The organism is Pseudomonas sp. ME-P-057, assembly GCF_030208975.1.
GTDB lineage: Bacteria > Pseudomonadota > Gammaproteobacteria > Pseudomonadales > Pseudomonadaceae > Aquipseudomonas > Aquipseudomonas lutea.
In genome coordinates, this window is sequence record NZ_JARVSX010000033.1 from 115,343 (window position 1) to 226,762 (window position 111,420).

120 protein-coding genes, 1 tRNA gene and 2 pseudogenes (2 of these 123 only partly in view) are annotated in these 111,420 nt (G+C 59.1%); 62 read left to right on the plus strand and 61 right to left on the minus strand.

Annotated elements, in window-relative coordinates:
* Both QRN48_RS17035 and QRN48_RS17040 read right to left on the minus strand, forming a co-directional pair.
* Nucleotides 1-1,017, minus strand: the start of a protein-coding gene (locus tag QRN48_RS17035; protein ID WP_285351850.1) for a multidrug efflux RND transporter permease subunit. It extends 2,124 nt beyond the left edge of the window; 1,017 of the gene's 3,141 nt are visible here — the first part of the coding sequence; the start codon lies at nt 1,015-1,017; its stop codon lies beyond the left edge, outside the window.
* A complete protein-coding gene (locus QRN48_RS17040) occupies nt 1,014-2,174 on the minus strand; it encodes an efflux RND transporter periplasmic adaptor subunit (protein WP_191944352.1) in 1,161 nt (386 codons plus the stop codon). Before QRN48_RS17040 ends, QRN48_RS17035 begins: the two co-directional genes overlap by 4 nt.
* A 314-nt stretch (nt 2,175-2,488) precedes the next feature.
* Between QRN48_RS17040 and QRN48_RS17045 the strand changes: the two genes are divergently transcribed.
* The 7 genes from QRN48_RS17045 (at nt 2,489) to QRN48_RS17075 (ending at nt 9,361) form a co-directional block, all read left to right on the plus strand.
* Nucleotides 2,489-2,818 (plus strand): hypothetical protein, encoded by a 330-nt coding sequence (locus QRN48_RS17045; protein WP_191944353.1) that lies wholly within the window; start codon nt 2,489-2,491, stop codon nt 2,816-2,818.
* A gap of 330 nt (nt 2,819-3,148) precedes the next feature.
* Nucleotides 3,149-3,733: a fimbrial protein gene (locus QRN48_RS17050; RefSeq protein WP_037012573.1), complete on the plus strand. Its 585-nt coding sequence runs from the start codon at nt 3,149-3,151 to the stop codon at nt 3,731-3,733.
* Between the two features lie 78 nt (nt 3,734-3,811).
* Nucleotides 3,812-4,555, plus strand: a complete 744-nt coding sequence (locus QRN48_RS17055; protein ID WP_191944354.1) for a fimbrial biogenesis chaperone — start codon at nt 3,812-3,814, stop codon at nt 4,553-4,555.
* 286 nt (nt 4,556-4,841) lie between these two features.
* The gene (locus QRN48_RS17060; RefSeq protein WP_191944355.1) at nt 4,842-7,268 is read left to right on the plus strand and encodes a fimbria/pilus outer membrane usher protein; all 2,427 of its coding nucleotides are present in this window, start codon (nt 4,842-4,844) and stop codon (nt 7,266-7,268) included.
* On the plus strand, nt 7,265-8,035 hold the full coding sequence (locus QRN48_RS17065) for a fimbrial biogenesis chaperone (RefSeq protein WP_191944356.1): 771 nt from the start codon (nt 7,265-7,267) through the stop codon (nt 8,033-8,035). Before QRN48_RS17060 ends, QRN48_RS17065 begins: the two co-directional genes overlap by 4 nt.
* A 1-nt stretch (nt 8,036) precedes the next feature.
* Nucleotides 8,037-9,017 (plus strand): fimbrial protein, encoded by a 981-nt coding sequence (locus QRN48_RS17070; protein ID WP_191944357.1) that lies wholly within the window; start codon nt 8,037-8,039, stop codon nt 9,015-9,017.
* A 110-nt stretch (nt 9,018-9,127) separates the two neighbouring features.
* Nucleotides 9,128-9,361, plus strand: a complete 234-nt coding sequence (locus QRN48_RS17075) for a hypothetical protein (protein WP_191944358.1) — start codon at nt 9,128-9,130, stop codon at nt 9,359-9,361.
* Between the two features lie 48 nt (nt 9,362-9,409).
* Here QRN48_RS17075 and QRN48_RS17080 read toward each other — a convergent pair whose 3' ends face one another.
* The 4 genes from QRN48_RS17080 to QRN48_RS17095 are packed head-to-tail and all read right to left on the minus strand — an operon-like array spanning nt 9,410 to nt 12,157.
* A complete protein-coding gene (locus QRN48_RS17080; protein ID WP_285351854.1) occupies nt 9,410-10,372 on the minus strand; it encodes a GlxA family transcriptional regulator in 963 nt (320 codons plus the stop codon).
* Between the two features lie 13 nt (nt 10,373-10,385).
* Nucleotides 10,386-10,709 carry a hypothetical protein gene (locus QRN48_RS17085; RefSeq protein ID WP_502944621.1) on the minus strand — a complete coding sequence of 108 codons (324 nt, stop codon included), beginning with the start codon at nt 10,707-10,709 and terminating at the stop codon, nt 10,386-10,388.
* A gap of 48 nt (nt 10,710-10,757) precedes the next feature.
* Nucleotides 10,758-11,219, minus strand: a complete 462-nt coding sequence (locus QRN48_RS17090; protein WP_285351856.1) for a GNAT family N-acetyltransferase — start codon at nt 11,217-11,219, stop codon at nt 10,758-10,760.
* Between the two features lie 41 nt (nt 11,220-11,260).
* Nucleotides 11,261-12,157, minus strand: coding sequence for a chemotaxis protein CheV (locus QRN48_RS17095; RefSeq protein WP_037012552.1), 897 nt, complete (start codon nt 12,155-12,157; stop codon nt 11,261-11,263).
* Between the two features lie 298 nt (nt 12,158-12,455).
* Here QRN48_RS17095 and hmpA point away from each other — a divergent pair, with 298 nt between their 5' ends.
* The 7 genes from hmpA to cyoE all read left to right on the plus strand — a co-directional run bounded on the left by hmpA (nt 12,456) and on the right by cyoE (nt 19,792).
* The gene (gene hmpA / locus QRN48_RS17100; RefSeq protein WP_285351858.1) at nt 12,456-13,637 is read left to right on the plus strand and encodes an NO-inducible flavohemoprotein; all 1,182 of its coding nucleotides are present in this window, start codon (nt 12,456-12,458) and stop codon (nt 13,635-13,637) included.
* Between the two features lie 332 nt (nt 13,638-13,969).
* On the plus strand, nt 13,970-14,479 hold the full coding sequence (locus tag QRN48_RS17105) for a disulfide bond formation protein B (RefSeq protein ID WP_285351860.1): 510 nt from the start codon (nt 13,970-13,972) through the stop codon (nt 14,477-14,479).
* 470 nt (nt 14,480-14,949) lie between these two features.
* Complete coding sequence (cyoA, locus tag QRN48_RS17110) at nt 14,950-15,885, plus strand: ubiquinol oxidase subunit II (RefSeq protein WP_037012546.1); 936 nt, start codon at nt 14,950-14,952, stop codon at nt 15,883-15,885.
* 3 nt (nt 15,886-15,888) lie between these two features.
* The gene (gene cyoB, locus QRN48_RS17115) at nt 15,889-17,907 is read left to right on the plus strand and encodes a cytochrome o ubiquinol oxidase subunit I (protein WP_037012544.1); all 2,019 of its coding nucleotides are present in this window, start codon (nt 15,889-15,891) and stop codon (nt 17,905-17,907) included.
* Nucleotides 17,908-17,910: 3 nt separating this feature from the next.
* The gene (locus QRN48_RS17120; RefSeq protein ID WP_037012541.1) at nt 17,911-18,543 is read left to right on the plus strand and encodes a cytochrome o ubiquinol oxidase subunit III; all 633 of its coding nucleotides are present in this window, start codon (nt 17,911-17,913) and stop codon (nt 18,541-18,543) included.
* The gene (gene cyoD, locus QRN48_RS17125) at nt 18,544-18,891 is read left to right on the plus strand and encodes a cytochrome o ubiquinol oxidase subunit IV (protein WP_285351863.1); all 348 of its coding nucleotides are present in this window, start codon (nt 18,544-18,546) and stop codon (nt 18,889-18,891) included.
* A 10-nt stretch (nt 18,892-18,901) separates the two neighbouring features.
* The gene (gene cyoE / locus QRN48_RS17130; protein ID WP_037012536.1) at nt 18,902-19,792 is read left to right on the plus strand and encodes a heme o synthase; all 891 of its coding nucleotides are present in this window, start codon (nt 18,902-18,904) and stop codon (nt 19,790-19,792) included.
* Nucleotides 19,793-19,870: 78 nt separating this feature from the next.
* Here the strand turns inward: cyoE and QRN48_RS17135 are convergent, their stop codons facing one another.
* The 4 genes from QRN48_RS17135 to QRN48_RS17150 form a co-directional block, all read right to left on the minus strand.
* Nucleotides 19,871-20,851 (minus strand): ATPase, encoded by a 981-nt coding sequence (locus tag QRN48_RS17135; protein WP_285351865.1) that lies wholly within the window; start codon nt 20,849-20,851, stop codon nt 19,871-19,873.
* Between the two features lie 50 nt (nt 20,852-20,901).
* Complete coding sequence (locus QRN48_RS17140) at nt 20,902-21,687, minus strand: transporter substrate-binding domain-containing protein (protein WP_285351867.1); 786 nt, start codon at nt 21,685-21,687, stop codon at nt 20,902-20,904.
* 66 nt (nt 21,688-21,753) lie between these two features.
* Nucleotides 21,754-22,377 carry a DedA family protein gene (locus QRN48_RS17145; protein ID WP_052075230.1) on the minus strand — a complete coding sequence of 208 codons (624 nt, stop codon included), beginning with the start codon at nt 22,375-22,377 and terminating at the stop codon, nt 21,754-21,756.
* A 183-nt stretch (nt 22,378-22,560) separates the two neighbouring features.
* Nucleotides 22,561-23,448, minus strand: coding sequence for a LysR family transcriptional regulator (locus QRN48_RS17150; protein ID WP_285351870.1), 888 nt, complete (start codon nt 23,446-23,448; stop codon nt 22,561-22,563).
* A 133-nt stretch (nt 23,449-23,581) separates the two neighbouring features.
* On the opposite strand from QRN48_RS17150, the gene QRN48_RS17155 reads away from it, so the two are divergent.
* Nucleotides 23,582-24,325, plus strand: a complete 744-nt coding sequence (locus QRN48_RS17155) for an SDR family oxidoreductase (RefSeq protein ID WP_285351872.1) — start codon at nt 23,582-23,584, stop codon at nt 24,323-24,325.
* Between the two features lie 451 nt (nt 24,326-24,776).
* Entirely contained in the window at nt 24,777-25,775 is a 999-nt protein-coding gene (locus QRN48_RS17160; protein WP_285351876.1) for a tyrosine-type recombinase/integrase, read from the plus strand.
* A gap of 32 nt (nt 25,776-25,807) precedes the next feature.
* Here QRN48_RS17160 and QRN48_RS17165 read toward each other — a convergent pair whose 3' ends face one another.
* The 10 genes from QRN48_RS17165 to QRN48_RS17210 form a co-directional block, all read right to left on the minus strand.
* Nucleotides 25,808-26,122 (minus strand): hypothetical protein, encoded by a 315-nt coding sequence (locus QRN48_RS17165; protein WP_285351878.1) that lies wholly within the window; start codon nt 26,120-26,122, stop codon nt 25,808-25,810.
* Between the two features lie 95 nt (nt 26,123-26,217).
* On the minus strand, nt 26,218-26,538 hold the full coding sequence (locus QRN48_RS17170) for an Arc family DNA-binding protein (protein WP_285351881.1): 321 nt from the start codon (nt 26,536-26,538) through the stop codon (nt 26,218-26,220).
* Nucleotides 26,539-26,596: 58 nt separating this feature from the next.
* Nucleotides 26,597-26,908, minus strand: a complete 312-nt coding sequence (locus tag QRN48_RS17175; protein ID WP_285351882.1) for a hypothetical protein — start codon at nt 26,906-26,908, stop codon at nt 26,597-26,599.
* A gap of 53 nt (nt 26,909-26,961) precedes the next feature.
* Entirely contained in the window at nt 26,962-29,760 is a 2,799-nt protein-coding gene (locus tag QRN48_RS17180) for a toprim domain-containing protein (protein ID WP_285352124.1), read from the minus strand.
* 11 nt (nt 29,761-29,771) lie between these two features.
* Nucleotides 29,772-30,011, minus strand: a complete 240-nt coding sequence (locus QRN48_RS17185; protein WP_285351884.1) for a hypothetical protein — start codon at nt 30,009-30,011, stop codon at nt 29,772-29,774.
* A 67-nt stretch (nt 30,012-30,078) separates the two neighbouring features.
* Nucleotides 30,079-30,456: a hypothetical protein gene (locus tag QRN48_RS17190; protein ID WP_285351885.1), complete on the minus strand. Its 378-nt coding sequence runs from the start codon at nt 30,454-30,456 to the stop codon at nt 30,079-30,081.
* Entirely contained in the window at nt 30,453-30,746 is a 294-nt protein-coding gene (locus QRN48_RS17195) for an Ogr/Delta-like zinc finger protein (RefSeq protein ID WP_285351886.1), read from the minus strand. The genes QRN48_RS17190 and QRN48_RS17195 overlap by 4 nt, the downstream gene beginning before the upstream one ends.
* A gap of 100 nt (nt 30,747-30,846) precedes the next feature.
* Nucleotides 30,847-31,035, minus strand: coding sequence for a hypothetical protein (locus QRN48_RS17200; protein WP_285351887.1), 189 nt, complete (start codon nt 31,033-31,035; stop codon nt 30,847-30,849).
* Nucleotides 31,036-31,066: 31 nt separating this feature from the next.
* A complete protein-coding gene (locus QRN48_RS17205; protein WP_285351888.1) occupies nt 31,067-31,543 on the minus strand; it encodes a YmfL family putative regulatory protein in 477 nt (158 codons plus the stop codon).
* A gap of 39 nt (nt 31,544-31,582) precedes the next feature.
* On the minus strand, nt 31,583-31,834 hold the full coding sequence (locus tag QRN48_RS17210; RefSeq protein WP_285352126.1) for a helix-turn-helix domain-containing protein: 252 nt from the start codon (nt 31,832-31,834) through the stop codon (nt 31,583-31,585).
* Between the two features lie 127 nt (nt 31,835-31,961).
* On the opposite strand from QRN48_RS17210, the gene QRN48_RS17215 reads away from it, so the two are divergent.
* From QRN48_RS17215 to QRN48_RS17230, 4 genes are all read left to right on the plus strand, one after another.
* Nucleotides 31,962-32,351: a helix-turn-helix domain-containing protein gene (locus QRN48_RS17215; RefSeq protein WP_285352128.1), complete on the plus strand. Its 390-nt coding sequence runs from the start codon at nt 31,962-31,964 to the stop codon at nt 32,349-32,351.
* A gap of 320 nt (nt 32,352-32,671) precedes the next feature.
* On the plus strand, nt 32,672-33,730 hold the full coding sequence (locus QRN48_RS17220; protein WP_285351889.1) for a hypothetical protein: 1,059 nt from the start codon (nt 32,672-32,674) through the stop codon (nt 33,728-33,730).
* 12 nt (nt 33,731-33,742) lie between these two features.
* Nucleotides 33,743-34,141, plus strand: a complete 399-nt coding sequence (locus QRN48_RS17225) for a hypothetical protein (RefSeq protein ID WP_285351891.1) — start codon at nt 33,743-33,745, stop codon at nt 34,139-34,141.
* A complete protein-coding gene (locus QRN48_RS17230; protein ID WP_285351893.1) occupies nt 34,138-34,836 on the plus strand; it encodes a hypothetical protein in 699 nt (232 codons plus the stop codon). The genes QRN48_RS17225 and QRN48_RS17230 overlap by 4 nt, the downstream gene beginning before the upstream one ends.
* 3 nt (nt 34,837-34,839) lie before the next feature.
* On the opposite strand, the gene QRN48_RS17235 is transcribed toward QRN48_RS17230, so the two are convergent.
* From QRN48_RS17235 to QRN48_RS17370, 28 genes are all read right to left on the minus strand, one after another.
* Nucleotides 34,840-36,099 carry a phage late control D family protein gene (locus tag QRN48_RS17235; protein WP_285351895.1) on the minus strand — a complete coding sequence of 420 codons (1,260 nt, stop codon included), beginning with the start codon at nt 36,097-36,099 and terminating at the stop codon, nt 34,840-34,842.
* Nucleotides 36,096-36,536, minus strand: coding sequence for a phage tail protein (locus QRN48_RS17240; protein WP_285351896.1), 441 nt, complete (start codon nt 36,534-36,536; stop codon nt 36,096-36,098). Before QRN48_RS17240 ends, QRN48_RS17235 begins: the two co-directional genes overlap by 4 nt.
* A 5-nt stretch (nt 36,537-36,541) precedes the next feature.
* Nucleotides 36,542-39,106 carry a phage tail tape measure protein gene (locus QRN48_RS17245; protein ID WP_285351897.1) on the minus strand — a complete coding sequence of 855 codons (2,565 nt, stop codon included), beginning with the start codon at nt 39,104-39,106 and terminating at the stop codon, nt 36,542-36,544.
* Nucleotides 39,096-39,215 (minus strand): GpE family phage tail protein, encoded by a 120-nt coding sequence (locus tag QRN48_RS17250; protein WP_285351898.1) that lies wholly within the window; start codon nt 39,213-39,215, stop codon nt 39,096-39,098. The genes QRN48_RS17245 and QRN48_RS17250 overlap by 11 nt, the downstream gene beginning before the upstream one ends.
* Before the next feature lie 8 nt (nt 39,216-39,223).
* Entirely contained in the window at nt 39,224-39,553 is a 330-nt protein-coding gene (locus tag QRN48_RS17255; RefSeq protein WP_285351900.1) for a phage tail assembly protein, read from the minus strand.
* Nucleotides 39,554-39,604: 51 nt separating this feature from the next.
* The gene (locus QRN48_RS17260) at nt 39,605-40,120 is read right to left on the minus strand and encodes a phage major tail tube protein (RefSeq protein WP_285351902.1); all 516 of its coding nucleotides are present in this window, start codon (nt 40,118-40,120) and stop codon (nt 39,605-39,607) included.
* Nucleotides 40,121-40,176: 56 nt separating this feature from the next.
* Nucleotides 40,177-41,346, minus strand: coding sequence for a phage tail sheath protein (locus QRN48_RS17265; protein ID WP_285351904.1), 1,170 nt, complete (start codon nt 41,344-41,346; stop codon nt 40,177-40,179).
* Nucleotides 41,347-41,464: 118 nt separating this feature from the next.
* Nucleotides 41,465-42,316, minus strand: a complete 852-nt coding sequence (locus QRN48_RS17270) for a DNA cytosine methyltransferase (RefSeq protein ID WP_285351906.1) — start codon at nt 42,314-42,316, stop codon at nt 41,465-41,467.
* On the minus strand, nt 42,283-42,477 hold the full coding sequence (locus tag QRN48_RS17275; protein ID WP_285351908.1) for a Com family DNA-binding transcriptional regulator: 195 nt from the start codon (nt 42,475-42,477) through the stop codon (nt 42,283-42,285). Before QRN48_RS17275 ends, QRN48_RS17270 begins: the two co-directional genes overlap by 34 nt.
* Before the next feature lie 137 nt (nt 42,478-42,614).
* Nucleotides 42,615-43,181 carry a tail fiber assembly protein gene (locus QRN48_RS17280; RefSeq protein WP_285351910.1) on the minus strand — a complete coding sequence of 189 codons (567 nt, stop codon included), beginning with the start codon at nt 43,179-43,181 and terminating at the stop codon, nt 42,615-42,617.
* 9 nt (nt 43,182-43,190) lie between these two features.
* The gene (locus QRN48_RS17285; protein ID WP_285351912.1) at nt 43,191-44,600 is read right to left on the minus strand and encodes a phage tail protein; all 1,410 of its coding nucleotides are present in this window, start codon (nt 44,598-44,600) and stop codon (nt 43,191-43,193) included.
* Nucleotides 44,597-45,214 (minus strand): phage tail protein I, encoded by a 618-nt coding sequence (locus QRN48_RS17290; RefSeq protein WP_285351914.1) that lies wholly within the window; start codon nt 45,212-45,214, stop codon nt 44,597-44,599. The genes QRN48_RS17285 and QRN48_RS17290 overlap by 4 nt, the downstream gene beginning before the upstream one ends.
* Nucleotides 45,214-46,125 carry a baseplate J/gp47 family protein gene (locus QRN48_RS17295; protein ID WP_285351915.1) on the minus strand — a complete coding sequence of 304 codons (912 nt, stop codon included), beginning with the start codon at nt 46,123-46,125 and terminating at the stop codon, nt 45,214-45,216. The genes QRN48_RS17290 and QRN48_RS17295 overlap by 1 nt, the downstream gene beginning before the upstream one ends.
* Entirely contained in the window at nt 46,122-46,466 is a 345-nt protein-coding gene (locus QRN48_RS17300) for a GPW/gp25 family protein (RefSeq protein WP_285351917.1), read from the minus strand. The genes QRN48_RS17295 and QRN48_RS17300 overlap by 4 nt, the downstream gene beginning before the upstream one ends.
* Complete coding sequence (locus QRN48_RS17305) at nt 46,463-47,065, minus strand: phage baseplate assembly protein V (RefSeq protein ID WP_285351919.1); 603 nt, start codon at nt 47,063-47,065, stop codon at nt 46,463-46,465. Before QRN48_RS17305 ends, QRN48_RS17300 begins: the two co-directional genes overlap by 4 nt.
* Before the next feature lie 61 nt (nt 47,066-47,126).
* A complete protein-coding gene (locus QRN48_RS17310; protein WP_285351921.1) occupies nt 47,127-47,999 on the minus strand; it encodes a hypothetical protein in 873 nt (290 codons plus the stop codon).
* A 74-nt stretch (nt 48,000-48,073) separates the two neighbouring features.
* Nucleotides 48,074-48,532: a phage virion morphogenesis protein gene (locus QRN48_RS17315; protein ID WP_285351922.1), complete on the minus strand. Its 459-nt coding sequence runs from the start codon at nt 48,530-48,532 to the stop codon at nt 48,074-48,076.
* Nucleotides 48,529-49,005: a phage tail protein gene (locus QRN48_RS17320; RefSeq protein WP_285351923.1), complete on the minus strand. Its 477-nt coding sequence runs from the start codon at nt 49,003-49,005 to the stop codon at nt 48,529-48,531. Before QRN48_RS17320 ends, QRN48_RS17315 begins: the two co-directional genes overlap by 4 nt.
* Complete coding sequence (gene lysC, locus QRN48_RS17325) at nt 49,002-49,193, minus strand: Rz1-like lysis system protein LysC (RefSeq protein WP_285352131.1); 192 nt, start codon at nt 49,191-49,193, stop codon at nt 49,002-49,004. The genes QRN48_RS17320 and lysC overlap by 4 nt, the downstream gene beginning before the upstream one ends.
* Nucleotides 49,102-49,545, minus strand: a complete 444-nt coding sequence (gene lysB, locus QRN48_RS17330; RefSeq protein ID WP_285351924.1) for an Rz-like lysis system protein LysB — start codon at nt 49,543-49,545, stop codon at nt 49,102-49,104. The genes lysC and lysB overlap by 92 nt, the downstream gene beginning before the upstream one ends.
* The gene (locus QRN48_RS17335; protein WP_285351926.1) at nt 49,542-49,748 is read right to left on the minus strand and encodes a hypothetical protein; all 207 of its coding nucleotides are present in this window, start codon (nt 49,746-49,748) and stop codon (nt 49,542-49,544) included. Before QRN48_RS17335 ends, lysB begins: the two co-directional genes overlap by 4 nt.
* Nucleotides 49,745-50,587, minus strand: a complete 843-nt coding sequence (locus tag QRN48_RS17340; protein ID WP_285351928.1) for an N-acetylmuramidase domain-containing protein — start codon at nt 50,585-50,587, stop codon at nt 49,745-49,747. The genes QRN48_RS17335 and QRN48_RS17340 overlap by 4 nt, the downstream gene beginning before the upstream one ends.
* Nucleotides 50,584-50,907: a phage holin, lambda family gene (locus tag QRN48_RS17345; protein WP_285351930.1), complete on the minus strand. Its 324-nt coding sequence runs from the start codon at nt 50,905-50,907 to the stop codon at nt 50,584-50,586. Before QRN48_RS17345 ends, QRN48_RS17340 begins: the two co-directional genes overlap by 4 nt.
* 45 nt (nt 50,908-50,952) lie before the next feature.
* Nucleotides 50,953-51,165 (minus strand): tail protein X, encoded by a 213-nt coding sequence (locus QRN48_RS17350; protein WP_285351932.1) that lies wholly within the window; start codon nt 51,163-51,165, stop codon nt 50,953-50,955.
* Nucleotides 51,165-51,626 carry a head completion/stabilization protein gene (locus QRN48_RS17355; protein ID WP_285351934.1) on the minus strand — a complete coding sequence of 154 codons (462 nt, stop codon included), beginning with the start codon at nt 51,624-51,626 and terminating at the stop codon, nt 51,165-51,167. The genes QRN48_RS17350 and QRN48_RS17355 overlap by 1 nt, the downstream gene beginning before the upstream one ends.
* A 117-nt stretch (nt 51,627-51,743) precedes the next feature.
* Nucleotides 51,744-52,445, minus strand: a complete 702-nt coding sequence (locus QRN48_RS17360) for a phage terminase small subunit (RefSeq protein ID WP_285351936.1) — start codon at nt 52,443-52,445, stop codon at nt 51,744-51,746.
* Between the two features lie 3 nt (nt 52,446-52,448).
* A complete protein-coding gene (locus tag QRN48_RS17365) occupies nt 52,449-53,483 on the minus strand; it encodes a phage major capsid protein, P2 family (protein WP_285351937.1) in 1,035 nt (344 codons plus the stop codon).
* A 39-nt stretch (nt 53,484-53,522) separates the two neighbouring features.
* Nucleotides 53,523-54,356, minus strand: a complete 834-nt coding sequence (locus QRN48_RS17370) for a GPO family capsid scaffolding protein (RefSeq protein WP_285351938.1) — start codon at nt 54,354-54,356, stop codon at nt 53,523-53,525.
* A gap of 175 nt (nt 54,357-54,531) precedes the next feature.
* Between QRN48_RS17370 and QRN48_RS17375 the strand changes: the two genes are divergently transcribed.
* Nucleotides 54,532-56,289, plus strand: coding sequence for a terminase ATPase subunit family protein (locus QRN48_RS17375; RefSeq protein WP_285351940.1), 1,758 nt, complete (start codon nt 54,532-54,534; stop codon nt 56,287-56,289).
* Nucleotides 56,289-57,338 carry a phage portal protein gene (locus QRN48_RS17380; protein ID WP_285351942.1) on the plus strand — a complete coding sequence of 350 codons (1,050 nt, stop codon included), beginning with the start codon at nt 56,289-56,291 and terminating at the stop codon, nt 57,336-57,338. The genes QRN48_RS17375 and QRN48_RS17380 overlap by 1 nt, the downstream gene beginning before the upstream one ends.
* A 101-nt stretch (nt 57,339-57,439) precedes the next feature.
* Here QRN48_RS17380 and QRN48_RS17385 read toward each other — a convergent pair whose 3' ends face one another.
* From QRN48_RS17385 to QRN48_RS17405, 5 genes are all read right to left on the minus strand, one after another.
* Nucleotides 57,440-58,186 (minus strand): hypothetical protein, encoded by a 747-nt coding sequence (locus QRN48_RS17385; protein ID WP_285351943.1) that lies wholly within the window; start codon nt 58,184-58,186, stop codon nt 57,440-57,442.
* On the minus strand, nt 58,186-58,578 hold the full coding sequence (locus QRN48_RS17390; protein WP_285351945.1) for a hypothetical protein: 393 nt from the start codon (nt 58,576-58,578) through the stop codon (nt 58,186-58,188). The genes QRN48_RS17385 and QRN48_RS17390 overlap by 1 nt, the downstream gene beginning before the upstream one ends.
* On the minus strand, nt 58,578-59,390 hold the full coding sequence (locus QRN48_RS17395; RefSeq protein ID WP_285351947.1) for a ParA family protein: 813 nt from the start codon (nt 59,388-59,390) through the stop codon (nt 58,578-58,580). The genes QRN48_RS17390 and QRN48_RS17395 overlap by 1 nt, the downstream gene beginning before the upstream one ends.
* Before the next feature lie 889 nt (nt 59,391-60,279).
* Nucleotides 60,280-60,723 (minus strand): DUF4145 domain-containing protein, encoded by a 444-nt coding sequence (locus tag QRN48_RS17400; protein WP_285351949.1) that lies wholly within the window; start codon nt 60,721-60,723, stop codon nt 60,280-60,282.
* A 239-nt stretch (nt 60,724-60,962) separates the two neighbouring features.
* Nucleotides 60,963-61,047, minus strand: a tRNA-Leu gene (locus QRN48_RS17405).
* 108 nt (nt 61,048-61,155) lie between these two features.
* Here QRN48_RS17405 and queA point away from each other — a divergent pair.
* From queA to QRN48_RS17435, 6 genes are all read left to right on the plus strand, one after another.
* Nucleotides 61,156-62,235: a tRNA preQ1(34) S-adenosylmethionine ribosyltransferase-isomerase QueA gene (gene queA / locus QRN48_RS17410; RefSeq protein ID WP_285351951.1), complete on the plus strand. Its 1,080-nt coding sequence runs from the start codon at nt 61,156-61,158 to the stop codon at nt 62,233-62,235.
* Nucleotides 62,236-62,249: 14 nt separating this feature from the next.
* Entirely contained in the window at nt 62,250-63,365 is a 1,116-nt protein-coding gene (gene tgt, locus QRN48_RS17415) for a tRNA guanosine(34) transglycosylase Tgt (RefSeq protein WP_191944513.1), read from the plus strand.
* 54 nt (nt 63,366-63,419) lie between these two features.
* Nucleotides 63,420-63,758, plus strand: a complete 339-nt coding sequence (gene yajC, locus QRN48_RS17420; protein WP_037012510.1) for a preprotein translocase subunit YajC — start codon at nt 63,420-63,422, stop codon at nt 63,756-63,758.
* 62 nt (nt 63,759-63,820) lie between these two features.
* Nucleotides 63,821-65,689, plus strand: a complete 1,869-nt coding sequence (gene secD, locus QRN48_RS17425) for a protein translocase subunit SecD (protein WP_037012507.1) — start codon at nt 63,821-63,823, stop codon at nt 65,687-65,689.
* A gap of 9 nt (nt 65,690-65,698) precedes the next feature.
* On the plus strand, nt 65,699-66,610 hold the full coding sequence (gene secF, locus QRN48_RS17430) for a protein translocase subunit SecF (RefSeq protein WP_191944367.1): 912 nt from the start codon (nt 65,699-65,701) through the stop codon (nt 66,608-66,610).
* Nucleotides 66,611-66,728: 118 nt separating this feature from the next.
* Nucleotides 66,729-67,274 carry a glycine zipper 2TM domain-containing protein gene (locus tag QRN48_RS17435; protein WP_285351955.1) on the plus strand — a complete coding sequence of 182 codons (546 nt, stop codon included), beginning with the start codon at nt 66,729-66,731 and terminating at the stop codon, nt 67,272-67,274.
* A gap of 110 nt (nt 67,275-67,384) precedes the next feature.
* Here the strand turns inward: QRN48_RS17435 and suhB are convergent, their stop codons facing one another.
* Nucleotides 67,385-68,200 (minus strand): type III secretion system regulator SuhB, encoded by an 816-nt coding sequence (gene suhB / locus QRN48_RS17440; RefSeq protein ID WP_074886357.1) that lies wholly within the window; start codon nt 68,198-68,200, stop codon nt 67,385-67,387.
* Nucleotides 68,201-68,435: 235 nt separating this feature from the next.
* Here suhB and trmJ point away from each other — a divergent pair, with 235 nt between their 5' ends.
* The 23 genes and pseudogenes from trmJ to QRN48_RS17550 all read left to right on the plus strand — a co-directional run bounded on the left by trmJ (nt 68,436) and on the right by QRN48_RS17550 (nt 87,822).
* Complete coding sequence (gene trmJ, locus QRN48_RS17445) at nt 68,436-69,209, plus strand: tRNA (cytosine(32)/uridine(32)-2'-O)-methyltransferase TrmJ (RefSeq protein WP_285351957.1); 774 nt, start codon at nt 68,436-68,438, stop codon at nt 69,207-69,209.
* Complete coding sequence (gene cysE, locus QRN48_RS17450) at nt 69,209-69,991, plus strand: serine O-acetyltransferase (protein ID WP_037012500.1); 783 nt, start codon at nt 69,209-69,211, stop codon at nt 69,989-69,991. Before trmJ ends, cysE begins: the two co-directional genes overlap by 1 nt.
* A 169-nt stretch (nt 69,992-70,160) precedes the next feature.
* Nucleotides 70,161-70,652: a Fe-S cluster assembly transcriptional regulator IscR gene (gene iscR / locus QRN48_RS17455; RefSeq protein WP_037012498.1), complete on the plus strand. Its 492-nt coding sequence runs from the start codon at nt 70,161-70,163 to the stop codon at nt 70,650-70,652.
* A gap of 44 nt (nt 70,653-70,696) precedes the next feature.
* The gene (locus QRN48_RS17460; protein ID WP_285351959.1) at nt 70,697-71,911 is read left to right on the plus strand and encodes an IscS subfamily cysteine desulfurase; all 1,215 of its coding nucleotides are present in this window, start codon (nt 70,697-70,699) and stop codon (nt 71,909-71,911) included.
* Between the two features lie 87 nt (nt 71,912-71,998).
* On the plus strand, nt 71,999-72,385 hold the full coding sequence (gene iscU / locus QRN48_RS17465; protein ID WP_037012495.1) for a Fe-S cluster assembly scaffold IscU: 387 nt from the start codon (nt 71,999-72,001) through the stop codon (nt 72,383-72,385).
* A gap of 51 nt (nt 72,386-72,436) precedes the next feature.
* The gene (iscA, locus tag QRN48_RS17470; RefSeq protein ID WP_037012494.1) at nt 72,437-72,760 is read left to right on the plus strand and encodes an iron-sulfur cluster assembly protein IscA; all 324 of its coding nucleotides are present in this window, start codon (nt 72,437-72,439) and stop codon (nt 72,758-72,760) included.
* A gap of 8 nt (nt 72,761-72,768) precedes the next feature.
* Nucleotides 72,769-73,287, plus strand: a complete 519-nt coding sequence (gene hscB, locus QRN48_RS17475; protein ID WP_285351961.1) for a co-chaperone HscB — start codon at nt 72,769-72,771, stop codon at nt 73,285-73,287.
* Nucleotides 73,288-73,335: 48 nt separating this feature from the next.
* Nucleotides 73,336-75,198, plus strand: a complete 1,863-nt coding sequence (gene hscA, locus QRN48_RS17480; RefSeq protein WP_191944372.1) for a Fe-S protein assembly chaperone HscA — start codon at nt 73,336-73,338, stop codon at nt 75,196-75,198.
* 3 nt (nt 75,199-75,201) lie between these two features.
* Nucleotides 75,202-75,543, plus strand: a complete 342-nt coding sequence (gene fdx / locus QRN48_RS17485) for an ISC system 2Fe-2S type ferredoxin (RefSeq protein WP_037012490.1) — start codon at nt 75,202-75,204, stop codon at nt 75,541-75,543.
* A 13-nt stretch (nt 75,544-75,556) separates the two neighbouring features.
* On the plus strand, nt 75,557-75,757 hold the full coding sequence (gene iscX / locus QRN48_RS17490) for a Fe-S cluster assembly protein IscX (RefSeq protein ID WP_037012488.1): 201 nt from the start codon (nt 75,557-75,559) through the stop codon (nt 75,755-75,757).
* A gap of 90 nt (nt 75,758-75,847) precedes the next feature.
* Nucleotides 75,848-76,273, plus strand: coding sequence for a nucleoside-diphosphate kinase (gene ndk / locus QRN48_RS17495; RefSeq protein ID WP_007916882.1), 426 nt, complete (start codon nt 75,848-75,850; stop codon nt 76,271-76,273).
* 27 nt (nt 76,274-76,300) lie between these two features.
* A complete protein-coding gene (gene rlmN / locus QRN48_RS17500) occupies nt 76,301-77,449 on the plus strand; it encodes a dual-specificity RNA methyltransferase RlmN (RefSeq protein WP_037012487.1) in 1,149 nt (382 codons plus the stop codon).
* A gap of 26 nt (nt 77,450-77,475) precedes the next feature.
* Nucleotides 77,476-78,234, plus strand: coding sequence for a type IV pilus biogenesis/stability protein PilW (gene pilW, locus QRN48_RS17505; protein ID WP_037012485.1), 759 nt, complete (start codon nt 77,476-77,478; stop codon nt 78,232-78,234).
* Nucleotides 78,234-78,831 (plus strand): annotated as a pseudogene (locus QRN48_RS25440) (helix-turn-helix domain-containing protein); the annotation flags it as partial. The gene pilW and the pseudogene QRN48_RS25440, both read left to right, overlap by 1 nt.
* A 170-nt stretch (nt 78,832-79,001) precedes the next feature.
* Nucleotides 79,002-79,265, plus strand: a pseudogene (locus QRN48_RS25445) (DUF4115 domain-containing protein); the annotation flags it as partial.
* Nucleotides 79,266-79,268: 3 nt separating this feature from the next.
* Nucleotides 79,269-80,378 (plus strand): flavodoxin-dependent (E)-4-hydroxy-3-methylbut-2-enyl-diphosphate synthase, encoded by a 1,110-nt coding sequence (gene ispG / locus QRN48_RS17515; protein WP_037012483.1) that lies wholly within the window; start codon nt 79,269-79,271, stop codon nt 80,376-80,378.
* Nucleotides 80,379-80,399: 21 nt separating this feature from the next.
* Complete coding sequence (gene hisS / locus QRN48_RS17520) at nt 80,400-81,689, plus strand: histidine--tRNA ligase (RefSeq protein ID WP_037012482.1); 1,290 nt, start codon at nt 80,400-80,402, stop codon at nt 81,687-81,689.
* Nucleotides 81,690-81,727: 38 nt separating this feature from the next.
* Nucleotides 81,728-82,369, plus strand: coding sequence for a tetratricopeptide repeat protein (locus QRN48_RS17525; protein WP_037012480.1), 642 nt, complete (start codon nt 81,728-81,730; stop codon nt 82,367-82,369).
* Nucleotides 82,362-83,513: an outer membrane protein assembly factor BamB gene (gene bamB, locus QRN48_RS17530; RefSeq protein WP_191944375.1), complete on the plus strand. Its 1,152-nt coding sequence runs from the start codon at nt 82,362-82,364 to the stop codon at nt 83,511-83,513. The genes QRN48_RS17525 and bamB overlap by 8 nt, the downstream gene beginning before the upstream one ends.
* A 149-nt stretch (nt 83,514-83,662) precedes the next feature.
* Complete coding sequence (der, locus tag QRN48_RS17535; protein ID WP_037012476.1) at nt 83,663-85,135, plus strand: ribosome biogenesis GTPase Der; 1,473 nt, start codon at nt 83,663-83,665, stop codon at nt 85,133-85,135.
* Between the two features lie 117 nt (nt 85,136-85,252).
* Nucleotides 85,253-86,401 (plus strand): pyridoxal phosphate-dependent aminotransferase, encoded by a 1,149-nt coding sequence (locus QRN48_RS17540; protein ID WP_285351974.1) that lies wholly within the window; start codon nt 85,253-85,255, stop codon nt 86,399-86,401.
* Entirely contained in the window at nt 86,389-87,180 is a 792-nt protein-coding gene (locus tag QRN48_RS17545) for an amidohydrolase (RefSeq protein ID WP_191944377.1), read from the plus strand. The genes QRN48_RS17540 and QRN48_RS17545 overlap by 13 nt, the downstream gene beginning before the upstream one ends.
* 234 nt (nt 87,181-87,414) lie before the next feature.
* The gene (locus QRN48_RS17550) at nt 87,415-87,822 is read left to right on the plus strand and encodes a hypothetical protein (RefSeq protein WP_037012471.1); all 408 of its coding nucleotides are present in this window, start codon (nt 87,415-87,417) and stop codon (nt 87,820-87,822) included.
* A 79-nt stretch (nt 87,823-87,901) separates the two neighbouring features.
* Here the strand turns inward: QRN48_RS17550 and leuA are convergent, their stop codons facing one another.
* The 3 genes from leuA to xseA all read right to left on the minus strand — a co-directional run bounded on the left by leuA (nt 87,902) and on the right by xseA (nt 92,313).
* The gene (gene leuA, locus QRN48_RS17555) at nt 87,902-89,584 is read right to left on the minus strand and encodes a 2-isopropylmalate synthase (protein ID WP_037012470.1); all 1,683 of its coding nucleotides are present in this window, start codon (nt 89,582-89,584) and stop codon (nt 87,902-87,904) included.
* A gap of 491 nt (nt 89,585-90,075) precedes the next feature.
* Nucleotides 90,076-90,873, minus strand: a complete 798-nt coding sequence (locus QRN48_RS17560; protein ID WP_285352133.1) for a peptidoglycan DD-metalloendopeptidase family protein — start codon at nt 90,871-90,873, stop codon at nt 90,076-90,078.
* 60 nt (nt 90,874-90,933) lie between these two features.
* Nucleotides 90,934-92,313, minus strand: coding sequence for an exodeoxyribonuclease VII large subunit (gene xseA / locus QRN48_RS17565; RefSeq protein WP_037012467.1), 1,380 nt, complete (start codon nt 92,311-92,313; stop codon nt 90,934-90,936).
* Between the two features lie 136 nt (nt 92,314-92,449).
* Here xseA and QRN48_RS17570 point away from each other — a divergent pair, with 136 nt between their 5' ends.
* The 3 genes from QRN48_RS17570 (at nt 92,450) to guaA (ending at nt 96,323) form a co-directional block, all read left to right on the plus strand.
* Nucleotides 92,450-92,998 carry a sugar ABC transporter ATPase gene (locus tag QRN48_RS17570; protein ID WP_285351979.1) on the plus strand — a complete coding sequence of 183 codons (549 nt, stop codon included), beginning with the start codon at nt 92,450-92,452 and terminating at the stop codon, nt 92,996-92,998.
* A gap of 126 nt (nt 92,999-93,124) precedes the next feature.
* Nucleotides 93,125-94,594, plus strand: a complete 1,470-nt coding sequence (gene guaB, locus QRN48_RS17575) for an IMP dehydrogenase (RefSeq protein ID WP_037012465.1) — start codon at nt 93,125-93,127, stop codon at nt 94,592-94,594.
* A gap of 151 nt (nt 94,595-94,745) precedes the next feature.
* Nucleotides 94,746-96,323, plus strand: a complete 1,578-nt coding sequence (gene guaA, locus QRN48_RS17580) for a glutamine-hydrolyzing GMP synthase (protein ID WP_285351980.1) — start codon at nt 94,746-94,748, stop codon at nt 96,321-96,323.
* 87 nt (nt 96,324-96,410) lie between these two features.
* On the opposite strand, the gene QRN48_RS17585 is transcribed toward guaA, so the two are convergent.
* Nucleotides 96,411-99,362 (minus strand): dermonecrotic toxin domain-containing protein, encoded by a 2,952-nt coding sequence (locus QRN48_RS17585; protein ID WP_285351982.1) that lies wholly within the window; start codon nt 99,360-99,362, stop codon nt 96,411-96,413.
* Between the two features lie 172 nt (nt 99,363-99,534).
* Here QRN48_RS17585 and QRN48_RS17590 point away from each other — a divergent pair, with 172 nt between their 5' ends.
* Nucleotides 99,535-100,908 carry a multicopper oxidase family protein gene (locus QRN48_RS17590; RefSeq protein ID WP_285351984.1) on the plus strand — a complete coding sequence of 458 codons (1,374 nt, stop codon included), beginning with the start codon at nt 99,535-99,537 and terminating at the stop codon, nt 100,906-100,908.
* Nucleotides 100,908-101,390, plus strand: a complete 483-nt coding sequence (gene tadA, locus QRN48_RS17595; RefSeq protein WP_191944516.1) for a tRNA adenosine(34) deaminase TadA — start codon at nt 100,908-100,910, stop codon at nt 101,388-101,390. Before QRN48_RS17590 ends, tadA begins: the two co-directional genes overlap by 1 nt.
* A 6-nt stretch (nt 101,391-101,396) precedes the next feature.
* Here tadA and mltF read toward each other — a convergent pair whose 3' ends face one another.
* Nucleotides 101,397-102,857: a membrane-bound lytic murein transglycosylase MltF gene (mltF, locus tag QRN48_RS17600; protein ID WP_285351985.1), complete on the minus strand. Its 1,461-nt coding sequence runs from the start codon at nt 102,855-102,857 to the stop codon at nt 101,397-101,399.
* A gap of 212 nt (nt 102,858-103,069) precedes the next feature.
* Between mltF and purL the strand changes: the two genes are divergently transcribed.
* A complete protein-coding gene (gene purL / locus QRN48_RS17605; protein WP_285351986.1) occupies nt 103,070-106,969 on the plus strand; it encodes a phosphoribosylformylglycinamidine synthase in 3,900 nt (1,299 codons plus the stop codon).
* A gap of 5 nt (nt 106,970-106,974) precedes the next feature.
* Nucleotides 106,975-107,286, plus strand: coding sequence for a YqfO family protein (locus tag QRN48_RS17610; RefSeq protein WP_191944399.1), 312 nt, complete (start codon nt 106,975-106,977; stop codon nt 107,284-107,286).
* Between the two features lie 181 nt (nt 107,287-107,467).
* On the opposite strand, the gene QRN48_RS17615 is transcribed toward QRN48_RS17610, so the two are convergent.
* Nucleotides 107,468-108,031 carry a L,D-transpeptidase family protein gene (locus tag QRN48_RS17615; RefSeq protein WP_037013266.1) on the minus strand — a complete coding sequence of 188 codons (564 nt, stop codon included), beginning with the start codon at nt 108,029-108,031 and terminating at the stop codon, nt 107,468-107,470.
* Nucleotides 108,032-108,081: 50 nt separating this feature from the next.
* Complete coding sequence (locus QRN48_RS17620; protein ID WP_037012453.1) at nt 108,082-108,633, minus strand: NUDIX hydrolase; 552 nt, start codon at nt 108,631-108,633, stop codon at nt 108,082-108,084.
* 144 nt (nt 108,634-108,777) lie between these two features.
* Between QRN48_RS17620 and QRN48_RS17625 the strand changes: the two genes are divergently transcribed.
* The 4 genes from QRN48_RS17625 to purT all read left to right on the plus strand — a co-directional run.
* Nucleotides 108,778-109,389: a CoA pyrophosphatase gene (locus QRN48_RS17625; RefSeq protein ID WP_037012452.1), complete on the plus strand. Its 612-nt coding sequence runs from the start codon at nt 108,778-108,780 to the stop codon at nt 109,387-109,389.
* A 35-nt stretch (nt 109,390-109,424) separates the two neighbouring features.
* Complete coding sequence (locus QRN48_RS17630) at nt 109,425-109,949, plus strand: gamma carbonic anhydrase family protein (protein WP_037012451.1); 525 nt, start codon at nt 109,425-109,427, stop codon at nt 109,947-109,949.
* A 50-nt stretch (nt 109,950-109,999) separates the two neighbouring features.
* Nucleotides 110,000-110,227, plus strand: coding sequence for a DUF1289 domain-containing protein (locus tag QRN48_RS17635; protein WP_037013264.1), 228 nt, complete (start codon nt 110,000-110,002; stop codon nt 110,225-110,227).
* A 118-nt stretch (nt 110,228-110,345) separates the two neighbouring features.
* Nucleotides 110,346-111,420 carry the 5' portion of a formate-dependent phosphoribosylglycinamide formyltransferase gene (gene purT, locus QRN48_RS17640; protein ID WP_285351989.1) on the plus strand. 107 nt of this gene lie beyond the right edge of the window, so the window shows 1,075 of its 1,182 coding nt (coding positions 1-1,075); the start codon lies at nt 110,346-110,348; the stop codon falls past the right edge of the window.

Consider the following 111,420-nt stretch of genomic DNA (forward strand, 5'->3'; position numbering starts at 1 on the left):
CTCCACTTCATGCAATGACGCCCGAATGGTTTTGGTGCGGTCGCTGAGCACGGAGACGTCCACGGACGCCGGGAGCATTTCCTGCAGCCTCGGCAACTGTCCCAGTACGCGATCGACCGTCTCGACGATATTCGCACCGGGCTGACGGAACACCGCGATGTTCACCCCTTGTTGATCCCCGGACCATGCCCGCACGTAGGCATTCTCCGAGCCGTTGATCACCCGGGCGACATCGCGCAAATGGACCGGTGCGCCGTCCTTGTAGGAAACGATGAGTTGCTCGTAATCCCTGGCCTGAAACAGCTGGTCGTTGGAAGCGAGGGTAGAGATGCTGTCTTTGCCGTACAGCGCGCCCTTGGCAAGGTTGAGGCTGGTCTGCTGCAAGGATGCGCGCAAATCGGCGAGCGTCAGGCCGATCGACGCAAGCTTTTCAGGCGCCGCCTGGACCCGGATCGCCGGACGTTGCTGACCGCTGATGCTGACTTGTCCGACGCCGTCGATCTGACTCAACTGGCGTGCCAGCAGTGACTCCGTCACGTCGCTGAGTTCGGTGCCCGGCATGAGGTTGGAGCTGACGCTGAGGATCAGCACCGCGCTGTCTGCCGGATTGACCTTGCGCCAGGTGGGCAGCGTCGGCAGATCGGCGGGCAGGCGGCCGGCGGCGGTGTTGATGGCCGCCTGGACTTCCTGCGCGGCGGTGTCGATGCTTTTGTTCAGCGTGAACTGCAGCGTCAGGTTGGTGGAGCCCAGCGCGCTGCTTGACGTCATCTGGGTCATGCCGGGAATGGCGCTGAACTGCACCTCAAGCGGCGTCGCAACCGAAGAGGCCATGGTTTCGGGGCTGGCGCCGGGCAACTGGGCCGAGACCTGAATCGTCGGGAATTCAGCTTCCGGCAGCGGCGCTACCGGCAGGCGAGGGAAGGCGATGCAACCCAGCAGCACCAGCGCGAAGGTCAGCAGCACCGTGGCGATCGGGTGGTTGACGCACCAGGCGGAGATCGAACCGCGGCTGTTCATTTAGCGGCCCCCGTTGAATCAGCCAAGGCGCTGGCGGGCTCTTCGGTGACCACTTCAATGCGCGTTCCGTTTTTCAGGCGTGACTGACCGTCGCTCACCAGCACGTCGTTGGCGTTGACGCCATTGATGAGCATCAGGTCGCTGTCCTGGTACAGCACTTTGACAGGCACCACTTCGACGCTGTCGCCCTTGACCCTGTACACGTAATGCTGATCGATTCCGCGCCGCACCACTTGCGGCGGAACCTTCAAGGCGTCGCGGTCGACGGCGGTCTGGATCCGCACAGTGACCAGCTGCCCTGGCCAGAGTTTTTCGGCGGCATTGTCGAACGTCGCTTTGGCGCGAATGGTGCCCGTGGTGGCTGCGACCTGATTGTCGATCAACGACAGCGTGCCGCGACCCAGCAGCGTTCCGGTCGCGCCTTCGCCGAGATAGGCGTCAACTGGCGCTGGTTTTTTAGCCGCAATCAGCTCATGCAGCGTGGGCAACATCTGCTGCGGCAGGGAAAACTCGACGGCCACCGGGTCGATCTGGGTCACCGAAAACAGGCCAGTCGCATCACTCACGCGCAGGAAGTTACCCTCATCGACATTGCGGATGCCCACCCGGCCCGTCACCGGGGAACGAATCTGCGTGTAGGACAGCTGCACTTGCGCGGCGTTGATCGACGCCTGATTACCCAACGCCGTTGCTTTGAGCTGCTCGACCAGCGCCTGTTGCTGATCGTATTGCTGCTTCGGGATGCTGTTGTCCACCGTCAGCAGTTTGTAGCGTTTTAGGTCCACGTTGGCCTGGTTCAGTTGCGCCTGACTCTGGCTGAGTTGGGCTTTCGCCTGTTCGAGGGCTGCACGGATCGAGCGGTCATCGATGGTCGCCAACAGATCCCCGGCCTTGACCTGCTGCCCTTCCTTCACCAGCACTTTGGTCAGGATCCCGTCCACCTGAGGGCGGATGACTACACTTTGCAATGACAGCACCGAGCCGATACCGGTGACAAAGCGCGGCACGTCCTCCTGGGTCACGCTGATCACCCGAACCGGCACCGCAACGGGGCCACTGGCCTTTTTTGCGGCGGGGCGGGTCATTGCCCACACACCTGTCACTACGAGCACAATCAGGACGATCGCGAGCATCACAACCTTGTTCTTCTTTCGCATACAGGGACAGGGCCAACCAGTGAATGAAGGGCGGGTAAACAGGAGCCTCCTTTATAACCTTTCGACCCGGTCAGCAAAATGACTGCTACCTGTCAATATTGTCAGCTGGAGAAGGGGCGACGATGAAGCCGGCCAGAAAGAACCCGAGTAAAGAAACCACGCCGCGAGGCGATACCCAAGTAGAAGCCACGAGTTTCGATGAATGAGTTCTACCGTGACGGGGATAATTCCTTACATGCGACTTCGTGAGATCTGAATGCAGGTTCACAGGACCTTGCTTGCCACAGCAAGCGGTCCCACTCCGGAGTGTTGCGATGAAAAGCCAAAAGGCTGTTTCGCTGTTGTTCTCGGTCGTGGTCGTCGGCGCCTGCGCCAGCCCTGGCAGTAGCGCCTGGGCGGGGGAGGGCTCTCTCATGTTTCATGGAAGCCTGGTCAATGCCGGATGCAATGGGCAAGTGCTGAACGCCTCTGCCCCGGTGGGCCATGTGAAAACCCTGCGAGCCGGGCCAGACGTCGTCGTGGGCCTGATGCCCGGTAATGACGCCTGCCGCACGCTCGTCGCCCCGCTTCGGGCGAGCTACACGCGTTTGTATGCCTCGCAACCCGATGCCCAGGCTGGCGTCGTGACGCTGACCTACGACTAGCAGCAGCGCCGCCACTTTCCAGAAAACTTTCAAGAGTCCCGGTTCAATTGAGCCGGGATTTTTTTGCGTGGCGTAAGCGCTCGGCTGTCTTCGCTTTCGTGGCGTGTGGCCAAGGTTGTGTCACTCTTTTTTCCGGTGGCGCCCGTGCAGGGCCCGGTTTACCGGGGCGGGAAGTAAAGGAGGACTCGTCCTACTGAAGGGTCTGACGCCCGCCACTGTCGTTTCTGTCTGTTCGATGTAGAAGGCCTGACAGCCGCCACCGGGGACGGTGCTTATAGTTCGCCTCGTCCTTTTGGGCACACACGAATCGACACAAGGAACGTCGTTATCATGAAAAAGGTTTCTCTTTCACTGGCCATCGTGGCTGCAATGGGGCTCGGCATGAGCGCCACCGCGAACGCCGCCAACAACGGCAAGCTAGTTTTCAACGGTACGCTCACCAACATAACGTGTGACATCGGCGCTGGCACTGGCGCAAGCCCTGGCACCACGCCTGGCGACATCAACGTCGACCTGGGCAACGTCTCTTTCTCCGACATCGGCCTTTTCGCCGATAACAAAACCGAAACCGCCACGCCGATTCAGTTATTGGTCAATTGCACCGGCGGCGTTGCGCAATACGACACGGTAAAGATGCGCTTCCTCGCATCAAAGGGAAGTGGCCAGGACGACTCTGACAAGAAACTGCTGCGCACCACGGGTGCGGCCAATGGTGTGGGCATCGGCCTGCTGAACGCCTCCAGTCAGTTGATGGATCTGGGTGGCGATGAAACCATCGATGCGGACCTGATCAAGGACACTGCTGATGGCGCTACCGCCGAGCTTAACTTCGGTGCGGTTTATGTGCTCAACGGCACACCGACCAATCCAGGTAATGCCGACGGGTTCCTGCCATTCGTGATGGATTACGAGTGATGTAGCGGGGCGAGCGGGCATTGCTCGCTCGCCCTCATCACTTTAATTCGTCACTTCGAAACCCAAGACGGGCTCAGCATGCTTCCTACCCTCATTCGCTGCTCTGCCGTCTGGCTGGGGTTGCTTCTGGCTGCCCCGGCGCAGGCAGGCATTGTGCTTAACGCCACGCGTGTCATCTATCAGGCCAAGGACAAAGAGGTCAGCTTCGTTGTGAGTAACAGCGGCACCACGGACATCCTCGCGCAGTCCTGGCTGGAAACGGGCAAGGACATTACCGAGGCTGAAAACCTGCCCTTCGTCGTCACTCCGCCGTTGGCGCGAATGTCGGGCAATGCCCGACAGATGATTCGCATCATTTATGCCGGCGAAGGCTTGCCCGACGACCGTGAGTCAGTGTTCTGGCTCAACGTTCAGGAGATCCCGCAAACGGCAAAGGATAACCAGCTGCAGATCGCGATTCGGCAGCGCATCAAGCTCTTCTATCGACCCGCTGCGCTGAATGGCGATCCGCTGGAAGCAGCAAAAAAGCTCGAGTGGCGGCTGCATGACGGCCGGCTGGAAGTCAGCAATCCCACGCCTTTTCACGTGTCGATGATTCAGATCGCGGCGCGTCAGCAGGGCAAAGCGCTGTTTACCGCGGACAGCCGCATGCTTGCACCCCGGGAAACCGTGCGGTTTGCGCTCAAATCGCTCGGCAGGGGTCAAGCGATGGATATCGATTTCATCAGCATCAATGACTTTGGCGCCCAAGAGCCCCTCACGGCCAAGGTATCCGAAGGCCAGACGATCCGCGCGATGAGCGCAACCACCGGGTCGCAATAGCTTCTTTCGCAGGACAACACTTTCTTCAGGGCCTTTTCAGTCGCAGTGATGCGGCGTTAGCGCCCTGCGCCTGACAAACAGTCATTTGCCAGTGCGTCGGAATCGAGAACACGAGTGAACCAAGCCAATGGAATGCCGACAGAAAAACAAAGCGTACGCACGGATCGCGATGTGCGCATCACGCACGGAGCGTAGGCACAAAGGCCATGAGCCTTTCAAAAACCGCCCGTTGGCAGTGATTGTCTTTGCATCGTCGTGGTTGGCCCTCACCTCACCGGCAGCGGCCATGACCGACCAGACCGGCGATGTACCCAACGTGAAATTCAATACCTCCTTTATCCAGGGCACAGACCAGCCCGCCGACCTTGCGACGTTTCTGCAAGGCAATAGCGTGGTGCCCGGAAGCTACCGAGTGGACGTGTACATCAACCGTGTGCTGAGCGGACGGCGTGACATCAACTTTGTCGCCAACGCGGCAAAGGGCACCGTTGACGCGTGTCTCACCCTGGACATGCTACGCCAGCTAGGGATGAACCCCGCTGCGACGGACGCTGGCGATACGGCTCCGACAGAGTGCTTTGATCTGCCGGGACGCGTGGAATTTGCACGGGTCGATTACCAGCCCGCCAGCCTGCGCCTGAACATCAGCATCCCTCAGGCCATGATGTCACGCAGCGCCCGCGGCTATGTGCCTCCCGAATTGTGGGACGAAGGCGAGACGGTCGGGTTCGTTAACTACAACTTCAGCGGCGTGCGCCGTACCCTCAGCGGCCGGGCGGGGTCCCAAAATCAGGACCGCTACTACCTGAGCCTGCGCAACGGCGTGAACCTCGGCGCGTGGCGATTGCGCAACGAGTCCTCGCTCACCTACGGCAACGACCAGCCTTATCGCTTTCGCAGCAATCGAACGTTCGTGCAGCGCGACATCACCTCGCTGAAAAGCCAACTGACGCTGGGCGAGACGTTCACCGATTCGCAGGTGTTCGACAGCGTCCGGTTTATGGGCGCAACGTTGATGTCCGATGAAGGAATGTTGCCCGACAGCGAGCGAGTATTCGCGCCGGTTGTTCGCGGCATCGCTAATAGCAATGCACTGGTGGAGGTGCGGCAGAACGGCTTCATGCTCTACAGCGGCAATGTCTCACCAGGGCCATTCGAGATCAGCGACATTTACCCCAGCGGCTCCAACGGCGATCTTGAGATAACGGTCGTCGAAGCCGATGGCAGCAAGCATGTGTTCGTCCAGGCATACGCATCCTTGCCCATCATGGTGCCAAAGGGCGCGTTGCGCTACAGCCTGGCGGCCGGGCAATACGACAGCAATACGCAAGCGGGCGTCTCTCCGGGGTTTGCCGCCGGCACCCTGGTGTACGGGCTGACGGAGCGGTTGACGGCGGCGGGCGGCGTACAGTTTGCCGAGGACTACCAGGCGACCAACATAGGCGCCGGCGTCAATACAGGCTTTGGCGCGCTGTCTCTGGATATCACTCAGTCGCTCAGCCGTCAGCGCGAGCAACGCTACAGCGGACAGAGCCTGCGAGTGCGTTATGCCAATACGCTTGACCTCACCGACACGACCCTTGCCGTGGCCGGTTATCGCTATGCGTCGGATCGGTACTTCACGTTCAACGACCATGTCGAGGCGTTGGAGTCGCAGTCCGGATCGTCCACGGGTCGAGCCAAAGACCGCATTGAACTCACGGTGACGCAGGCATTCCCTGAGCAGCTCGCCTCCTTGAGCCTGACCGGATCCGAGCAACGCTATTGGGATCGCGGCAGCAAGACACGGCAGCTTTATCTGTCGTGGAACTCGGCGTGGCGCAGCCTCAGTTACAGCGTCTCACTGGAGCGCAACCAGACTTTCGACCGCCGTGCCGAGAGCCAGTCGGATAACCGGATTGCGCTGACGCTGAGCTTGCCGCTAGGAAACAGCGCTGGTGCGTCTCGGGCTTTCGCCAACGCAGTGCGCAGCAGCGACGGCGCCTACACCCTTCAGTCAGGCCTGAACGGGCAACTGTTCGACGACCGCAGCAGCTTTTATTCGCTGCAAGCCGGGCACGACAGCCGTTCAGGGTCGTCGGGGTTCGGCAAACTCAGCACGACAACGTCTTTCGGCCGCTTCGATGCGGGTTACGGGCAGGGGAGCGACTATCAGACGGTCAGTCTGGGGGCTTCCGGCTCATTGGTCGCGCATGCAGGCGGGATCAATCTCGGCCAGCCCTTGGGCGAAACGTTTGCGTTGGTGCAGGTGCAAGGGGTCAGTGGTGCGCGCCTGAGCAACTTCAGCAATGTCGAAACCGCCGACAATGGCTACGCAATCCTGCCCTATGCCCAGCCGTATCGAACCAACTGGGTCAATCTCGACACGCGGCAGTTAGGTGCCGACGTCGAGCTCGATAATGCGGTGAATCAGGTTGTGCCCCGGCGCGGCGCGGCGGCTCTGGTCAGCTTTCCTACCGCGGTCGGTCGCCGCGTTCAATTTGAGCTGGTGCGCAGCGACGGCAGCCGATTGCCTGTGGGCGCGGCAGTCGAAGACGAAACCGGCAAGCCGCTGGCCACCGTGGACCCGAGCGGGCGAGCACTGGTCCTCACCGAGCAAGACAGCGGCCAGCTTGTAGTCAAGTGGACGGATCAGACGTGCCGCGCCACGTTCTTACTGCCGCCCAAGGAAGCTCATCGCAGCTTCGATCGCCTGAAGGTGCAGTGCCGATGAACTCTATGCATTTGGCAGGAGCGCTGGTGTTGATCAGCGGCATGAGCGAGGGCGCGGTGTCCTTGTCGGGCACGCGCTTGATCTTCGAAGGTCGCTACGACGAGGCGACCCTGGACGTTATCAACCGCGGCGATTCCGAGACGCTGATTCAGGCGTGGCTCGACACCCCCACGGCTGATGACGGGAACGGCCATATCAAGGCAGCTGAATTGCCGTTTGCGGTGACGCCCCATCTGGCGCGCATGCCAGCGCGTGGCAGACAAACCCTGCGTCTGCTCTATGAAGGCGTCGGCGTGCCCAGGGACCGGGAATCCCTGCTGCATTTGTTCGTGCTGGAAATACCCCGGCGCAGCCCGGCGGCTCAGCAAATGAGCATTGCCATACGCCAGCGTATCAACGTGTTTTATAGGCCCGTCGGGTTGTCCGGCGACCCTGCGGATGCGCCGCAACAGCTGACCTGGGAGCGCGTCCCGTCAGCAGGCCCTGCTCTGACCGTGCGTAATCCGACGCCCTATCACGTCTCGCTGCTCGAGCTGCGCATCAATGGCATCGACGTCGCCGAATATCGGCTGCTGGCGCCCTTTTCCAATGCAGCGCTCAGTTTGCCAGCGACGTACGCCCCGCACGTCGGGCATCAGACGCTCACCTTCAAGGCGCTGACCGATTACGGCGGGCAGCGTGAATATTGCGCGTCTTTTCAGGGAACAGAGTCTTTCGTCGTGCCGCTGAAACAGCCCGGTTCCTCTTCAATCATAGGGAAATGCTGACATGAACATACTTTCCATCCGCAGGTGGCCAGTCATGCTGCTGACGCTGGTGCTGCCTGGCTGCGCCCTGGCAATGACCTGCAAGACCCAGGGCGCTGGCGAATCGGTGGTCCGCGCCGACTTGAGCAGCACCGTCGCGATTCCGGCAACCCTTCCTGATGGCAGTGCCGTGTGGCGCTCCGAGCGACTGAACCTGGGCGTGGCGTGTGCGAAGGAGGAAGTCGGCGGGCCGGAAGAGGTGTTTCTGTACCTGAACCCTGACAACCTGCAGGTCGGGCAGGGCATCCGTGCCGGGCTTACTTTGCGGGGCATTGATTACGTCCAGCCCAATGGGCGCATCCCTACGCAACAGCAGGCACCCGCTTGCACCGACGCGAGCGCTGGGTGCCCGAGTGTCACCTTCGCCCTGCCGTTTTCGGTGTTCATCCAAAAGTACGGTCCGACACCGCCCTCGGGCATCGCCAGCGACTTGCTCGACTACCGGATGTTCCAGCTGGATGGCGGCGCGCTTAGCCCTGACCCGGAAGGCAGGCTCAGCTACGTGATCAACAACCTCGGCGGGTTGCGCTTTGTCGCGTGCAACGCTGAACTGCGGGTCATGCCCGAGACCGTAGACTTCGGCGATGTGGCCATTCGCAATGTGCGCGTAGGGGAGCCGGTGGATGCACCCCCTCCACGTTTTGCGCTGGCCACAAGCCGCATCTGTGACTCACCGTTCAGTCTCAACGCACGGATTACACCCGTCTCGGGATTGTTGAAACAGGATGTGCTGGTGCCCGCCAACAACGGCAGCATCGGCATCCGCATTCGAAAAGCGGATGACTCGTTGGTGCCCTACAACGAACCCTTTCACCTGACCGATCAGCTGCAGGATAACTACTCGGCCACCACGGATTTTGTTGCCGAACTCGTGTGGCAGACCGACAAGCCAACAGCAGGCCCGTTTTCGGCTGAGGTGATGGTCGATCTGTTCTACAAATAGCCCGGCGCACCCTGTCTGTTGGCAGAAGCGATCGGGTGACGATTCAGGTATGCTGCGCGGCCCTCGGGCCTTGCCCGTATTCCTCGACCGTTTGCCGTTACGGAGCTTCCATGACCACCCCCGAACACACGCCCGCTCCTGATCTGGACGATTCGGTCGACAGCAATGCGACCTCTGGCGATCCCAAGCCGGCCATCCCGGCGTTCAGCTTCCCGTTCAAACCGGGCGAGCTGTTGCAGGCCAAAAAGGACCAGCAACATTACAAAGGTTCGGGCAAATCCAACCATGACAAACGCCCGGGTGTCGCGCCATCAGGCACGCGTCGTTCGATGGGCAAACGCTAATTTACTTCGCAGCGCCCAGGCTACCGGGCAGGCTTGGGCCCGGCTCCCTTAGTTTTCCTTGCGGAAGCTGTCCCGGTACTGAGTCGGCGTCACGCCCAGACGCTGGCTGAAACACAGCCGCATTCTTGCGGCGCTGCCAAATCCACAGTGATACGCCACCGCCTTGATGGCCATCTCACTGCCTTCCAGTAAATGCCGGGCAGCATCGATGCGCGCGCGCAGTACAAATTCTGCGGGAGTAACGTTGGCCTCGCGCGCGAACACCCGGGCGAAGGTGCGCGGGCTCATCGCTACCACCTCAGCCAGTCGTTCCACCGAAAACGGTTCACCGATGTGCTCCATCACATGGCGTTGCACCTTTGCCACCGGCGAATCGTCGTCCGCCGACGCCGTGAGGTAGGGGCTGAATTGCGACTGGCCGCCTTGACGCTGGGCGACCACCAGTAGCCGCTTGGCGACCGCCAGCGAAACCGCCGCGCCATGGTCTTCAGTGACCAGCGCGAGGGCCATGTCGATACCCGCCGTGACACCGGCCGAGGTCATCAGCGCGCCGTCACGGACATAAATGCGGTCGGGCTCGACTCGCGCGCGAGGGAACCGGTCGGCCAGTTGCTGCGCGTGGCTCCAGTGAGTCGCAGCCCGTTTGCCATCGAGCAATCCGGCATGTCCGAGAATGAAAGCACCGGTACAGATCGAGCCGTAGCGCCCCGCGTGGGGCACGGCGTCCTGCAGCCATCGGGTGATGGCAAGTACCTCATCGCTGTCCGGCAAGAGCGGGCCCCCGGGCACCAGCAAAATATCAACGTCCTGCGGTGCTTGAGCCAGAGAATACTGCGCACCGAGCGGCATGCCATTGGAGGCGACGATCGGGTAGGGCGCCACGCCGATGGTGACGATTTCGTAGCCATCCGCCTGCGGCAGGAAGCGATTGGCTTCGGCGAATACGTCCAGAGGGCCGGCCACATCCAGTGACTGGACGTGAGGGAAGAGCATGATCGCGACACGCCTCATCCGGACGCTTGCCTTATTTCCTGGGCAACGTGGTGACGTTGTCCCACTCGGTGATCAGCGCTTTTTTGTTCTTGCGGTCGTACAGGCACAGCTCGGTGCCGGTCTTGTTTTTCATGAACGCCTGTTTGTACTGGCCTTTGATCAACAGCGCGGTGAACCCGACGCTGTCGTCGAAGGCGGCGTCGGCCCCGGCGGGCTTGGCATTTTTGAGCGAACTGGCGCTGACACAACTGTCGACCAGGGTTTTGTTGAAGGCTGCCCAGGCGTCAGGGCTGGAAGCGCTGGCTTGAGCAGCGGCGGCGATTAGAACGAGCAACAGCGCAGTGTGCATCTTCACAGGCAGGCGTCTCCATGTCGCGAGTGAGCAATCGGCCCCGGCGCAGGTTCAGCGCGGGTCGAGTTCGTGGCGCTGAATATATTGCATACCGGCGCGCTCATACAGCCGGCGTGCTCGCAGATTGCTTTCCATCACCTTGAGATCGACATGCCCTTCACCGCGGTGACGGTAGGTGGCGAATACCCGGTTCAGCAACGCCAGCCCCAGACCGCGACGGTGCGCGCGGGGGTGTACCACCAGATTGCGGATAAACGCGCTGGTCCAGCAGTGCGCCACCGCGACCACGCCCTGTGCATCTTCAAGGATCAAGCACAAGCTCCGGTCAGATTCGGGATCAGTGTCGAAAGCATCCCGCCATACGGGGAAGTCCGCGACGCGGCCGCCGCCGTGCTCGCGCCCCGCTACCAGCAACTGGTGCACAGCAGCGGCATTCTGTGGGGTGAGTGGCATCTGACGCACGTCGGCGGGCCAGACCCCATCGGCCGTGGCAGCGCCGAGGTCCCGACGCATCAGCCAGTAATGCCCGGCTGAGGCGTCGTCTGCGCAAGGGCTCAGATTCCCTGAGCTTCGACCGTGCGTGCGGCTTCGATCAAGCATCGTGTCAGCTCGGGCGAGGAAAACTTGGTCAGCACGGCGTTGGCACCTGCGGCGTTGGCCTTTTCTGCGTTCATCGCGCTGTCCAGTGAGGTATGCAGCAACACGTACAGCTCCTGGAAGTCAGGCGTCTCCCTAAGCGTCCGGGTGAGCGCGTAGCCGTCCATCTCCGACATCTCGATGTCCGACACGACGACGTTGATCTGTTGCGCGGTACCTTGCAGTTCCAGCAATTGATCGATGGCTTCACGGGCACTGCGGGCTGTGTGGCATTCGATGCCCAGGTTGCGCAGGGTGATAACTGATTGTTGCAGCGCCACCTGACTGTCATCAACCACCAGTATGCGAGCCTTGGCCAGCACGGCAGCGTCCTCGCTGCGCAACTCGGCCGGTTCTGCGACGATGCGCGCCGGGGCGATACCGTGGATCACCTTCTCGATATCGAGCACTTGAACCAGCGTCCCGTCCACCTGCGTAACGCCTGTGATGAATGACTTGTTCCCGGAGCCGAAGGGTGGTGGGCGAATGTCGGTGGTCAGGCAGTGAACGATCTTGCTGACCGCCTGCACGTGCAGCCCCTGCTTCGAGCGGCTGACGTCCGTGACAATCAGGCAGCCGCCGGCAGGATCCTCCAGGGGACGCTCGCCAATGGCACGACTGAGGTCGATCACCGACAGCGGGTTGCCGCGCAACGTGGCAACGCCTTTGACGTGAGGGTGCGATTCCGGCAGCCGCGTGAGGGGAGGGCAGGGGATGATCTCGCTGACCTTGAGCAGGTTGATCGCCATCAGTTTTCCGCTGCGCAACGTGAACAGCAGAAGCGAGAGTGAATCTGCGCGGACGTTCTTGGACATATAAACCTTCTGTGATGCGTTGCCTGGCCGCGTGGAATCGGCCAAAAGCTTTCGATGACGGTTTATCGACCCGCTCAACCCAGGCTTTAACGGTTTTGCCGCCAGAGGCCGTTCGGCCCGTCTCTCGGTCCTTGACGCTAAGTGTCAAAATGACACTGACGGAGTCATTTTGACCACAGATGCTAGCAGGTCAAATTGACTGGTAAGCCCCGAAACCGCTGATTTTATGGCTCGCCGCCAATGGCACGATTCGTGAAATACCGAGGTATCCCTTACACATCACCCTCAGGAGTTTTCAATGTTGACCGCATCGGATCGTGCCATCGTCAAATCGACCGTACCACTGCTGGAAAGCGGGGGAGAAGCATTGATCACTCATTTTTACCAGACGCTGCTCAATGAGTATCCGCAAGTGCGTCCCTTGTTCAATCAGGCTCACCAGGCCAATGGCGACCAGCCCCGTGCGCTCGCCAATGGCGTGCTGATGTACGCCCGTCACATTGATCAGCTGGACGAACTCGGCGATCTGGTTGCCAAAATCATCAACAAGCATGTCGCGCTGCAGATTCTTCCTGAACATTACCCCCTCGTCGGCACATGTCTGCTCAGGGCGATACGCGAAGTACTGGGCGCGGAAATCGCCACGGATGAAGTGATAAGCGCCTGGGGCAAAGCCTACGGCCAATTGGCTGACATCCTGATCGGTGCAGAAAAAGCGATCTATGACGAGAAAGCCCAGGCGGTCGGCGGCTGGCGTGGCGCACGTGCGTTCAAGGTGGTCGGCAAAACCACGGAAAGCGCAGAGATCACCTCGTTCTATTTCGCCCCGGCAGACGGTCAGCCCATTCTGCAGTTCACGGCCGGCCAGTACATCGGCATGCAGCTTCATGTAAACGGCGAGGAAATACGCCGCAATTACTCGCTGTCGGCGCTGGCTGGCAACAATCAGTACCGCATCAGCGTGAAGCGCGAACCCGGCGGCGTCGCGTCGAATTACCTGCACGATCATTTGCAGGTAGGCGACAACATCAACCTGTTCCCGCCGTCGGGAGAGTTCACGCTGGCCGACAGCGACAAGCCGCTGGTTTTGATCAGCGGAGGGGTCGGCATCACGCCGACGCTGGCGATGCTTGAAGCGGCGTTGCAAACGGGGCGCCCTGTCCATTTCATCCACTGCGCCCGCAACGGCTCGGTACACGCGTTCAGGGACTGGATTGAAACTCTGGCAAGCCAGCATCCGCAGCTCAAGCGTTTCTACTGCTATGCCGAGGATGACGGCGTGAGCTCGGCGGCGCATGCCACAGGCTTGCTTGATCAGTCGCGACTCGAGAGCTGGCTACCGGAGAGCCGCGACGTCGATGCCTACTTTCTGGGTCCGAAAGGCTTCATGGCTGCTATGAAGCGGCAATTGAAAGCAGCCGGCGTCCCCGACGCACAGGTGCATTATGAGTTCTTTGGTCCTGCGGCAGCTTTGGAATAGTCGCTGCGACAATTAGACGCATCCTACATATATATAGATAGGCAGGGCGTTGTGTCGGGAGTGCGACAAAAGGCCGCACGCTTCTATATATAAGAAGGGGGCTCAAAGGCGCACGATGGCTTTTGAATTGAAGTGTTAACGCCTGGGTAATGCATGCGTGTTCACCATCGCCAGGTAATGGCGGTGGCGAGCAAGCCGGCCGGATTGCTGCATCGCCTGCCGCTCGATGAGCGAGATGTCGGGACGGTGCTAGAATCGCTGCCTTTGCGGCGGGCCCGCCCCGCGCACTCTGCACCGCCGATCCGGGTGACTCCAATTCAAAGGGTATGTGAATGACTGACGAGATATTGAACCTGCGGCGTGAAAAGCGGTTCCTGGTATTGCTGGGTATCATCTGCCTGGCCTTGATCGGCGGAGCGTTGTACATGCAGGTGGTGCTGGGTGAGGCCCCTTGCCCGCTGTGTATTCTGCAGCGGTATGCGCTGCTGTTCATCGCCGTGTTTGCCTTCATCGGTGTTGCAATGCCGGGGCGCGTAAGCCTGACGATTTGTGAGGCGCTGGTGATTCTGAGCGCGGTGGGCGGGCTTTTGGCTGCCGGGCGCCACGTCTACATCCAGACCCACCCGACCGAAAGCTGCGGCATCGATGTGCTGCAGCCGATCGTCGACGGTCTGCCCCTGGCATCGTTGTTTCCGCTCGGTTTTCAGGTCGGCGGTTTCTGTGAGACGCCATATCCGCCAGTTCTGGGTTTGTCTCTGGCGCAGTGGGCATTGGTGGCTTTTGTGCTCACCGTTGTGTTGGTCCCGGTGGGAATTATTCGCAACCGGATGAAAGCGCGCTGATTACAAAGCGTTGCGTAACAAAGCCTCCGTTTCGCTTCAACAAAACAGGGGCTTTGCGATGATTCAGGGTGCGACATAACACCGCATTTTTACTGAATACGAAATTAACTGTTGCGCAGAAACTTATAGTCAATAAAACTTTACGTATCTACAATCGCCCCCAATTCACGCCACCCCCTCATTTGCGGGACGGTGTAAATCGAGGTCATGGAGCGTCTTTTCGCTTCGGTAGACGCGGTTCGAATGGCCTCCCGAGTTACGTTTTGAATGTCTGCGCCAAGGGATTTGGTCCGCCTAGGCGGGTGCCACCATTCGAATAAGAATCCACAGTTAAATCCGGAAATGTTGCGAGGCCACATGCTTCCTGACAGGCCCCTTTTCAATCCAAGCATTTGCCAGCACCTGGCAGGGTGAAGTGTTGGCGGTCGAAACCCAACTGCGATGCGAAAGCTGCTTTTAGAGGTCGTGAGATGAGTAAAAAAAGGTACCCCAGGTTTTTTGGCTTCTTGGCCCTTTTCAGCATGCTCCTGCTCAGCGGGTGCGACTACACCTTGCTGGATCCAAAAGGCCATGTCGGCATTCAAGAGCGTGATCTGATCATCACTGCCACCTTGCTCATGCTGCTGGTGGTGGTGCCGGTCATTTTCATGACCATCATCTTCGCCTGGAAGTATCGCGCTACCAACAAGAGCGCGACGTATACGCCTGACTGGGCGCATTCAACCCGGATTGAACTGGTGGTCTGGCTGGTTCCATTGGCCATCATCATCGTTCTCGGCTATGTCACGTACAAGTCGACCCACGCGCTGGACCCTTACCGTCCGCTCGAATCCGACGTCAAGCCAGTGACCATCGAAGTGGTCGCCCTGGACTGGAAATGGCTGTTCATTTACCCGGAACAAGGCATTGCCACCGTCAACAAGATCGTGTTCCCGGCCAACACGCCGATCAATTTCCGAATCACCTCTGATTCGGTCATGAACTCGTTCTTTATCCCTGCATTGGGTGGCCAGATCTACGCGATGGCCGGGATGCAGACTAAGCTTCACCTTATCGCCAACGAAAATGGCGAGTTCGACGGCATCTCCGCCAACTACAGTGGCGCAGGTTTCACCGGCATGAAATTCAAGGCGACTGCCACCTCGCAGGCTGACTTCGAAGCCTGGGTTGCCGACGTCAAGAATTCACCGAAGCAACTGGCAACGGCTGAATACTCTGCGCTGGCCAAGCCCAGCGAGCGTAATCCCGTTGAACTCTACTCCTCGGTCACTCCGAACCTGTTCCAGATCATCATCGACAAGTATGAAGGTATGAAGCCGGGCAAGATTGTCCACGAGAAGAAAGAAGTGGCGGGTACGGAAGGGATGGAAATGGGTAAGCATTCAGCTGCGCAGGCAGAGGAGTAAACGATGTTTGGTAAATTAAGTCTGGACGCGGTTCCGTTCCACGAACCGATAGTCATGATCACGCTTGCCATGATCGCTATCGGCGGCGTGGCGGTTTTGGGGCTGGTCACGTACTTCAAAAAGTGGACCTACCTGTGGACCGAGTGGCTGACATCTGTCGACCACAAAAAAATCGGCGTCATGTACATCATCATCGCGATGGTCATGCTGCTGCGTGGTTTCTCCGACGCCATCATGATGCGTTCCCAGCAGGCGCTCGCCGTCGAGGGATCGCCTGGCTACCTGCCGCCTGAACACTATGACCAGATCTTCACCGCTCACGGTGTGATCATGATCATCTTCATGGCGATGCCGTTCTTCACCGGTCTGATGAACATCGTTCTGCCTCTGCAGATCGGCGCTCGTGACGTGGCTTTCCCGTTCCTGAACTCCTTGAGCCTGTACCTGCTGATCTCCGGCGTGGTTCTGATCAACGTGTCTCTGGGTGTTGGCGAATTCGCACGTACCGGTTGGGTTGCCTATCCGCCGCTGTCCGAACTGGGCTATAGCCCGGGCGTGGGTGTGGACTACTACATCTGGGCACTACAGCTTTCAGGACTGGGGACAACGTTAACCGGGGTCAACTTCCTGGTGACGGTCCTGAAGATGCGTACGCCTGGCATGAAACTCATGGACATGCCGATCTTCACCTGGACCTGCACCTGGGCCAACGTCCTGATCGTGGCTTCGTTCCCGATCCTGACCGGCACCCTGGCATTCCTGACGCTTGACCGTTACCTGGACTTCCACATCTTCACGAACGAGTTGGGTGGTAACCCGATGATGTACGTGAACCTGTTCTGGGCATGGGGTCACCCTGAGGTATACATCCTGATTCTGCCGGCGTTCGGTGTCTTCTCCGAAGTCATCTCGACGTTCACCGGCAAGCGTCTGTTCGGCCACCACTCGATGATCTACGCCTCTGGTGCGATCTCGATTCTGGGCTTCATGGTCTGGCTGCACCACTTCTTCACCATGGGTTCGGGTGCAAGCGTCAACGCCTTCTTCGGTCTGGCAACGATGCTGATCTCCATCCCGACGGGTGTGAAACTGTTCAACTGGCTGTTCACGATTTATCAGGGTCGTCTGCGCTTCACCGCGCCCGTGTTGTGGACCCTGGGCTTCATGGTGACGTTCTCCATCGGCGGTATGACTGGCGTTCTGCTGGCCATCCCGGGTGCTGACTTCGTACTGCACAACAGCCTGTTCGTGATCGCGCACTTCCATAACGTGATCATCGGTGGTGCCGTATTCGGTTACATCGCAGGCTTCGCGTTCTGGTTCCCTAAAGCGTTCGGCTTCAAGCTGAACGAGAAGTGGGGCAAGGCAGCGTTCGGTTTCTGGATCAGCGGTTTCTATGTCGCCTTCATGCCGCTCTACGCATTGGGCTTCATGGGCATGACTCGTCGTCTGAACACCACTGAAAACCCGGAGTGGACGCCATATCTGTATGTGGCTTTCGTAGGTGCCGTCCTGGTTGCAATGGGTATTGCCTGCCAGCTGATCCAGATCTACGTGAGTATTCGTGACCGCGAGCAGAACCGCGATCTGACCGGTGACCCATGGAATGGCCACACCCTGGAATGGTCCACTTCGTCGCCACCGCCGTTCTACAACTTTGCAGAGCTGCCAAAAGCGAACGAGATCGACCCGTTCTACGCCGCCAAGCGTGATGGCGAGGCGTACAAGGTTCCGGCCAAGTACTCCGACATCCACATGCCTAACAACACGGCAACAGGTCTGGTGATGGGCGCGCTGTTGACGGTCTTCGGTTTCGCGATGATCTGGCACATCTTCTGGCTGGCCGCTGTCAGTCTGATCGGTACCATCGTCTACTTCGTGATTCACGCTGCACGCGACGATCAGGGCTTCATGGTGCCTGCATCCGAAGTGGCACGTATCGAAGGCGAGCAGCACGCGATCCTGGCCAAGGTTCGCAACGACCAGACAAACACTCCTGTCAACAAGCTGGAGCAGGCATAAACAATGTCGAACTTAGTATTTGATGGTGCGAAGGGTCACGACCACGGTCATGACCACGAGCACGACCATGGTCACCACGACGCCGGCGAGATGAAAATCTACGGCTTCTGGATCTACCTGATGACCGACTGCATTCTGTTTGCGTCGATCTTCGCCATTTACGCCGTACTGGTTAACAACGTTGCAGGCGGTCCTGCGGGCCACGACATTTTCGAACTGCCTTACGTGCTTGGCGAAACCGCCTGCCTGTTGCTCAGCTCGATCACCTATGGCTTCGCCATGCTGGCGATGCACAAGGGCAACAAGTCGGGCGTGTTGGGCTGGTTGTTCGTGACCTTCCTGTTCGGCCTCGGCTTCATCGGTATGGAGGTCAACGAGTTCCACCTGCTGATCTCCGAAGGTTACGGTCCTAACCGCAGTGGCTTCCTGTCGGCGTTCTTCACGCTGGTCGGCACCCACGGCCTGCACGTGACCAGTGGTCTGATCTGGATGGCGATCATGATGTATCAGGTCTCCAAGCACGGTCTAACCAATACCAACCAGACTCGCCTGAGCATGCTCAGCCTGTTCTGGCACTTCCTGGACGTTGTCTGGATCTGCGTGTTCACCGTTGTCTATCTGATGGGGACCATTTAAATGGCGAATTCACATCATTCTCACGACGCTGCCAGCCACGAACCTGCAAGCCACGGTAGCTTCAAGTCGTACATGGTCGGTTTCGTACTGTCGATCATCCTGACCGCGATTCCTTTCGGCCTGGTGATGTTCCCGACCATTTCGAAAGTAGCCACGCTTTGGATCGTTCTGATCTTTGCAGTCGTTCAGGTGATTGTTCACCTGGTGTACTTCCTGCACCTCGACCGCTCGGCAGCACAGCGCAACAACGTGATCGCGTTTGCCTTCGCTGGCCTTGTGATTGTGTTGTTGGTTGGCTTGAGCACCTGGATCATGTTCAGCATTCACACCGCCATGATGGCGAAGTGAGGAAAACCTGATGTCACTGAAGCACTTTATCCAAATCACCAAACCGGGGATCATTTTCGGTAACGTGCTTTCGGTGGCAGGTGGCTTTTTTCTGGCGTCCAAGGGGCATGTCGACATCGGCCTGTTCCTGGCCGCGGTGATCGGGACTTCGCTGGTAGTGGCTTCTGGCTGCGTCTTCAACAACTGCATCGATCGAGACATCGATGTAAAGATGGAACGCACCAAAAACCGTGTGTTGGTGCAGGGCTTGGTGTCGGTGAAGCTGGCGTTGATTTACGCCACGGTGCTGGGCATTCTCGGTGTCGGCTTGCTGTACACCCAGGCCAATGCCCTGGCGGCGCTGTTTGCCGTCATCGGTTTCGTGATCTACGTCGGCTTCTACAGCCTGTACCTGAAGCGCAAGTCGGTGCATGGCACGTTGGTGGGCAGCCTTTCAGGCGCAATGCCGCCGGTGATTGGTTACGTCGCGGTCAGCAACACCTTTGACCTTGCGGCGCTGACATTGCTGGTGATGTTCAGTCTGTGGCAGATGCCTCATTCGTACGCAATTGCGATCTTCCGCTTCAACGACTATCGCGCCGCTTCGATTCCGGTACTGCCGGTCAAGCGCGGGATTCGGGTTGCCAAGCGGCATATCCTGATCTACATCCTGGCGTTTCTGCTGGCGACCTTGATGCTGACCTTCGGCGGCTACGCCGGGCTCAACTACCTGGCCGTTGCGGCGGCGATGGGCATGTACTGGTTGTACATGGCCTGGACCGGCTACAAAGCCAAGGACGATACCGTTTGGGCACGTAAGCTGTTCGTGTTCTCCATCTTCACGATCACTGCATTGAGCGTGGCGATGTCGCTGGATTTTCAGGTAACTAAGGAGTTGCTGGTCACTTACGCAGCGCCTTAGTCCTCCGGAATGAAGTCAAAAAAACCCGGTTGCTCGCGAGAGCAACCGGGTTTTTTTCGACCTGAATCAAGCGTCGGTTTAGCTTTCCAGAACTGGTTTAGCGGGATCTGCGCCATCCCTGGCCGGCCCGAGCACGATGGCCAGGTGGCGCAAGTCTTCAATCTCCACGCTGACGCTTTTCCCGGATGGGCTGGCCACGAGTGTGCCCAGCGCAAAGACCGTAAAGAAACGTACCTCATCAGCATGGCTCAGCAGCTCACTGAGGTAGCGACTGGAGCGATAAGCCTGCATTTGCGCGGGTGAGACGTAGAGCGTCACCAGCTTGCCTTGCAGGCGGTCGAAGAATTTAAATTTGAAGCCGATGCCGTACCGCTCGACCAACCCACCGCCGTACAGGACGCGACGGTCGTCATTCAGCTGCGCGAACTTGATGTGGCGAAAATAAGCCCGCAATGACACCTCGCCCTGGCCCGGGACGCGCAAGGTGAGCAGCGCGAGCTCTTCTTTGCTCAAAGACGCCTGAGCCTGACGAAAGCTGTCGACCAGACGCTCCAGATTGCTCGTGCGGTTCTGCTTGTCCTGTTTAGCCTTCAGGATGTCCGTCGAGGACGAAGGGTCCTTGGCTGACTCAGGAGGCTTAGTGTCCGGCTTGTCTGCGGTTGCAGTCTGCTTTGGACGCTCTTTGACTGTGGGGTCAAACACGTCAATGTAATCGTCCAGCTTGCGCTTGACCCTCCGTAGCTCGCTCTCGGCCTCGGTCTCGTCTGCAGCCGGCAGCGTCACTTCGGGATCGACCCACTCGCAATCGGGGTGATGTTCGTAGTTCGGATTGGCCCGGTAGTGCGCGGCGACAAAAGTCGGATGTTCCTGAGGTTTCACGTCATAGCGAACGCCGGTGATCTTGACGCCCGAGGCGCGGCAAGGCTCAGACGAGCACAGAAAACTGAAGCGCGCCCGAGGCAGCTCTTGAGAAAAGTATTCTCGCCTCGCCGCCACGATGGACAGCTCCTGCTGCAGTTCGACGCAAAACGCGCGGGTGATGGTTCGGGTCGTTTTCATGTACGCGCTGGGGTCCTGCGCCGAGTTTTCACGGGCGTCATCTTCATTCCTTACTCCGACGGCACTGCCAGCCATTCACCCACGACTTTCTTGTAGGCGCCGGTTGCCTTGGTCAGGTGCAGCCATTGATCAACGTAGGCTTTCCAGGCGATGTCGTCTCGCGGCAGCAGGTAGGCTTTTTCACCGTATTGCATGTAGTGCGACGGATTGACCGTGCACAGCCCGGGCATGCGTTTCTGTTGGTAAAGGGCTTCGGACGCGTCGGTGATCATCACGTCCGCCTTCTTGTCCAGCAGCTGCTGAAAGATGGTCTTGTTGTCATGGAATGACAGGCTGGCATTGGGCAGGTAAGCGTGGGCGAAGGCTTCGTTGGTGCCGCCCTGAGGTTCGATCAGTCGCACGCCTGGCTGGTTGATCTGCTCCACGGTCTGGTACCTGGATTCGTCTTCGCAACGGACCAGCGGCACCTTGCCGTCGATGTCCAGCGTGTCGCTGAACGCAGCCTTCTTCTGCCGCTCCAGCGTGACCGAAATTCCGCCCACCGCCATGTCGCATTTGCCCGCAGTGAAGTCGGGCATCAGCGTTTTCCAGGTCGTCGGGACCCACTCGATCGTCACACCCAGACTCTTCGCCAGCGACTGCGCCAGCTCAATGTCGATGCCCTCATATTGGCCGTCGGGCTTGAGAAACGTGTACGGCTTGTAATCGCCCGTGGTGCAAACGGCCAATTGGCCTTTTTGCATCACGGTGTCCAGACGCGACGGCGTCTCCGCCGCCTGGACCTGCGCAACGCTAACCATGCTCAACAGCAAACCGGCGGTGATGCGTGTGTTCATCGAGTACCCCCTCTGCGACATATGCTTGTCTGCCGTTATAGAGGTGGGCGACGCAGATGGGAAGCGTTATGCCGCGGAGGAGGGCGGCTTGTCTTTCGCCCGCTTGGCCGCTTGCCGGGCAGGTCGGGTTTTAGCACGACGATGCCGATACAGCGCAACGCCTGCGCCCACTACAATCACGCCAATGAAAATCGGCAGGCGATAAGGTTTCAGGTTGCCCAGCATCTCCTCCAGAAAACCCCCGGCCCAATACCCGGCGGCCAGAAAGAGACTCGCCCAGACTGCGGCGCCGAGCAGGTTGATCAGCGCAAAGCGCACAGGGGACAAGCGACTCGCCCCGATGACCAGCGGGCCGATCAGGCGCATGCCGTAAAGGAATCGGACCCCAAAAATCGAGGCAGTGGGATACCGCTTGATCAGGTCTGAAACGCGGTCGATCGTCGCTTGCTGGCGGTGTAAGCGTGGCAGCAGGCGCGGTCCGAAGTGGCGGCCCGTCCAGAAAAGAATCTGGTCGCCAAGCATCCCGCCCAGGGTGGCGTAGATCAGCACTTGCTGCCATTCCAGCACGTGCTGGTGCGCCGCCAGGCCGCCCAGAATCAGGATGGTTTCGCCTTCCAGCAGGCAACCGATGAAGATGGCCCAATATCCGTAATTGGCGAGCAGATAGTTGAAGTCAATGTGTTCGAACATGGAAGACCGGTGGTTTTCGGTAAGGGGGCCCGCTGGGGGTAATCAGCGAATGCCCGAGGGAGTGCCGCAGCGTTCGACCGGGCGGTGTCGTCTTCGGTTCGTTTGTTATACGGAGAATGTGAGGCCACGACCCACGCATCTGCTGCGGCGGGTACAGCGTGACCCGTCGTGGTCGAGGGATTGTCAGGGAAACGTCTGTGGGTCACTCAGGCACTGGATGAGGTGATCGTAGACGAGCCTTACCCTGGGCGGCACCGGTCCTGACTGCGTTCGGTAAACGGAGAGGTCCATGGGCGGGGGCGCCTGATCGGGTAATACCTCGATCAGACGGCCGTCGCGCAGATACGCCTCCGCCAGAAAGTGCGGCATCTGTGCGAATGTCACGCCTGCGAGGACGAATTCGAGTTCGGTTTCCGGGTCATCGCAACTGAAAGCGGGCGAAGGCGGCAGATAGCTTTGACCATCCAAGAGAAACCACGGCCACGGCCTTCCGTTATTGCGATCAATGAGCGTCGACAGAGGCAGACGCTTGAGTTCCTCGAGCGTGGAAGGCCCGCCAACCTTCGCGATCAACAAGGGCGACGCCACAATCTTGAGTGGCACACTCCCCACGGCGCGCGCGATATAGCGTCGGTCCCGAACGGTGCCGATGCGTATGCCGATGTCGATCCGCGACGCTACGGCGTCCGTCAATTGGTCATCCAGGCTCAACTCGATTCGAAGTCCGGGATGGTCCTGCAGCAACGGTTTGAGAAACCGTGCCAGATAGAGCTTGCCGATCGAGTGTGGCGCTGTGATGCCCACTCGGCCGACGATATCGGTGACTTGATCCTTTGCATGGGCGGCGAACAGTTGATCGAACTGATCGAGGGTCGCACGCGCCTGTCGTGCGACATCTGCTCCGTACGCCGTGACTTGAGCCTGCCGTGTACTTCGATGGAACAAGGGCTCGGCAAAGGTGCGCTCCAGTTCCTTGATCGCACGGGTGACCTTTTGCGGCGAAGTGCCAATGCGCGTGGCGGCCTCCCTGAACGTCGGCGAGTCCACGGCCACCAGAAAAATCCTCAGCATTTCCATTCGGTTAAGCATCGTTCGCTCGCGTTCCAGAAAGTGGAATTGTCAAATCCGAACACTTCCATTTCCTGATCAGAATATCCACCGCAAACTGGCCTCCATCAACTTCCTGCACTTCTGGAGAAACGAAATGAGCAACGGCATTCAAGGCAAAGTCGTCGTCATCACCGGCGCAAGCAGCGGCCTGGGCGAAGCCACTGCGCGGCATCTGGCAAAACTCGGCGCCAAGGTAGTACTCGGCGCGCGTCGGCAGGAACGCATGGACGCCATCGTCCAAGACATCAAGGCTGTGGGCGGCGACGCATCGGCTTACACCGTTGATGTCACCCGCCGAGAAGAGGTAGCGGCGCTGGTGGATAACGCAGTCCGCGACTTCGGCCGTGTGGACGTCATGATCAACAACGCCGGCCTCATGGCCATCGCGCCCATGTCCGAGCTGCGCGTCGATGAATGGGACCGCATGATCGACATCAACGTCAAAGGCGTCCTCTATGGCATCGCCGCTGCACTGCCGAAGTTCGAGGCTCAGGGCTCCGGCCACTTCATCAATATCTCGTCGGTAGCGGGCATCAAAGTCTTCAGCCCGGGCGGCTCCGTCTACAGCGGCACCAAGTATGCTGTCCGCGCCATCTCCGACGGTGTGCGTCACGAAGTCGGCGGCAAGATCCGCACCACGACCATCGAGCCCGGCGCGGTGGACTCCGAGCTGAAACTGGGCAGCGGCCATCAGCCGAGCGCGGACGTGGTCAAAGAATTCTACAAGCAAGCGATCCCGGCCGAATCCGTGGCCCGCGCAATTGCCTACGCGATTGAGCAGCCGGGTGATGTGGACATTAACGAGATTGTGCTGCGCCCGACTTCGCAGGACTTTTGAGGGGAGGGTATTGCGGCTGGGGTTGTTAGGTCGCGATACCGCTTGATCATGTGGTTGGCGCTGCATGAATCTGGAATGTTGACTGTCCCACTAAGTGCTAGGTCGCAGTAGGACCGGCTTTAGCCGGGAAGGGGTCAGTCCGTATGCCAATGGTTTTCACCGTGTGAAGCACCCGGTCGAATGATAGCACCCACCAAATCCCGCCCACAAAAAAACCGGCTCAAACATGGCCGGTTTTTTTGTGCTTCAAGTGAGGTAACCACTTGAAGGTGTTGCTGTTTGGTGCCCCGAGGGGGCAACGCGAGCCCTCCGACAGTAAATGTCCATCTCGGTAATTTCCGTTCAACCCCCGTATTCAATGGCCCCGATAGGTATTCAGTGCGGACAGCCTCCGGCAGCATTTGGCGTCTACGTGATAGCCTTTACGCCATTTTTACGCCAGGAGGGTGTTATGGCCTCGTATCGGAAGCGAAGCGGTGGATGGCGTGCAGAGGTGGCCAAGCTGGGCGTGCGGGACTCCCAGACGTTCGACACCAAAGCCGCTGCGGTGGCTTGGGCGACTGCGCGAGAGGTTGAAATTGCCTCTCAGAACGGGAAATCCCGCTCGACTGTGGCGATGACTCTATCGGAAGCCTTGCGCCGTTATAAGCGCGACGTGTCCCCAACCAAAGCTGGCCAGCGCTGGGAGGCGTTGCGGCTGGACAACTTCGACAAATCGCTTGAGTGGGTAGGCGAGCTGATGAGCTCGATCACATCCGATCAGATCGCCCAGTGGCGAGACTCGAGGCTGAAGACCGTTCAGACGTCGACCGTCCGGCGAGAGATGACGCTGCTGTCGTCAGTGTTTGAAATTGCCAGGACAGAATGGAAAGCCTGCCTCGTCAATCCCGTTAGAGACACCAGGCGCCCAAGCAACATGCCTCACCGCGAACGCCGTGTCGCGCAATCCGAAATCACCGCTTTGATAAACCGGCTTGGGTTCGTCGAAGGCCAACCACCGACCACAATGCTCCAGGAGCTTGCATACGCATTCCTCATCGCCATCGAAACCGCGATGCGACAGGGCGAGATCCTGGGCATGACCGCGAAGTGGGTGAAGCTGCCAGAGCGGTTCGTACGTCTGCCGAAGACGAAGAACGGTTCCAGCCGCAACGTTCCGCTGAGCAGGCGGGCGGGCGAGCTTTTAGAGCCGCTCTACAGGGGTAAGGGGCCCGACGATCGTCTTTTCAGACTCGAGTCTGGATCTGCCGACACGTTGTTTCGTCGGATCAGAGACGAGCTCAAAATCGATGGACTCACCTTCCACGACACTCGTCACGAGGCCATTACCAGGCTTGCCCGCAAAGTCGATGTGCTGGATCTGGCCCGCATCACCGGCCATAAGGATTTGAAGTCGCTGATGGTCTACTACAACGCCACCGCTGCAGAACTGGCGGAACGTTTGGGGTAATAGAAAGCCTGCGGAGTACGCAGGCTTTTACCTCAAGGTCTTTGCTTTGATCGTCTCTGGAGCGGCAGCTTTGCACGGTGCTGACGTAACCAGATTATGACCTCGCCGGCGAACCATCTTTTAGCCGCTTTGGCGCCTGTGGCGCAGGGCTGCACGCTGGCCGGGAATCCCGGCTGAACAACGACACGTCGTTCGATTGTGCAGGCCGACAGCTTCAGGTAGGCCGCGATGTCTTGTGCTGTCCACAGTTCATTCTCTGAGGAAACTGCCGGCCGCCGTAGCTGCTCAATCAGTTGCTGGATTGACAGCATCAGGTCCGACGGCGCTCGATGTAAATCAGCAGACATACTCACGCTCCTTGCATCCCCGATCGGCCCGAGCTGAAGCCTCCGTTTGCCCTACGTCGGTGAAGCTGACCGAGCTGCAGCACAAATGGAAGAGCTCAACCATGAGCCACCTCCCGCTGCTGCTCCAGCTCATGGATCCGGGCGCTGAGCTGCCGGATCAGCAGCGCCTGCTCTGCTACCACATCGGTAACAACGAAAGAGCGCTCAAGACGTACGATCATTTCTGCGTTCATGCTGCGACGGTGCTCACATGCCAAGGTTTCGATGCGAGAGCGCAGGCCCTCGGGCATCCGTAGAACGAACTTGTCGGCCGTCCGTGAGGCGTAGTTGCTCGCTCTGGTCTGGCCTTGGCCGGCCGAGAGCTTGAGGGCTGTGATAGCCTCTGCGTTGCCGCCTTGGGGTTGATTCACTTGCATGGTGCTTCTCCTTTGGGTGGTCGGTGTCGAGGGGTTGCAGCCCCTCGACACCACCTTCTTACTGGCTTTCGCCCGTTGTGTTTTGCTTGCGCACCATGTGCAGCAGCACGTCTTCAAGCTCGACAACCTCCTCAGTCGCTGACTGCCACTCCAGCACTGCCTGAATCTGTGCCCGGCTGCATTCCAGCACCAGGATTTCCCGTTCGGTTGAAGCTCGAACCTCAAGAATCTCGATCAGGCTCGCGGCGCAATAGGCGTCCGCATGGACTGCTTGCCAGCTTTGGCCAAGCCAGTCTCCCAGCCCTTTCAGAAGCTTGAGCCGGACTGTCTCCCCGTTCTTCCCGTCACCGTTGATGATTTGTACGTGCATGGTGCTTCTCCTTTGGGTGGTGTCAGACGTTGCAGCGCCCGGCGGTTGATCGGTCAGGCCTGGAAGTGCCAGCACTTCACAATCGGCTGTTTGGCGGTAACTGCGCTGGTGGTCCGGGCTTGGTAAGCACGCACCGCGCTGTCGGTTGCCTTGTTGACGTCGAGCAGCTTGCGAGAGCGGGAGTCCCTCAAACGCTCGCGCAGGTCACCGACATCGGCCACTTTCTGACGATGCTCGATGGCGCACTTCACGAAGTCGTTGAGGTTGATGGCGATGACGTTGGCTTTCTTGCTGTGATTGACCACAGGACCGTTTGCGTCGAGGCCTTCCAGGTACTCGTAAACCTCCCAAAATTCCGCCACGACCGGATGATCCGAGCTGATCGAGGCCTGGCGCTCGATCGCCATGCGAATGATCTGAGTCCGGGTATGGCTGATCTGAGTTTCGGTGAGCGGTACCACCATGCGAAGGCAATCGAGCAGGGCGAGCATCTGTGCGTGATTCTTGTTGATCCGCTCAACGCGGATATAACCGCGAAGCTTGTTTCCGCAATGAGCACAGTCGCTTTGCTCATCCTTGAACGGCGACTCGCATGCGAAACAGTGGGAATGCAGGTTGCGAAGCCGTGCCTCGTAACCCGGCAGCCGCTGCGCAAACAGCTCCATCACCTCCTGCTCCTTGCGCACCGCCTGCAGCACGAAGTTGCTCAGCGTGCAGCCTTCAAGTGAGTTGAGCAGGTCTGCAGCCGCACGGCTTTCCGGTGTTACGTTCGGCCGCACGAAATGCAGCTTCACGATTCGGGTCATGATTGCCTCAGAGGCCACCACTGGGGCGTTCTGGCTGATAGCGATCGTGCCGCGAAAGGGTGGCTCATAGGTCTCGTTGCCGGCGGTTTTGACGCCCTTGGTTGCAAGCGTGCCACCGCCGTAATAATCCTTGAGTTCATCCCATTCGAAGGTTTTGGCATGGGCCTTATCTTCGCCGCTTCGGTCCGACTCCAGCAGCACGATCGGCATCCCGGAGACCTGGCCCATCAACCGACTGCGGCCGGCCTTGGTCGATTTGGAGGGGTCGAAGCCCTCGTAACCATCACGCCCGAAGAGCTTCCACAGCAACGTGAGCAAGGTCGTCTTGCCCGCGCCGGCCTCGCCCGTGGCCTCAAGGAAAGGGTATGACTGGTAACGGCTCCGGATCTGCTCGGCGAACAGCGACCCGAACCAGAACGTCAGCGCGACGATGCCTTGGCCACCGAAGCATTGCCACAGCAGATCCAGCCATTGCGGGTCGTACTTCTTGCCGTCTTTCTCCAGGTCGATTTTCACCCCCTTCTGCAAGGTCTTGAGCTTCAACTTGCCCATTTCGAAGAACTCTTCCTCGTTGATCTTGATCACCTGGCCCTCGCGGACCGCCACATCGTTGAACACGTAACAGCCGTATTCCTTGCTGTAGCCCACGTAGTCGATGGTCGATACGGTTTTGATGCCAAAGAGCTGATCTTTCATGAGTTTGTCCAACTGTTGTCCACTGCCGGTGAACACGGCCCCGGCACCCATGCCGAGAAGTCGTTTCTTAAACTCGCTGGCGGCCGCCACCTGGCCGCCGGTGAAGGTGTTTTTGACCGAGCCGCCGTCGTGGGGGAAGTCGACGCGGAAGAAGTACCAGGACTCGTCCGTGATCTCGTTGCGTTGGAAATAGAGGGCTTTGGGGTAGCAGTTGGCGATCTCGACGACGCAGCCGGACATGCGCAACGCCTTCTCTCTGATTGCCTTTTCATTCAGCAACTGGTCTTCCTGGCGATCGCTGCCATCCAGCGCCTGCTTCGCGCTGTTGAATTTCGCGAGATCCAATTTCCACCAGTACAGCCGCGAGTCGAAGCAGAAGTGGAACTCCTCCCGTTCGCGCCACTGGTACATCAGCAGGGCCTTGTCGCTGGCGCTCTCGGCAATCAGCAGCGCGCCCTGGTGCCGAGCTTCTTTCAGGTCTTTGTCGATCCGATCGGCCCGCGCCTGTTCGTCATCCATAAACGCCCAGCGCTGATGCAGGTCGTTCCAGTCCACCTTGCGGGCGTCCGGCTGCGGGATCTGCGCGGCTTCGCAGGTGTAGCCGAGCTCACGGGCGCGTTTTACCCAGGTGCGTGTGTATTTGTGAGCGCCTGGCTCGTTATCCAGTGCCCACACCAACTTGGGTGTCTTGCCGCCCCGGGCGGTGCTCAGCGCCTTGAGGGATTCCTCCGGAAAAGCATTCGAGGACAAAGCGGCGACGGCAGCGATACCGTTCTGAGTAAGTGCGATCGCGTCGAAGATGCCCTCGACGATCCACAGCTCAGTGACTTCCAGAAGGTCGAGGCAAGGCGGGCACCACCAGTGCCCGCGGTAGCTTTTGAGTGGCTGAAAACGAGCTTTCTTCTTGCCGAAGCGTGAAGGCTGATCGATCAGGCGCTCCCAGTAACCGCCGTGCTCAAGCGGAAACCGAACCGTGGCCGAGCCGATATTCAAGTCCCGGTCAAAGTAGCTTTCCTGGGTGTACCACCCCTCAATCAGCTCTACGCGAAAGCCACGGGCGAACGTCAGATACGCCTTCGCGCTAGCGGTGGGCTGCTCGTTGGTCGCTGGCGCGCGCTTGCTCCAGTCGTCAAACAAGTCGGGGTACAGCTCTTTGACGGGAGCCACATAACGGCACTTTTCTTCGCGGCCGCAGCGGATGAACCATGGTTCGTCATGCCGCGAGAACAGGCGTTTCTGGTTGCACTGGGGGCAGGTCCCCTTGCGCATGTACTTCGTGCCGGCCATGTGCTGAAGGCCGTAATCGAATTCGATGCGCTGCAGCACGTCAGCGCGGATTTGATGCTCCATGGGTCTGCGGATCACTGGCACTGCTCCACAACCACGAGCTGCTTTTTCAGCTCGGTGCGCGTCCTGCAGATGCCTGCCAGGTGAGGAAGGTCCTCAAGTACCCGTGGCGCGCGCTCTCCACTCGGCACGTTCCTGTAGCGGTCTGAGTACCAAACGTCCGCCATGGTGACTTCGTACTGACTGGTCAGCCACAGCAGGTAATGCTTGGCCTGCTGTTCGTCCAGCTCAAGTTTTATGGTGATCTTGCTCATGTCGGCTGCCAGTCAGATGCAATTTCCCCCTACCCATACAAAACGGGCATCGATCAGGGCGGTTTGGTTAGTGCGAGAGGGTGGTGGGAGTGGAAAGCAAGCGTGTGGGTAAAACGCGCGCTGGTACTAAATGCTGCTGCTGTGTGCAGGTGTCCAGCAGCCAGACGGTTTGTTTGTCCGGGCTGCTGGCCCGGTCCACGCCAAGTGATGTGATTCGATTGCACGTCATGCTCTCGAACTCCATCACAGCCAGCTCGGCGATGCGCTGCACAAGAAAGTGAGGCACCTCCAGTGACAGCGTCAGGTACCGAACGCAGTTGCTCATGAGCTGGGCGTCGCCGGCCAGGTGCTCGCAGCGGTGGCGGTACAAATAGGCCACGGCAGCCTGTTGCATCGCGCTGCGGTAGTCACTGGTCGGGTTCATCGTGAGGGGTAGGGTGTTCATACGTGTGCCATCTCCATATCCATCTGGTCTAACAAGTCCGGTTGATCATTAGCGGTTCGCATCGCCGCCCGCCGCAGGGCCACGTCGGCGATCGGCAGCTTGACGGTAGGGTTTGCCATACCGCTCGGGCTCATCTCGTGAGTCATCTCGAACTCGGCACGCACTGACCAGCCGCACGCCTCGTTTGTGCATTGCAGGTAGGCCACCCGCAGGAAAATGTGCGTGCCTTCGCTGGTGCGGATACGCATGCGGCCGTGGCAATGTGGGCAAACGAGTTTGTAGGTGCTCATGATCAGCCCTTCGGGAACAAGTCCAGGTTCTCTGTCGCGCTGCTGCCCGCGGAATCGTTGGGCAGAGCGGCTACTGCAGTTATGTTCACTGGACGGTTCATCATTGTTTTAGCGCCTCGTGAGCCAAATTGAGGGGGAACACCGATTGCCCAATGGCGAAACGGACGTTGGCTAAATCCTCATCGTTCTGCGCGATTTCTAGAGCTTGCTTGAGATCCCCAAAAGCGTTCTCGGCAACTGAGATCAAATCGCTGATAACTTCGCGGCGTTCGTTTAAAAGACTCGTCATGAGATATGGCTCCAAGGGTGTGTTGAGTGGATTAATTCTGGTCACTAGTGCGACTGTGCAACTGGATGGTCGCGAGCACTTCTGACTGGCGCGCCGCTATGTAGCGGGTGAGTGCCGCGAGAATCACGTCAGCTTCGCCTCGGTCAATCGCTCCATCCTCCAGAGCCTTGGCAATAAACTGATCGACGACTCCACGTTTCGCTGCGGCATTAACCGAGAGGCTGTACAGCTCGACGTTGTCGAGTTCTTCGGCTTTGGCTAACGGTACGTACATGCCGCCGTACATCGCCGCGACGTATTCAGGGAAGTAGGTCGTGCCAGCGTCTTGCTCCAACAGGTGCACCTGGTCGTCACTCAACGGACGGCCGCCTGCGTTTTCATAGACGTGGTTATCGAATTTTTTGAGCGGATAGCCGAGACGGGCGGCGGCGCATTCCCGTCCACCGGGATAGCTGCAAATCACAGCGCTCATTACCTGCCTTTTGCTGGTTAGAATGGATCGCTTCATTTTCTGTTACCTCCTTGGCGTCACCGCCTCTACAGTTATTCAAGCAGTCTCGGCTGGCGGCTGAGCATCGGCGTTCTCCGTAAGGATTCCTGGGAGGACTTCGGTACCGATCAACCTCGACAGATCCCTCAAGATGCGAAACGACAGTCGCCCACGCGGCAACGTGTCGTGACCTGCCCAGCGCTGCACCACCTGAGTAACCGTGCGCGGTTCATAGCCATGACTGATGGCGAACTGACGAAAATTGCTGCCGTGTTCGATCAGTCGAGCTTGGATGTGGCGCTTTTCCATGGCTTGACTCATGGTTGCAGTGTTCCTACTTGGTTAAGATGTACTCATTGCGTGTAGCGTAGTTACCCAAAATGGGTAAGTCAATAGGAGTTTCCCCAAATTGGGTAAAAAAAGTGCAGCTGAAGTTTTGGATCGTCTCCAAATAGCGTTGGGCGTAACGAACGATTCGCAGCTGTGTGAGCGTACTGGGACCAATCGCCAGACGATGGGTAATTGGCGATCTAGGAACTCCGTGCCTTACTCATTATGTGTAGACGTCGCGGAGGAAAACGGGATCTCCCTTGACTGGCTGCTGACGGGTGCGGGCTCAATTCATCGGGCAGGAGAGGAAATATCCTTCGGTGACGCCGGAAAAAGCTCGCGAGAAAAATCGGTTTTATCTGTGTTTCGAGAGCTGGGTGAGGACGATCAGCGAGACGTGCAACGCGTTGCTGAGGAGAAGAAGCGGGTACGGGATATTGAGCAGCGCGTCGCAGAGTTGACTGCGGCCCTTGCCGATATCAATCCGCCAGCTTAATCTGTGCCTATTGGGAACTCAGGGTGAGGAACGCCGTAAAAAATCCTTCGTCTCTCGCTCTCAGACCGGCGCCTGCGACCGCACTCTATTTGCTTACATAAGGATATTAGGCATGACGAGTTCTATTCTAAAGCACTGTGGCTGTATACACGCCCCGTTAGAGACGAATGTTTCGGTCTGGCGATGTACGGATTTTTCCCATTTCCTTGGTCTAAGAACTCTCGGCATAAAAATAGTGTTGTATCTATACCTGAAGAAATATAGATAGGAAGATCTTGGTTACGTAAGAAAAACTGCCTATTAAGAATAATGAGGATCTAATGAAAAATCCGCTATCTTATATCGACGCTCTTCAGGTTCGAGATGTTTCTTTTAAAAGTTTTCGTAATGCTCTAAAAAATCTTAACTTGCCAGTTTCAACAGGTTGGCAGCAAACTATAGCAAAAATCGCCCCGCATTTAAAAAATAAGCTTACGAAAGTTTCATATTCCGATGCGCTCGCTCTTGCTCATGACGACATAACTCTGTACTGCGATAAAGTGGTCAAGGTTTATGAAGTTGATGAGGCTGATGTCAGCTCATTGCTAAACGCTATGAGTAACGGTTTTGTAGTGCAGGCGACAGTTTATTCGAGCGATTTTCCTCTTCCCCTTTCCCCTACCGATCTTTTAAAGGCGCCGTTGAAAGTACAATGTGTTGCGCAATGGGATGAGAAAGATCGGGCGAACTTCATGCTGTGCTCTAGGCAATACGTCACCGAGCGAGAACAAATTCCTGGTGACTCATTGGGTGACGATGCGATGAAAGACTTTGGGAGATTTGACGAGCTAATCGGTATTCGGCGTAAGCCCATTCAATTATATGATGTGGTTGCTTTGCTGCCGGAGCAAGGTCGAATTGAAATAAGAATCGACGGTCTGAAAAAATTTAACTCCGATGAGATCGCCAAACGTCTGCGTTGGATTGAACGTATGGTTTCCCAATTCGCGGTTAAAAAGATCGGCGTCGTAGATATTTTAGCCTCGCCTGTTAATTTCTACCCTGCGATTAAAAAGTTGTATGACAGCGGTGATGGTGTTGTGGGAGAACTCGGGCACGTGACAGATGCAGCAGGGATCTATAGAGAGAAAATGCGACACAAAAGTCGTGATGTAAGGCAGGATCCTTATCATCACGGTGGCACTGTAGCAGTAGTTGATTTGAATGCGTACTCTATCTCCAAGCATTGGCCATCTCCGGCCGGTAATGGTGAGCCGGAGATAAGCATCCCGGCACACTTTTCAATTGCAAATTCAAATAATCCAATTGTGGATGTATTGCATGTGCTAAACTGCTCATCTGTTGAAGATTATGATTTTGTAATGGGGAAAGTTCTTTAGAGTTTATTTTTCATGAAAAAAGACGTGGTCATAAGTCGGATAACTGGCGATCACCCTTCAGAGCCTCTGCGGGGTGCATGCCTGCGTCTGGTTGATTACGTCTACTCTCACAATGATATAGCGCATTTGACATTTACTAAGCTGGCCAAAATAGTTGGAAGTGACGACTCTTTACTTGTGCTGCAAATGACGCAGTATTTGGCTGGTGCTGCAGTCTCGTTGCTTGATGTTAGATTTGAGTTGATTATTGACGACGAAGTGTTTGAGCTTGACCCTGGATATTTAGAGGAAGCGCAGCGAACCAATAGACTGATGCATCCTGAGGATGGGGTTGAAGTCACTAATTATGAGCAAAAGGTTTATCCTTATTTTGTACCCAGCCGAGCGGTGATGGAAGGTAGGCACGAATGACCGACATTGCTCTTGAGGATTTCACGGTTGCGCAGTTAAGGGCTTTAGGTTCTCTTGTCCCTGGCGTTAGCATTTTTTTTGACCGCTTACTCGCTAGAACTTATGAGGATTTTATTAGTGTTTTATATAGAGATATCGATTCAGTCTTGTCTGGGTTTCAGGAGAGTCCGGAACTTTTAAAGTTGGATGGTGAAGATAGGCTGACCTCAGAAATAAAGCGAGGCTTGAAGCTTATAGGCTACGCCGCCACTCACGATGAGAAAATTGGGGGGCACTCTGATTTAGTTGTGCGAGGTAAGAAAGAAGGTTTCTTGTGGATTGGTGAGGCTAAAATCCATTCAGGTTATGACTATCTTTATCAAGGGTTTCAGCAGCTAACAACACGTTATACAACAGGTGACGTTAATCAAGATTGTGGTGGTATGCTCATATATATCAAGACAAATGATGCTGCAAGTGTTATTTCTGCTTGGAGGGCACATTTAGCTTCTAAAGGTCTTGAGGAGTACGCTGAATTCGATTGCATCGATAGGCCACGCTTTGTTTTTTATAGTGTCCATAAGCATGAAAGATCTGGTGCTTCTTTCAAGGTAAAGCATATTGGGGTCATACTTGGGTTCGATCCTAAGGACCGGAGACCTGCTAAGAAGGCAAAGATATCCAAGATTGCGAAGGCTAAATCTGCACCTGCGTAAGAACTAATGCCTCATTTTTTGAAACTCTCGACCCACGGATCGTTTCGCAGTTAATTCTCCCGCATATAGATAGCGCAGCCGCTTCGGCTTCGCCTGATCCCCCGCAGTCACTGACTTTTCCTTCCCGGTTTTCTGATCGCGGTAGTACGCAATGACCCCCGTGTAATCACCTGGCGTTTCTTCGACCAGATCCTCAAGCGTGTTCTCGGGCAGTTTACTTTCCAGCTCCAGGCTAACGGTGTAGCCACTGTCAGCGCTGAGGCTATGCTGCACGTTGCCCCCGTACCAGATGATGTCGTCGATCTCTGGCTTCACGCCCTGCAGCGTGTAAGTCAGTTCGGGGATCAGCTCCGGTCTGCCCAGGGCGAGGGTGTAACTCAACGTCGCACTGCCGCGTTGTAACCGGTTGAATTCGGCCCGTGCCGCGCGTAAGGCGGATTGGCGATCGCTGTAGGTGTGGCGCAGGTCTTTCAGGTTATCGCCGGCGCCGGCAATGGCCTCTTGCTTCTTCGCGCTGTTGACGTCGTAGAAGTAAGCCCGCACGCCGTCGTACGCGTCACGGTCTGCCTGAAGGTAGCGGTGCTGATCGCCGTCCGCTCGTGTAAGGGTGATGTGTGGCAGCGCCAGGCCGCTGGCGGTCTTGCCGCCGCCTGCCGGCAGACACAGCAAGCACCCGGCCTTGACGCTCGTTACGGCGTCGAACTCCTCGCCCAGGCGGCTAAGCAGGTTGGCGTCCGACTCGTTGGCCTGGTCGAGCTGCAGGATGGGGGCGCTGGCGAGCGCTGCCGCGATGTTGGCGGTTAGCTTGTTGCCATTGGCGATTTCGCCAAGTATTTCCCCCAACGTCGTATTGCTCCAGCTGCGCTCACGTTTGGTCTTCAAGCCGGCGCGCAGATCTGCCGATCGCGCTCGGATGCTCAGCACGTCGGGCGGTCCGCTGTGTTCGGTTTCATCGACCGTGTAGGTGCCCTTGTCCACCAAGCCTGTATCACTCCAGCCCAGCCAAAGCCGGAGCACCGCGCCCTTGGGTGGGATGGTCAATAGGCCGTCGTGATCGCTCAGAGTGATGCTCAACTGGTCGGCCTCCACTCCGCGGTTGTCTGTCAGGGCCAGGCTCATGAGTCGCGGGCTGATCAGATTGGCGATATCGGCGCCTTCCACGGTCAGGCGGAAAGCCGCGACCGGATAAGCAGCATCTCGCCTGCAGCGCTCAGCGGCGCCTTGCAGGTAGCCGGTCACCTTGGACACCGCGGCCTCAATCACAATATGCCCCGCAAAACGTTGGCACCCACGCTGGTGGCTGCGCCCAAGAGATCAATCCGGTCGTCATCAATGCGCTTGAGGTTGAGCGTGAATTCAATACGACGCGGGGTGCCGTCACGAAAGAACAGGGTTTTGGTTTCGCTGAGGCTTTCGATGATCCACAGCCCATAAATGCGCCCGCTGCCCTCAACCATCGGCCAGGCTTTGCCTGTGTTGGCCATCAGCCGCAAGGCGTCGAGGCTGAGGAAGCTGCCCGCAAGCTCCGGCAGGATGACGCCCGGAAGGGTGATGGAGTCATCGCCGCGGCCGACGAACTGGCGCGCGGGCGCGGCACCCACCCGGCTACTGCTGGGATGGCGCCAGTCGGTCTGACGTTGCAGTTCCTGGTAGGCCGCTGTGGACAGGCTGAAGACGAACATGCCGAGGGCAAGCATCATGGTTGTTACTCCAGATCAGACAGCTTGCTGCGCTGACGGGCAGCTTTTTCGCTTTGAATGCGAGCCAGCTCGGCACGCACTGCACGCGCGATTGCCTGCGCGTCCATGCCGGGGGCGGGGTGGATGTTTATTTCGTAATTGTCGTGGCTGTCGTGGGCCGACGAACCGGCAGCGGTGATGGGCGCCCCTTCATCGACCGCCAGCGCTGGCATGGCCACCGCTCCGAGCGCAAGCGTGCCCGCGGCCGTCAGTTGCTTGCCCATGCTTAAAACTGCATTGAGTGGCCCCTTGGTGCCGGCTTCAAGCCCTTGAGTCAGGCCAGCAGTGGTGAAACCGCCCAGCTCGGCAAACACTCGGGAGGGGCTGTGGATACCGAGCTTTTCTTTGAACCAGCCAATCGTTGAGTCACCGATTGAGGTGATAGCGCCCTTGATCTGACCCATGCCCGCCATCAGGCCGTTGACCAGGCCGCTCACGATCATGCCGCCGAACTCGGTGAACCGGCCCGGCAGCTCAACGCCCAAGTAACTCAGCACCCCGGCGAAGGCTTGGTAAATCAGGCCGAGCGGGCTGAAGTTGACCAGGGTGGCGATGATGCCGCCGACGCCGCCATCGAAACCGGCCTTTATTTCCGCCCACGCCTCGGTGAAATAGGCTTTGACGGCGTCCCAGTTTTGATAGATCAGATAGGCAGCTGCCGCGATGGCGGTGATCGCCAGACCGATGGGGTTCAGCATTAGTGCGCGTCCCAGCCACAACAAAGCCTGGCCAACAAACGGGAGGACTGTTTTACCAAGGTTCAACAAGATGCCGATCAATCCCGGCAACTTGATCCCCAGTTGAGCGAATGCGAGGCGCAGGGCAATGAAGGGCAGCATTGCACTGGCGACGCTCAGTAGTAGCCCGCCAACGCCCACTGCCAGCGCGGCGATGATCGCAACAGTCTTGACCAGCCCAGCAGCGAGTTTAGGGTTTTCAGCTGCCCAGCTTTTTACGCCGCGAATGATGTCGGTAATCGTCTGCGCCAACGACCGTAACGGCCCGTCCTGTTGTTCTTCCAGCTCGATGCCCAGGTCCTGCCAAGCGCTGCTGAGCGTCGTCAGGTCACCCTTCAGATTGTCAGCCATGACCCGAGAAGTCTTGCCTGCTTCACCCTGGGTTTGGCGCAACGTGGCAATGAGTTTCTGAAGCTCACCTATGCCGGCTTGTTCGACCAGTTGAGCCATGCCCTTGACTGCCTCTTCGCCGGCGATCGCTTTGAACAGGCCACCTTTTTGCGCAGTGCCAAGGCTTTTGGTTTTGTCGTAGATCTCCTTGAGGATATCGGGCATCTGTCGCAGGTTGCCGTTGGCATCAGCGGTTTTTATCTTCAGCTGCGCGAGGGCTTTCTGCGCTGATTTGGGCGGCGCAGCCAAGCGGTTCATGATCGAGCTGAGCGCTGTACCGCCCATGCTGCCCTGAAGGCCTGCATCACCCAACTTACCGGCCATGGCGGCCGCGACTTCGAGTTCCACGCCGTAGGTTTTCGCCATAGGTGCGGCGTACTTCATAGTGTCGCCAAGCATTTGCAAGTTGGTATTGGAGCGCGTGAACGTGCCCACTAGCACGTCGCCCAATTTGTCCATCTGGTCAGCTGTCATGCCCAATCCGGACATGATGTTCGAGGCAATATCGGCGGTTTGCGCCAAGTCAGCGCCGCCAGCGGCAGCGAGATCGAGCATGCCGGGCATTGCAGCCTTGATGGCCTTAGGATCAAAACCCGCCATGCCCAGGTAGCCTTGGGCGTCGGCCGCCTGTCCGGCTGTAAACGTTGTCGAGCCGCCCAGTCTTCGAGCCTGGTTGCGCAGCCCTTCAAGTTGCTTTGCCTTGTCCGGATCGCTCTTGTCGAGCCGGGTGATTGCCTGAACGCGGCTCATGCTGGCATCGAATTCCACGCCCGGCGTCATCATGCGCGCGCCGGCATACAACGCACCGGCTCCACCGGCCACCGCAGCCGCTCCCTTGCCGGCCAGATCGCCAGCGGCTTGTCGTTGCCGTTGATAGGCTTGGCTCGCGCGGGTCAGTTGTTGCTGCTGACGTGTCAGTGTTTCGAGGCGTCGGCGTTGCGCATCCATTTGTCGGTTGGCGCCGCTGATGCCCTGGCGCAGCTGCCGCTGTTGCTCGTTCAGCGTCCGCGTTGATATGCCGGCAGCCTGCAGCTTCTGACGCATCTGTTGGAGCTGGAGGGTTTGAGCCGTTTCCTGCCCCCTGAGCTGCTGCAGCGCGCGTTTTGCCTGCTCGAATTCTCGCGTCATCGCGCGTGTAGGATTTTGGGTCTGAGCCAGCGCACGCCCCAGCTGCTGGGTGTGCGAACGGGCTTTTTCCAAAGCGGCCCTGGTGGCGCCCAAGCCCTGTTTCAACTCGCGAAACCCGCTGATCTGCTTCTGCGTATCGTTGAGGTTTTTCAGCTTCTCGCGTGCCGCCTTGAGAGCCTGCCCTGCCTCGGTTGACTGTCGCTGGATAGCGCGAAGGGGCTTGGTGGCTTGGTCGATGGCGTTGAGCAACACCCGCAGTTTCAGATCATTTGCCATCGGTGGAGCTCCGCACCCTGGCGCGCTCACGCCAGTCCATCAGATCTTGAAGCCCCAACTGATCCATGTCGGAGGGAGCCCAGTGAAAGACAATGGCCAGGTCAGCCATTGCGTCCTCTACGCAACGAGGGATGCATCCGTCTTCACCGACTTCTGCAACAAAAAACCAGCGACCTTACTTCCGATGGCCAACAGGTCGGCGGGATCCATGCCTGACGCTTCCGGCGCGGTGAGGGCAGGGCTGCTGATACGTGGAATCACCTTGATCAGGCTGGTCACGTCCATGTTCAGTAGCTCGACCAACTGCACGCCTCGCAGCTCACCGGAGGCAGGTTTGCGCAAGGTGATGCTTGTGATCTCTGAACTGCCGCGTTTGATGGGTGTGTCGAGGGCAACGGTGTTGTCGTCGGCAGCCACCAGGGTTTTATCGGTGTCGTTGTTTTGCATCAGTTGCTCCTGGTGATCTCGGATCAGTAGGTTTTGAACGGGGGCGCTCGGTTAAAGGCCGATGGCCTTGCGCTGTTTTTCCAGCATGTCGACGCCGTTGATCTTTTCGATGAAGTTCAGCAGATCGATCTCGATGATCTCTTCGTTGTCGACCGTCAGCTTGTAGTATGTGCAGGTGGTGGTGATGCTATGTTCGGTGTCTTCCCCGGGCTGGGCATCGCCCATTTCGATGGTTTCGTGACGGCCGCGCATCACTACTTCAACGGCGCTGATCTCCCCCGTGTCGTCCTGCTGGAACGACCCGGAGAAACGCAGCGGGACGGCCGATGCGTTGATGGCGCCAAACTGACGCAGCGCGATCAGATCAATCCCGCCCGTCTTCCACTCGAACTGGATGCCGTCGTCGGAAAACCCCAAGTCGGCTTTCACCGGGCCGTTCATACCGCCGCCGCGATAGCCTTCCATCTTGCGGCCCAAAGGCGGCAGGGTGACGGATTTGACGACGCCCAGATAACAGCTCGCGTCGTTGAATAAATTCATGTTTTTGAGTTTGCGTGGCATGGCCATGTCAGGAATCTCTTTGCGGATGGCGCGGGTTTGTCAGCCGCCGCAGCGGCTGCAATTTAGCTGTTGATGCGGCTCGCGAAGTCGACCAGGTAACGGTCAGTGATGCGCTGGCGCAGGGTCAGGTCCTCCAGCGGCGGCACTGGGGTGTAGTCGTAATCGATCCATAGCTTGCCGGCCTTGAGGGTGTCCTTGTCGTTGATGTCCTCCGGGTACCAGCAACTGCCGCCAATGAGGTAGCCCTGTGCAACCAGTTCTCGAAACTTGGCGTTGATGCCTTCGATGATGTCGCGCACCAGCGACGGATTCATCGGCTTGTCCACCGCCCACATATGCGCCTCGGCCATGGTGTCTGCGAGGATCTGCGCCGTCCGGGTGTAGTTCTCGAAGGCGAACAGAGGGTCTTCGCTGGTGGTGCGACTGCCCCAAAAGCGATACCCGCCCTCGTTGATCAGGGTGGTGACCTCGTTGCTGTTGAGGTAATTGGCGTCAGTGGCCGGGTTCTGCAGATCCCAAAACACGTCAGCGCTTATGCCGGTGACGCCATTGACCGCGACGTTGGACAGGGTCTTGTGCCAGCCGGTGTCCTGATCGATCTTGGCGCGCAGCCCCAGTGCACGTGCGACCGCCGGGGCGGTGGTGGTCTGGTTCGCAACGGTGTCCCAGCTTTGGAATTCCGGCCAGATCACCATCAGTTCACGCGCGCCGAAATTATCCCGGTAGGCGACCACCTCTTCCTTGTTCTTGCACTCCCACGCGCCCACGTAAGCAAATGCACGCAGGTCTTTAGCGATCGAGGCCAAAGCGGTGGCAACCGGCAAGCTATCCAGACCTGGTACACCGAGGATGCGTGGGGTCATACCAACGCGTGCTTTGGCCGCGAGTAGCGCTTTCATGCCTGTGTATTGGCCCGTAGCAGTGGTAGTCCCGATCAGCGCGCTGGTGGTGGCCGCATCGTCAGCGCCTTCCGCGACTCGAACCACGATGGTGTACGGCTTGGTCTGATCAGCGATGGCCTGCAGGCTGCTCGCAAGCGTGCCCTTGACGCCCGCCTTGCCGACAGCGGTTTGCACGTTGGTGATCAGGACCGGAGTGTCCAGGGGAAACACCGTTTCGTCCGCATCTTCAGCGGTGCAAACCATGCCAATGACTGCGGTGGGGATAGTGCGAATAGGGCGGGTGCCATCGTTGAGCTCGATGACCCGCACACCATGAAGATAATCGGGCATGAAGAGTGCCTGTGCTGTAGTTGAAAGACTGTGCACAGGCTGCCGCGCGCGCGACGGCTTCGCGAGCGGGCAGTGTTGTAGCGGTTGGGATTACAAGTGGCGGCCCCTACGCCCGAAGTCAGAGCCGTTCCACGTTCATCAGCTTTCTTGCAATCCACTCCGCGATTTGCGGCACGACGGCGTTTCCGGCACTGAAAGCTTCTGCAAGGTTGGCCGCATCCAGTCCGAGGCAAAGCCCATCATCGTCAGACGCTCGCTGCCGCTCAACCATCTGATCCCATCGGTTCGGTTCAGCGACGAAAGTGGTACAGCCCAGAGCGATCTGTGATCCGGCTTTGTTTGCCAGGAGAGTATTGGCAGCCCAGGCATCCGCCGGCACTGGCCAGGGTGTCGCGCTAGACGCTGGAGATATTGCGTCCACTGGCGCGGCGTCAGCCAAGAGCTCCATGGGGGGCATGCGTCCACGACCTCCGACCAGGAATAGGCGGCGACGCTGCTGGGGGACTCCGAAATACTGAGCATTAAGCACTCGCCAGAGTCCCACATACCCGCAGTCCGCAAGGGCCCCGATGACCGTCTCAAAGTCTTCGCTATCGTTGACAGCGAGCAGGTTAACGACATTCTCAAGCACCACCCAGCGGGGTTGTATTTCCTTGAGGATGCGTATGACTTCCCAGAATAAGCCGCTGCGCTCACCACGCAGGCCGCGTTTGTCTTTGTTGGTGGATCGGGCGCCGGCGAGGCTGATGTCCTGGCACGGAAACCCGCCGGTGACGACATCGACAGGGGTGAGGTTGTGCGCGCCGCATTGGCGCACGTCGTCGAATCGTTGTGCGTGGGGAAATCGATCGGCAAGGACAGCCCGGTTAACGGGGTTGAGTTCAACTTGCCAGGCGGTTGTGAAACCTGCGTTTTCGAATCCAAGGTCAAAACCTCCTATGCCTGCGAACAGGCTTCCAATGGTGGGCATCCGGGTATTCCAGTGGTGGGATGCTCAGGGCGTTCTGGCAGGAGGCTCGGGGCCTTCAGGTGATTAAGCGTCCGACAGCGCGGACACTTGATTTGCAGTTCGGTGAAGCCGCTGGCCGCAGCGAGCTTACGGGCGCATTGGCCACAGCGTATTTCAATCATCTAGGCAAACCTTTGGCATCTGATAGGCTCCCTGTCGCTCGCGCGTGAGCAGAGGGCCTTGGCTGGTTTGCAGGTTAGTGCTGCGGACTGGCGGTCAGCTCAGGTGCTCGAACACCTGGGCTGGCCGTCCTCTTTCTTCACCTGGAATGGCGGGTTTCGGGCGGGGCCGGCCATTGGATGTCTGACGGGAAACCCTCCTGATCTTCAATGCGGTTGAGATCCACGCGATAGCCCCTCCACTGCAACAGCGCGGCTTTTTCCTGCGCAGTAGCCCTGCCTAACTCAACCGCATCCTCAAGCGGCGCGATTCGGATTGCGGCTTTGCCCAATAGCTCGTCGACAACGGCCAACGCCTGCTGTGTTTCGGCGGCAGTCTTCGCCTGTGCATCCAACTGCCAGTGATCGTTCTGCCAGACGTGGTGCGGGCCAGGCCATGTTATGCGGGTGTAGATGGGGGGCAGCTCCCCGGGCATGGTCCATTCGAGCCTGGCGCCGTTCTCGGTGTGATACACCGTACCGCGCTGATCGGGCACTTGTTGTGCTGACTCGTTGCGCCACACCCAGACCTTGCCGGGCGCGGGATCGGGCAACACGGCTTCAAGCTTCCGTGCATTGCCAGGCAGCTGGACGCCCATTCCAGGAACAACGGCGCATTCGACCGGCCCGACCATCATTGTTGTTTCTTCAATCAAGTAGATAGCCATGTTCAGTTCTCAGATCATTTTGAGGCGGGCTGGATAGGCAATGTTGCGCGGTCTGAATCGTATCCAGTTGTTCACCGGGTTTACGGTGTCCAAGCCGGCACTGCCTCTGATCGTGTTATCTGTAACCGTGGGGTCAAAGTCAGTGGCGCCCGACGGAGGGCGGGCGCCCGGCGGCATTTGTCCTCCTGGTCCCCCGTTGCTGATACGACCGTCGTCACTTGCGAACGCAGTGCCAATCGCAAAAACACCCTCGGAAAGATCTGAGCCACTCCATTCCTGAGCTGTCGTCCGGATCCATGTGCCGTCCTGCCATGACCCCGCGAGCCGCGAGCCGTCCACCCCACGGCTTTCGTCGAGGACACGTAGCATTTCGCCGCGTATTTCGGGGGCTCTGAAAGTGACCTTGCCATCGCCGATCGTCCAGCCACCTTCGTTCCCGGCACGGGCGGCTTCGGATACCGTCATTGCGGACGTCTGCGCGTGGTCCCATAGCCACGGCCATTCAGCGCGTACCAGCAGTGGACCATTTGGCGCGCCATAGCCACCGGGTGGAAACTCAACGGTGGTTTCCATCACCGGCCGCCCAAGGGGTGTTGAGTCATACCGGCCGATCGGCCACCAGCTTCCCTTGGCATCGCTGCGCAGGTGCCACCAGTCGCCCGCGCCCATGAGCACCAAAAACGGATAGCCGTCCGGGTTCAGGTGGGTGTGGAATTTGAGCCGGTCTGTGCCTCCCGCTTTGATGACCAGGCGCGTGCCCTGATTATCCGTCCGGCGAACGACCACATCTCGCGTGCCCAGCTTGGAATTGGCGTAGGGCAGCTGCACCACGAGATCGGCAGCCGATGCGTCGATCAGCACAAGCCCCATCTCTTTGGTGGTTAGAGCTCTGGACTTATTGACGTTGATGATCCGAGTTGCAAGCTCTCCAAGAATGCCCAGGCGAATCCGGTCGACGTAATCGCGCGAGGCCAACACCACACTGGGGTCGATTTTCAGCTCGATGTTGCTGGCATTACTGACCAGCAGGTTGATCCGGACTATCTGCGTGCGGCCCGAGCCCTGCGCAAGCAGAGGCTTGAAAGAGGGCGCGCAGTTGGCGATGGCCACCAGGTCATCATCTGCGTCATACAGCCCGATCTCTCGAATCCACCAGCCGCCGACCTCTGCCGGTATGACCTGTTCGGCGATGATGATCGCGCTGTTGGAATCGTCCACCCGGAGTTGATTAAGCGGTGCGCGGCGCTGTTCGTTAATGAGCTGTGTCTGGGCTGGATCAGGCACGGGATCCGCGCCGTTGGCATCTCCCACCCCCATTTTTGAGATCGTCCACGCCACGCCCAGCGCGTCTGCGTTCGCTTGCTTGGCGGCACCTACGTTGGTGAGGATCGCAAAGAACTGAGAGGTCTGATCAATCATCCGAAAACTTCCAATGCATCAATTGAGGTTTGGCGCCCGCCGATCCCGAAACTGCCACCGACGTTTATGTCGTGCGCCGGCGGTGGGTACACATCGATTTCGTCACCGTCGTAAACGCAGGCACCCATGTAAAAGCCGCCACTGCTCGCCAGGCTGATCGCGAGCCCGGTCAGGTGGCGGGTGAGCGGCCTCGCGTCGTCGATCAGCCAGGTGAGTTCCTGGTACATCTCTTCGGTGATGCCGGTGTCCAGCACGCCAACCTTCAGCGCGAAGGTGCCGGGTACGCCTTCCGGTAGGGTCTGCCACCACTCCAACACCTCGATCAGGTATCCCAACGGCTCGACCACCCGCCGCAATGCGCCGATCGTGCCCTTTCGGGAGTGGATGAAGTACGCCGCACGGATGGCCGCGCGCTTTGTGTCTTCTGGCCACTTGCTGTCCCACCTGTCCACTGAAAAGGCCCAAGCCAGATAGGGCAGCAGGTCGGCTGGGCAGGTGTCAGGATTGCCCAGGTGGCGCAGAGGGATGGGCACGCGCTGGATCTGCGCCAGCGCCTGCACGCCCAGTCTCTCCAGCTGTTTTGAATTGCGTGGCAGCAGCGGAGCCTCGGTCATTATTCGACCCCCTGCGAGAGGTTGACCGCGGTGCAATAGGGCGCCTGGTAGGCTGTCGCTGTGATGTTGACCCAATCATCCAGCTCGACCTTTCGCACGCCTTCAACATGCAGCGCGGCGTGGATTGCAGATTCGGAAACTTCCATCCCCAAACGACGCCGCTGGTGAACATAGGCAATGAGCCGCTGCTCGGCTGCGGCCAGGATAGGCTCGGACTCCGGGCCGCTGGTGAGCAGATAAATTGCAGCGGTGACCTGGTATTTGATGATCTCGGCGCTCTGGACCGTCAGACGGTCCGCGACAGGACGGCGATCGTCGTCGCTGAGGTAGGCGGCGACGATGTCCAGCAGCGATTCGTCGACGTGGCCGTCGCCGGCGATGCCTTGGACGGTCACCACCGCGACAGCCGGTGACGGGCTTTCCGCTGTGGCGTCGGCCACCCGACCGTCAGCACCCCGGGCGTGAAAAATGTAGCTGTTTCGTGGCCCGGCAGTGCTCAAACCTTCCCATGCCATCTGCGCACGTTCGCGCAAGCTGTCGTCGCCCTCCATAACCGGTGCGGCGGTGGCTGTAGCGCTCGAATTACCCTGCTGAATCACCAGACGGCTGACGTTGAAGTTGGCTGCGAGCTGCTCCAGATCTGCGCCACGCGCGGCGGCAAGCAGATTTGCCAGGGCGGCTTCGTTCACGCGTTGACGCCAGAGGGTTTCGCGATAGGCGTTCTCCTCAAGGAGTTTGGTCAGCGGCTCGGACTCCAGGCTCAGGCGGGCAGCAATTTCTGCCTGCTCAGGCTCTGGCCAGAGGCTTATGGCGAAGGCTTTGCGTTCGGCCAGTATCTGTTCGTAATCGATCTGCTCAACGATCTGCGGTGGCGGGAGCAGGCTGAGGTCAATCGCGGCGAAAGTGTTCATACGCTGCTCCCTAACTGCAGAGGGATGCTGAGGCTCAACGCTTCGTTGCTGTCGACGACGCTCCCCTGCAGATCCATCACGGTTTCGCCTTGCAGGCTGACGCCCACCAACTGGACGCGGCTGAGGCTGATGCGTGGCTCCCAGCGCATCAACGCCATCACCGTGCTTGCGTAAACCCGCAGACGCGTGACGTCGTTGAAAGGCTGGTCCACCAGCTCCGGCAGCAAGCTGCCGTACTCACGACGCATCACGCGGGTGCCTATGCGCGTCGTGAGGATATCGGTGATGGACTGGCTGATATGGTCCAGGGTGTCGATGGCGCCGCCGGTTTCGCGGTTCATAACGGCGGACTCGTTGGGGCGCCGAGGTTGCCCAGATGCACGTGGTTGACCAGGCTCACGCCTGCAGCGACAACATCGGCCGAGACGGTGACTGTTCCCGTCACGGTCTGGTCGCCGGTTTGGGTGTAGCTGCCCGTCTGGGTGTAACTCCCCTGATGCGTGTAATCGCCTTCGTGGGTAATCGGGCCGACGATATGAATTCCGCCCGAGCTGATCAGGTCCGTGGTGCCGCCATCCACCAGTACCGCGCTCAGGTGATGCGCGACGCTGTCGTATTCGACGACAGTGCCGTCCTGGTATGTGCGTCGATGCAATCCTGCCCGATCACCGTTGGCCGGGATGTGATCGCTAAATACACCCGTCAGCGCGATGCCGTTGGCGAGTTGGCCAGACGGACTGAACAGGATCACTTGTTCGTCAACGGTGGGCGGGTCCCACTCCTGGCCCGACCCGGCGCGCAGCGCGATCCATGGCAGCCAGGCGGTGGTGAGCTTGCCGGTCTTGACCTGCACGCGCGGTGGCGCCATCTGCACAGCGGCGATGACGCCGAAGCGGATGAGGTTTTCGAGCATGCGTGCGAGGGAGGGGAGATCGTTCATGGCGGCAATGGTGGCTCTACGCGCGAGCAGACGCACCTTTGACGCTTTGTAGCGGAACCTTTTACACCCTGGTAACAGACTGTGCAGCGGGATCAGTCGCCCTCAATATGTCCGGGAGATGAAGGCCTATAAATGCTAGAAAAGAAAAGGCTTTCAAGCTATTTAGTTTGGTTCCGTAATCTGAAACCTCCCCATGTAAAACCTGATGTCTGTTAAGTGCGTTAAAAACTACCCCCGTGGCTTGGGATTCAGCTAAACGGGCGCTTTCGCCTTTCAATAAGTCAATTTTATGAAGCCCAAATAAGGGGCTCAATAATTCGTATGACTCGCCGTTTTCTCCAATTTTTTCTTTGATCATTGCTAGGCCGTTGACGCCATCTTGGCTTTTAGATTTTCCCAGCGGCATAGTCGTCCCGCATATATTTGCAAAAGTCCCATCTGCTTGTGCAAGGAAAACAGGAACGCTCAGGAAATATTCATCACCACCTCGTTTATGAGCCGCTACCGCGGCAGTTATCGCCTTCTGTCTATCGGGAAATGCCTCGGAAAGCCTCGCGGTGTACTCGTCAATATTTAAATCGTAATGATGAATCAGTATCGTGTCTAACTCATCGTCGTTTGCTGCTTCTAGGTCATCGATAAGCGTCAAGACGGTTTGTAAAGAGCCTTGCCAGTTAAAAAACCAGCCCCGGTTTGATGCCCGATCCATAGCTTTTTTAGACCGCTCAGGCAGTTCGTCTAGCCTTGTTTCTACAATACCCCAGTCTATGGTTGGTATTTTGCTTAATAGCGAAGAGTGCTGCTTGCTCACTTCTGCTATCCATGTCTCGAATCTTTTAAATGCATTAGATAGAACTGGGATGTGGGGTTGCAGTAAATCGCCCATGATTGCTACTAGTTCTTCTTTTTGAACGGATGATAATTTGTTGGTCATGGCCAGTTCCTTTGTAATTGATATTGATGCACATTTGTTAACTCCTCCCTATCCGAATAAACCGTAAGCAGAGGCTACACGCTTAACTGTTCAATCAGCTTATCTCGGATTACTTGGAGGGTCGTTTCATCTAACCCCAAAATCGCCCTTCGAGAGTATTTCACATCTGGAGCTCCATTCTCAGCTCGATCCTTCAAGCCGTACTGATGTACTTTTGCGACACGTCCAACACGGCCCGCAAAGCCAACGGTAATCGCGTTGCCGTCGAAGCGGAGCTTGAAGTGCTTGGCGGTACGCAGCTTTTGAAACATCTGAGCCTTTCGCTTCACTCGGCCCTGCTTGCCGCGCAGGTTGCGCTGCTTGCGAGGGACGTATTTTGCCCCGTCCGGGTTACGCTGCGCGGCGATCCGTTGCTGCTGGCTTCGGCGCAATGCCTGACCCAGTTCACGCGCGAGCTTGTTTCGCGCCGCCGGCTCCAGTTGCGACAGTAGGCCTCCAGCCCAGTCCTCCAACGCTTCCAGGTTGTTGCTCATTCAGGCACCACCCATTCGCCGGTATTGCCCAGGTTGCCGGGTATCCAGTCCGGGTCGAGGTAATCGGCCACGTGCTGCGGCTCCCCCGCGTGTTTCACAGTCGGCTTGCCTTGGTCATCCTTCCCGACGATGACTCGCTCTGTCAGCGACAGGCTCAGGCTGAGGTCGACCTTATTTTTGTCGAGAATATCGGCTTCGAACTGGATACCGTTTTTGACCTGGTCGAAGTTCTCCAGCAGCTCTGACTGGTTAACGCTGACCCAGCCGAGGACCGGCAGCATGATGCTGTCGGGGTGGCCTGCGAAGTCGGTCAGGATGATCTGCAGATCAAAGCTGTACTCAAACGATAGGCTGGTCGCAGCAGTGCACCTGACCTTGCCGTTGTCGACGAATATCAAGAGCCGGTCGGGGTTGTGTTTGAGCTCGGCCACGGTGGCCAGCAGATGGGCGCGCAGGCTTTCGGGTTTGTTCATGGGGTTGCCTGTTGATGTCGATAAATCATGTCGATCTGCCCCGCGCATTCTGCCCAGGCGTTTTCCACGAGGTCTTGGTCGCTCAACAGAGCGCCGTTATTCGATGGACTGGTCGCCGGCAGGCTGCACGGCACCACTGCCGGACAGCCACTGACGATAAGCGTCGGCGCCGGTGAGGGTGGGGCGATCGCGCAGCTGGCGAGCAGCGGCAGGCAAAGGCTGAGCAGCCCAGTCGCGAAGTTCAGCGTTTTCACGTTTAAGTGTCTCCAGAGTTCGCCCGCGTTTTGCCAAGGCGCTGCGCAGTCGATCCTGCTCCACCCGCAAAGACATCTGAGCGTCGCGCTCCTGTTGCAGGGTGATTCGCAGGCTATTGGCGGTCGTGAGGTTGCGCTCGGCGTCTTCGCGGGCGGTAGCCGCTGCACCTGTTGCGAGCTCGGCGTTTTTATCGGCGACGTTGATGCGCTGTTGTTGACCCCAGACCAGCATCGCCAATGCACCGAGCAGAGCAATCCCGTAAAGCGCCTGGCGCAGTGTTGTCATGCGCGGTGCCAGCCGAGGCTGCTCATGGCACAAGTGTCGAGTTGCGTGAGGGGGCCTCGCACAATGACAAACTTGCAGCCAGGGGCGAGGAGGCGCAGTGCTTCAGCCAGTTCCCGCATGTCTTCGTGCTCGGTGGATTCCGGCACCACAAGCAGATCCCCGTCTTCCAGCTTCAATTTGCGCACGGCGTCAAAGTCGATCATGCCGCCACCCCCTGGCCGCACTCGCAGCTCGCGTGCCGCTCAAAGGCGCGTTGAAGTTTGATGTCGTACAAGTTGCGTCGGTAGTTCGGCCCGTTGTAAAGCTTGGCGAATTCAGCCCACTTGCTGGCCTTCAGCGCCTTGTGAAGCTGTGGGTCCGTCTCGATGAACCGAGTAAACGCGTCAAATTGCTGCGATTCCCCTTCGCTCATGGCAGCAACGAAATCCTGCACGCTGCCGTAGCCAAGGCGCTTCCAGTGCAGGCCCATTATCTGGAAAGCGCCCCACGAAGCGGATTCCAGCGCTGCGGTGTCATCAATCAGGCGAGCCATGCTTAGACGCTGGTGCTCAGCGGTGCCGCCAGCGTATCCGCCGGGCTTGGGGTTGATCAGCGCCGGATTGCCAATGACCAGCTGATCAGCATGATGCTGAAGAGCCGCCGCATCGTCGCCGTCATGGCTTGGGGTGGTGAGTTGGCGATACATAATGTGGCGTTCGAAAAGGATCGCTGGCTTGCCGTTGGCCAGGAAACCCTTCCCACTGGACTCCACTTCATTGACCGCGTAGATACTGCTCAACGGCACGTCGAGGCGGGAAGCGGCGGCGACCAGGTCGCTATTGCGCAGATACAAGGCACAGTCCCCGCCGGCCAGGCTGGCCTGCGTTTTGTCCCCGGCCACACCGTCCGCCACGAGGCCGACTTTCAGCTGATAGGCCCGCACGGCCGCCTCGGTCGCATCGCTGTAGTCGCCGTCGACCACCAATCCGGCACCCTTCTGATTGAGGGTTTTCTGCAATTGGCGAACGGCTTGCGAGCGGTCGCCATGGCGTAGGGTTTTCATGGTTGTTCTACCTTGCGGATGAAAAACTTTTGAGCAGCAGCGCGTACGCCTTCCACACCCAGCAAACCGATCACACCGCCGAAAAAGGGCGCGGTGGCGGAGGGGATGCCGATCAGTGCCAAGCCATGGCTGGCAGCGAGCGCCAAGGTGCCGCAGAGCGGGGCCTCGATCATCATCCGGCGCAACGTGCCGCCGCCGTAGATGACGCGAAGGGCCGCGATCACTACGGCGAGGATGCCGGCATAAAGGGCGGGCCAGTTTTCTTCGAGCCAGGCGGCGAGCCAGGCCCAGGTATCGGGACGGTCAGGCATGCGGTTCATTCCATTGTCCGGGGGCTGTGGGGTGCGGGCTGCGTGACAGCAGTTTCAGTCCCATAAATTCACCATCTGCCGTTGCGGTGCTGCGAGCTGCGCTGCTGGCAGATTGACGACGATCCCTTGCGGCAGAATCGGGCCGTGGTCGGCCAGGCCAGGATTGGCTTCAAGCACGGCCTCGGTGACGCCCGCTGTGCGCCCGTAATGTCGCCAGCAGAGGGCGTCTACCGTGTCGTGTTGCTGAGTGCGAATAGCTGTGGTCATCAGATCAACTCCACGGTGCTGCGCGGCCGGCCGAGGAAGTCGCGTACAGCCCAGCGCAGGTCTCGGCGGTAGTCGTCGATGTTGGGGGCGAGCTGTTCAGCGTTTGCATTGCCCGAGTGGGTGGTGTCGTAAGAGCGGTATCGCTCACACACTTCAGCGCCGGTACCCGCTTCGATGGCGCGGCGATACAGGTGAACATGGACGGAGACGTCGTTGACCTTCTCGCCGGGAACATCCTCCAACTGCGCGTGACCGGCGGCCTGTTGGGTGACCCGCCATTCACTCAGCTCACGGTTAAGTGTGATGGCCGCGGCGATAACTGCGGTTTCCAGGCGAGCCGGGGTGACGCTCGCGTCGATGCGCAGGGTGGCCCGCATGTTGTCCAGGTCGATCGTCGGCCAGAACGGGTCGGTGTTTATAATGCCGCTGTCGACTGTGCCGCTGGCTACAAACGCGCTCATGAACTGCACTCTAAAATAGGTCGCCGGTGGTCGAGGCTTTGCGGTCCGGCGCCGGGGCCTGATCGATCCGCCTCGAGCCGGCGGGGTGCGTGGGGACGCTCGGTTCGCTGGGTGTCGTTAAACGGCAGGTGCAGCGTGTTTTTTCAGGAGGCGTTCGGCGCTCTCCAGGTCTTTTTTGCCGCCGCAGCTCTCATGCAGCGCAATGGCGCGCTTGAGCAGATCAATACCGGCTTGGATTTGTCCGGGCTGGCCCGCCACCTCGGCGCTGGTGCCGTCCAGGGTGGCGCGGCCGGTGGCGAGGTAAAGCTTGGCCCTGGCCTGGTCGGGCATGTCCTGCTCTTCAGTCAGTTCAGCGGTGCGATACAGGATGTTCCTGTCAAACGTACCGCCCGCCTTTTGCGTCTTGAGCGCCGCAGTGGCGATCTCCTCCGCGACCAGGCAGCCGGTCGTACGCTCAAAGCGGTCGGGCATGATCAAGCCGTGTTTGAGCACATAACCGGCGATGTCCAAGGCGCCACCGTAGTCGCCGGCATCAATGCGCCAGACCATGACGGTGGTCATGACGTCATCCTGAGCCCCGTTACCGGCCTCGATCACGCCTGTGACGTAGGGAATGTATTCGGGCAAGAGCTGCAGCTTGAGCGCTGCCTTTCCTTCGTTGGACTGAATCGACTTCAAGCGCAGGCGATCCTGCAGGAGCTGGTTGAGCTGATGTTCGTAGGCAGTTGCACCGGCCATGGATTGTTGCGGTGCTGTTTTGGCCGACTCCATTGCCGCGCGTGCGCGGCGCTGGTGGGCTTGAGCAAGGCTGAGCACCATCGGTTAGCCCTCGTCGCCTGTGCCGGGCGCTTCCGCGTCTACGGGCGCGATATTTTCCAGCAGGCAGCCCATGCCGTATTCCTCGACCACATACGCCTCGTTTGAGGATTCGAAGTTGCTTACGCGGCTCCACTCGGGCTCTTCTTTGATGTAGCGCCGACGGGCTCCGATCTGCCAGTACACCGACAGATTGCTGAAGGTCGTAATGAGGATCGTGCCTTCCGGCATGTACGGCACCTCGTAAAGCGGCAACCCGCCCACGCGGCGCTGCGAGATGATCAAGTCGCTTGCCAGTTTGTTGGTGGCGTCCTGGTCGTTGTTGACCAGAGCGAGGAACTTGTCATGCACGAGCTCGCGGCCGGTCATCACCACCAGTCCGGGGTTGCGGCGGTACCAAGGGTCCAATAGCTGGATGGCGTCATACACCAGGGCATCAATGTTTTTGAAGCCACCGGTTTTGCCGATAGTGATTTTGCCGGCGATGGCGCCTTCCTTCAGCACCCGATCCGGAGCATGGGTTCGGTACTGCTGGAGCCAGCCGATGTTCACGTCCTCGAGCAGCGGGTGCGCCGTGCGGTCGGTTTGCTCCGCCGCGGTAACGCCGTAGAAGCCGATCTGGATGCGGTCGAGCGCTTGGCGATGGGCGATGGCGCTCGAAAGCCGGGGCTGGAAGTCGGGAAATTTCGCCCAGGCGTCGAGCTGCTTGTAGCTGACGAAAGTATCGAAATCTGTTTGCTCAGCTTTGTATTTATCGTCGGACAGCGTGCCGATGCTACGTGGCGTGCGGGCCTGCACGCTGGTGTTGGTTCGGCTGGCGACGGTGCCGCCGACCCCGAGACCGACCTTTTCCCCTTCCTGCTCGTCGACGCCGATAATGTTGATCTTGGTCAGGAATTCACTCGACTCTTGGATCTTGGTTTCCAGCCGTTGCTGAATGGTCGGATCCACGTTGAAAGTGGCGCCGACCGAGTCAACGCCGTTGAGTTTTGCGACTTGGCCAAGGTAGCCGGTGTAGAGTTTTCGAGTGTCATTACGCATTGGGTTCTCCGGTATAGGCTGGCTGTTCGGGCCGTCAGGTCAGAATTGCGCCAGGGCTTGGTTGCCGCTGCCGGTTACCGGTGGGCGCTGGATCTGATTGTGATCTTGGGTTTTGCTCAAGATGGATTTGAGCTCGCTCAGGTCGGTGCTTAGCTGCTGGACCTGGCTGCTGAGTTCGCCGTGATTTTGATGCGCTGCAGTGACCTGCTCGGCGAGGTCTTTGCCATGTTCGGCGATGGCTTCGACCGCTTGGCCGATGGCCCCGAATTCGTTGTCATCCTTGATCTGCTTGCCTTTGAGCAACTCCTGCACCTTGCTGAATAGCTGGGCGCCGAGGCTTGGTTTTTCTTCGTACTCTTCGAAGACGAGTTCGGTTTCTTCGGCGACGGTGAACAGATTGTCCGGGGACTGTTTGCGCGCCTTGAGCGGGCTGGCGTCGGGGTGCTGAGCAGAAAACGCGAGTATTTCGGTGCCCAGGCTGGCGGGGGTATCGGTGACGCCCAGGCCCATCAGGTAGGCCTTGCCGGTGTCGGCAAACTTCTCGCGCACTTCGATGCTGGTGAAGATCTTCTGCTTGAGCTTGTTGACCATGCTCACCAGGTCATCGGTCGGCTCGATCTGGGCGAACAGTGCACGAACTTTTTTGTCGTCGATTTCGACGTCTTCGGCTTTCACAGCGAGGATGTCGCCGTAGGCGCGGAACGGCGAGTCCGGCAGCGTGCCGCGAATGTGTTCCATCCAGACCCTGGCGCCGTACTTGCTGCGGTCGTAACTGGACGCCATCTGCTCGATCCATTCACGCTCGATACGACGTCCATCGGTGGTCGCGCCCTCGACGGCGACCCGGAACCATTTGCTGCGAAATTTCTTCATGCCTGAAGCCCTCAAGGCGGTTGACGCACGCTTGGGTTGCGGTGCGGTGCGGTGCGTTGCGATGAGGGCATGTTCGGGACGCGCGCGCGTTGCGGCAACGGCGCGGGGTTGTAGCGCAAAGGACGACAACTGGCGCGGCTACTGACTCGCGCGCGTGAGCGGCAGGATCGCGGCCATGAATACCAGTGAGCTGCTCCCCATCGATCCCCGGCGCCAATCCAAGTTTCTGTACTGGATGGGCTGGCGTGTCTGCGAGATTGCCGAAGCAACAGGCGAGAAGGAGAAAACCCTACACAGCTGGAAGGCCCGAGACGAGTGGGACCGGGCCGATAATGTCGAGCGTATCGGTGGCGCACTGGAGGCGCGGCTGGTTCAGCTGATTCTGAAGGAGGGCAAGAGCGGCGGGGATTTCAAAGAGATCGATCTGTTGCACCGCCAGCTTGAACGCCAGGCTCGCATTCAGCGCTTTCAGGGCGGCGGTACCGAAACTGATCTCAACCCTAATCTGGCCAAACGCAACGAAGGCCCAAAGAAAAAGACTCCGAAGAACGACATCAGCGAAGAGCAGATCGAGCTGCTGCGCGAGGCGTTTATCGACGGTTGTTTCGATTATCAGAAGGACTGGTACCGGGCCGGCAATCAGCGGACCCGCGTCATCCTCAAAAGTCGGCAGATCGGCGCCACCTACTACTTCGCGCGGGAAGCTTTTCTGGATGCGTTGGAGACCGGGCGCAATCAGATTTTCCTGTCCGCGTCGAAGAACCAGGCCTACCTGTTTCGGGGATATATCCAAGCGTTCGCCCGCGAGGTGATCGGTGTCGAGTTGACCGGTGACCCTATCGTCTTGCCCAACGGTGCCGAGTTGTTTTTCCTCGGCACTAATGCCCGTACCGCCCAGGGCTACCACGGGAATTTCTACTTCGACGAGTTCTTCTGGACGTTTAAGTTCGAGGAGCTGAACAAGGTCGCGTCGGGCATGGCGATGCACAAGAAGTGGCGGAAAACCTATTTCTCTACACCGTCCAGCATGGCCCATGAGGCTTACACATTCTGGACTGGCGAGCGCTTCAATAAGGGCAAGCCAGCGGCTCAACACACCAAAGTCGACGTGGCCCATGGCGCGCTCCAGCAGGGGCGGTTTTGCGAAGACCGTCTATGGCGCCAGATCGTCACGATCCTGGATGCGGAGCAGGGCGGCTGTGACCTGTTCGATATTGAGGAGCTGCGCCGCGAATACAGCCCCGAAGCGTTTGCCAACTTGCTGATGTGCGAATTCGTTGACGATGGGTCGAGCATCTTCCCGCTGTCGACGCTGCAACCTTGCATGGTTGACAGCTGGGTAGAATGGGCCGAGGACTACAAGCCGTTCGCCATGCGCCCATTTGGTGATAGGCACGTCTGGGTAGGGTATGACCCCGCAGAAACCGGCGACTGTTCCGGACTGGTGGTGGTCGCGCCGCCACTCGTGCCCGGGGGCAAATTCCGGGTGCTGGAGCGTCACCAGTTCCGGGGCATGGACTTTGCCGCGCAGGCCAGCGTCATCAAGGCCGTCTGCGATCGTTACTGGGTGACCTACATCGGCATTGATGTCACCGGGCTTGGTAGCGGCGTCGCGCAGCTGGTGCGCCAGTTTTTCCCCAACGTCACCACGTTCAGCTATTCCCCGGAAGTCAAAACACGCCTGGTGTTGAAGGCTTACGACGTCATCCACCGCGGTCGACTGGAATTCGACGCCGGCTGGACCGACATGGCGCAGTCGCTGATGGCGATCCGCAAGACCATCACCGCCGGCGGACGCCAATTCACCTACACCGCGGGGCGCAACGACACTACCGGCCATGCCGACTTGGCGTGGGCGCTCTTCCACGCATTGCACAACGAACCGCTTGAAGGGCAGACCACTGCCAACACAGGGCGGATGGAGATTTTTTGATGTCGAGACGCCGCAAATACCCCCCGCAATTACCAATCGCAACGACCATGGCTACCCAGGAATTCATACCGCGCGCCGAAGGCAAGATCGAAGCGTTCAGCTTCGGCGATCCCTCGCCAGTGCTGAGCGGCCGGGAGTTATTCGATTACCTGGAGTGCTGGTTCAACGGAAAGTGGTACGAGCCGCCGCTGTCGCTGGATGGCCTAGCTCGCTCGGTGGGCTGCAGCGTGCATCTGCATTCGGGGCTGATGTTCAAGCGCAATCTGCTAAGCAAGACGTTCATCCCGCACCGGCTGTTGTCCAGGGCGGCGTTTGAACAGTTCGCTCTGGATTTCCTTTGTCTGGGCAACGGCTACCTGGAGTCGCGTCGCTCCGTGCTGGGCCAGGTGATGGAGTTGAAGCCGCCCTTGGCGAAATACATGCGGTCCGGTAAAGACGGCCGGCACTTCATGGTTCAAGGCTGGAAGAGCGAGCACGAGTTTGAAGCAGGCACGATCTTTCATCTGCGCGAGGCAGATCTGCACCAGGAGGTGTACGGCCTGCCGGAGTGGATCAGCGCGTTGCAGTCGGCACTGTTGAACGAGTCGGCCACCCTGTTCCGCCGCAAGTATTACGAGAACGGCAGCCACGCCGGGTTCATCCTTTACATGACCGACGCCGCGCAGAACGAGGCGGACGTCGAGTCCCTACGTAAAGCACTGAAGGACTCCAAGGGGCCTGGCAACTTCCGCAACCTATTTGTGTATTCACCGAACGGGAAGAAGGACGGGCTCCAGATCATTCCGGTGAGCGAGGTGACGGCGAAGGATGAATTCAACTCGATCAAGAATCAGACGCGTGATGATGTGCTGGCCAGCTTGCGGATCCCGCCGCAGTTGATGGGGATTGTTCCGCAGAATGCTGGTGGGTTTGGGTCCATCAGGGAGGCAGCGCAGATTTATGCGGCCAATGAGCTGGAGCCGATTCAGGCGAGGATGATGCAGTTGAATGAGTGGGTGGGGGAAGAGGTTGTGCGGTTTAAAGCTTATGAAGAGTATCTGGGGGCATAACGGCCCACTCACAGCAAGACCGCAACAGCATTGGCAACCAAATTGCTGACAAAGAGGGAGTTCTAAAAACTCCCAGACAACGTGAGTAGCGATTTGGTTGCCTAATGTCTGAGTGTGATATGCAACGCTGCTTTTATGGCGGCATGCTTAGTTGCAGGTACAGCTAGGCTGATGGATTTACGAAGATTTGGCAGCGCCGCACCCCTCAAATGTTCTGCGAAAAAGCACATTAGCAGCAAATTCAGCGCTGTCACCGTAGATTTTTCCCGCGTACTCCATGCTCCTAGATCAGTTGGCGAATTTAAATTTAATCCTGAAACTACCCCATCCCGAGACATTCGGAACGCTTTTGCAGAGCCATGCACTGCCTTTGATAGCGTCGCATACTCTGACTTAAGCGCCTCAAGACCTGTAATTGAAGAATCCAGATTCTTAAGTTTTGGGTGGCGAAGTAAATAAGAGGCAGTTTCACTGAAGCCTAGCCTGTGCTCTCCGTCTATCCACTGCTTAAGCTCTACCGGATGGTCGCAATAATATAACCCAAACAGAGTGTTCTCTATAAGGCTTCTGAGCGACATTAGAGCCACTCGCCAAGCCCCTTGCCGAGCTAAGGCGTGCGACATTAATGCATCATTATGAGCCTCTCGAAAAAACTCCTCCGAGTCACTGCTCAGTAGATCGGATAGCAACTCGGATCTCCATGCCTGAAGAGAAACAAGGCGATGATAGCTCGAAGCGTACTTTTCTTTGTGGGCCTCAAGCTCTTGAAGCGTTGTTTCAATACCGACTCTGGTCGCAACAAAGGTACGCTCAAAATTTGCTAAAACCTCTAATTTGAACTGTTCCATTACTTCAGCAGCAAATTAAGTGCGTTGGCGAGTTCCGTAGATTCGGTAACGTTCTTCTTCGAGCCTGTCCTAAGCAGATTTTCTCGGGCTAAGGGGTTCGCCGCCAAGTAGTTAAGGATCTTGCCTACAATATCTCGATTGGCGTCACGCGCGCGAATTTCGATATCAATGTTGTATTCTTTCATTAAAGACAACCACTGAGATTTACTCACGTCATTGAGCTTGACCAAGGTATAAAGTGCTGCCGGAATATCGCTTTCCCTTAGATTGGACGGTCTCGTTGATGGCGCCATTCTACTTGGGGTTGACCACTCTTCTACGTCAACGTCTGGGCCTGCTTTCAAGGTTCTCGACAATACCAGTAAAGCCTTTGAAAGTTCATGGGCTTTCATTAAGCAATCCCCGAGTTTTTTAACAGTGTTTTACAAACGCTCACAAACTCATGTGTCGATATCTCGTCTTTTGAATCAAATATCGAAATCTGCTTTTGCGCACAAGCACTTACGGCAACACGTTCAGAAATTTTCGCAGTGAGCACGGATTTCTTAAATTGCGTTCTCAAAGTAGCTTCGGTCTCAGCTCGATGCAACGCTGGGCGACCCACTCGAGAAATAACAATGCCAATATTTTCCAGCGTATGCTCGAGGTCGGTGCAAAACTCTTGAACTCGTTTTAGCAAAAGCCCGACACCGATAGCTGACAGAAAATCCAAGGAAACTGGAACCACGTAATGGGTGCTAATAGCTAGTGCATTTTGCGTTGGAATTGTGAGGTTCGGCGGGCAATCGCAAATTACAACTTCATATTCGTCGATGACGTCCTTGAGCGCTCTTCTAAGCCTAGTTTCCCGCGAGGTCGCACCCGCTAAATCCAAATCAACTGTGAATAAATCAATATGTGAAGGAATGAGATCAACGTTTGTGAATACATCATGAAAAATAGTTTGGTGTGCGTCTTTAATTGTTCCGTCAGCAGAGGTGTGCTTTCTGGCGCCCAAAAGATCTGCTACTGAGCCATTATCACGTACGTGTTTCTGCCATGCCGCGACTCCTACAGCGGAGAAGCTCGCATTTGTTTGAGGGTCTAAATCAATAAGAAGGGTCTTCTTACCTAATAACCCGCAATAAGCTGCCAAGTTAACTGCTAGCGCAGTTTTCCCCACTCCGCCTTTCAGGTTTATACAAGAGATAACCGCGGCTGCCATGTCCATTCCTTGGTGATGTTTGGTGTGGGCATTACAGCATACCTCGCGGCCAAAACCGAGCCCCTGCTAACCCTTTTTACATTTCGCAGTCCCTTCATACGGCGGCCAAAATCGACGAACCTTCCCAGCCACCCTGCTTGCCTCAGTCGCACCATTTTTGAACCGGAGCCTCGACCATCCAGCAGCGCGCGCCGTCATCCCCCCACCTCGCCTGCGGTCTAAATAGGTCGCTTTTTCTGCGCTTCTGCATCCCGATTGATCCAAGGCTGGCTGAGGGCTGATGGAAAGATTTGAGGCGGTTTAAGCCCTGCGGAAACCTGCGAAGGGCTGACTTTTCGAGGTTCGACCGAGACGTGAGAAACAGGCGAATTTCGGAGTCGGCTCGGGAAAAGGGTAAGTTTTCTATTTCGGGGGTGCAGGGACGCGCAACGGCCTGAATTTGCTGGGCTGTAGAACTAACACTGGAGGGTTAATTACAGTAATCGCGAAAGTTATTTATCTGTAACTATCTGATTTTAAAGGATATTATTTATTGATTATTTAACATCGATTAGGGTTAGTAAATTCACTATTCATAACCCAAACGCTAACCTCAGCAACCGGTCGCAAAGGTGCATCAAACGAAGCTCTTAGACAGGTGCGCAAATAACTGACCCTCCTTACCCATTTCCCATGGGTCAACATAAAAAGCCTGATAGGCATGGGGCCAGCGTTGGAGCCTAAGGTCCGTCAGCGCTCGTGCGTTCGCTATGGCGCGCAAGCTCTTCCAGATTAACTAATCGTCACCCGCTTTGCGCAACGACGCATCGGAACTGCTGGAAGCCTTGAAGCCACTAGAGCGGGTGAAGGGAGTCGAAGGCCCGCTGTCTACTTGGGGGGCTGGCCCCCACTACTGCTGGCCTCTGCCCCGAGCAACTCGTGCTGGAAGCACAAATAGGAACTGGGCCAGTGCAGTCGCAAATTCGATAGCCTTGCTGGCGTCAGCCGCATTGGGCATCACCGCTTCTTCATCCGCGTGTCGCTGGTCGTTTGCATCTAGACGCACCTCATGTGCCCACAATGCCATTTCCGCCGTTATCAAATGCTGCGCGGCGGCGGCGTCTATGCGCTTGTAAAGGTTTCCTTGCTTCAGGCCTTTTTCTTTCAGCATGGCGTCGACGGATGATGCCGTGAGCATCACCGCGCCTGCTGGGGCGTGGATGCTCGCAATCGCTTGCTCCAAGAATGTACGTGCACGCTCGGGTACAGACTCATTTACAAACTGTGGAGCGGGCCAGATGTGCGTAATGTCCTGGCGGCCTGAACCGTTGTTGAAAACAGGCGCTACCGCCATCACCATCCCTCCGCATGTTCTGCACTCGTAGGTCCACCACTCACGCAGGTTTTCACCGCGGTCACTTTCGGACTGAGCGTTACTGCTAGCGCGAAGATTAGGACTGGCGACATTGCAATGTGGGCAGCGCTGGAGCGGTAAAGTATGTCCGTGCTTCATGGAGAAATCTCGATGGTTACGCCAACTTTACGCCAGACGAAAAAAAAGGCCTTGAAAATCAAGGCCTTTCTTCATTGTGCTGGTGCCCCGAGGGAGAATCGAACTCCCACTTCTTTCGAAAACGGATTTTGAATCCGCCGCGTCTACCAATTCCGCCATCAGGGCTCAATGGCGGCGAAGTATAGAGATGAGCCTACCGTTGGTCAATCATGTTTCATGGTCAATTTTCACTTATTCCGCTAAACTTCCCGGCCCTGCTAGACGAACCCCATCATGCGTGTCGCTGACTTTACCTTCGAGCTCCCGGATTCATTGATCGCGCGCCATCCTTTGGCGGAGCGACGCAGCAGCCGTTTGCTGACCCTCGACGGGCCAAGCGGCGCGCTGGCACACCGCCAATTCACTGATTTGCTGGAGCATTTGCGCCCCGGCGATCTCATGGTTTTCAACAATACCCGTGTGATTCCGGCGCGGCTGTTCGGTCAAAAGGCCTCGGGCGGCAAGCTGGAAATCCTCGTTGAGCGCGTCCTCGATCAACACCGGGTGCTGGCCCATGTGCGCTCCAGCAAGTCGCCCAAGCCCGGCTCTGCCATCCTCATCGATGGCGGCGGCGAGGCTGAAATGGTCGCGCGCCATGACGCGCTGTTCGAGCTGAGTTTCGCCGAGCCGGTGCTGCCCTTGCTCGAGCGGGTCGGGCACATGCCCTTGCCTCCTTATATAGACCGTCCTGACGACGATGCCGACCGCGAGCGGTATCAGACCGTTTACGCCCAGCGTGCCGGCGCGGTGGCAGCGCCGACCGCAGGCCTGCATTTCGACCAGACGATGATGAACGCCATTGCCGACAAGGGCGTCGAGACCGCATTCGTCACGCTGCACGTCGGGGCGGGCACGTTCCAGCCGGTACGCGTCGAGCGTATTGAAGACCACCACATGCACAACGAGTGGCTTGAGGTTACTCAGGAAGTGGTCGACGCCGTAGCGGCCTGTCAAGCGCGCGGCGGTCGGGTGATCGCAGTGGGCACGACCAGCGTGCGTTCGCTGGAAAGCGCCGCACGCGACGGCGTGCTCAAGCCGTTCAGCGGCGACACCGACATCTTTATCTATCCGGGCCGACCCTTCCACGTGGTCGATGCGCTGGTCACGAACTTTCATTTGCCGGAATCCACGCTGTTGATGCTGGTCTCGGCGTTCGCCGGTTATCCCGAGACCATGGCGGCCTACGCGGCTGCGGTGGAGCACGGTTACCGCTTTTTCAGTTACGGGGATGCCATGTTCATCACCCGCAATCCCGCGCCGACCGCCCCCGAAGAATCAACCCCGACGGAATCGGCCCCAGAGGATCAAGCATGAGTCGCACCTGTCGTATGTCTTTCGAGCTGCTGGCCACCGATGGCAAAGCGCGTCGCGGTCGTCTGACCTTCCCCCGTGGCGTTGTCGAAACGCCTGCGTTCATGCCGGTTGGCACGTACGGCACGGTCAAGGGCATGCTGCCGCGGGACATCGAGGCCACTGGCGCCCAGATGATTCTGGGCAACACCTTCCACCTGTGGCTGCGTCCCGGCACCGAAGTGATCAAGGGCCATGGCGACCTGCATGACTTCATGCAGTGGAAAGGTCCGATCTTGACCGATTCCGGCGGTTTCCAGGTGTTCAGCCTGGGTGCGATGCGCAAGATCAAGGAGGAGGGCGTGACCTTCGCTTCCCCGGTCGACGGCGCGAAAGTGTTCATGGGTCCTGAAGAATCGATGCAGGTTCAGCGTGATCTCGGCTCCGACATCGTGATGATCTTCGACGAATGCACACCGTACCCGGCGGATGAAGACGTTGCGCGCACCTCCATGGAGTTGTCGCTGCGTTGGGCCAAGCGTTCCAAAATTGCTCACGGCGAAAGCACGGCGGCGTTGTTTGGCATCGTTCAGGGCGGCATGCACGAGAACCTGCGCATGCGCTCGCTGGAAGGCTTGAGCGAACTGGACTTCGACGGTCTGGCGATTGGTGGCCTGTCGGTGGGCGAGCCCAAGGACGAGATGATCAAAGTCCTGGACTACCTGCCGGGTCGCATGCCCGCTGACAAACCTCGTTACCTTATGGGTGTAGGCAAGCCCGAGGACCTGGTTGAAGGTGTGCGCCGCGGAGTCGACATGTTCGACTGCGTGATGCCTACGCGTAACGCGCGCAACGGTCATTTGTTCATCGACACCGGTGTTCTGAAAATCCGTAATGCGTTTCACCGTTACGATGAGTCGCCGCTGGATCCAACCTGCGATTGCTACACCTGCAAGAACTTCTCCCGCGCCTATCTCCATCACCTGGACAAGTGCGGCGAAATGCTGGGGAGCATGCTCAATACGATCCATAATTTGCGCCATTACCAGCTGCTTATGGCTGGTTTGCGCGAGGCTATTCAACAAGGTACATTGGCCGCCTTTGTCGACACGTTCTATGCCAAACGCGGGCTTGCGACGCCGTTATTGGACTGAGCGACATCCGGTCTTTCTGCTTCCTATTATTAAAATATGCAACTGGAGTGTTAAATGAGCTTTTTCATCTCTTCCGCGTTCGCGGATGCGGCTGCCCCTGCTGCTGCAGGCCCTATGGGCGGCGGTTTCGAGTGGATTTTCCTGGTTGGTTTTCTGGTCATCTTCTATCTGATGATCTGGCGCCCACAGGCCAAGCGCGCCAAGGAACAAAAGAACTTGCTGGGCAACTTGCAGAAGGGTGATGAAGTCGTCACTACCGGCGGCATTGCAGGCAAGATCAACAAAGTGACTGATGACTTCGTTGTTATCGAAGTGTCCGACACCGTAGAGCTGAAGATCCAGAAGGGCGCCATCGCTGCCACCCTGCCCAAGGGCACTCTGAAAGCCATCTGATTCCAGTCTTTTACCAATCGACGGGGCGCGCAAGGCGCCCCGCGTTATAAGCAGGCGGCGTGATGTTGAACAAATACCCTCTGTGGAAATACATCCTGATCCTGGCAGTGCTGGTGATCGGTTTTATTTATTCCGCACCCAATCTCTACCCTGATGACCCGGCTATTCAGGTCAGCGGTGCAAGTACTGCGCTGCAGGTCAATCAGGCTGATCTGGATCGCGTGAGCAAAGCGCTTACCGATGCTGGCATCGCGGTCAAGGGCGCGTCTCTGGCCGAGAATGGCAAGGGCGGTTTGTTGCGTCTGACCAAGCAGGAAGACCAGCTCCCAGCCAAAGATGTCGCCCGCAAGGCGCTGGGTGACGACTATGTTGTCGCACTCAACCTGGCTCAGACCACTCCGCACTGGCTGCGCAGCATTGGCGCCACGCCAATGAAGCTGGGTCTGGACTTGTCCGGCGGTGTGCACTTCCTGCTGGAAGTCGACATGGACAAGGCCCTCAGTGCGCGTCTGAACGTGTACGAAGGCGAAGTGAAGAGCCTGCTGCGCAAGGAAAAAGTGCGTTATCGCAGCCTCCCACAGGACAACGGCGCTATCCAGTTGGGCTTCAGCGATGCTGACACCCGTGAACAGGCCCGTGCTCTGATCCGCAAGGACTACACCGATTTCGATATCACCACCAGCGATCGCGGCGAAATGCCGATCCTGCGCCTGGCGATGACGCCGGCCAAGATCGCCGAGATTCGTGAGTATTCGATCAAGCAAAACCTGACCACCGTGCGTAACCGTGTCAACGAGTTGGGTGTTGCCGAGCCACTGGTTCAGCGTCAGGGCGCCAACCGTATCGTGGTCGAGCTGCCGGGTGTTCAGGACACTGCAGAAGCCAAGCGTATTCTCGGCAAGACAGCCAACCTCGAGTTCCGTCTGGGTGCTGGTCCCGACGACAGCAAAGCCACTACCGAGATGTTCGAATTCCGCGAGGGCGGTCGCCCAGCGGCGCCGGTCGAGCGTGGTCTGATCATCACCGGTGATCAGGTGACTGATGCCAAGGCCGGCTTTGACGAGCACGGCCGTCCGCAGGTGAATATCAAGCTGGACGGTCATGGTGGTGATCTGATGAGCCGCGCCACCCGCGCGAACGTTGGTCGCAGCATGGCGGTGATCTTCATCGAGCAGAAGCCGACCACCACCTACACCAAGCAGATGGTCAATGGCGTCGAAAAGGACGTGCCGGTTCAGACCTTCAAGGAAGAGAAGAAGATCATCAGCCTGGCGACTATCCAGTCGCCGCTGGGTGCTCAATTCCGCATCACCGGCCTCAACGGCCAGGGTGAGTCTTCCGAGCTCGCGCTGTTGCTGCGCGCTGGCGGTCTGGCTGCGCCGATGTACTTCGCTGAAGAGCGCACCATTGGTCCAAGCCTGGGTGCCGACAACATCACCAAGGGCGTCGACGCCTCCCTCTGGGGCATGCTGTTCGTCTCGCTGTTCATCATCGCCATCTACCGCTTCTTCGGTGTGATCGCGACCGTGGCGCTGGCCTTCAACATGGTCATGCTGCTGGCGCTGATGTCGCTGCTGGGTGCAACACTGACCTTGCCGGGTATCGCCGGTATCGTTCTGACGATGGGCATGGCGGTCGATGCGAACGTGCTGATCTTCTCGCGGATTCGTGAGGAGATTGCCAATGGCATGACAGTGCAGCGTGCGATCAACGAAGGTTTCGACCGCGCCTACACTGCCATCCTCGATGCCAACCTGACGACGCTGTTGGTCGGCGGCATTCTCTTTGCGATGGGCACAGGCCCGGTGAAGGGTTTTGCGGTCACCATGTCCCTCGGGATCTTTACCTCGATGTTCACAGCCATCATGGTGACCCGCGCAATGGTCAACCTGATCTTTGGCGGTCGTGACTTCAAGAAGTTGTGGATTTAAGGGGCTGCCATGAAACGTACTATCAACTTCATGGGCGTTCGCAACACTGCGTTCGCCGTTACCATGCTCCTCACCGTCGTGGCGTTGTTCAGCTGGTTCTATAAAGGGCTGAACTTCGGTCTGGACTTCACCGGCGGTACGCTGATCGAGCTGACCTACGAGCGTCCTGCCGATCTGCACAAGGTTCGCGAAGAGCTGGTGGCTTCCGGTTATACCGAAGCGGTTGTGCAGAGCTTCGGCGCGACCACTGACCTGCTTGTCCGCATGCCGGGTGAAGACCCGCAGCTGGGCTCGCAGGTGGCCGAAGCACTGCGCAAGACCGGTGCCGACAACCCGGTAACCGTCAAACGTGTTGAATTCGTCGGCCCTCAGGTTGGTGAAGAGCTGCGTGATCAGGGCGGCCTGGGCATGTTGCTGGCGCTGGGCGGGGTTCTCGTTTACCTGGCCTTCCGCTTCCAGTGGAAGTTTGCGGTGGGGGCGATTGTGTCTCTCATTCACGACGTTGTGGTGACGATGGGGATCCTGTCGTTCTTCCAGGTGACGTTCGACCTGACCGTGCTGGCCGCAGTGCTGGCAATCATCGGGTACTCGCTCAACGACACCATCGTTGTATTCGACCGGGTGCGTGAAAACTTCCGTCTGCTGCGCAAGGCATCGTTGATCGAGAACATCAACATCTCGACGACGCAGACGTTGCTTCGGACCATGGCGACTTCGATCTCCACACTGCTGGCAATCGTCGCCTTGTGGATCTTCGGTGGTGACAGCTTGCATGGCTTCTCGGTCGCGCTGTTTATCGGTGTTTTGGCGGGTACCTACTCGTCGATCTACATCGCTAACGTGGTGCTGATCTGGCTGAATCTGCGCAGTGAAGACCTGCTGCCGCCCGTGACAGTCGACAAAGTGGATGACCTTCCGTAACCGATACTGGTAACCGGCCATCACCTTAAAAGGCGCGAGTGTGAACTCGCGCCTTTTTTTGTGCTCCAAGGCTGGGAGTAGTGCGAGCGATCGCGCTGAATATCGTCAGGAGGTTCACGTGAACAAGTCGTTGCTAATTGGTGCTGTATTGGGTGCTGTCGGTGTGACCGCCGGTGGTGCTTTGGCCACCTATAGCCTCGTAAAAAATAACGGCCCGGAGTACGCAGACGTACTCGCCGTTGAGCCTGTGAAAGAACAAATCAAAACCCCTCGTCAGGTCTGTAAAGACGTCGCAGTCACTCACCGCGCCCCGGTGAAGGACGAGCATCAGATCGTGGGGAGCGTTATCGGAGCCGTAGCGGGTGGCCTGCTCGGTAACCAGGTGGGTGGCGGTAACGGCAAGAAAATTGCCACAGTTGCCGGCGCTGTCGGTGGAGGTTACGCCGGTAACAAGGTGCAGGAGGGTATGCAGAATCGTGATACCTATACGACTACCGAATCGCGCTGCAACACCGTCAACGATATCAGCGACAAAGTGGTCGGCTACAACGTGAAGTACAAGCTTAACGACAAGGTCGGGCAGGTGCGTATGGACCGCGATCCAGGCAGTAAGATCGCCGTCAACAAAGACGGCCAGCTGGAGTTGAGCCAAGCGGCCCAATAAGCATCAGCGCTATAAAAAAGCACCTTCGGGTGCTTTTTTTGTTTGAGTGAGAGGGAAGTGCGGCACAAAAAAAACCGGCACATGGCCGGTTTTTTTGTGCGTTGCCGGGCTTAGCGCTTGAGCGAAGCCGGAACGAACGGTGCGATCGAAGTCAGTACGGCTTTGAAGCACTTGGTGTTGCCGGCAACGATGTGGCCTTTTTCAAGGAAGTCGTGACCGCCGTTGAAATCGCTGACCAGACCGCCCGCTTCCTGAATCAGCAAAGCGCCTGCAGCCATGTCCCACTCCGACAGGCCCGACTCCCAAAACGCATCGAAGCGACCGGCAGCTACGTAAGCCAGATCGAGGCTCGCGGCGCCTGCGCGACGGATGCCGGCAGTCTGGCCGACCAGCGAACGGAACATGTTCATGTAGTTGTCGAGGTTATCGAGCTGGTTCTCGCGGAACGGGAAACCTGTGCCGAGCAGTGCGCCTTCAAGGCTCTTGCGCGGGCTGACGCGCAAGCGACGGCCATTCAGTGCAGCACCGCGACCACGGCTGGCGGTGAATTCTTCCTGACGCACCGGGTCCAGAACAACAGCGTGTTCCAGGCGGCCGCGGTATTTGCAGGCGATGCTGACCGCGAAGTGAGGGACGCCGCGTACAAAGTTGGTGGTGCCGTCCAGCGGGTCGATGATCCACAGGTAGTCGGTGCCTTCGCCGCTGCCTTCGTGCAGGCCGCTTTCTTCGCCAAGGATGCCGTGGGTCGGGTACGCCTTGCGCAGTGCAGTGATGATGCTCTGCTCGGCGGCGCGATCGATTTCGGTCACGTAATCTTTCGCGTCTTTTTCGTCGACCTTGATGGTATCCAGGCGCTCGATGGAGCGGAAAATCAATTCGCTGGCGCTGCGGGCGGCGCGCAGCGCGATATTCAGCATGGGCTGCATGGATGGATCACCTAGGTCGTTAAAGAGAGCCGGCCATTCTATGGGTTCTCTTGGACGATTTCCAGCGCGAGTACCGACTTTGCCAAGCGTCCGGTCGGGTTGCCAGCAACGGAACGAGGGTGGCGCTCCCCATTTCAGGAGAGTATCAAGAGGGTCGGGCGCAAGGTTCGTGGCGCTGAGGCAAGCGCTTCTGTAACATTCGTCCCCCTTTTCACCTGCTAGCGAGACTTCACCAGTGCTGCAAAATATTCGTGTCGTCCTGGTCGGTACCAGCCACCCCGGAAATATCGGCGGCGCTGCGCGTGCCATGAAAAACATGGGCCTTTCGCGGCTGGTGCTGGTTGATCCCGCTCTGTTTCCACACCACGAAGCCGATGCCCGTGCCTCCGGGGCGGGCGATATTCTTGAAGGCGCTCAGGTCGTGGCAACGCTGGAAGATGCGCTGGTGGGCTGTAATTTGGTGCTGGGCACCAGTGCCCGTGACCGTCGTATCCCCTGGCCGCTGCTGGATCCCCGGGAGGCGGGCGTCAAGACCGTCGAGCATGCTGGGCAGGGTGAAGAGATCGCACTGGTGTTCGGCCGTGAGTACGCAGGCCTCACGAATGAAGAGCTGCAGCGCTGCCACTACCATGTGCATATCCCTTCAGACCCCGAGTTCAGTTCGTTGAACCTTGCTGCGGCTGTTCAAGTGCTGAGCTACGAGACCCGCATGGCCTGGCTTGCCGCTGAAGGGCAGGCCAGCAAGGTCGAAAAGTTCGAGGTCAACTCGGTGCGCAGTACCGAGCTTGCGACGATGGATGAGATGGAGAAATTCTATGAGCATCTCCAATCCACTCTCGTCACGATTGGCTTCCTTGATCCAGAAAAGCCTCGTCACCTCATGGCACGGCTGCGGCGGCTGTATGGACGCTCCGGCGTCAACCGGTCCGAGATGAGCATCTTGCGCGGCATTCTGACCGAGACGCAGAAAGCCGCTCACGGTGAGCCCTATAAGCGGAAGGATCAGTGATGTTCGAGCGCCTTCGAGAAGACATTCAAAGCGTTTTTCACCGTGACCCCGCTGCGCGTAATGCCTTTGAAGTGCTGACGTGCTATCCCGGCATGCACGCGATCTGGCTGCATCGGTTGTCTGGTTGGCTGTGGCGCAACGAGCTGAAGTGGCCTGCACGCATGGTGTCCAATTTCGGTCGCTGGATGACGGGTATCGAGATTCATCCTGGGGCCAAGGTCGGCAGGCGTTTTTTCATCGATCACGGGATGGGCATCGTTATTGGCGAAACTGCCGAGATTGGCGATGACGTCACCCTTTATCAGGGCGTCACGCTGGGCGGCACCAGCTGGAACAAGGGCAAGCGCCATCCGACTCTGGAGTCTGGGGTTGTGGTCGGTGCGGGTGCCAAGGTGCTCGGGCCGTTCACGGTGGGCGCCGGCGCCAAGGTCGGCTCCAACGCGGTTGTGACCAAGCCAGTGCCTGCCGGAGCGACGGTGGTGGGCATTCCGGGACGGATCATCGTCAAGTCCGATGATCAGGCTGAAGCCAAGCGAAAGGCCATCGCAGAAAAGCTCGGCTTCGATGCCTATGGCGTCAGCGAGGACATGCCGGACCCTGTCGCTCGCGCAATCGGGCAACTGCTCGATCATCTTCAGGCGATGGATGTTCGCGTCGAGGACATGGGCCGGGCGCTGAAGAGCCTGGGCGGCGAGTACCGGGAGAAGGAACTGCCCGAGCTGCGTCAGGAAGTGTTCGAGTGCATGAAGGAGCGCAGTGAGGCTCCGGTTGCTGGCAAATAAGCGCCACGGAGCGCCGTAACACAGCGGGCGTGCCAATAGGGGGGCGGTTTTGCTATGATGCGGCCGCGCTTTTGCGGGTAATCCCGACTATTCCACTGGGTCTTATAGTTGACTTAAATACTCGGGAATAGCATACTCGCCCTCATTCCGAACCTCCGCGGTACACGCCATGCGACTGACTACAAAAGGCCGATACGCTGTGACTGCCATGCTCGACCTGGCATTGCATGCGCAGCACGGGCCAGTGTCCCTGGCCGACATCTCCGAGCGGCAGGGGATTTCCCTCTCCTACCTCGAGCAACTGTTCGCCAAGCTGCGCCGCGGCAATCTGGTTTCCAGCGTGCGCGGTCCTGGCGGCGGTTATCAGTTGTCCCGCCACATGCAGGGCATTCAGGTAGCGCAGGTAATCGACGCGGTCAACGAATCGGTTGACGCAACGCGCTGCCAGGGGCTCGGTGATTGCCACGCTGGCGACACCTGTCTGACCCACCATCTGTGGTGCGACCTCAGTCAGCAGATTCACGAGTTTCTAAGCGGTATCAGCCTGGCCGACCTTGTCACTCGTCGTGAAGTGCAAGAAGTCGCCCAACGTCAGGATTTGCGCCGTTGCGGTAGCAAGACGCAGCCACTGGACAAGATTGAAACATCCGCCGTTGAGTGAACGCAGATGAACGCGCGGCGCGCCTGCCCGATAGGAGATATTCAATGAGATTGCCAATTTACCTCGATTATTCCGCGACGACCCCCGTTGATCCGCGCGTTGCACAGAAAATGAGCGACTGCTTGCTGGTTGATGGCAACTTCGGTAACCCGGCGTCGCGCTCCCACGTTTTTGGCTGGAAGGCGGAAGAGGCGGTCGAAAATGCTCGTCGCCAGGTCGCTGACCTGGTCAACGCCGACCCTCGTGAAATCGTCTGGACCTCCGGTGCAACCGAGTCTGACAACCTGGCTATCAAGGGTGCGGCTCATTTCTATGCCTCCAAGGGCAAGCACCTGATCACCAGCAAAATCGAACACAAAGCCGTGCTTGACACCATGCGTCAGCTGGAGCGTGAAGGTTTTGAAGTTACGTACCTCGAGCCGACGACCGATGGTTTGATCACGCCGTCCATGATCGAAGCTGTCATGCGTGATGACACCATTCTGGTCTCCATCATGCACGTCAACAACGAGATCGGGACCGTCAACGACATCGCTGCAATCGGCGAAATGACCCGCGCCCGCGGCGTGCTTTTCCACGTCGATGCCGCACAGTCCACCGGCAAGGTTGAAATTGACCTGGCTAACCTCAAGGTCGACATGATGTCGTTCTCTGCCCACAAGACCTACGGTCCCAAGGGTATCGGCGCGCTGTGGGTCAGCCGCAAGCCTCGCGTACGCATCGAAGCCGCCATGCACGGCGGTGGTCATGAGCGCGGCATGCGTTCCGGTACGCTGGCGACGCACCAGATTGTTGGCATGGGTGAGGCATTCCGCGTGGCCAAGGAAGACATGGCTGCCGAAAACGTTCGCATCAAGGCTTTGAGCGATCGCTTCTACCAGCAGGTTGCTCATCTCGAAGAGCTGTACGTCAACGGCAGCATGACTGCTCGTGTGCCGCACAACCTCAACTTGAGCTTCAACTACGTTGAAGGCGAGTCGCTGATCATGGCGCTCAAGGATCTGGCAGTATCGTCCGGCTCCGCCTGCACCTCGGCTTCGCTTGAGCCGTCCTACGTGCTGCGGGCCCTGGGCCGCAACGACGAGTTGGCCCATAGCTCGATCCGTTTCACGTTCGGGCGCTTCACCACCGAAGAAGAGATCGATTACGCCGCGCAGAAAGTCTGCGAGGCCGTTACCAAGCTGCGCGCATTGTCGCCGCTGTGGGACATGTTCAAAGACGGTGTCGACATCTCCAAGATCGAGTGGGCGGCGCACTAATTTCGAAGTCGCCACCCCCTGAGGCACTCGTGGACCCCTGTTCCGAGTGCCCCGAGAGCGACGTTTGTAACTGATGAGGATTGCACCATGGCTTACAGCGAAAAGGTCATTGACCACTACGAAAACCCCCGCAACGTCGGCAAGATGAATGCGGAAGATCCAGACGTCGGCACTGGCATGGTCGGCGCTCCGGCGTGCGGCGATGTGATGCGTCTGCAGATCAAGGTTAACGAACAAGGCATCATCGAAGACGCCAAATTCAAAACCTACGGCTGTGGCTCTGCCATTGCTTCCAGTTCCCTCGCTACCGAGTGGATGAAGGGCAAGACTCTGGACGAAGCAGAGACCATCAAAAACACTCAGCTGGCTGAAGAACTGGCGCTGCCGCCAGTGAAGATTCACTGCTCGGTGCTCGCCGAGGACGCTATCAAGGCGGCCGTTCGCGACTACAAGCTGAAGAAAGGCCTGCTCTGAACAGAGCGTGTTTCGCTGCGTTAAGTAACTTGCGTGAAGTAAGGAGTTCCGATGGCTATCAGTATGACCGAAGCGGCCGCCAATCATGTACGCCGCTCCCTTGATGGGCGTGGCAAAGGTGACGGCATTCGTCTGGGCGTTCGTACGACCGGTTGTTCGGGTCTTGCCTATGTGCTTGAGTTCGTCGATCAGCCGGAGAGCGAAGACACCGTCTTTGAATACCATGGCGTCAAGGTGATCATTGATCCCAAGAGCCTGGTGTATCTCGACGGGACCGAGCTCGATTTCGTCAAGGAAGGGTTGAACGAAGGCTTCAAGTTCAACAATCCCAATTCGCGCGGTGAATGTGGCTGCGGCGAAAGCTTCAACGTCTGAGGCTTACTGTGGGTACTCCTTGTCACTTCGCTTTATTCGACCTGCAGCCGGGATTCAATCTTGACCTCGACCTGCTGGCGACCCGCTACCGTGAGCTTGCCCGGAGCGTGCACCCCGACCGTTTTGCAGACGCCCCCGAGGGCGAGCAACGGGTTGCGCTGGAACGCTCCGCCAGCTTGAACGACGCCTACCAGACGCTGAAGAGTGCGCCGAAAAGGGCGCGTTATCTGCTGGCGTTGAAAGGCGAAGTTCCGCTTGAGGTCACTGTCCAGGACCCCGAGTTTCTGATGCAGCAGATGCAATGGCGCGAAGAGCTCGAAGACCTTCATGATGAAGCGGACCTCGCAGGTGTCGCGGTATTCAAGCGCCGGCTGAAGGTTGCCCAAGGAGAACTGAACCAAAGCTTCGCGGCCTGTTGGGACGATGCTGCGCAGCGTGATCAGGCTGAAAGGCTGATGCGCCGCATGCAGTTCCTCGACAAGCTCTCCTACGAAGTGCGCCAGCTCGAAGAGCGCCTCGACGATTAACCCCGCGCCGTCCTTCTGGGGCGGCTCGCCAGTGATATCAGAAAAGCAATGGCTCTACTGCAGATCGCCGAACCCGGCCAAGCTCCAAAACCTCATCAGCGTCGCCTGGCTGTCGGTATCGACCTTGGCACCACTAATTCGCTGGTGGCTGCTCTGCGCAGCGGCATCAGCGAACCGCTTCCCGATGCGGAAGGCCAGGTGATCCTGCCGTCTGCCGTTCGCTACCACGCTGATCGCGTCGAGGTCGGCCAGTCCGCCAAAGCTGCCGCTGCCACCGATCCGCTGAATACCATTATTTCGGTCAAGCGCCTGATGGGCCGCGGGATTTCCGATGTGAAGCATCTGGGTGGGCAATTGCCTTACCGCTTCACGGGTGGCGAATCCCACATGCCATTCATCGAAACCGTGCAGGGGCCAAAAAGCCCGGTTGAAGTTTCGGCGGACATCCTGAAGGTGCTTCGCCAGCGCGCTGAAGAAACACTGGGTGGCGAACTGGTCGGCGCAGTTATCACCGTGCCTGCGTATTTCGACGACGCCCAGCGTCAGGCAACCAAAGACGCGGCCAAGCTGGCCGGCCTCACTGTCTTGCGCCTGCTCAACGAGCCTACGGCTGCTGCCGTGGCGTATGGCCTTGATCAGAACGCCGAAGGCGTAGTCGCCATTTACGATCTAGGCGGCGGCACCTTCGATATTTCGATTTTGCGTCTGACTGGCGGCGTCTTTGAGGTCATGGCCACTGGCGGCGACAGTGCATTGGGTGGGGATGACTTCGATCATGCCATTGCAACGTGGATCATCGCCGAAGCCGGTCTGTCCGATGACCTGGATCCGGCTGCCCAGCGCCGCCTTATGCAAACTGCCTGTGCTGCAAAAGAAGCCTTGACCGACGCCGACACTGTCAGTGTCGCTCACGGCGAGTGGCAGGGCGTCCTCACCCGTGCGGCGTTCGACGCACTGATCGAGCCGATGATCGCGCGTAGCCTTAAAGCCTGTCGCCGCGCCGTCCGCGATTGCGGCATCGAGCTGGACGAGGTTGAGGCGGTGGTGATGGTCGGCGGTTCGACCCGTGTGCCTCGCGTTCGCGACGCGGTGGGCGAGTTGTTCGGCCGCCAGCCATTGACCGAGATCGACCCGGATCAAGTGGTTGCCATTGGCGCAGCGATTCAGGCTGACACCCTTGCAGGCAACAAGCGTGATGGCGGCGAGCTGCTGTTGCTGGATGTCATCCCGCTGTCCCTGGGCCTGGAGACCATGGGCGGATTGATGGAAAAAGTCATTCCGCGCAACACGACGATCCCGGTTGCCCGTGCGCAGGAATTCACCACTTACAAAGACGGCCAGTCGGCCATGATGATCCACGTGCTGCAAGGCGAGCGTGAACTGATCAGCGACTGTCGTTCACTGGCGCGTTTTGACCTGCGTGGCATTCCAGCGATGGTCGCCGGCGCCGCCAAGATTCGCGTTACGTTCCAGGTCGATGCCGACGGGCTGCTCAGCGTCTCGGCTCGCGAGCTGGCGTCGGGCGTGGAATCCAGCATTCAGGTCAAGCCTTCCTATGGGCTGACTGACGGCGAAATCACCCGCATGCTCAAGGATTCATTCCAGTATGCCGGCGATGACATGGTTGCTCGCGCCTTGCGTGAGCAGCAAGTGGATGCTCAGCGTTTGCTTGAGGCGGTAGAAGGCGCGCTTCAGGCCGATGGCGAGCGTCTGCTTGATGCGGAAGAGCGCATGGTCATCGACCTGCAAATGGAAGAACTTCGTGAATTGATGAAGGGCGTCGACGGCGCGGCCATCGAGCAGCAGACCAAGCGTCTGTCTCAGGTGACTGATGCGTTCGCCGCCCGCCGCCTGGACTCGACGGTAAAAGCCGCGCTGTCCGGACGCAACCTGAATGAGATTGAGGAATAACTGATGCCGCAGGTTACATTTCTGCCACACGCCGAGCATTGCCCGGAAGGGATGGTTGTCGAGGCCGAAGTCGGCAAGTCGATTCTGGAGCTCGCACACGACCACCACATCGAGATCGAGAGCGCATGCGGCGGCGTGTGTGCCTGCACCACTTGCCACTGCATTATTCGCAAGGGCTTCAACACCCTCGAAGAAGCAGACGAGCTGGAAGAGGATTTCCTTGATCGCGCATGGGGCCTTGAAGCCCACTCGCGTCTCGCGTGCCAGGCCAAGGTGGGTACCGAAGACCTCACTGTTGAAATTCCGAAATATTCGCTCAACCACGCAGCCGAAGCGCCGCACTGATCGAGAAGCTGTCATGAGTTACGGTTGGAATGATGTACAACGCATCGCCGAAGAGCTCGCCGAGACTCACCCCGGCGTAGACCCTTACTCGGTAGGTTTTACCAAGCTGCAACAGATGATCAAGCAACTGCCCGATTTCGACGATAATTCCGGGCGGGTCGGCGAGAAAGTACTCGAAGCTGTCCAGACGCTCTGGGCCGACGAAATCGACTGATCAGATTTGCACGTTAGGCAATAACATCAAACCCGCGTATAATTCGCGGGTTTAATTTTTCGCAATAATCACTGCTTCTGGAGTTACACCATGGCTGTTCAACGTACTTTCTCGATCATCAAGCCTGATGCTGTTGCCAAAAACGTCATCGGCGAGATCACCACTCGTTTCGAAAAAGCCGGTCTGCGCGTTGTCGCTTCGAAACTGAAGCAACTGTCCAAAGCCGAAGCAGAAGGTTTCTACGCTGAGCACAGCGCTCGTGGTTTCTTCGGTGATCTGGTTGCATTCATGATCTCCGGCCCGGTTGTCGTTCAGGTTCTGGAAGGCGAAAACGCCATCGCTCTGAACCGCGAACTGATGGGCGCTACCAACCCTAAAGAAGCCGCTGCCGGTACCATCCGTGCTGACTTCGCTGATTCGATCGACGCCAACGCGGTACACGGCTCGGATTCCGAAGCGGCTGCTGCTCGTGAAATCTCGTACTTCTTCGCTGCTACCGAGGTAACCACTCGCTAAGCTATTGCTGCGAGTGAGGGTGAATCCATGACTGAATCGACTGGCAAAATCAACCTGTTGGGTCTGACCCGGCTGGAAATGGAAAAATTCTTCGAGTCTATCGGGGAGAAACGCTTCCGCGCCGGTCAGGTCATGAAGTGGATTCACCACTTTGGCGTCGACAACTTCGACGCCATGACGAACGTCGGCAAGGCCCTGCGCGAGAAGCTGCAGAGCCGTGCCGAAATTCGAGGTCCTGAAGTCGTCAGCGAGGACATCTCCACCGACGGCACCCGCAAGTGGGTCGTACGTGTAGAGTCCGGCAGCTGCGTCGAGACCGTTTATATTCCGCAAGGCAAGCGCGGCACGCTGTGTGTCTCGTCCCAGGCGGGTTGTGCGCTGGATTGCAGCTTCTGCTCCACCGGCAAACAAGGCTTCAACAGCAACCTCACCGCCGCAGAAGTCATCGGCCAGGTGTGGATTGCCAACAAATCTTTTGGCAGTGTCCCGGCAACCGTCGACCGTGCCATCACCAACGTGGTGATGATGGGGATGGGCGAGCCATTGCTGAACTTCGACAATGTCGTATCCGCCATGCATTTGATGATGGATGACCTGGGGTATGGCATTTCCAAGCGCCGGGTGACGTTGTCCACCTCCGGCGTAGTGCCGATGATCGATGAGCTGTCCAAGCACATCGATGTCTCGCTGGCCCTGTCGCTGCACGCACCGAATGATGCGCTGCGTAACCAGCTGGTGCCGATCAATAAAAAGTACCCGCTGAAGATGCTCCTCGAGTCCTGCCGCAACTACATGTCGGCATTGGGCGAAAAGCGCGTGCTGACCATTGAGTACACGCTGCTCAAGGACATCAATGACAGGCCTGAGCACGCGATCGAAATGATCGAATTGCTCAAGGACACACCTTGCAAAGTCAACCTGATCCCCTTCAATCCGTTCCCGCATTCGGGCTACGAGCGCCCCAGCAACAACGCGATCCGTCGTTTCCAGGATCTGCTGCATCAAGCCGGCTTCAACGTCACCGTGCGCACGACCCGCGGTGAGGACATCGATGCTGCCTGCGGCCAGTTGGTCGGGCAGGTAATGGACCGCACACGTCGCAGCGAGCGTTATATTGCCGTGCGTGAACTCAGTGCCGATGCCGACGTCGCGCAGGTTGCTTCGGCTCGCAACTGATTGCGAAATTGACTGAGAGGATCTCTATGTCCCTGCGCGTTGCGCTGCTGCTCTGTTTTGCCACGCTGCTGGTCGGTTGTGTGTCTACCGGCAACGTCGATCCGATGAGCACCAGCAAGGGGCGTGAGGAAGCTCGTCAGGCTTATGTGCAGCTGGGCCTGGGTTATCTTCAGCAAGGGCAGATGGAGCGTGCGAAGGCACCCCTTAAAAAGGCGCTCGAGCTGAACGGCTCCGACGCTGACGCCAATGCTGCCCTCGCTCTGGTGTTCCAGGCCGAGATGGAGCCGGAACTGGCGAACCAGTACTACGAGAAGGCCTTGTCAGCGCGGTCGAAAGACGCCCGGATTCTCAACAATTACGGCAGTTTTCTCTACCAGCAGAAGCGCTACAAGGAAGCTTACGAGCGCTTCGAGCAGGCGGCCGATGATAACCTCTACGCCGAGCGCGCCCGGGTGTTTGAAAACCTCGGCATGACGGCGCTGATGCTGGGTGATCGGGTCACCGCCCGCGAGCATTTCGATAAAGCCCTGCGTCTGGATCGTCAACAGCCCCGCGCATTGCTGGAAATGGCTGAGTTGTCGTTCGAAGACAGGCATTATGTGCCGGCGCGCGACTACTATGATCGTTTCAGCCAGTTGAGCGAGCAAAATGCGCGAAGCCTGTTGCTAGGCACGCGGCTGGCGAAGGTTTACGACGATCGCAATAAAGCAGCCAGTTACGGGCTGCTACTAAAAAGACTCTATCCCGGTACGCCGGAATATCAGCAATACCTGTCGGAGCAATGATGAAAGCGGCGCATCCCGAAGTTGTAGCAGCCACTCGCACGAACCCAGGCGAAACATTGCGTCAGGCCCGCGAGAGCAAGAACTGGTCGCTGCCAGATGTGGCGTTGAGGCTCAACCTCACGGTGAACTCTCTGACTCACCTGGAAGCCGGCGATTTCGACAAGCTCCCGGGCCATACATTCGCCCGGGGCTATGTGCGTGCCTACGCCAAGCTGCTGGATCTGGATCAGGCTGCGCTGGTCAATGCATTCGACCAATACACCGGCACTGACGGCAAGGGCAGCAGCGTCCACGCGCTCGGCCGAATCGAAGAGCCGGTGCGCCTGTCTCACAATATTCTGCGCATCGTCAGCCTTTTGCTGCTGATTGCGTTGATAGGCGGTGGCTTTGTCTGGTGGCAGGACCAGGCCACACTGCGCGGCAAGGAGCCCACGAATCTGGGGATGGAGCACGTCGAAGTCGAAAGCGCCGATGGTACCACTCAGATTCATCCACTCGACGAGCCGGAAGACCAGGCCGTTGCGCAAGGGCAGGGCGGTCAGACTCCGCTGCCATTGAACAACGCCGAGCCTGCGACCACGCCCGAAGCGCCGACCCCTTCCAGCAGCACTGGCACCGCTCAGGGCGCTGTTGTTCCTCATACCCCATCAACCACCGCACCGGTTGCGTCTGCACACGTTGGTTCGACGCAACCCGCGCCGGTCACTACCGTAGCGCCAACGCCTGCTACCACGGCGCCAGTGAACACCGCGCCAAGCGCTCCGACTGAAGCTGCGCCGGTCCCGGCGGGTGCCGGCCGTGTGCAGGTGCAGTTCGTGTCCGATTGCTGGACGCAGGTCACCGACGGCAACGGCAAAGTGCTGATGAGCGGCCTCAAGCGCAAGGGCGATAGCCTGGACGTCAACGGCAAACCGCCGTTGACCCTGCGTCTGGGTTTCGCCCGTGGCGCGCAGGTGAGCTATAACGGGCAGCCGGTTGATGTGGCACCTTTCACCAGTGGCGAAACCGCTCGCCTGAAGCTAGGGCAATAAGTCATGCACGGCGAATCTCCGATCAAGCGTCGCGAATCTCGTAAAATCTGGGTCGGCTCGGTACCGGTCGGTGGCGATGCCCCGATCGCAGTTCAGAGCATGACCAACAGCGACACCAATGATGTTGCGGCCACTGTCGCGCAGATCAACCGCCTGGAAGCCGCTGGCGTCGATATCGTCCGCGTTTCGGTACCGGACATGGACGCTGCCGAGGCGTTTGGCCGGATAAAGCAACTGGTCAAGGTCCCGCTGGTTGCGGACATCCATTTCGATTACCGCATCGCGTTGCGCGTTGCCGAGCTGGGCGTTGACTGCCTGCGGATCAACCCAGGCAATATCGGCCGCGAAGACCGCGTACGTGCGGTGGTTGAAGCTGCTCGTGATCGCGGCATCCCGATTCGCATCGGCGTCAACGCCGGTTCGCTGGAAAAAGACCTGCAGAAGAAATACGGCGAGCCAACGCCGGCTGCGCTGGTCGAGTCCGCTTTGCGTCATGTCGAGCATCTGGACCGTCTGGACTTCCAGGACTTCAAGGTCAGTGTCAAAGCGTCCGATGTGTTTATGGCGGTCGAGGCTTATCGTCTCCTTGCCAGGCAAATCGTTCAGCCACTGCACTTGGGCATCACTGAAGCAGGCGGTTTGCGCTCGGGCACAGTGAAATCGGCCGTCGGCCTAGGTATGCTGCTGGCCGAGGGGATCGGCGACACCATTCGTATTTCCCTGGCCGCCGATCCGGTGGAGGAAGTGAAGGTCGGTTACGACATCCTCAAGTCGCTGCGCCTGCGTTCCCGTGGCATCAACTTCATCGCCTGCCCAAGCTGCTCGCGGCAGAATTTCGACGTGGTCAAAACCATGAACGAACTGGAAGGGCGCCTTGAAGACTTGCTCGTGCCGCTGGATGTGGCCGTGATTGGTTGCGTGGTGAACGGGCCCGGCGAAGCCAAGGAGGCGCATGTCGGCCTCACCGGCGGTACACCGAACCTCATCTACATTGACGGCAAGCCGGCGCAAAAACTGACAAATGACAATCTCGTGGATCAGCTTGAACGTTTGATCCGCCAGAGAGCGGCCGAAAAGGTCGAGGCCGACGCAGCGCTGATCGCGCGCGGCTAACCCAGTTTCCAAGGAATTTTTGTGAGTAAGTCTCTGCAAGCCATTCGTGGCATGAACGACATCCTGCCTGACCAGACGCCGCTGTGGCGTTATTTCGAGGGCACTGTTTCGCGTTTGCTGGATAACTACGGCTACCGCCAGATCCGCATGCCGATCGTTGAATTCACCGATCTGTTCAAGCGTTCCATTGGCGAAGTCACCGACATCGTCGAGAAAGAGATGTACACCTTCGCCGATCGCAACGGCGACTCGCTGACCTTGCGCCCTGAAGGCACGGCCGCCTGCGTGCGCGCGGTGCTCGAACACGGCATCACCGGCGGCGGTCAGGTGCAAAAGCTCTGGTACATCGGGCCGATGTTTCGCCACGAGCGTCCTCAGAAAGGCCGTTATCGCCAGTTCCACCAGATTGGCGTCGAAGTGTTCAATCTGGATGGCCCGGACATCGATGCCGAGCTGATCGTGTTGACCTGGCGCCTGTGGGGCCTGCTGGGCATCCGCGGGGCGGTCAAACTTGAGCTCAACAGCCTGGGCACCAGCGAAGCGCGCGGCCGCTATCGCGAAGCGCTGGTCGAATACCTTTCTGCCCGTCATGAGCAACTGGACGAAGACAGCCAGCGCCGTCTGAAGACCAACCCGCTGCGTGTTCTCGACACCAAACACCCTGAAACTCAGGCGGTGTTGGTCGATGCGCCCAAGCTCGCAGATTACCTGGACGATGAATCCCGTGTTCACTTCGAGGGCCTAAAGGCGCGTTTGGATGCGGCGGGTATCCCGTACGTGATCAACCCCAAACTGGTGCGTGGCCTGGATTACTACAGCAAGACCGTGTTCGAGTGGGTGACCGATCAATTGGGCGCCCAGGGCACCGTCTGCGCAGGCGGTCGTTATGACGGTCTGGTTGAGCAGATGGGCGGCAAGCCAACGTCGGGCGTGGGCTTTGCCATGGGCATCGAGCGTCTTGTGCTGCTGCTGGAAACCCTTGAGCAGATTCCCGAAGAAATCGCTCGTACCGTCGACGTCTATGTTTGCGCTTTTGGCGAGGCCGCCGAACTGGCAGCCCTTGCGTTGTCCGAGCGCCTGCGTGATCAGGCACCGGGGCTGCGTCTGCAGGTCAATGCCGGTGCGGGCAGCTTCAAAAGCCAGTTCAAGAAGGCCGACAAGAGCGGTGCGCTCTATGCGTTGATCCTTGGCGATGAAGAGCTGGCTCGCAAGGAAGTGGGTGTCAAGCCGCTGCGTGGTCAGGGCGAGCAACAAAACATTGCCTGGGATGCTCTGTCCGAGCACCTGGCCGCCTGCATCGTGCAGGGTTGAAGCAGATAAAAGCCGATTGAGCGAATAGGAGTATTGGGGTGTCGAGTACCGATGATGATGAGCTGGTTGCCGTAAAGGACTGGTGGCAGCGTAACGGCAAGCCTCTGGTGACCGGCGGCCTGCTGGCGGTGATCGTGGTGTTGGGCTGGCAAGGCTGGCAGCGCTATCAGAACAACCAGGCGCAAGGTGCTTCGGCGCTTTATCAGCAACTGCTGGAAACCGCGTTGACGCCCAGCGGGCAGGCCGACGCAGGGCGCGTTGCGGAAATCGCCGGCAAGCTGAAGAGCGAATTCGGCGGCACGGCGTATGCGCAGTACGGCAGCCTGTTCGTGGCCAAGGTGGCTGTGGACACCGGCAAGCTGGACGACGCTGCCAATGAACTGAAATCCGTGACTGAAAAGCCGGCCAGTGCGACGCTGGGTGAAATCGCCCGTCAGCGTCTGGCCCGTGTGCTAGCGGCGCAGAACAAGGCTGATGACGCCCTGAAGCTGCTCGACGGCCAGGCCGACAAGTCATTCGCGGCCAGCCGTGAAGAATTGCGCGGTGACCTGCTGGTTCAGCTGGGTCGTACCGATGATGCGTATGCTGCATACAAAAAGGCCAAGGCAGCGCTTTCAGAAGAAGCGGCTGTTGGCGGTCTGCAAATGAAGCTCGACGATCTGGCGAAAGGGGATGCGTGACGTGATTCGTTGGAAACATGCAGCATTGCTGGCTCTGGCCATTCTGGCCGCGGGTTGCAGCAGCAACAGCAAGAAAGAATTGCCTCCGGCAGAACTCGTCGACTTCAAGGAAGAGGTGACGCTGCAGAAGCTGTGGAGCCGTTCCGTCGGTGACGGTCAGGGCGATATCTACAACATGCTGGTCCCGGCCATCGACGGCGAAAATATCTACGCTGCCGATGCCAACGGCCTGGTCATGGCGATCAACCGCAGCAATGGCGACGTGGTCTGGAAAAAAGAGCTTGAGCAACCGGTGTCCGGTGCCGTTGGCGTAGGTTTCGGTCTGGTCATGCTGGGCACTCTGCGCGGCGAAGTCATCGTTCTCGACGAAGCCACCGGCGAGCAGAAGTGGAAAGCCAAGGCGACCAGCGAAGTGCTGTCCGCTCCGGCCACCAACGGCAGTGTCGTGGTTGCCCAGACTCAGGATGACCGCGTCATAGGTTATGACGCCATCACTGGCGATCAGCGCTGGATCTACGAAAGCAGTCCTGCTGTTCTGACATTGCGCGGGACCGGTGCGCCGATCGCCACCCCATCTCTGGCGATAGCAGGCCTGTCGACCGGCAAGGTCGTGGCGCTCGACATCAACAACGGTGTTCCGGCCTGGGAGCAGCGCGTTGCCGTTCCCACAGGTCGTTCCGAGCTCGATCGCGTAGTCGACATCGACGGCGGTCTGCTGCTGTCGGGCAACACGCTCTATGTCGCGACGTATCAGGGCCGCGTAGCGGGTCTGGAACTGCAGAGCGGCCGCGTGTTGTGGCAGCGTGACGCATCGAGCTATTCAGGCGTGGCGCAAGGCTTCGGCAGCGTGTATGTGTCGCTGGCCAACGGCACTGTTGAAGGCATCGATGAGCGTTCGTCTACCGGTCTATGGAGCAATGATTCGCTGGCCCGTCGCCAACTCGGCGCGCCGGAAGTGTTCTCCAGCTACGTAGCCGTTGGCGACATGGAAGGGTATTTGCACTTGCTCAGCCAGGTCGATGGCCATTTCGTCGCCCGTGAGAAGATTGACAGCGATGGCCTGCGTGCTCGCCCGCTGGTATCGGGCAGCACCATTTACGTCTTCGGCAACAGCGGCAAGCTGGAAGCGCTGACGATCAAGTAGTGGCTGTCTATGCTTGGGGAGGTCGTGTTTTGGCTTCCCCTGGCGGCCCCGCTTCAATGGGGCATGCGACGCTTTGGTGTCGCTCCGAACTCCGGCCGCTGCCTTGCAGCGGCTTTTGTATTTTCTGAAATAACGAAGTGGAGAGCCGCATGGTTCCCGTAATCGCCCTGGTGGGTCGACCGAACGTCGGCAAGTCCACCTTGTTCAACCGCCTGACCAGGACTCGCGACGCCATTGTCGGCGACTTGTCCGGTCTGACCCGTGATCGCCAATACGGTGAGGCCAAGTGGCAAGGGCGTACCTACATCCTGATCGACACCGGCGGTATCTCCGGTGATGAACACGGCATGGACGAAAAAATGGCCGAGCAGTCACTGCTCGCCATTGAAGAAGCCGATGTCGTGCTGTTCCTCGTTGACGCCAAGGCAGGCTTCACCGCCGCCGACCAGATGATTGGCGAGCACCTGCGCAAGCGCAACAAGACGTCCTACGTCGTGGCCAACAAGGTCGACAACATCGACCCCGACATGGCGCGCGCCGAGTTTGCCCCGCTGGGCATGGGTGACGCGATTCCCGTCGCTGGCGCCCACGGTCGTGGCATCACGCAGATGCTGGAAATCGCCCTGCGTGACTTCCCCAAAGACGATGACGAAGCCGAAGAAGGCGAAGAGGAAGAAGTCGTCGCCGAAGGCCAGGAAGCCAAGCGCATTCCTGGTCCGAGCGAAAAGGATGGCATCAAGATCGCGATCATCGGCCGACCTAACGTCGGCAAGTCGACGCTGGTCAACCGCATGCTCGGTGAAGACCGCGTCATCGTGTATGACGAGCCCGGCACTACCCGTGACAGCATCTACATCCCGTTCGAACGCAACGAGGAAAAGTACACGCTGATCGACACCGCCGGTGTGCGCAAGCGCGGCAAGATCCACGAAGAAGTCGAGAAATTCTCGGTCGTCAAAACGCTGCAGGCGATCAAAGACGCCAACGTGGTCATCTTCGTCATGGACGCTCGCGAAGGTGTGGTCGACCACGACCTCAACCTGCTGGGCTTCGCCCTTGAAGCCGGTCGTGCCCTGGTCATCGCGCTGAACAAGTGGGATGGCATGGTCCCGAGCGAACGCGACTACGTGAAGGTCGAGCTGGAACGCCGGTTGTTCTTCGTCGACTTCGCCGACATCCACTTCATCTCGGCGCTGCATGGCACCGGCGTGGGCAACCTGTACCAGTCGGTGCAGAACTCGTTCAAGTCGGCCGTCACCCGCTGGCCGACCAGCCGCCTGACCCAGATCCTCGAAGACGCGGTCAGCGAGCACGCACCGCCGATGGTAGGCAGTCGCCGCATCAAGTTGCGTTATGCCCATCTGGGTGGCGCTAACCCGCCATTGATCGTGATCCACGGTAACCAGGTGGAGAAAGTGCCGAAGTCCTATGTTCGGTACCTCGAAAACACCTATCGCCGGGTGTTGAAGCTGGTCGGTACGCCGATCCGCATCGAGTTCAAAGGCGGCGAGAACCCGTACGAAGGCAACAAGAACACGCTGACCGACCGCCAGGTCAACAAAAAGCGTCGGATGATGTCGCACCACAAGAAGGCCGACAAGAAGCGCCGCGACAAGCGCTGAGTGTGTAAGGGTCTTTCCCGGAAAAGGCGCCAATGGCGCCTTTTTTTGTGCGCGACATCTGGGCTATTCTGCTGATCCCCGTGCCGTCCAGGAGCCGGGTGTGGAGCAGGAAAACCCATGATCACCAGCAAATTGCCGAACGTTGGCACCACCATTTTTACTGTGATGTCTCAGCTGGCCGCCGAAACAGGGGCGATCAATCTCTCTCAGGGTTTTCCCGATTTCGACGGCCCCGATGCGTTGCGTGAAGCCCTCTGCCGCCGCGTCATGGACGGCCATAACCAATACGCGCCGATGGCCGGCTTGCCAGCGTTGCGCGAGCAAGTCGCCGCCAAGATCAGTCGGTGCTACGGCCGCGAAGTGGGCGTCGACAGTGAAATCACCATAACGCCTGGCGCGACTCACGCCATCTTCTGCGCCATCCAGACGGTTGTCCGTGCTGGCGATGAAGTCATCGTTTTCGATCCTTGCTACGACAGTTATGCGCCTTCCGTGGAGCTGGCCGGTGGGCGCTGCGTGCATGTGCAACTCAAGGACGGCAGCTTCGCCATCGACTGGGAGAAGCTTGGGGCGGCGTTGAGCCCGCGCACCCGGATGATTGTCATCAACACGCCGCACAACCCCAGTGGCGCGCTCATCACCCGGGACGAGCTGGACCGCCTCGCGGGGCTGATTCGCGAACGGGATATCTACGTGTTGAGCGATGAAGTCTACGAGCATCTGGTGTTCGACGGCCTGCAGCACGCCAGCGTGTTGGCCCATGAGGAGCTTTACCAGCGCGCTTTTGTGGTCAGCTCGTTCGGCAAGACCTATCACGTCACCGGCTGGAAAACAGGCTACTTCGTGGCGCCGCCTGCGCTCACGGCCGAAGCGAGAAAGATTCATCAGTTCGTCGCGTTTTGCGGCGTAACGCCGCTGCAGTGGGCACTGGCCGACTTCATGGCAGCGTGTCCAGAGCACGTAAATGAGCTGCCCGCGTTCTATCAAGCCAAGCGCGACTACTTCTGTGATCGGCTGGAGGCTTCGCGCTTCAGCTTCACGCGCGCCAATGGCACATACTTTCAGCTCGTCGATTATTCGCAGATCCGCCCGGACCTCAACGACGTAGACATGTCGTTGTGGATGACCCGCGAGCACGGCGTGGCGAGCATTCCTATCTCGGTTTTCTATCAAAGCCCGCCCGAAGGCCAGCGCCTGATCCGGCTGTGTTTTCCCAAGCGGGAGGAGACGCTGCGTCAGGCGGCGGAAAAACTATGCGCGATCTAAGCACACTGCCAAACCTCAACATTGCGCTGGTGCAGACCACGCTCGTCTGGCATGACGCGCCGGCAAACCACGCGCATTTTGAAGAGCTTCTGGAGCAAGCCAAAGGGGCGGACCTGGTGGTCCTGCCGGAGATGTTCACCACCGGCTTTACCATGGCATCCGAAGCACTGGCCGAGCCTGAGGATGGTCCGACGGCGAAATGGCTACTGCAGCAGGCCAGGGCACTGGACGCTGTCATTACCGGCAGCGTGATTGTTCGCGCTGCCGATGGCAGCCACCGCAACCGCCTGCTCTGGGCGCGCCCGGATGGCGAGCTGCTGCACTACGACAAGCGTCACCTGTTCAGGATGGCCGGCGAGCACGAGCATTACAGTCCGGGAGAACGCCAGGTGCAGTTTGAGCTCAAGGGCTGGCGCATACGGCCTTTGATCTGCTACGACCTGCGCTTCCCGGTGTGGAGCCGTGACGCCGTCGACACCGACCTGCTGCTTTACACCGCTAACTGGCCCGGCGCTCGGCGTTTGCACTGGAACCGCTTGCTGCCAGCGCGGGCTATCGAAAACCTGTGTTACGTCGCTGCGGTGAACCGTGTCGGCATCGACGGGAAAGGCTTTGCCTACACAGGCGACAGTCAGGTGCTGGACTTCCAGGGCGAGAGCCTGCTCAACATCGGCGAGGCGGATGGCGTCTTCCAGGTCAGCCTTTCAGCGCAAAGCCTGGCCGCATACCGGGAGAAATTTCCGGCTTATCTCGACGCCGATACATTCCAGATACAGTAATGCGTTCTTGTGCGTGGCATATAGGTTGTCGGGGGCTCGCGTGTAGCATCTGGCTGCAGGAGCCGGCTTGCTGGCGAAGGCGTGAGGTCAGTTGTCCTCGCATCGACTGACAACATGGGTTCGCCAGCAAGCTGGCTCCTGCGAATGAGGCGTGGCACGGTCAGCCGGAAAGGAATTCGACTTCAGGTATTTGTACGCTGGCCGATACAAAGGGCACCTCAGAAGGAGTTCATCATGACCACCATCAACACCAGTTCGTTGGGTGCTTACTCCAGCGTGTTTACGGCTGCCGTCAAAACCGACGACTCTGCCAAGAGCGACGCCAAGGCTGCCAGTGTCGAGCTGCGTGGCAATGTGTATGGCGACGCCAAGGCGTCCGGCCCCAGTGAGTCAGGCGACGCGCCGAGCATGAAGGAGCAGATGATCAAGCAGCTGCAAGAGCAAATCGAGCAAACCCAAAAAATTCTCGAGCAGCAGCAGGCTATGTTGGCAGCAGCGCAAAACAGCAAGGCGTCGGATGAGGAGCGGGCGGCGCAGGTTATGGCCATCCAGCAGCAGATTTCCGGGACCATGGCCCAATTGGGCGCGCAACAGGCGTCTCTGTTGAATTTGATGAAAGTCAAAGTCGACACCACCGCTTGATGCGAAGATGTAAACGCAAAGGCCCTGAAGTTCGCACTTCAGGGCCTTTTTCATTGCAGTGTCGTTGACGCGACGGACGTTACGCCGCCTTCGTCGCATCAGCCTGCAGCAAGCCACGATTGAGCGCGCTGAACAGCGCCTTGAAACTGGCCGTGGTGATGTTCTCGTCGATACCGACGCCATGCACCGCGCGGTCGCCATTCACGCGCAGCTCGATGTACGCGGCCGCTTTTGCCGTTGTACCAGCACCGATGGCGTGTTCGTTGTAGTCCATGATCTCCGCCGATACAGGGAGACCGGCGACCAGCGCTTCCAGTGCGCCGTTGCCCGTGCCTTTCCAGCGCAGATTGCTCTCGCTGTCGCTCATACCGGTCACCACCACCTCAACGGCGCTGTTGCCGTTCTCTTCCTGCAACCGATGGCTGACCAGCGCATAGGGCTTGTTGGCCTGCAGGTATTCGCGCTTGAACAGCGAGTAAATCTGTTGAGCCGTCATCTCCAGGCCCAAGCGGTCTGTCTCGCCTTGCACCACCTGGCTGAACTCGATCTGCATGCGACGTGGCAGAGAAATGCCGTACTCCTGTTCGAGCAGGTAAGTGATCCCGCCTTTGCCGGACTGGCTGTTGACCCGGATAACGGCTTCGTAGCTGCGGCCGATGTCGGCAGGATCGATTGGCAGGTAAGGCACTTCCCAGAGCGTGCCTTCTTTTTGCTGGGTGAAACCCTTGCGGATGGCGTCCTGGTGCGAGCCGGAAAACGCCGTGTGCACGAGATCACCCACGTACGGATGGCGCGGATGCACGGGGATCTGGTTGCACTCTTCAACGACCTTGCGTACGCCGTCGATGTCGGAAAAATCGAGTTGGGGGTTGAGGCCCTGGGTGTACATGTTCAGCGCAACCGTCACGAGGTCGACGTTGCCGGTGCGCTCGCCGTTGCCGAACAGGCAGCCTTCAACGCGGTCTGCGCCCGCCATCAGACCCAGCTCCGTTGCGGCGACGCCGGTGCCACGGTCGTTGTGGGTGTGCAGGCTGATGATCACGCTGTCACGACGGGAAATGTTGCGGCAGAACCACTCGATCTGGTCGGCGTAGATATTCGGGGTGGCGACTTCAACAGTGGCTGGCAGATTGAGGATCACTTTGTTCTGCGGGGTCGCATTCCAGACCTCGATGACGGCATCGCAAACTTCCTTGGCAAACTCCAGCTCGGTTGCGCTGAATGTCTCGGGCGAGTACTCGAACTGCCATTGGGTCTCGGGCTGCTGTGCGGCGTATTTGACGAACAACTGCGCGGCATTCACTGCGATCGCTTTGACGCCTTCCTTGTCTTGGTTGAAGACGATGCGGCGGAAGGACGGGCAGGTAGCGTTGTACAAGTGCACGATGGCTTTCTTAGCACCACGCAGGGACTCGAACGTCCGCGCAATGAGGTCTTCACGGGCCTGGGTCAGGACCTGAATGGTGGTGTCGTCCGGGATGTGGCCGTCTTCGATGAGGGTGCGCACGAAATCAAAATCTGTCTGCGACGCTGAAGGGAAGGAGGCTTCGATCTCCTTGACGCCTACCTGAACCAGCGTCTTCCAGAACCGCAGCTTTTTGACCGCATCCATGGGCTCGATCAGCGACTGGTTACCATCACGCAAATCGGAACTGCACCAGATCGGCGCCGCAGTGATGGTCTTGGAAGGCCAGGTGCGGTCAGGCAGATCGATGACGGGAAAGGCGCGGTACTTGGTCGAGGGATCGTTGAGCATGGTCATTTGAATAATCCTTTTTGTACTCAGGGCCGGGAGAAGGCGGCCAGCCGGTTGATGCGAGAGTAACACTGCACAAAGCGCGTCGAGTCGCTGCGATCAGCTTTGCAGTCGCGCGCTGACGAGGCAAAGGCTGCGATGTTGGCGCATCAGAATCAGGGTGTGGGCGGTTTTCATGTCGCCAAACGTAACCAATGGGGTGAAAGCTGGCAAGCGATTGGAAAAGATTGAGATAAGTTACTTGAATCGCAATTAAACTGAGATTTTATTGCTGAAAGTTCCTCGTTGGCGAGATTAGATTGCTCGCCAAGGTGGGGCTGCGCAAGGTCGCATCGGCTGGATGTGATGGTGCCCGTGCAGGGTACGCGTCTCTTTGTGGGAGTGAGCTTGCTCACGAAGGCTGCTTTACATCCGGTAGAGATTGGGTGAGTGAGCCGGTCTCTTCGCGAGCAAGCTCACTCCCACATTCCCAAAAGGGCTATGACCCGAGGCAACCGTTACGGCTGAAACGCATTGATGAAGATGGCCGGATCAACCCGCGCATCGTTCAGGCTCACGTTCCAGTGCATATGCGGCCCTGTCGCGCGCCCGGTCGAACCCACGCGTCCTACCACGCCACCGCGCGGCACGGCATCGCCCACCTTCACGTCGATCTTCGACATGTGGCAAAACATGCTGATGAAACCCTGACCGTGATCGACAAACACGGTATTGCCGTTGAAGAAGTAGTTGCCGATCAGGATCACCTTACCCGCAGCGGGTGACTTGATGGGAGTGCCGGCCGGGACCGCGAAATCCAGCCCCGCATGCGGGTTACGCTCCTCACCGTTAAAGAAGCGGCGAACGCCGAATTTGCTGGACAGCGGCCCGTCGACCGGCTTGTCCAGCAACAGGTTGCTTGGCGTCACGGGGCTAAACGTGCGGTAGGCCCGAACCTGCACATCGAGCTCCTGTTCGATGCGCTTCAGATCGTCCGCATTGGGATTGACCTGGCGCTGGTTCTTCAGCGTGATCCGCTGCTCCGGGTAGTTCTTGCTGGCGACCACAAACGGCAGACTGCGACCGCCACTGCTGACAGCCTGTGAGGTGCCGGGCTTGATGGTCAACGGGATGCCAACGATGGCCAGCCAGCGTGCGTCTGCATCCTTGACCACCAGCACCGGCTTGCCCTGCCACGTGGCTTTGGGCGCTTGCGCTGCCGGGCCGAGGTCGACCACCGCCACGCCGCCTGGCACCGGTTTGTTGAGCAAGCGGGAGATGTAGCTGTCAGCGTGGGCGGGCAGGGCGACACACATGGCGGCGCAAAGAGACAGCGCGACAGCGGCCAGCGAGCGGTAGAAGAGAGGCAGCATTGATCAATCCAGAAGTGAAAGGGTGACAGGCGTCAGATGATTGTCTTCGACGCGCACTTGCAGCTCGCCGTCCGCCAGTTTCGCGGTCAGACGCTGGCCTTGATGGGTTTGCTCCGCCGCCCGAATGGCTCTGCCGCGTTCATCGAGCAAGATGCTGTAGCCCCGACCAAGGGTGGCCAGCGGGCTGACCACATTCAGGGTCTGCACTTGACTCTGCAGCTGCAAGCGGCGGCTTTTAAGGTTTTCCCTGATCGCACGTGGCAGTCGTTCGGCCAGCACCGCCAGACGCTGGCGCAAGAACATCAGCGTGCGCCCTGGGTGTTGCGCGGCCAGCCGGCTTTCCAGATGGCTCATGCGCACCTGGCGCTTGTGCATCTGCTGCTCGAACGCCCGACGCATGCGCATGTCCAGGTCATCCAGCCGCTGCGCGCGCTGACGCAGGCGCTCGCCGGGGTGGCGTAGGCGGCGTGAGATACCGTCCAGACGCAGTTGCTCGCGCATCAGTCGGTCTTGCATGCGGCTGATAAGACGACGTTGCAGGCTGTCGACCCGGCGATGCAAATCGCTTGAATCCGGGGCCAGCAATTCTGCGGCAGCCGAGGGCGTGGGTGCGCGAACGTCGGCGACGAAGTCACTGATCGAAACATCTGTTTCGTGCCCCACCGCACTGACGATGGGCGTCACGCAGGCGTCGATGGCGCGGGCGACAGCCTCCTCGTTGAAACACCACAGGTCTTCAAGCGAACCGCCACCGCGCGCGAGAATCAATGCATCGAAACCGCGCCCGTCCGCCAGTTGCAAGGCCCGCACGATCTGGCCGATGGCCTCGCGCCCTTGGACAGCGGTAGGGATCAACGTGAGCTCGACCCGGGGCGCGCGACGCCGAAACACGCTGATGATGTCGCGGATCACCGCACCGGTCGGCGAACTGATGATGCCGATGCGTTTGGGGTGCAGCGGCAGGGCCACTTTACGTTCGGCGCTGAACAGGCCTTCGGCGTTGAGCTTTTCCTTCAGTGCATCGAAGGCCAGGCGTAGCGCGCCGTCACCGGCAGGCTCAACCGTGTCGAGTATCAGTTGATAGTCACCACGACCCTCGAACAGCGAAACCTTGCCGCGCACCTTGACCGCCAGGCCGTCCTTGAGTGCCTGACGCACCCTCGCCGCGTTGCTGCGAAACAGCGCGCAACGCACCTGGGCGCCGGAGTCCTTGAGGGTGAAGTAAACGTGCCCGGAGGCGGGGCGAGAGAGGTTGGAAATCTCGCCCTCGACCCAGATGCTGGAAAACACATCCTCCAGCAGCACGCGTGCGCGGCCGTTGAGCTGGCTGACAGTCAGGACGTCCCGGTCGAGGCCGAGTCTTGCGAAAGGGTCTTTGATCATGCGGGCATCATAAAGGCATTGGGGCACGGCTCACCAGATGAGATCGTGGGAGGCGCGCCGCCTGGCGGCGATACTTGACGTCACCGACAGCGAGATTAAGCTGCCGCCCCCCGAATACTCGTCAGACAGGCCCTCCATGGACACCCAAAGCATCATTGTCCCGCAAATCTCCAGCTTTCCTGCGCACGAGGCGAAGGCGCGGGCGATCCTGCGCTGGCTGGTGAAGCTGAACGTGGTAGGGGAGTCGCTGACGACTTGCGGTCGCAGCTTCAACCGCATGGCCTACGCGATTGCCCCTGGTGCGCGGCGCGTTGTCGAAAACCCGGATGCACTGCCTTTTGGTCAGCCGGTCAACGGTCTGGAGATCGTCCTCAAGCGCTGCATCTACACGCCGCAGCAAGACTTTAAAGAGGAAGCAGGCTGCCCGGAATGCCGGCGTGAGATCGGCGAAGCGCTGTTCGAGAGCCTCGAAGACTGGATGCCGGGCCACACCGATAACTTCATGTGCCCCGAGTGCCGGCACGAGGACGACATCAACGGGTTTCTGTTCCTTGAGCCGTGCGGGTTCTCGAACCTGGGATTCATCTTCAACAACTGGCTGGATGCGGGTTTCAAAAGCAGTTTTATCGAGGCGTTTGCCGAGCGAATGGACCGTCCGGTGTCCCACGTCAAAGTCAGGATGTAACGATCGCCGCCGTTTTTGGCCGCAGTCATCCGGCTCATTGAGTAAATAGGCTGATCTTTACATTGAGATAGTGCAGGTGTCTGGGTACAATGGCGCGCTTCCATTTTCCCGCTCGGGAGCCCAGCGATGCTGCGTATAAGCCAAGAAGCCCTTACATTCGACGACATTCTCCTTGTGCCCGGTTATTCCGAGGTGCTTCCCAACGAAGTCAGTCTGAAAACCCGACTGACCCGTGGCATCGAACTCAACATCCCCCTCGTTTCCGCCGCTATGGACACCGTCACCGAAGCCCGTCTGGCAATCGCCATGGCTCAGGAAGGCGGCATTGGCATCATCCACAAGAACATGACCGTCGAGCAGCAAGCTGCCGAAGTGCGCAAGGTCAAGAAGTTCGAAGCGGGTGTGGTCAAGGATCCGATCACCATCGAGGCTGACGCCACCGTTCGCGACCTGTTCGAACTGACCCGTCAACACAACATCTCCGGCGTTCCGGTCCTGCACGACGGCGAGCTCGTCGGCATCGTGACCTCTCGCGACGTTCGCTTTGAAACCCGCCTCGATATCCCTGTTCGCGAAGTGATGACGCCCAAAGAGCGTCTGGTCACCGTTCGTGAAGGCGCTGACAAATACGAAGTGCGCGACCTGCTGCACAAACACCGCCTCGAAAAAGTCCTGATCGTCGACGACAAGTTCGCGCTGAAAGGCATGATGACCGTCAAGGACATCGAGAAATCCAAAGCCTGGCCGCTGGCGAGCAAAGACGATCAGGGTCGTCTGCGCGTTGGCGCTGCGGTCGGCACCGGTAAAGACACCGGCGAGCGTGTCAGTGCCCTTGTTGCTGCGGGCGTAGACGTCATCGTCGTCGACACCGCGCACGGCCACTCCAAAGGCGTTATCGACCGTGTTCGCTGGGTCAAGCAAACCTTCCCTGACGTTCAGGTCATTGGCGGCAACATCGCCACCGGCGCCGCTGCACGCGCACTGGTCGAAGCGGGCGCTGACGGCGTCAAGGTCGGCATCGGTCCTGGCTCCATCTGCACCACGCGTATCGTCGCCGGTGTGGGCGTGCCGCAAATCAGCGCCATCGCCAATGTAGCTTCGGCACTCGAAGGCACTGACGTTCCCCTGATCGCCGACGGCGGCATCCGCTTTTCGGGTGACCTGTCCAAAGCCATCGTTGCCGGCGCCTACTGCGTAATGATGGGCTCGATGTTTGCCGGTACCGAAGAAGCACCGGGCGAGATCGAGCTGTTCCAGGGCCGTTCGTACAAGGCCTATCGCGGCATGGGTTCGCTGGGCGCCATGTCCCAGGCCCAGGGCTCGTCTGACCGTTACTTCCAGGACTCGTCCGACGGCGCGGAAAAACTCGTGCCGGAAGGTATCGAAGGCCGCGTTGCGTACAAGGGCTCGCTGACTGCCATCGTTCACCAGTTGATGGGCGGTCTGCGCTCTTCCATGGGGTACACCGGCAGCGCCGACATCCACGAAATGCGTACCAAGCCTGAATTCGTACGCATCACCGGTGCCGGCATGGCCGAGTCTCACGTCCATGACGTGCAGATCACCAAGGAAGCGCCGAACTACCGGGTCGGCTGACGCCTCCAGCGGCAAGTTGATAGTTATTAGCTACAAGCGATCTGTAGCGGCACTGCCTTTCGGGCTGCCGCTACGGATATGCGGCCCCCAACACCTTGCAGCTTGAAGCTTGAGGCTTGAAGCTTGAAGCTGCTCTATCTAGAGTCCTCTCATGGCCCTCGACATTCACGCCCACCGCATCCTGATTCTGGACTTCGGTTCCCAGTACACCCAGCTGATCGCCCGCCGCGTTCGCGAAATCGGCGTGTACTGCGAACTGCACCCGTTCGACATGGCGGACGAAGCGATCCGCGAATTCGCCCCGAAAGGCATCATCCTCGCCGGCGGCCCCGAGTCCGTCCACGTCGCCGACAGCCCGCGCGCGCCGCAGGCGGTGTTCGACCTGAACGTGCCGATTTTCGGCATCTGCTACGGCATGCAGACCATGGCCGAACAGCTCGGTGGCCGCGTTGCCGGCTCCGAGTTGCGTGAATTCGGTTACGCCCGTGTCGACATCGTCGGCAAGAGCCGCGTGCTGGATGGCATCGAAGACCACGTCGACGCCGATGGGGTTTTCGGTCTCGACGTGTGGATGAGCCACGGCGACAAAGTCACCGACATTCCTGAAGGCTTCCACGTGCTGGCCAGCACCCCGAGCTGCCCGATCGCCGGCATGGCCGACGACACCCGCGGCTACTACGGCGTGCAGTTCCACCCGGAAGTGACCCACACCAAGCAGGGCGGTCGCATCCTCTCGCGCTTCATCCTCGACATCTGCGGTTGCGAAGCGCTGTGGACCCCGTCGAAGATCGCCGAGGACGCCATCGCCCAGGTTCGCGCACAGGTCGGCACCGACAACGTGCTGCTGGGCTTGTCGGGCGGCGTCGACTCCTCTGTGGTTGCCGCGCTGCTGCACAAAGCCATCGGCGACCAGCTGACCTGCGTCTTCGTCGACAACGGCCTGCTGCGCCTGCACGAAGGTGAGCAAGTCATGGCCATGTTCGCCGAGAACATGGGCGTCAAGGTGATCCGCGCCAACGCCGAGGACCAGTTCCTCAACAACCTGGCCGGCGAAAGCGATCCCGAGAAGAAGCGCAAAATTATCGGGCGCACCTTCATCGACGTTTTCGACGCCGAGTCGAACAAGCTCGACAACATCAAGTACCTGGCCCAAGGCACCATCTACCCCGACGTGATCGAGTCCGCTGGCGCCAAGAGCGGCAAGGCCCACGTCATCAAGTCACACCACAACGTGGGTGGCCTGCCGGAAGAAATGAACCTGAAACTGGTCGAGCCATTGCGCGAACTGTTCAAGGACGAAGTCCGTCGTCTGGGCCTGGAACTGGGTCTGCCGTACGACATGGTCTACCGCCACCCATTCCCGGGCCCGGGCCTGGGCGTGCGCATTCTGGGTGAAGTGAAGAAGGAATACGCCGACCTGCTGCGTCGCGCCGACCACATCTTCATCGAAGAACTGCGCAAAGCCGACTGGTACCACAAAGTCAGCCAGGCATTCGTCGTGTTCCAGCCGGTTAAATCGGTTGGCGTGGTAGGCGACGGTCGCCGCTACGCGTGGGTCGTTGCCCTGCGCGCCGTGGAAACCATCGACTTCATGACCGCACGTTGGGCGCACCTGCCTTACGAGCTGTTGGAAACGGTGAGCGGCCGGATCATCAACGAGATCGAAGGCATATCCCGCGTTACCTATGACGTGTCGAGCAAGCCGCCTGCGACGATTGAGTGGGAATGATCCCGCTTTGATCTAAACCTTCACAGGCTCGGATCTAAAAGCCGAGTGAGACCACCCGCGTCTCACTCGGCTTTTTGCGTTTAAGCCTCAACGCACCAGCGTCATCCCCATCAGCTCCAACGACAGCGACAAATCGCCAAGCGAATCGAACCGGCGCCCACTCACCCGTGGCCATTTCGGCCGATCGATGTAAACCCTTGTGCCTTCGCGTTTGATCTCCGTCCGGACAGCGGCCCCTTCATTGCTGCGGTGTACAAGCGTCAGTCGTTTGCCCTCTGCTTCAACAGTGAACATGCCCGCGCGGGTGAGTTTGTTCTCAAGATCGGGTGCGGGTTTTACCGCTTCGCGAAGGTATTGCAGGCGCAGATCGCTCTTGACGGTGCCTGCAGTGCGGCCCATTGAGTTGGACATCTCGACGCCCGGGTCGGCGGTAATGCCCGGTGACTCGATGGCGTGCGCATCTTCAACACGCAAGCCAAAAGCTCCTTCCAGTTCAGCCATACCGGGCACACCCTTGTAGGTGTTGGCATGGGAGTTGCCGACCAGTGCGACCCAATTCATCCCGTTTCGCGCCGCCCGGTCTGTATCGATGACGCCTTTGGCGTAGTAATTCATCATCTTCTGACGGGCTGTTTGCTCGGCATCCGGCATGCCGTCTACGCGGTAGCTGGCCATGCAATCAATGGCCCTGATGCGAACATGGTTTTCCCGAGCTGCTTTAAGGACTGCCATAAAGGTGTACTTGCCGGTGGGGTCAGTTCGATGGCCCTTGTCCAGCGCATGAACGTAACCTTCAAGCTCGGGCGACATCTTCCCGCTCCTGGAAAAAACATCCAGATCCGCCTGATGAAAGTCGGTCAGCAGGTGTTCCATGTAAAGGGTTCTCACCTTGAGCTTGGTCAGCAGTTGCATGTGTTCGATCAGGAATTGCTTGCTGCCTGCGTCGGCGTGGCTTTCGCCAATAATCAGCCCCGACGCGCGTTTGAACAGTCGCTTAAGGGTGGTCTTCAACGGAGCGTCGGGCGTCAGTGGTGGCAGCTCTGGACGCAGGGGTAATTCGAACGTGGAGAAGAACGCATCGGCGTCGTCACGGAGCAGACGCCGTATGCGTTTGAAGCCCTCATAAGGGTCTCGAGTGGCCAGCCCAAGGCCGCCGTAACGTTCGTCGACGAGTCGGCCTCCGGCCTGTGCGCCCTCCATAAGCGCTGCTCTTTGCGCAGGGGGTATTTCGTAGGGGCTCGGCAAAGTGCCCGGTTGTTGAGCAACGCGGGCGCCACGCACGCCGGAGATTTTCCCCAACAGCTTGCCGCCGCCCTTGAGGGCCGAGACTGCAACAGGCTCCCAGGCACCGGCACTGTTCAGCTTAACGGGCAGGTTACGATAGAAGGAGTAAGGGTTCTCCGGATCAATGATGGCCCATGTTTTGAGCTCATTGATGTAGCGCACGGCATACGCGAGGTCATCGATCTCGATAAAGGTTTCGCCCTGTTCGGTCTGGTAAATGCCCTTCATGCGGCCTTCAGCGCTGGCAGGTGCAAAGCCATCCAACAGCTTGTTGGTCTCGAAGGCAGCCAGCGTAGCCTGCCGGTCCAGGGGCTCTAGCTGTTCAGGTTCAGCAGGGGACGACTCGACGAATGCTTCCATCGGCTCAGCCTCTGCCACGTCGGGGGTTGGTTCCGGTTCGAGTGCGGGGGCGGTGACCGGCTCAAGCACACCGCCCTCGGATTCAGCGCTGCCACCCAGGAAGAACGTGCTGTTGAATAGCACATCGATGCCCGCAGTCACCGCGCCGATGACGCCGGCCTTGCGTCGAGCCGTGCTCGCGCCATTCACCGCCTGATCGATATTAAGACCCATGTCAGCCAGCCCTGCGCCCACCGCCGCCAATGCTATCGGCCAGTCAACGGCAGCCAGTGCGCCTGACAGCTGCGAGATGCTTCGCAAATAGCCGATCCACAGCTGTTTGCGCAAGTCACCATTGGAATGCGGGGCCAGGCCGGCGTCGGCAAACATTCGTGCGCGGATGGAGTCGCGTAGATGGGTAAACGGATCACCCGCTACCACTCGGCTGTGCTGATTGATCACGCCAGGCTGCGCCGCACCCCATGTCGTATAAAGCACGTCAAGACCATGGTAGAGCCCGATGTTTTGATCAGCCTCCCCATGGGCCGATAGAGGAAAATGGCCCATAAAGCGCGCGCGTCGCTCGGTGCGGTTGTTTTGCGTCAGTAGCCACCTGTGCAGTTCTTCGGGCGTATCGAATGCATGAAATGCCTGCACCTCGCCGGGGGTATAGAGAATTTGTCGGCCATCGGCGGTTACGACGCGCAGGATGTCGCTGGCTTCATAACCGATGACGTCGAAAGTCCAGACGCTGACGGCGTGACCGGTCGGCGCGCTCGCTTGTAACGCCGCGAGACTCGCCGGTACGGAGGGGGCGATGTTTGCAGCGGCAAGCACGGAGCTCAGGTTTTCATCGCTCAGCCAACCGGCTTGATGGTCTTGCAGGGCGCTGGCGAGATAGTTGGCCTTGGCCATGGTGCGAAAGTCGTCGGCAAAGTCGCGCCAGAACGCGCTGAGTTTTGCATGAAAGGCCGACTTGAAATCGACAGCCCAGAAATCGCGCATGACTTGCGCGGGCAGCAGCCTCACCTCATTACGTTCATCAAACACGTCGGCAGCGGCGCCGGCGGTGTAGAACCCGCTGAGCATCTGCAGGGTGTCGGCGTTGTCCTGATCTTGCGGATTAAACCGGCTCATGACCAACTGCGGCAGGGTCATGGACTGATAGGGCGCATCGACATGCTGCCAGCCGCTGAACGAGCGCGAGCTGTTAACGGCGGTGTGGAAGCGGTGCCAATACACTGAGTCTGGTTCAATGTCTTGGCCGGTATAGCGCATGAGGATCTCGCTCGCGATGCTGCGAGCCATTTCGCGCATGTCCGGGCAAGCGTCGACAAGACGCTGGCTGATGGCAACGAGGGCGGCGCGATCCTGCGTCGGCCCTTCAGCGGGCGGGGTGTTTGGTGCGGTGGTCATATTCGTCGTCCGTGATGAATGAGGACGACAAGCTTGGCGCGATCAGCGATTCATTTGGTACTAAATATGTATTGCCTGCGCCGTCGCCTTAAATTTCTGTAGGTGCAGGTGTATCGTGTCCGCCCCCTGCATCGTTCCCGAATGCGATCCGTCGTTTGAGGTTTTTCCGTACATGTCTTTCACCCGTCGACAAATACTTGCAGGCCTGGCCGGCCTTGCCGTGGTCGGGCTTGGGGCGGGTGGCGCCTCTCGATACTGGCTGGGCAAGCGCGGCCCGGGGGAGGGGCACGATTACGAGCTGATCGCCGCGCCGCTGGACGTCGAGCTGGTTGCCGGGCATCAGACGCCCGCATGGGCCTTCGGCGGCTCGGCGCCAGGTACCGAACTGCGCGTCAGACAAGGCGATTGGCTGCGGGTGCGCTTCATCAATCAGTTGCCTGTTGAAACAACGATTCATTGGCACGGCATCCGGCTCCCGCTGGAGATGGACGGCGTTCCCTACGTCTCGCAATTGCCGGTCAAACCGGGCGAGTACTTCGACTATAAATTCCGCGTCCCGGATGCCGGCAGCTATTGGTATCACCCCCACGTCAGCAGCAGTGAGCAACTCGGCCGCGGGCTCGTGGGGCCGCTGATCGTCGAGGAGCGCGAGCCCACCGGTTTTGCCCACGAGCGCGTCGTCAGTCTGAAAAGCTGGCACGTTGACGAGGAGGGCGCGTTTACAGATTTCAGCGTGATTCGCGAAGCGGCGCGCGAGGGGACGGCCGGTCGCCTGTCGACGATCAATGGCGTGCCGCAGGGTGTGATTGAGCTGCCGGCCGGACAGATCACCCGCGTGCGGATCCTCAACCTCGACAACACCGTGACCTACCGCCTAAACCTCCCGGGCGCGGACGCGATGATCTACGCCCTGGACGGCAATCCGGTCAAACCCCGCCCGCTGGGCAAGGATTACTGGCTGGGACCGGGCATGCGGATGTGTCTGGCGATCAAGGCACCTGCAGCCGGTGAGGACCTTGCCCTGCGCAATGGTCCTGTCCGGCTCGGCACATTCCGCTCGGTCGCCAACAGCGATGCGCCCGGCCAATGGCCACCCGAACTCCCGGCCAACCCTGTCGCCGAGCCTGATCTGGCCAACGCCGAGAAGCTCAACTTCAATTTCGAGTGGGCCGGCTCGGTGTCGGTGAACGTGGACAACGGCAAGCCCCCCAGCTTGTGGCAGATCAACGGACAGGCGTGGGACATCACCGACAAGACCTGCGCCGACCGTCCCATCGCCAGGCTTGAACGGGGCAAGAGCTACATTTTCGAGCTGAGAAACATGACGCAGTATCAGCACCCTATTCATTTGCACGGGATGAGCTTCAAAGTGATCGCTTCCAGTCGCAAAGACGTGATTCCGTATTTTACGGACACCTATCTGCTGGGGCGCAACGAGCGCGCGCGCGTGGCACTGGTGGCTGATAACCCCGGCGTGTGGATGTTTCACTGCCATGTAGTCGATCACATGGAAACCGGTCTCATGGCCGCTATCGAGGTCTCATGATGCGTCAGCCGACAATCATTGATCGCAGCCGCGATCAGCATTTCATGCAGCAAGCACTGGCATTGGCCGCAGAAGGCGCATTGCTGGGCGAGGTGCCGGTGGGGGCGGTGGTGGTGCAGAACGGTGAAATCGTCGGCCGCGGGTTCAATTGCCCCATTAGCGGCAGCGACCCGAGTGCGCACGCTGAAATGGTCGCCATCCGCGCGGCGGCGCAGGCGGTCAGCAATTACCGCCTGCCGGGCAGCACGCTGTATGTGACGCTGGAGCCTTGCAGCATGTGCGCGGGCCTGATCGTCCATTCGCGCATCAGCCGTGTGGTGTACGGCGCGACCGAGCCGAAGGCCGGGGTGGTGCAGAGCCAGGGCCAGTTCTTCACGCAGCCGTTTCTCAACCACCGCGTACTGTTCGAGGGCGGCGTGCTGGGGGAGGAGTGCGGGACAATGCTGAGCGAGTTTTTCAGGATGCGGCGTGCGAAGGCGTAGCGCTGGTTAGAGTGGCGCTTTCTCTTCCGATGGCTTGGTTTTGTCGACACCCGGCACATGCAACGAGCCCTCGGCGACCTGGCTGCCTTCCATCTGCGGTTGGGTCACCCAGGTCAGGATGTCGTAATAACGCCGGATGTTGGCAACGAAACTGACCGGCTCGCCGCCTCGGGCGTAGCCGTAGCGGGTCTTGCTGTACCACTTTTTCTGCGACAGCCGCGGCAGCATCTTCTTCACGTCCAGCCACTTGTTCGGGTTGAGCCCCTCGCTTTCAGCCAACTTGCGCGCGTCGTCCAGGTGGCCTGTGCCGATGTTGTAGGACGCCAACGCCAACCACGTGCGATCCGGTTCCTGAATAGAGTCGTCGAGCTGCTCTTTGACGTAGGCGAAATACTTGGCGCCGCCCTGAATGCTTTGTCTGGCATCGAGCCGGTTCGACACGCCCATGGCTTGCGCCGTGCTCTGGGTCAGCATCATCAGGCCGCGCACCCCTGTTTTTGAGGTCACGCCCGGCTGCCACAAGGATTCCTGATACCCGATGGCGGCCAGCAGGCGCCAGTCCACCTGTTCGGCCTTGGCAGCGGTCTGAAAGTGCTTCTCGTATTTGGGCAGGCGTTCCTGCAAGTGCTGGGCGAAGGTGTAGGCGCCGACGTAACCGAGAACATCAACGTGACCGTAGTAACGATCCTTGAGTCGCTGCAGCATGCCGTTCTTCTGCATCTTGGCGAGAAAGGTGTTGATCTCGTTCAGGAGGCTGTTGTCATCCCCCAGAGCAACGGCCCAGCGCTGATCGCGGCCATCGCCGAGATCGAAGCCGACGCGCACGTTCGGGAAGTACACCTGATTCATGGCCAGTTCGTTGGAGTCCACCAGGGTCAGATCGATCTGGCCTTCGTCCACCATGCGCAACAGGTCCACGACCTCGACCTGATCGGACTCCTCGTAATTGATGCCGGGATATTTCACCTTCAGCGCCGCCAGTTGCTCGGCATGGCTGCTGCCTTTCAGGACAAGAATGCGCTTGCCGACGAGATCGCCCGGATCGGTGGGACGTGACTGGCCATTGCGGTACACCACTTGTGGCGTCACTTCGAGGTAGGAATGGGAAAAGCGCACCTGTTTGGCGCGGTTTTCGCTGCTGACCAGCCCTGCTGCCGCGAGCACCGGGCCGCCGGGCTTGTTCATCTGGTCGAACAGGTCGTCTAGGTTGTCCGCGGTTTCTATCTTCAGTTCGACGCCCAGATCGTCGGCGAAGCGCTTCACCAGTTCGTACTCGAAACCGGTTTCACCGTTGCGGTCCTGAAAATACGTCGCCGGGCTGTTGCGGGTGACGACGCGCAAAACGCCATCCTCCTTGACTCGTTCCAGCGTGGTGGGTTTCTCCACACACGCGCCGAGCAGCAGGAAGATTCCGGTTGCGATGAGCCACTTGGCACAGCGTGGGCGGAAATCTGATAGGGAAAACATCGGTGCAGTATACGCAAAGGAGCCATACCGCCATATCTCGACAGCGCAGGTTGCGTCTGATAGAGCAGTGGAAATGTTACCTGCCAACGCAGGCAGGCGCCCTGGCCGACATTCGGATGAATGCCCGGCCGTGGTTTCGGGTGCCGACGCTGACCGATTACGCTAGAATGCACGGCCTCAAAGCACACCCCCTTCCCGAGGCTGTCCCGACGATGTTGATCTTGCGTGGTGCTCCCGCCCTTTCCGCCTTCCGCCACCAGAAATTACTTGCGCAGCTGAACGATAAAGTTCCGTCTGTCAGTGGCCTGTACGCTGAATTCGCCCACTTCGCCGAGGTCGATGGTGTCCTGACCGAAGACGAGCAACAAGTGCTTGCGCGCCTGTTGAAGTACGGTCCGAGCGTTCCGGTTCAGGAGCCTGCGGGCCGCCTGTTCCTGGTCCTGCCGCGTTTCGGGACCATCTCGCCATGGTCGAGCAAGGCCACAGACATCGCCCGCAATTGCAGCCTGACCAAGATCCAGCGTCTTGAGCGCGGCATTGCTTTCTATGTGCAGGGCCAGTTCAGCGACGCCGACGCGCAGATGATTGCCGACGCGCTTCACGACCGCATGACCCAGATCGTACTGGGCGCGCTGGAAGAGGCGGCGAGCCTGTTCAGCCATGCCGAGCCGAAACCGCTGACCGCCATCGACGTCTTGGGTGGTGGCCGTGCCGCGCTGGAAAAAGCCAACGTCGAGCTGGGGCTTGCGCTGGCCGAGGACGAAATCGATTACCTGGTGAGCGCGTTCGTCGGCCTCAAGCGTAACCCGCACGACATCGAACTGATGATGTTTGCCCAGGCCAACTCCGAGCACTGCCGCCACAAGATCTTCAACGCCAGTTGGGACATCGACGGCCAGAGCCAGGAAAAAAGCCTGTTCGGCATGATCAAGAACACCTACCAGATGCACAACGAAGGCGTGCTGTCCGCATACAAGGACAACGCTTCGGTGATCGTCGGCAGCGTCGCCGGGCGCTTCTTCCCGAATCCTGAAACCCGCGAGTACGCTGCGGTTCAGGAGCCGGTGCACATTCTGATGAAGGTCGAAACCCACAACCACCCGACGGCGATCGCGCCGTTCCCCGGTGCATCCACCGGCTCCGGCGGCGAAATTCGCGACGAGGGCGCCACCGGTCGCGGCGCCAAGCCGAAAGCCGGTCTCACCGGTTTCACCGTTTCCAACCTCAACATTCCGGGCTTCGAGCAGCCTTGGGAAAAGCCCTATGGCAAACCCGAGCGCATCGTCACGCCGCTCGACATCATGATTGAAGGCCCGCTGGGCGGCGCGGCGTTCAACAATGAATTCGGTCGTCCGGCCCTGACCGGTTACTTCCGTACCTTCGAGCAGTCCATCAGCACGCCCCATGGCGTCGAGGTTCGTGGCTATCACAAGCCGATCATGCTCGCCGGTGGCATGGGTAACATCCGCGAAGGACACGTGCAGAAGGGCGAAATCACCGTTGGCGCCAAGCTGATCGTGCTGGGCGGCCCGGCGATGCTGATCGGTCTGGGCGGCGGCGCGGCTTCCTCCATGGCCACCGGCACCAGCTCGGCGGATCTGGATTTCGCCTCGGTGCAGCGTGAAAACCCGGAAATGGAACGTCGTTGCCAGGAGGTCATTGACCGCTGCTGGCAGCTGGGCGAAGCCAACCCTATTGCGTTTATCCATGACGTCGGCGCGGGCGGTCTGTCCAACGCTTTCCCGGAACTGGTCAACGACGGTGGTCGCGGCGGCCGCTTCGAGCTGCGCAACGTGCCCAACGACGAGCCAGGCATGGCGCCGCTGGAAATCTGGAGCAACGAATCCCAGGAACGTTATGTGCTGGCCGTCAGCGCCCCTGACTTCGAGCGTTTCAAAGCCATCTGCGAACGTGAGCGTTGCCCGTTTGCGGTGGTCGGCGAGGCGACTGAGGAGCCGCAGCTGACCGTCACCGACAGTCATTTCGGCAACAGCCCGGTTGATATGCCCCTGGAAGTGCTGCTCGGCAAGGCGCCGCGCATGCACCGTTCCGCCGAGCGTGAAGCCGAGTTGGGCGACGACTTCGATCCGAGCGCGCTCGACATCGAAGAAAGCGTCCAGCGCGTTCTGCATCACCCGGCGGTGGCGAGCAAAAGCTTCCTGATTACCATCGGCGATCGCAGCATCACCGGCCTGGTGAATCGCGACCAGATGGTCGGGCCTTGGCAGGTGCCGGTGGCAGACGTAGCCGTGACCGCGACCAGCTTTGACGTGTACACCGGCGAAGCCATGGCGATGGGCGAGCGTACGCCGCTCGCGCTGCTGGATGCGCCTGCGTCCGGGCGCATGGCCATTGGCGAAACGCTGACCAACATCGCGGCGTCGAGTATCGGCAAGATCTCCGACATCAAGCTGTCCGCCAACTGGATGTCCGCTGCCGGGCACCCGGGCGAAGACGCGCGCCTGTACGACACTGTCAAGGCCGTCGGCATGGAACTGTGCCCCGAGTTGGGCATTACCATTCCGGTGGGCAAGGACTCGATGTCCATGAAGACCCGCTGGAGCGACGAAGGCACTGAAAAAACTGTGACCTCGCCGCTGTCGCTGATCGTGACCGGTTTCGCGCCGGTCATCGACATCCGCAAGACCTTGACCCCGCAGCTGCGCATGGACAAGGGCCTGACCGATCTGATCCTGATCGACCTGGGCCGTGGCAAGAACCGCATGGGTGCGTCGATTCTTGCTCAGACCCACGGCAAGCTGGGCAGCGTCGCGCCGGACGTCGACGATGCCGAAGACCTCAAAGCCTTCTTCGCGGTCATTCAAGGCCTGAACGCGGACGGCCATCTGCTGGCCTACCACGACCGTTCGGACGGTGGTCTGATGGCCACTGCGCTTGAAATGGCGTTCGCCGGTCACTGCGGATTGAATCTTGAACTCGGCACCCTGACCGGTACGCCTGAGAAGGTCGCGGCCATTCTGTTCAACGAAGAACTGGGTGCGGTGATTCAGGTTCGTCAGGACGCCACGCCGGTTGTGCTCGCACAGTTCAGTGCTGCGGGTCTGGGCGAGAATTGCGTTGCGGTGATCGGCCAGCCGATCAACAACAGCGAAGTGTCCGTCAGCCTGAAAGGCGAGAGTGTTTTCAAAGGCGACCGCCGCCTGCTCCAGCGTCAGTGGAGCGAGACCAGCTACCAGATCCAGCGTCTGCGCGACAACGCCGAGTGCGCGGATCAGGAGTTCGATGCGCTGTTGGAAGAAGAGAATCCGGGTCTGAGCGTGAAGCTGGGCTATGACGTCAATGACGACATCGCTGCGCCCTACATCAAGAAAGGCGTTCGCCCGCAAGTGGCGGTGCTGCGTGAGCAGGGCGTGAATGGCCAGGTCGAGATGGCAGCCGCCTTTGACCGTGCCGGCTTCGCCTCGGTTGACGTGCACATGAGCGACATCCTTGCCGGCCGTGTTGACCTCAATGACTTCAAGGGGCTGGTCGCGTGCGGTGGCTTCTCCTACGGCGACGTACTGGGCGCCGGCGAAGGCTGGGCCAAGTCCGCGCTGTTCAACACCCGTGCACGCGATGCGTTCCAGGGCTTCTTCGCCCGTAGCGACAGTTTTGCGCTGGGTGTGTGCAACGGTTGCCAGATGATGTCCAACCTCAGCGAGCTGATTCCGGGCAGCGAGTTCTGGCCGCATTTCGTGCGCAACCGCTCGGAACAGTTCGAGGCGCGCGTGGCGATGGTCGAGATCCAGAAATCGGCATCGATCTTCCTGCAAGGGATGGCCGGCTCGCATATGCCGATCGCCATCGCTCACGGTGAAGGTCACGCCGAGTTCAAGTCGCCGGACGCGCTGCTTGAAACCGACCTGTCCGGCACCGTTGCGGTGCGTTTCGTCGACAATCACGGCAAAGTCACTGAAACCTATCCGGCCAACCCGAACGGTTCGCCGCGCGGGATTGCCGGCCTCACCACCCTCGACGGTCGCGTCACCATCATGATGCCGCACCCTGAGCGCGTGTTCCGCGCGGTGAACAACTCATGGCGCCCGGACGAGTGGACCGAGGACGGTGCGTGGATGCGGATGTTCCGCAACGCGCGCGTCTGGGTTAACTGATCGCGATGTACAAGCTGGCGTTCTTTGTGCCGCCCAGCCATGTGGAGCAGGTCAAAAGCGCGTTGTTCGCCGCCGGTGCGGGGCGAATCGGCGCTTACGACTGCTGCTCATGGCAAGTGCTCGGCCAGGGCCAGTTCCGCCCGCTGGACGGCAGTCAGCCGTTCATCGGGCGAGCCGGCGAGGTCGAGCAGGTTCAGGAATGGAAGGTCGAGCTCGTTGTGGCTGACGAGCTGATCGAGCAGGCGGTTTATGCGCTTAAACGCAGTCATCCCTATGAAGTACCGGCATACGATGTGTGGAAGCTGGCGGATATCTAGCGTCGCTGTCGTTGTATTGAGGCCTATACCGGTCTGCTTGCCACCACACCGCTGATCCTCTGTAGGGGCCGGCTTGCTGGCGAACTCGCCAGGCCTTTGACAGCAATGCTGACGGATACAGCCCGTTCGCCAGCAAGCCGGCTCCTACGGTCGTCTCACTTCAATCTTCAATCTTCAATCCTCAAGGCCGGATTTCGATCATCGTGCCGTCTTTCACCAGATCCCACACCTCACGGATATCGCTGTTGCGCATGGCAATGCAGCCATTGGTCCAGTCCAGCGTGTGGAAGTACCACTCCGGATAGTCCTCGTTGATCGGCGTGCCGTGAATCATGATCATGCTGCCCGGCTTCACGCCTTCGCGGCGTGCGCGTGCGGCGTCAGAAATATTGGGGTAGGAAATATGCAGCGACAGATTGTAGGCGTCGCTGGTCTTGCGCCAGTCCAGCCAGTAAAAGCCTTCCGGTGTGCGCTGATCGCCTTCCTGCAACTTGGGACCCTTGGGCGCTTTGCCCAGGGAAATTCGATACGTCTTCAACGCCTCCCCACGGCTGATCAGCTGCAGCTGATGCGCGGACTTGAGCACCAACACTTTATCGATGGTGCGGTCGGCGATGTTTTCGGTGTCGATGACCTTGCCGCCAACGAACTTCTGTTCGCTGCCTTTAGGCACGATGGTCTGGGTGAACGCAGCCTGGGACAACGGCACAAACGACAGGCATAAAACAGCAAGCAACCAACGCATGAAATGGATATCCCTGAAGCCTGCGCGACAATCGCGCGCCATCGTGTTGATCAAGTGGTCTTGAGCGGCGGAGTAACAGACAGACAGTCGGTGCGCACCTGGAAATCTTGATGCCGCCGGTCGCGGAAAAAACATTCCAGGGTACGTCTGACCGTATTGAACGCCAGGTCAGTCCAGGGGATATCCGCTTCGTCGAACAGCTTCACCTCAAGGCTTTCGACGCCTGCGGCGAACTCTGGGCTGGCGAGGTTGGAGCGGTAGAAAATATGCACTTGATTGATGTGCGGCACGTCGATCATGGAATACAGCTGCAAGTCCTCCACCTCGGCGCAGGCCTCTTCCAGCGTTTCACGGCGCGCAGCCTGCTCGACACTTTCGCCGTTTTCCATGAACCCGGCCGGCAGCGTCCAGTAGCCCAGCCGCGGCTCAATGGCCCGACGGCAGAGCAGCACCTTGTCGCCCCAGACCGGTACGACGCCCGCCACGATGTTGGGATTCTGGTAGTGAATGGTGTTGCAGTGCTCACACACGTAACGCGGGCGGCTATCGCCCTCGGGAATACGCTGAATGACCTTTTCGCCGCAGTTGCTGCAGAATTTCATGATCGGATCGGGTTCCTGAAGTCAGCGGCTATCTTGAGCTGTTGCGCAGGTACACGGCAAGAGGTGTATGGCGTGTCTGGGAACACTTGGGCGCGTCGAAGCTTTGGTGCATGATGCCGGGCAGGCAACCGATCGAGAATTCCCATGCTGGATGAGCTTCTTCTCCGTATGAGCAGCCACACGCCGGTGAGGCTGGAGACGGACGCGCGCTTCCCCGAAGCCGCCGTGCTTCTGCCCATTACTCGCAGTGAAGAACCCGAGCTGGTGCTGACCTTGCGTGCCAGCGGGTTGTCGACCCATGGCGGCGAAGTGGCTTTTCCCGGCGGGCGTCGGGACCCCGAAGACCCGGACCTGATTTTTACCGCCCTGCGCGAAGCACAGGAGGAGATCGGCCTGCCGCCCGGATTGGTGGAAGTGGTCGGCCCGCTGAGTCCGCTCATTTCCAAGCACGGCATCAAGGTGACGCCTTACGTCGGCCTTATTCCCGACTTCGTTGAATACACGCCCAATGATGCTGAAATTGCAGCGGTGTTCAGCGTGCCGCTGGAGTTCTTTCGGCAGGACGTTCGCGAACACACCCATCGCATCGACTACCAGGGGCGCAGCTGGTATGTGCCGAGTTACCGGTTCGGCGAGTACAAGATCTGGGGCCTGACCGCGATCATGATCGTCGAGCTGATGAACCTGCTGTTCGACAGCGGCATCAACCTCAACCAGCCGCCCACTCGATCCATCATCCATACGCTGAAATCCTGACCCGCCGCGCCAGGTTTGGCCACAAGGAGCACGTCATGAAGTACCGCCTGGGCGAATCCCGCGTTGATGCCCACCCGACCAGCTGGATCGCGCCCACTGCGACCGTCATCGGCAATGTGCGCTTGCAGGCCAATGCGAGTGTCTGGTTCGGTGCCGTGCTGCGCGGCGATAACGAGCTGATCGACATTGGCGAGAACAGCAATGTGCAGGACGGGACGGTGATGCACACGGACATGGGCTCGCCGCTGACCATTGGCCGCAACGTCACCGTCGGCCACAACGTGATGCTGCATGGCTGCAGCGTGGACGACAACACGCTCATCGGCATCAACTCGGTCATCCTCAACGGGGCAAAGATCGGCAAGCACTGCATCATTGGCGCGAATTCGTTGATCGGCGAAGGCAAAGTCATCCCCGATGGCTCGCTGGTCATGGGGTCGCCCGGTAAGATCGTCCGCGAGCTGACCGAGGCCCAAAAGAAAATGCTCGAAGCCAGCGCCGCCCATTACGTCCATAACGCCCAACGTTACGCGCGTGACCTGGCGCCACAGGAAGACTGATGCCCAGCCCCGACTCCCCGACCTTCGACTCCCCGATCCCAGGTTCCCCAATCGCCGAAACGAGCGCCCATGAAAAGCCGGTCCGCTCGCCGTGCGTAAGCATTTGCTCGCTGGACGATGCGGACGTCTGCACCGGGTGCCAGCGCACCGTGGCCGAGATTACCGGCTGGAGCCGCATGGACAACCCGGCACGCCGCGCCGTGCTCGCGGCCTGTGACGAGCGGGCGAAGGCGGGCGGCATGATGTTTTCGGTGAACGGCGACGCCCGCCGCCGCTGACTCATCCCTGCGCTGCTGCATCCCTTTGCCTTGCCAACATGGTAAATTGCGCGCCTTTCTCCCCTGCGGTTGCTTGCACACGGCGAGCGACCCTCGACCTGCTCCACGAGGACCTGAGATGACTCAAATCGGAACTCCACTGTCGCCGACCGCGACCCGCGTTTTGCTCTGCGGTTGCGGCGAGCTTGGCAAGGAAGTGGTGATCGAACTGCAACGTCTGGGCGTTGAAGTGATCGCCGTCGACCGTTATGCCAATGCTCCGGCGATGCAGGTCGCGCATCGCAGCCACGTTATCAACATGCTCGACGGCGCGGCGTTGCGTGCGGTGATCGAGTCCGAGAAGCCGCACTACATCGTCCCGGAAATCGAAGCCATCGCCACGGCGACGCTGGTCGAGCTGGAGTCCGAGGGCTTCACGGTCATCCCTACGGCTCGTGCCGCACAGCTGACTATGAACCGCGAAGGCATCCGCCGCCTGGCCGCTGAAGAACTGGGCCTGCCAACCTCGCCTTACTACTTCGCCGACACGTTCGAAGACTACGAGCAAGCCGTTGAAGACTTGGGCTTCCCGTGCGTGGTCAAGCCGGTCATGAGCTCGTCGGGCAAGGGCCAGAGTTTGCTGAAAACCGACGCTGACATTCAGAAGGCCTGGGACTACGCCCAAGAGGGCGGTCGCGCCGGCAAAGGTCGAGTCATCATCGAAGGCTTCATCGACTTCGATTACGAGATCACCTTGCTGACCGTGCGCCATGTCGGTGGCACGACGTTCTGTGCACCGGTTGGCCACCGTCAGGAGAAGGGCGACTATCAGGAATCCTGGCAGCCACAGGCCATGAGCCCGGTGGCGTTGGCCGAGTCCGAGCGAGTGGCCAAGGCCGTGACCGAAGCGTTGGGCGGCCGAGGCCTTTTTGGCGTCGAGCTGTTCATCAAGGGTGACCAGGTCTGGTTCAGCGAAGTGTCGCCGCGTCCCCACGACACCGGTCTGGTGACATTGATTTCTCAGGACCTGTCGCAGTTTGCGCTGCACGCCCGCGCGATTCTGGGCCTGCCGATTCCGTTGATCCGCCAGTTTGGCCCATCGGCCTCGGCAGTGATTCTGGTAGAAGGCCAATCCACGCAGACCGCGTTTGCCAATCTGGAGCAGGCGCTGAGCGAGCCGGACACCGCGCTGCGTCTATTTGGCAAGCCAGAAG

Coding starts and splice junctions, on each gene's coding strand:
- QRN48_RS17040 (WP_191944352.1), bottom strand. CDS start 2,174: ATGCGAAAGAAGAACAAGGTTGTGATGCTCGCGATCGTCCTGATTGTG.
- QRN48_RS17045 (WP_191944353.1), top strand. CDS start 2,489: ATGAAAAGCCAAAAGGCTGTTTCGCTGTTGTTCTCGGTCGTGGTCGTC.
- QRN48_RS17050 (WP_037012573.1), top strand. CDS start 3,149: ATGAAAAAGGTTTCTCTTTCACTGGCCATCGTGGCTGCAATGGGGCTC.
- QRN48_RS17055 (WP_191944354.1), top strand. CDS start 3,812: ATGCTTCCTACCCTCATTCGCTGCTCTGCCGTCTGGCTGGGGTTGCTT.
- QRN48_RS17060 (WP_191944355.1), top strand. CDS start 4,842: ATGACCGACCAGACCGGCGATGTACCCAACGTGAAATTCAATACCTCC.
- QRN48_RS17065 (WP_191944356.1), top strand. CDS start 7,265: ATGAACTCTATGCATTTGGCAGGAGCGCTGGTGTTGATCAGCGGCATG.
- QRN48_RS17070 (WP_191944357.1), top strand. CDS start 8,037: ATGAACATACTTTCCATCCGCAGGTGGCCAGTCATGCTGCTGACGCTG.
- QRN48_RS17075 (WP_191944358.1), top strand. CDS start 9,128: ATGACCACCCCCGAACACACGCCCGCTCCTGATCTGGACGATTCGGTC.
- QRN48_RS17080 (WP_285351854.1), bottom strand. CDS start 10,372: ATGAGGCGTGTCGCGATCATGCTCTTCCCTCACGTCCAGTCACTGGAT.
- QRN48_RS17090 (WP_285351856.1), bottom strand. CDS start 11,219: ATGCGTCGGGACCTCGGCGCTGCCACGGCCGATGGGGTCTGGCCCGCC.
- QRN48_RS17095 (WP_037012552.1), bottom strand. CDS start 12,157: ATGTCCAAGAACGTCCGCGCAGATTCACTCTCGCTTCTGCTGTTCACG.
- hmpA (WP_285351858.1), top strand. CDS start 12,456: ATGTTGACCGCATCGGATCGTGCCATCGTCAAATCGACCGTACCACTG.
- QRN48_RS17105 (WP_285351860.1), top strand. CDS start 13,970: ATGACTGACGAGATATTGAACCTGCGGCGTGAAAAGCGGTTCCTGGTA.
- cyoA (WP_037012546.1), top strand. CDS start 14,950: ATGAGTAAAAAAAGGTACCCCAGGTTTTTTGGCTTCTTGGCCCTTTTC.
- cyoB (WP_037012544.1), top strand. CDS start 15,889: ATGTTTGGTAAATTAAGTCTGGACGCGGTTCCGTTCCACGAACCGATA.
- QRN48_RS17120 (WP_037012541.1), top strand. CDS start 17,911: ATGTCGAACTTAGTATTTGATGGTGCGAAGGGTCACGACCACGGTCAT.
- cyoD (WP_285351863.1), top strand. CDS start 18,544: ATGGCGAATTCACATCATTCTCACGACGCTGCCAGCCACGAACCTGCA.
- cyoE (WP_037012536.1), top strand. CDS start 18,902: ATGTCACTGAAGCACTTTATCCAAATCACCAAACCGGGGATCATTTTC.
- QRN48_RS17135 (WP_285351865.1), bottom strand. CDS start 20,851: ATGAAAACGACCCGAACCATCACCCGCGCGTTTTGCGTCGAACTGCAG.
- QRN48_RS17140 (WP_285351867.1), bottom strand. CDS start 21,687: ATGAACACACGCATCACCGCCGGTTTGCTGTTGAGCATGGTTAGCGTT.
- QRN48_RS17145 (WP_052075230.1), bottom strand. CDS start 22,377: ATGTTCGAACACATTGACTTCAACTATCTGCTCGCCAATTACGGATAT.
- QRN48_RS17150 (WP_285351870.1), bottom strand. CDS start 23,448: ATGCTGAGGATTTTTCTGGTGGCCGTGGACTCGCCGACGTTCAGGGAG.
- QRN48_RS17155 (WP_285351872.1), top strand. CDS start 23,582: ATGAGCAACGGCATTCAAGGCAAAGTCGTCGTCATCACCGGCGCAAGC.
- QRN48_RS17160 (WP_285351876.1), top strand. CDS start 24,777: ATGGCCTCGTATCGGAAGCGAAGCGGTGGATGGCGTGCAGAGGTGGCC.
- QRN48_RS17165 (WP_285351878.1), bottom strand. CDS start 26,122: ATGTCTGCTGATTTACATCGAGCGCCGTCGGACCTGATGCTGTCAATC.
- QRN48_RS17170 (WP_285351881.1), bottom strand. CDS start 26,538: ATGCAAGTGAATCAACCCCAAGGCGGCAACGCAGAGGCTATCACAGCC.
- QRN48_RS17175 (WP_285351882.1), bottom strand. CDS start 26,908: ATGCACGTACAAATCATCAACGGTGACGGGAAGAACGGGGAGACAGTC.
- QRN48_RS17180 (WP_285352124.1), bottom strand. CDS start 29,760: ATGGAGCATCAAATCCGCGCTGACGTGCTGCAGCGCATCGAATTCGAT.
- QRN48_RS17185 (WP_285351884.1), bottom strand. CDS start 30,011: ATGAGCAAGATCACCATAAAACTTGAGCTGGACGAACAGCAGGCCAAG.
- QRN48_RS17190 (WP_285351885.1), bottom strand. CDS start 30,456: ATGAACACCCTACCCCTCACGATGAACCCGACCAGTGACTACCGCAGC.
- QRN48_RS17195 (WP_285351886.1), bottom strand. CDS start 30,746: ATGAGCACCTACAAACTCGTTTGCCCACATTGCCACGGCCGCATGCGT.
- QRN48_RS17200 (WP_285351887.1), bottom strand. CDS start 31,035: ATGACGAGTCTTTTAAACGAACGCCGCGAAGTTATCAGCGATTTGATC.
- QRN48_RS17205 (WP_285351888.1), bottom strand. CDS start 31,543: ATGAAGCGATCCATTCTAACCAGCAAAAGGCAGGTAATGAGCGCTGTG.
- QRN48_RS17210 (WP_285352126.1), bottom strand. CDS start 31,834: ATGGAAAAGCGCCACATCCAAGCTCGACTGATCGAACACGGCAGCAAT.
- QRN48_RS17220 (WP_285351889.1), top strand. CDS start 32,672: ATGAAAAATCCGCTATCTTATATCGACGCTCTTCAGGTTCGAGATGTT.
- QRN48_RS17225 (WP_285351891.1), top strand. CDS start 33,743: ATGAAAAAAGACGTGGTCATAAGTCGGATAACTGGCGATCACCCTTCA.
- QRN48_RS17230 (WP_285351893.1), top strand. CDS start 34,138: ATGACCGACATTGCTCTTGAGGATTTCACGGTTGCGCAGTTAAGGGCT.
- QRN48_RS17240 (WP_285351896.1), bottom strand. CDS start 36,536: ATGATGCTTGCCCTCGGCATGTTCGTCTTCAGCCTGTCCACAGCGGCC.
- QRN48_RS17245 (WP_285351897.1), bottom strand. CDS start 39,106: ATGGCAAATGATCTGAAACTGCGGGTGTTGCTCAACGCCATCGACCAA.
- QRN48_RS17250 (WP_285351898.1), bottom strand. CDS start 39,215: ATGGCTGACCTGGCCATTGTCTTTCACTGGGCTCCCTCCGACATGGAT.
- QRN48_RS17255 (WP_285351900.1), bottom strand. CDS start 39,553: ATGCAAAACAACGACACCGATAAAACCCTGGTGGCTGCCGACGACAAC.
- QRN48_RS17260 (WP_285351902.1), bottom strand. CDS start 40,120: ATGGCCATGCCACGCAAACTCAAAAACATGAATTTATTCAACGACGCG.
- QRN48_RS17265 (WP_285351904.1), bottom strand. CDS start 41,346: ATGCCCGATTATCTTCATGGTGTGCGGGTCATCGAGCTCAACGATGGC.
- QRN48_RS17270 (WP_285351906.1), bottom strand. CDS start 42,316: ATGCCCACCATTGGAAGCCTGTTCGCAGGCATAGGAGGTTTTGACCTT.
- QRN48_RS17275 (WP_285351908.1), bottom strand. CDS start 42,477: ATGATTGAAATACGCTGTGGCCAATGCGCCCGTAAGCTCGCTGCGGCC.
- QRN48_RS17280 (WP_285351910.1), bottom strand. CDS start 43,181: ATGGCTATCTACTTGATTGAAGAAACAACAATGATGGTCGGGCCGGTC.
- QRN48_RS17285 (WP_285351912.1), bottom strand. CDS start 44,600: ATGATTGATCAGACCTCTCAGTTCTTTGCGATCCTCACCAACGTAGGT.
- QRN48_RS17290 (WP_285351914.1), bottom strand. CDS start 45,214: ATGACCGAGGCTCCGCTGCTGCCACGCAATTCAAAACAGCTGGAGAGA.
- QRN48_RS17295 (WP_285351915.1), bottom strand. CDS start 46,125: ATGAACACTTTCGCCGCGATTGACCTCAGCCTGCTCCCGCCACCGCAG.
- QRN48_RS17300 (WP_285351917.1), bottom strand. CDS start 46,466: ATGAACCGCGAAACCGGCGGCGCCATCGACACCCTGGACCATATCAGC.
- QRN48_RS17305 (WP_285351919.1), bottom strand. CDS start 47,065: ATGAACGATCTCCCCTCCCTCGCACGCATGCTCGAAAACCTCATCCGC.
- QRN48_RS17310 (WP_285351921.1), bottom strand. CDS start 47,999: ATGACCAACAAATTATCATCCGTTCAAAAAGAAGAACTAGTAGCAATC.
- QRN48_RS17315 (WP_285351922.1), bottom strand. CDS start 48,532: ATGAGCAACAACCTGGAAGCGTTGGAGGACTGGGCTGGAGGCCTACTG.
- QRN48_RS17320 (WP_285351923.1), bottom strand. CDS start 49,005: ATGAACAAACCCGAAAGCCTGCGCGCCCATCTGCTGGCCACCGTGGCC.
- lysB (WP_285351924.1), bottom strand. CDS start 49,545: ATGACAACACTGCGCCAGGCGCTTTACGGGATTGCTCTGCTCGGTGCA.
- QRN48_RS17335 (WP_285351926.1), bottom strand. CDS start 49,748: ATGATCGACTTTGACGCCGTGCGCAAATTGAAGCTGGAAGACGGGGAT.
- QRN48_RS17340 (WP_285351928.1), bottom strand. CDS start 50,587: ATGAAAACCCTACGCCATGGCGACCGCTCGCAAGCCGTTCGCCAATTG.
- QRN48_RS17345 (WP_285351930.1), bottom strand. CDS start 50,907: ATGAACCGCATGCCTGACCGTCCCGATACCTGGGCCTGGCTCGCCGCC.
- QRN48_RS17350 (WP_285351932.1), bottom strand. CDS start 51,165: ATGACCACAGCTATTCGCACTCAGCAACACGACACGGTAGACGCCCTC.
- QRN48_RS17355 (WP_285351934.1), bottom strand. CDS start 51,626: ATGAGCGCGTTTGTAGCCAGCGGCACAGTCGACAGCGGCATTATAAAC.
- QRN48_RS17360 (WP_285351936.1), bottom strand. CDS start 52,445: ATGGTGCTCAGCCTTGCTCAAGCCCACCAGCGCCGCGCACGCGCGGCA.
- QRN48_RS17365 (WP_285351937.1), bottom strand. CDS start 53,483: ATGCGTAATGACACTCGAAAACTCTACACCGGCTACCTTGGCCAAGTC.
- QRN48_RS17370 (WP_285351938.1), bottom strand. CDS start 54,356: ATGAAGAAATTTCGCAGCAAATGGTTCCGGGTCGCCGTCGAGGGCGCG.
- QRN48_RS17375 (WP_285351940.1), top strand. CDS start 54,532: ATGAATACCAGTGAGCTGCTCCCCATCGATCCCCGGCGCCAATCCAAG.
- QRN48_RS17380 (WP_285351942.1), top strand. CDS start 56,289: ATGTCGAGACGCCGCAAATACCCCCCGCAATTACCAATCGCAACGACC.
- QRN48_RS17385 (WP_285351943.1), bottom strand. CDS start 58,186: ATGGAACAGTTCAAATTAGAGGTTTTAGCAAATTTTGAGCGTACCTTT.
- QRN48_RS17390 (WP_285351945.1), bottom strand. CDS start 58,578: ATGAAAGCCCATGAACTTTCAAAGGCTTTACTGGTATTGTCGAGAACC.
- QRN48_RS17395 (WP_285351947.1), bottom strand. CDS start 59,390: ATGGCAGCCGCGGTTATCTCTTGTATAAACCTGAAAGGCGGAGTGGGG.
- QRN48_RS17400 (WP_285351949.1), bottom strand. CDS start 60,723: ATGGCGGTAGCGCCTGTTTTCAACAACGGTTCAGGCCGCCAGGACATT.
- queA (WP_285351951.1), top strand. CDS start 61,156: ATGCGTGTCGCTGACTTTACCTTCGAGCTCCCGGATTCATTGATCGCG.
- tgt (WP_191944513.1), top strand. CDS start 62,250: ATGTCTTTCGAGCTGCTGGCCACCGATGGCAAAGCGCGTCGCGGTCGT.
- yajC (WP_037012510.1), top strand. CDS start 63,420: ATGAGCTTTTTCATCTCTTCCGCGTTCGCGGATGCGGCTGCCCCTGCT.
- secD (WP_037012507.1), top strand. CDS start 63,821: ATGTTGAACAAATACCCTCTGTGGAAATACATCCTGATCCTGGCAGTG.
- secF (WP_191944367.1), top strand. CDS start 65,699: ATGAAACGTACTATCAACTTCATGGGCGTTCGCAACACTGCGTTCGCC.
- suhB (WP_074886357.1), bottom strand. CDS start 68,200: ATGCAGCCCATGCTGAATATCGCGCTGCGCGCCGCCCGCAGCGCCAGC.
- cysE (WP_037012500.1), top strand. CDS start 69,209: ATGTTCGAGCGCCTTCGAGAAGACATTCAAAGCGTTTTTCACCGTGAC.
- iscR (WP_037012498.1), top strand. CDS start 70,161: ATGCGACTGACTACAAAAGGCCGATACGCTGTGACTGCCATGCTCGAC.
- QRN48_RS17460 (WP_285351959.1), top strand. CDS start 70,697: ATGAGATTGCCAATTTACCTCGATTATTCCGCGACGACCCCCGTTGAT.
- iscU (WP_037012495.1), top strand. CDS start 71,999: ATGGCTTACAGCGAAAAGGTCATTGACCACTACGAAAACCCCCGCAAC.
- iscA (WP_037012494.1), top strand. CDS start 72,437: ATGGCTATCAGTATGACCGAAGCGGCCGCCAATCATGTACGCCGCTCC.
- hscA (WP_191944372.1), top strand. CDS start 73,336: ATGGCTCTACTGCAGATCGCCGAACCCGGCCAAGCTCCAAAACCTCAT.
- fdx (WP_037012490.1), top strand. CDS start 75,202: ATGCCGCAGGTTACATTTCTGCCACACGCCGAGCATTGCCCGGAAGGG.
- iscX (WP_037012488.1), top strand. CDS start 75,557: ATGAGTTACGGTTGGAATGATGTACAACGCATCGCCGAAGAGCTCGCC.
- ndk (WP_007916882.1), top strand. CDS start 75,848: ATGGCTGTTCAACGTACTTTCTCGATCATCAAGCCTGATGCTGTTGCC.
- rlmN (WP_037012487.1), top strand. CDS start 76,301: ATGACTGAATCGACTGGCAAAATCAACCTGTTGGGTCTGACCCGGCTG.
- pilW (WP_037012485.1), top strand. CDS start 77,476: ATGTCCCTGCGCGTTGCGCTGCTGCTCTGTTTTGCCACGCTGCTGGTC.
- ispG (WP_037012483.1), top strand. CDS start 79,269: ATGCACGGCGAATCTCCGATCAAGCGTCGCGAATCTCGTAAAATCTGG.
- bamB (WP_191944375.1), top strand. CDS start 82,362: ATGCGTGACGTGATTCGTTGGAAACATGCAGCATTGCTGGCTCTGGCC.
- der (WP_037012476.1), top strand. CDS start 83,663: ATGGTTCCCGTAATCGCCCTGGTGGGTCGACCGAACGTCGGCAAGTCC.
- QRN48_RS17540 (WP_285351974.1), top strand. CDS start 85,253: ATGATCACCAGCAAATTGCCGAACGTTGGCACCACCATTTTTACTGTG.
- QRN48_RS17545 (WP_191944377.1), top strand. CDS start 86,389: ATGCGCGATCTAAGCACACTGCCAAACCTCAACATTGCGCTGGTGCAG.
- QRN48_RS17550 (WP_037012471.1), top strand. CDS start 87,415: ATGACCACCATCAACACCAGTTCGTTGGGTGCTTACTCCAGCGTGTTT.
- leuA (WP_037012470.1), bottom strand. CDS start 89,584: ATGACCATGCTCAACGATCCCTCGACCAAGTACCGCGCCTTTCCCGTC.
- QRN48_RS17560 (WP_285352133.1), bottom strand. CDS start 90,873: ATGTGTGTCGCCCTGCCCGCCCACGCTGACAGCTACATCTCCCGCTTG.
- xseA (WP_037012467.1), bottom strand. CDS start 92,313: ATGATCAAAGACCCTTTCGCAAGACTCGGCCTCGACCGGGACGTCCTG.
- QRN48_RS17570 (WP_285351979.1), top strand. CDS start 92,450: ATGGACACCCAAAGCATCATTGTCCCGCAAATCTCCAGCTTTCCTGCG.
- guaB (WP_037012465.1), top strand. CDS start 93,125: ATGCTGCGTATAAGCCAAGAAGCCCTTACATTCGACGACATTCTCCTT.
- guaA (WP_285351980.1), top strand. CDS start 94,746: ATGGCCCTCGACATTCACGCCCACCGCATCCTGATTCTGGACTTCGGT.
- QRN48_RS17585 (WP_285351982.1), bottom strand. CDS start 99,362: ATGACCACCGCACCAAACACCCCGCCCGCTGAAGGGCCGACGCAGGAT.
- QRN48_RS17590 (WP_285351984.1), top strand. CDS start 99,535: ATGTCTTTCACCCGTCGACAAATACTTGCAGGCCTGGCCGGCCTTGCC.
- tadA (WP_191944516.1), top strand. CDS start 100,908: ATGCGTCAGCCGACAATCATTGATCGCAGCCGCGATCAGCATTTCATG.
- mltF (WP_285351985.1), bottom strand. CDS start 102,857: ATGTTTTCCCTATCAGATTTCCGCCCACGCTGTGCCAAGTGGCTCATC.
- purL (WP_285351986.1), top strand. CDS start 103,070: ATGTTGATCTTGCGTGGTGCTCCCGCCCTTTCCGCCTTCCGCCACCAG.
- QRN48_RS17610 (WP_191944399.1), top strand. CDS start 106,975: ATGTACAAGCTGGCGTTCTTTGTGCCGCCCAGCCATGTGGAGCAGGTC.
- QRN48_RS17615 (WP_037013266.1), bottom strand. CDS start 108,031: ATGCGTTGGTTGCTTGCTGTTTTATGCCTGTCGTTTGTGCCGTTGTCC.
- QRN48_RS17620 (WP_037012453.1), bottom strand. CDS start 108,633: ATGAAATTCTGCAGCAACTGCGGCGAAAAGGTCATTCAGCGTATTCCC.
- QRN48_RS17625 (WP_037012452.1), top strand. CDS start 108,778: ATGCTGGATGAGCTTCTTCTCCGTATGAGCAGCCACACGCCGGTGAGG.
- QRN48_RS17630 (WP_037012451.1), top strand. CDS start 109,425: ATGAAGTACCGCCTGGGCGAATCCCGCGTTGATGCCCACCCGACCAGC.